The sequence below is a fragment of the Bremerella alba genome, from assembly GCF_013618625.1.
GTDB lineage: Bacteria > Planctomycetota > Planctomycetia > Pirellulales > Pirellulaceae > Bremerella > Bremerella alba.
The window spans coordinates 1-115,343 of record NZ_JABRWO010000004.1 but is presented as its reverse complement, the minus strand read 5'-3'; the positions used below and the strand labels follow the sequence as shown (position 1 = coordinate 115,343).

Annotated in this window: 110 protein-coding genes and 5 tRNA genes (1 of these 115 running past the window's edge); 89 read left to right on the top strand and 26 right to left on the bottom strand. The window is 54.5% G+C overall.

Going from position 1 to position 115,343, the window contains the following annotated elements; translation table 11 throughout:
• The 3 genes from HOV93_RS08195 to ppk1 form a co-directional block, all read right to left on the bottom strand.
• On the bottom strand, nt 1–967 hold the 5' portion of the coding sequence (locus HOV93_RS08195; protein ID WP_207395999.1) for a YcxB family protein. The gene continues 194 nt to the left of window position 1, outside the view; 967 of the gene's 1,161 nt are visible here — the first part of the coding sequence; it begins with the start codon at nt 965–967; the stop codon falls past the left edge of the window.
• 112 nt (nt 968–1,079) lie between these two features.
• Nucleotides 1,080–2,201 (bottom strand): S1C family serine protease, encoded by a 1,122-nt coding sequence (locus HOV93_RS08190; protein ID WP_207395998.1) that lies wholly within the window; start codon nt 2,199–2,201, stop codon nt 1,080–1,082.
• Between the two features lie 117 nt (nt 2,202–2,318).
• The gene (ppk1, locus tag HOV93_RS08185) at nt 2,319–4,490 is read right to left on the bottom strand and encodes a polyphosphate kinase 1 (RefSeq protein ID WP_207395997.1); all 2,172 of its coding nucleotides are present in this window, start codon (nt 4,488–4,490) and stop codon (nt 2,319–2,321) included.
• Between the two features lie 212 nt (nt 4,491–4,702).
• Between ppk1 and gmhB the strand changes: the two genes are divergently transcribed.
• The gene (gmhB, locus tag HOV93_RS08180; protein ID WP_207395996.1) at nt 4,703–5,407 is read left to right on the top strand and encodes a D-glycero-beta-D-manno-heptose 1,7-bisphosphate 7-phosphatase; all 705 of its coding nucleotides are present in this window, start codon (nt 4,703–4,705) and stop codon (nt 5,405–5,407) included.
• On the opposite strand, the gene HOV93_RS08175 is transcribed toward gmhB, so the two are convergent.
• The gene (locus HOV93_RS08175) at nt 5,358–6,488 is read right to left on the bottom strand and encodes a hypothetical protein (RefSeq protein ID WP_207395995.1); all 1,131 of its coding nucleotides are present in this window, start codon (nt 6,486–6,488) and stop codon (nt 5,358–5,360) included. The two genes, gmhB and HOV93_RS08175, sit on opposite strands and share 50 nt — an antisense overlap.
• 265 nt (nt 6,489–6,753) lie before the next feature.
• On the opposite strand from HOV93_RS08175, the gene HOV93_RS08170 reads away from it, so the two are divergent.
• The 4 genes from HOV93_RS08170 to HOV93_RS26360 all read left to right on the top strand — a co-directional run bounded on the left by HOV93_RS08170 (nt 6,754) and on the right by HOV93_RS26360 (nt 13,942).
• Nucleotides 6,754–7,968: an SGNH/GDSL hydrolase family protein gene (locus tag HOV93_RS08170; RefSeq protein WP_207395994.1), complete on the top strand. Its 1,215-nt coding sequence runs from the start codon at nt 6,754–6,756 to the stop codon at nt 7,966–7,968.
• Nucleotides 7,969–8,021: 53 nt separating this feature from the next.
• Nucleotides 8,022–11,489: a PVC-type heme-binding CxxCH protein gene (locus HOV93_RS08165; RefSeq protein ID WP_207395993.1), complete on the top strand. Its 3,468-nt coding sequence runs from the start codon at nt 8,022–8,024 to the stop codon at nt 11,487–11,489.
• A gap of 122 nt (nt 11,490–11,611) precedes the next feature.
• A complete protein-coding gene (locus HOV93_RS08160) occupies nt 11,612–12,799 on the top strand; it encodes a hypothetical protein (RefSeq protein ID WP_207395992.1) in 1,188 nt (395 codons plus the stop codon).
• Between the two features lie 72 nt (nt 12,800–12,871).
• Complete coding sequence (locus tag HOV93_RS26360) at nt 12,872–13,942, top strand: DUF6268 family outer membrane beta-barrel protein (protein ID WP_207395991.1); 1,071 nt, start codon at nt 12,872–12,874, stop codon at nt 13,940–13,942.
• Here the strand turns inward: HOV93_RS26360 and HOV93_RS08150 are convergent.
• The 5 genes from HOV93_RS08150 to panB form a co-directional block, all read right to left on the bottom strand.
• Nucleotides 13,939–14,361 (bottom strand): DUF4112 domain-containing protein, encoded by a 423-nt coding sequence (locus tag HOV93_RS08150; protein ID WP_207395990.1) that lies wholly within the window; start codon nt 14,359–14,361, stop codon nt 13,939–13,941. The genes HOV93_RS26360 and HOV93_RS08150 overlap by 4 nt on opposite strands.
• A 251-nt stretch (nt 14,362–14,612) precedes the next feature.
• Entirely contained in the window at nt 14,613–15,524 is a 912-nt protein-coding gene (locus tag HOV93_RS08145) for a hypothetical protein (RefSeq protein WP_207395989.1), read from the bottom strand.
• Between the two features lie 6 nt (nt 15,525–15,530).
• Nucleotides 15,531–16,535 carry a YceI family protein gene (locus HOV93_RS08140; RefSeq protein ID WP_207395988.1) on the bottom strand — a complete coding sequence of 335 codons (1,005 nt, stop codon included), beginning with the start codon at nt 16,533–16,535 and terminating at the stop codon, nt 15,531–15,533.
• Between the two features lie 139 nt (nt 16,536–16,674).
• Entirely contained in the window at nt 16,675–18,720 is a 2,046-nt protein-coding gene (locus HOV93_RS08135) for a thioredoxin domain-containing protein (RefSeq protein ID WP_207395987.1), read from the bottom strand.
• Between the two features lie 57 nt (nt 18,721–18,777).
• Nucleotides 18,778–19,587: a 3-methyl-2-oxobutanoate hydroxymethyltransferase gene (panB, locus tag HOV93_RS08130; protein ID WP_207395986.1), complete on the bottom strand. Its 810-nt coding sequence runs from the start codon at nt 19,585–19,587 to the stop codon at nt 18,778–18,780.
• A 290-nt stretch (nt 19,588–19,877) separates the two neighbouring features.
• Here panB and HOV93_RS08125 point away from each other — a divergent pair, with 290 nt between their 5' ends.
• The 4 genes from HOV93_RS08125 to HOV93_RS08110 all read left to right on the top strand — a co-directional run bounded on the left by HOV93_RS08125 (nt 19,878) and on the right by HOV93_RS08110 (nt 24,645).
• On the top strand, nt 19,878–20,702 hold the full coding sequence (locus HOV93_RS08125; RefSeq protein WP_207395985.1) for a hypothetical protein: 825 nt from the start codon (nt 19,878–19,880) through the stop codon (nt 20,700–20,702).
• Between the two features lie 216 nt (nt 20,703–20,918).
• Nucleotides 20,919–21,485: a hypothetical protein gene (locus HOV93_RS08120; RefSeq protein WP_207395984.1), complete on the top strand. Its 567-nt coding sequence runs from the start codon at nt 20,919–20,921 to the stop codon at nt 21,483–21,485.
• Between the two features lie 43 nt (nt 21,486–21,528).
• Nucleotides 21,529–23,037, top strand: coding sequence for an arylsulfatase (locus HOV93_RS08115; RefSeq protein WP_207395983.1), 1,509 nt, complete (start codon nt 21,529–21,531; stop codon nt 23,035–23,037).
• Between the two features lie 78 nt (nt 23,038–23,115).
• The gene (locus HOV93_RS08110; protein WP_207395982.1) at nt 23,116–24,645 is read left to right on the top strand and encodes an RtcB family protein; all 1,530 of its coding nucleotides are present in this window, start codon (nt 23,116–23,118) and stop codon (nt 24,643–24,645) included.
• Between the two features lie 70 nt (nt 24,646–24,715).
• On the opposite strand, the gene HOV93_RS08105 is transcribed toward HOV93_RS08110, so the two are convergent.
• Nucleotides 24,716–26,089, bottom strand: a complete 1,374-nt coding sequence (locus HOV93_RS08105) for a Gfo/Idh/MocA family protein (RefSeq protein WP_207395981.1) — start codon at nt 26,087–26,089, stop codon at nt 24,716–24,718.
• Between the two features lie 625 nt (nt 26,090–26,714).
• Here HOV93_RS08105 and HOV93_RS08100 point away from each other — a divergent pair.
• The 4 genes from HOV93_RS08100 (at nt 26,715) to HOV93_RS08085 (ending at nt 29,846) form a co-directional block, all read left to right on the top strand.
• Nucleotides 26,715–27,023 carry a hypothetical protein gene (locus HOV93_RS08100; protein WP_207395980.1) on the top strand — a complete coding sequence of 103 codons (309 nt, stop codon included), beginning with the start codon at nt 26,715–26,717 and terminating at the stop codon, nt 27,021–27,023.
• 669 nt (nt 27,024–27,692) lie between these two features.
• Nucleotides 27,693–28,682, top strand: coding sequence for a DUF1559 domain-containing protein (locus HOV93_RS08095; protein WP_207395979.1), 990 nt, complete (start codon nt 27,693–27,695; stop codon nt 28,680–28,682).
• Nucleotides 28,683–28,719: 37 nt separating this feature from the next.
• A complete protein-coding gene (locus HOV93_RS08090; protein ID WP_207395978.1) occupies nt 28,720–29,109 on the top strand; it encodes a hypothetical protein in 390 nt (129 codons plus the stop codon).
• Nucleotides 29,110–29,309: 200 nt separating this feature from the next.
• Entirely contained in the window at nt 29,310–29,846 is a 537-nt protein-coding gene (locus HOV93_RS08085; RefSeq protein ID WP_207395977.1) for a rhodanese-like domain-containing protein, read from the top strand.
• 28 nt (nt 29,847–29,874) lie between these two features.
• Here the strand turns inward: HOV93_RS08085 and HOV93_RS08080 are convergent, their stop codons facing one another.
• Nucleotides 29,875–31,113 carry a Gfo/Idh/MocA family protein gene (locus tag HOV93_RS08080; protein WP_207395976.1) on the bottom strand — a complete coding sequence of 413 codons (1,239 nt, stop codon included), beginning with the start codon at nt 31,111–31,113 and terminating at the stop codon, nt 29,875–29,877.
• A gap of 294 nt (nt 31,114–31,407) precedes the next feature.
• Between HOV93_RS08080 and HOV93_RS08075 the strand changes: the two genes are divergently transcribed.
• From HOV93_RS08075 to HOV93_RS08065, 3 genes are all read left to right on the top strand, one after another.
• Nucleotides 31,408–31,908 (top strand): DinB family protein, encoded by a 501-nt coding sequence (locus HOV93_RS08075; RefSeq protein ID WP_207395975.1) that lies wholly within the window; start codon nt 31,408–31,410, stop codon nt 31,906–31,908.
• Nucleotides 31,909–32,012: 104 nt separating this feature from the next.
• On the top strand, nt 32,013–32,357 hold the full coding sequence (locus HOV93_RS08070; RefSeq protein WP_207395974.1) for a YciI family protein: 345 nt from the start codon (nt 32,013–32,015) through the stop codon (nt 32,355–32,357).
• Between the two features lie 24 nt (nt 32,358–32,381).
• Nucleotides 32,382–33,320 (top strand): SGNH/GDSL hydrolase family protein, encoded by a 939-nt coding sequence (locus tag HOV93_RS08065; RefSeq protein ID WP_207395973.1) that lies wholly within the window; start codon nt 32,382–32,384, stop codon nt 33,318–33,320.
• Nucleotides 33,321–33,334: 14 nt separating this feature from the next.
• On the opposite strand, the gene HOV93_RS08060 is transcribed toward HOV93_RS08065, so the two are convergent.
• From HOV93_RS08060 to hpt, 3 genes are read right to left on the bottom strand one after another with little or no spacing between them, the layout of a single operon-like run.
• Nucleotides 33,335–33,970, bottom strand: a complete 636-nt coding sequence (locus HOV93_RS08060; RefSeq protein WP_207395972.1) for an exopolysaccharide biosynthesis protein — start codon at nt 33,968–33,970, stop codon at nt 33,335–33,337.
• Nucleotides 33,971–34,029: 59 nt separating this feature from the next.
• A complete protein-coding gene (locus HOV93_RS08055) occupies nt 34,030–35,211 on the bottom strand; it encodes a glycosyltransferase family 4 protein (protein ID WP_261358584.1) in 1,182 nt (393 codons plus the stop codon).
• Nucleotides 35,208–35,825 carry a hypoxanthine phosphoribosyltransferase gene (gene hpt / locus HOV93_RS08050; protein ID WP_315853376.1) on the bottom strand — a complete coding sequence of 206 codons (618 nt, stop codon included), beginning with the start codon at nt 35,823–35,825 and terminating at the stop codon, nt 35,208–35,210. Before hpt ends, HOV93_RS08055 begins: the two co-directional genes overlap by 4 nt.
• A 45-nt stretch (nt 35,826–35,870) precedes the next feature.
• Between hpt and HOV93_RS26145 the strand changes: the two genes are divergently transcribed.
• Nucleotides 35,871–35,996: a hypothetical protein gene (locus HOV93_RS26145; protein ID WP_261358583.1), complete on the top strand. Its 126-nt coding sequence runs from the start codon at nt 35,871–35,873 to the stop codon at nt 35,994–35,996.
• A gap of 66 nt (nt 35,997–36,062) precedes the next feature.
• Nucleotides 36,063–36,980, top strand: coding sequence for a metallophosphoesterase (locus HOV93_RS08045; RefSeq protein WP_207395970.1), 918 nt, complete (start codon nt 36,063–36,065; stop codon nt 36,978–36,980).
• Nucleotides 36,981–36,990: 10 nt separating this feature from the next.
• On the opposite strand, the gene HOV93_RS08040 is transcribed toward HOV93_RS08045, so the two are convergent.
• Entirely contained in the window at nt 36,991–37,254 is a 264-nt protein-coding gene (locus HOV93_RS08040) for a DUF4190 domain-containing protein (RefSeq protein WP_207395969.1), read from the bottom strand.
• A 201-nt stretch (nt 37,255–37,455) separates the two neighbouring features.
• On the opposite strand from HOV93_RS08040, the gene HOV93_RS08035 reads away from it, so the two are divergent.
• The 3 genes from HOV93_RS08035 (at nt 37,456) to HOV93_RS08025 (ending at nt 40,838) form a co-directional block, all read left to right on the top strand.
• Nucleotides 37,456–38,217 carry an alpha/beta hydrolase-fold protein gene (locus HOV93_RS08035; protein ID WP_207395968.1) on the top strand — a complete coding sequence of 254 codons (762 nt, stop codon included), beginning with the start codon at nt 37,456–37,458 and terminating at the stop codon, nt 38,215–38,217.
• Nucleotides 38,218–38,376: 159 nt separating this feature from the next.
• The gene (locus HOV93_RS08030; RefSeq protein WP_207395967.1) at nt 38,377–39,474 is read left to right on the top strand and encodes a glycosyltransferase; all 1,098 of its coding nucleotides are present in this window, start codon (nt 38,377–38,379) and stop codon (nt 39,472–39,474) included.
• A 128-nt stretch (nt 39,475–39,602) separates the two neighbouring features.
• A complete protein-coding gene (locus tag HOV93_RS08025; RefSeq protein ID WP_207395966.1) occupies nt 39,603–40,838 on the top strand; it encodes an LL-diaminopimelate aminotransferase in 1,236 nt (411 codons plus the stop codon).
• A 59-nt stretch (nt 40,839–40,897) separates the two neighbouring features.
• Here HOV93_RS08025 and HOV93_RS26580 read toward each other — a convergent pair whose 3' ends face one another.
• The 3 genes from HOV93_RS26580 to HOV93_RS08010 are packed head-to-tail and all read right to left on the bottom strand — an operon-like array spanning nt 40,898 to nt 42,508.
• Complete coding sequence (locus HOV93_RS26580) at nt 40,898–41,173, bottom strand: type II toxin-antitoxin system death-on-curing family toxin (protein WP_390814224.1); 276 nt, start codon at nt 41,171–41,173, stop codon at nt 40,898–40,900.
• Between the two features lie 60 nt (nt 41,174–41,233).
• A complete protein-coding gene (locus tag HOV93_RS08015; RefSeq protein WP_207395964.1) occupies nt 41,234–41,458 on the bottom strand; it encodes a hypothetical protein in 225 nt (74 codons plus the stop codon).
• Between the two features lie 48 nt (nt 41,459–41,506).
• Nucleotides 41,507–42,508 (bottom strand): DUF1559 domain-containing protein, encoded by a 1,002-nt coding sequence (locus tag HOV93_RS08010; protein ID WP_207395963.1) that lies wholly within the window; start codon nt 42,506–42,508, stop codon nt 41,507–41,509.
• Nucleotides 42,509–42,713: 205 nt separating this feature from the next.
• Here HOV93_RS08010 and HOV93_RS08005 point away from each other — a divergent pair, with 205 nt between their 5' ends.
• Together HOV93_RS08005 and HOV93_RS25710 are read left to right on the top strand one after the other, a co-directional pair.
• Nucleotides 42,714–44,381 (top strand): HDOD domain-containing protein, encoded by a 1,668-nt coding sequence (locus HOV93_RS08005; protein ID WP_207395962.1) that lies wholly within the window; start codon nt 42,714–42,716, stop codon nt 44,379–44,381.
• 232 nt (nt 44,382–44,613) lie between these two features.
• Complete coding sequence (locus tag HOV93_RS25710; RefSeq protein WP_207395961.1) at nt 44,614–45,681, top strand: site-2 protease family protein; 1,068 nt, start codon at nt 44,614–44,616, stop codon at nt 45,679–45,681.
• Between the two features lie 210 nt (nt 45,682–45,891).
• Here the strand turns inward: HOV93_RS25710 and HOV93_RS07995 are convergent, their stop codons facing one another.
• Together HOV93_RS07995 and glgC are read right to left on the bottom strand one after the other, a co-directional pair.
• Nucleotides 45,892–47,316: a hypothetical protein gene (locus HOV93_RS07995; protein WP_207395960.1), complete on the bottom strand. Its 1,425-nt coding sequence runs from the start codon at nt 47,314–47,316 to the stop codon at nt 45,892–45,894.
• Between the two features lie 107 nt (nt 47,317–47,423).
• On the bottom strand, nt 47,424–48,683 hold the full coding sequence (gene glgC, locus HOV93_RS07990) for a glucose-1-phosphate adenylyltransferase (RefSeq protein WP_207395959.1): 1,260 nt from the start codon (nt 48,681–48,683) through the stop codon (nt 47,424–47,426).
• A 258-nt stretch (nt 48,684–48,941) separates the two neighbouring features.
• On the opposite strand from glgC, the gene HOV93_RS07985 reads away from it, so the two are divergent.
• Nucleotides 48,942–49,658, top strand: coding sequence for a class I SAM-dependent methyltransferase (locus HOV93_RS07985; RefSeq protein ID WP_207395958.1), 717 nt, complete (start codon nt 48,942–48,944; stop codon nt 49,656–49,658).
• Nucleotides 49,659–49,769: 111 nt separating this feature from the next.
• Here HOV93_RS07985 and HOV93_RS07980 read toward each other — a convergent pair whose 3' ends face one another.
• Nucleotides 49,770–50,924 (bottom strand): aldose 1-epimerase family protein, encoded by a 1,155-nt coding sequence (locus HOV93_RS07980; protein WP_207395957.1) that lies wholly within the window; start codon nt 50,922–50,924, stop codon nt 49,770–49,772.
• 269 nt (nt 50,925–51,193) lie between these two features.
• Between HOV93_RS07980 and HOV93_RS07975 the strand changes: the two genes are divergently transcribed.
• The 11 genes from HOV93_RS07975 to HOV93_RS07925 all read left to right on the top strand — a co-directional run bounded on the left by HOV93_RS07975 (nt 51,194) and on the right by HOV93_RS07925 (nt 62,001).
• Nucleotides 51,194–52,438: a hypothetical protein gene (locus tag HOV93_RS07975; protein WP_207395956.1), complete on the top strand. Its 1,245-nt coding sequence runs from the start codon at nt 51,194–51,196 to the stop codon at nt 52,436–52,438.
• Nucleotides 52,439–52,584: 146 nt separating this feature from the next.
• Nucleotides 52,585–53,619 (top strand): sugar phosphate isomerase/epimerase family protein, encoded by a 1,035-nt coding sequence (locus HOV93_RS07970; RefSeq protein ID WP_207395955.1) that lies wholly within the window; start codon nt 52,585–52,587, stop codon nt 53,617–53,619.
• A gap of 344 nt (nt 53,620–53,963) precedes the next feature.
• Nucleotides 53,964–55,103 carry a Gfo/Idh/MocA family protein gene (locus tag HOV93_RS07965; protein ID WP_207395954.1) on the top strand — a complete coding sequence of 380 codons (1,140 nt, stop codon included), beginning with the start codon at nt 53,964–53,966 and terminating at the stop codon, nt 55,101–55,103.
• Between the two features lie 96 nt (nt 55,104–55,199).
• Nucleotides 55,200–55,853 (top strand): hypothetical protein, encoded by a 654-nt coding sequence (locus HOV93_RS07960; RefSeq protein WP_207395953.1) that lies wholly within the window; start codon nt 55,200–55,202, stop codon nt 55,851–55,853.
• A 42-nt stretch (nt 55,854–55,895) separates the two neighbouring features.
• Nucleotides 55,896–56,744 (top strand): sugar phosphate isomerase/epimerase family protein, encoded by an 849-nt coding sequence (locus HOV93_RS07955; protein WP_207395952.1) that lies wholly within the window; start codon nt 55,896–55,898, stop codon nt 56,742–56,744.
• Between the two features lie 431 nt (nt 56,745–57,175).
• Complete coding sequence (gene scpB / locus HOV93_RS07950; protein WP_207395951.1) at nt 57,176–57,928, top strand: SMC-Scp complex subunit ScpB; 753 nt, start codon at nt 57,176–57,178, stop codon at nt 57,926–57,928.
• 294 nt (nt 57,929–58,222) lie between these two features.
• Nucleotides 58,223–58,918, top strand: a complete 696-nt coding sequence (gene rpe / locus HOV93_RS07945; RefSeq protein WP_207395950.1) for a ribulose-phosphate 3-epimerase — start codon at nt 58,223–58,225, stop codon at nt 58,916–58,918.
• A gap of 17 nt (nt 58,919–58,935) precedes the next feature.
• On the top strand, nt 58,936–59,523 hold the full coding sequence (locus HOV93_RS07940; RefSeq protein ID WP_207395949.1) for a histidine phosphatase family protein: 588 nt from the start codon (nt 58,936–58,938) through the stop codon (nt 59,521–59,523).
• A 73-nt stretch (nt 59,524–59,596) separates the two neighbouring features.
• Nucleotides 59,597–60,451, top strand: a complete 855-nt coding sequence (gene accD / locus HOV93_RS07935) for an acetyl-CoA carboxylase, carboxyltransferase subunit beta (protein ID WP_207396273.1) — start codon at nt 59,597–59,599, stop codon at nt 60,449–60,451.
• A gap of 234 nt (nt 60,452–60,685) precedes the next feature.
• Nucleotides 60,686–61,564: a serine/threonine protein kinase gene (locus HOV93_RS07930; RefSeq protein ID WP_207395948.1), complete on the top strand. Its 879-nt coding sequence runs from the start codon at nt 60,686–60,688 to the stop codon at nt 61,562–61,564.
• A 230-nt stretch (nt 61,565–61,794) separates the two neighbouring features.
• Complete coding sequence (locus HOV93_RS07925) at nt 61,795–62,001, top strand: small basic protein (RefSeq protein WP_207395947.1); 207 nt, start codon at nt 61,795–61,797, stop codon at nt 61,999–62,001.
• 75 nt (nt 62,002–62,076) lie between these two features.
• Here HOV93_RS07925 and HOV93_RS07920 read toward each other — a convergent pair whose 3' ends face one another.
• Together HOV93_RS07920 and HOV93_RS07915 are read right to left on the bottom strand one after the other, a co-directional pair.
• A complete protein-coding gene (locus HOV93_RS07920) occupies nt 62,077–62,838 on the bottom strand; it encodes a DUF3891 family protein (RefSeq protein ID WP_207395946.1) in 762 nt (253 codons plus the stop codon).
• A 142-nt stretch (nt 62,839–62,980) separates the two neighbouring features.
• Complete coding sequence (locus HOV93_RS07915; RefSeq protein ID WP_207395945.1) at nt 62,981–64,432, bottom strand: hypothetical protein; 1,452 nt, start codon at nt 64,430–64,432, stop codon at nt 62,981–62,983.
• Between the two features lie 599 nt (nt 64,433–65,031).
• Between HOV93_RS07915 and HOV93_RS07910 the strand changes: the two genes are divergently transcribed.
• A complete protein-coding gene (locus tag HOV93_RS07910) occupies nt 65,032–66,705 on the top strand; it encodes a sigma-70 family RNA polymerase sigma factor (RefSeq protein ID WP_207395944.1) in 1,674 nt (557 codons plus the stop codon).
• Nucleotides 66,706–66,860: 155 nt separating this feature from the next.
• Here the strand turns inward: HOV93_RS07910 and HOV93_RS07905 are convergent, their stop codons facing one another.
• Both HOV93_RS07905 and HOV93_RS07900 read right to left on the bottom strand, forming a co-directional pair.
• Nucleotides 66,861–67,208 carry a carboxypeptidase-like regulatory domain-containing protein gene (locus HOV93_RS07905; RefSeq protein ID WP_207395943.1) on the bottom strand — a complete coding sequence of 116 codons (348 nt, stop codon included), beginning with the start codon at nt 67,206–67,208 and terminating at the stop codon, nt 66,861–66,863.
• Nucleotides 67,209–67,363: 155 nt separating this feature from the next.
• The gene (locus tag HOV93_RS07900) at nt 67,364–68,374 is read right to left on the bottom strand and encodes a DUF1559 domain-containing protein (RefSeq protein ID WP_207395942.1); all 1,011 of its coding nucleotides are present in this window, start codon (nt 68,372–68,374) and stop codon (nt 67,364–67,366) included.
• 596 nt (nt 68,375–68,970) lie between these two features.
• Between HOV93_RS07900 and HOV93_RS07895 the strand changes: the two genes are divergently transcribed.
• The 17 genes from HOV93_RS07895 to fusA all read left to right on the top strand — a co-directional run bounded on the left by HOV93_RS07895 (nt 68,971) and on the right by fusA (nt 87,353).
• Nucleotides 68,971–69,043: transfer RNA gene (locus tag HOV93_RS07895), tRNA-Thr, on the top strand.
• A gap of 100 nt (nt 69,044–69,143) precedes the next feature.
• Nucleotides 69,144–69,225: transfer RNA gene (locus HOV93_RS07890), tRNA-Tyr, on the top strand.
• A 54-nt stretch (nt 69,226–69,279) separates the two neighbouring features.
• A tRNA-Gly gene (locus HOV93_RS07885) sits at nt 69,280–69,350 on the top strand.
• 167 nt (nt 69,351–69,517) lie between these two features.
• A tRNA-Thr gene (locus HOV93_RS07880) sits at nt 69,518–69,589 on the top strand.
• A gap of 78 nt (nt 69,590–69,667) precedes the next feature.
• The gene (gene tuf, locus HOV93_RS07875) at nt 69,668–70,864 is read left to right on the top strand and encodes an elongation factor Tu (protein WP_207395941.1); all 1,197 of its coding nucleotides are present in this window, start codon (nt 69,668–69,670) and stop codon (nt 70,862–70,864) included.
• Nucleotides 70,865–70,922: 58 nt separating this feature from the next.
• Nucleotides 70,923–70,995 (top strand) — tRNA-Trp (locus tag HOV93_RS07870).
• Between the two features lie 108 nt (nt 70,996–71,103).
• The gene (secE, locus tag HOV93_RS07865; protein WP_207395940.1) at nt 71,104–71,571 is read left to right on the top strand and encodes a preprotein translocase subunit SecE; all 468 of its coding nucleotides are present in this window, start codon (nt 71,104–71,106) and stop codon (nt 71,569–71,571) included.
• Nucleotides 71,572–71,650: 79 nt separating this feature from the next.
• On the top strand, nt 71,651–72,568 hold the full coding sequence (gene nusG, locus HOV93_RS07860; RefSeq protein WP_315853375.1) for a transcription termination/antitermination protein NusG: 918 nt from the start codon (nt 71,651–71,653) through the stop codon (nt 72,566–72,568).
• 160 nt (nt 72,569–72,728) lie between these two features.
• Nucleotides 72,729–73,154: a 50S ribosomal protein L11 gene (gene rplK, locus HOV93_RS07855; RefSeq protein WP_207395938.1), complete on the top strand. Its 426-nt coding sequence runs from the start codon at nt 72,729–72,731 to the stop codon at nt 73,152–73,154.
• 48 nt (nt 73,155–73,202) lie between these two features.
• Nucleotides 73,203–73,880, top strand: a complete 678-nt coding sequence (gene rplA / locus HOV93_RS07850; protein WP_207395937.1) for a 50S ribosomal protein L1 — start codon at nt 73,203–73,205, stop codon at nt 73,878–73,880.
• A gap of 58 nt (nt 73,881–73,938) precedes the next feature.
• Nucleotides 73,939–74,463, top strand: a complete 525-nt coding sequence (gene rplJ, locus HOV93_RS07845; protein ID WP_207395936.1) for a 50S ribosomal protein L10 — start codon at nt 73,939–73,941, stop codon at nt 74,461–74,463.
• Between the two features lie 130 nt (nt 74,464–74,593).
• On the top strand, nt 74,594–75,007 hold the full coding sequence (gene rplL / locus HOV93_RS07840) for a 50S ribosomal protein L7/L12 (protein WP_235990001.1): 414 nt from the start codon (nt 74,594–74,596) through the stop codon (nt 75,005–75,007).
• A gap of 353 nt (nt 75,008–75,360) precedes the next feature.
• Nucleotides 75,361–79,110 carry a DNA-directed RNA polymerase subunit beta gene (rpoB, locus tag HOV93_RS07835; protein ID WP_207395935.1) on the top strand — a complete coding sequence of 1,250 codons (3,750 nt, stop codon included), beginning with the start codon at nt 75,361–75,363 and terminating at the stop codon, nt 79,108–79,110.
• A gap of 138 nt (nt 79,111–79,248) precedes the next feature.
• Nucleotides 79,249–83,715: a DNA-directed RNA polymerase subunit beta' gene (gene rpoC / locus HOV93_RS07830; RefSeq protein WP_207395934.1), complete on the top strand. Its 4,467-nt coding sequence runs from the start codon at nt 79,249–79,251 to the stop codon at nt 83,713–83,715.
• 355 nt (nt 83,716–84,070) lie between these two features.
• Nucleotides 84,071–84,439: a 30S ribosomal protein S12 gene (rpsL, locus tag HOV93_RS07825; RefSeq protein WP_207395933.1), complete on the top strand. Its 369-nt coding sequence runs from the start codon at nt 84,071–84,073 to the stop codon at nt 84,437–84,439.
• An 89-nt stretch (nt 84,440–84,528) separates the two neighbouring features.
• On the top strand, nt 84,529–84,999 hold the full coding sequence (gene rpsG, locus HOV93_RS07820; RefSeq protein WP_207395932.1) for a 30S ribosomal protein S7: 471 nt from the start codon (nt 84,529–84,531) through the stop codon (nt 84,997–84,999).
• Between the two features lie 275 nt (nt 85,000–85,274).
• Entirely contained in the window at nt 85,275–87,353 is a 2,079-nt protein-coding gene (gene fusA / locus HOV93_RS07815) for an elongation factor G (protein WP_207395931.1), read from the top strand.
• A gap of 19 nt (nt 87,354–87,372) precedes the next feature.
• Here the strand turns inward: fusA and HOV93_RS07810 are convergent, their stop codons facing one another.
• A complete protein-coding gene (locus HOV93_RS07810; protein ID WP_207395930.1) occupies nt 87,373–87,642 on the bottom strand; it encodes a hypothetical protein in 270 nt (89 codons plus the stop codon).
• 364 nt (nt 87,643–88,006) lie between these two features.
• Here HOV93_RS07810 and rpsJ point away from each other — a divergent pair, with 364 nt between their 5' ends.
• The 36 genes from rpsJ (at nt 88,007) to HOV93_RS26575 (ending at nt 115,007) form a co-directional block, all read left to right on the top strand.
• Nucleotides 88,007–88,324, top strand: coding sequence for a 30S ribosomal protein S10 (gene rpsJ / locus HOV93_RS07805; RefSeq protein ID WP_105351940.1), 318 nt, complete (start codon nt 88,007–88,009; stop codon nt 88,322–88,324).
• A gap of 146 nt (nt 88,325–88,470) precedes the next feature.
• On the top strand, nt 88,471–89,127 hold the full coding sequence (gene rplC / locus HOV93_RS07800) for a 50S ribosomal protein L3 (protein WP_235990044.1): 657 nt from the start codon (nt 88,471–88,473) through the stop codon (nt 89,125–89,127).
• A 50-nt stretch (nt 89,128–89,177) separates the two neighbouring features.
• The gene (rplD, locus tag HOV93_RS07795) at nt 89,178–89,810 is read left to right on the top strand and encodes a 50S ribosomal protein L4 (RefSeq protein ID WP_207395928.1); all 633 of its coding nucleotides are present in this window, start codon (nt 89,178–89,180) and stop codon (nt 89,808–89,810) included.
• Between the two features lie 65 nt (nt 89,811–89,875).
• Entirely contained in the window at nt 89,876–90,202 is a 327-nt protein-coding gene (gene rplW / locus HOV93_RS07790) for a 50S ribosomal protein L23 (RefSeq protein ID WP_207395927.1), read from the top strand.
• A 55-nt stretch (nt 90,203–90,257) separates the two neighbouring features.
• Nucleotides 90,258–91,118: a 50S ribosomal protein L2 gene (rplB, locus tag HOV93_RS07785; protein ID WP_207395926.1), complete on the top strand. Its 861-nt coding sequence runs from the start codon at nt 90,258–90,260 to the stop codon at nt 91,116–91,118.
• Between the two features lie 60 nt (nt 91,119–91,178).
• Nucleotides 91,179–91,451 (top strand): 30S ribosomal protein S19, encoded by a 273-nt coding sequence (rpsS, locus tag HOV93_RS07780; protein ID WP_207395925.1) that lies wholly within the window; start codon nt 91,179–91,181, stop codon nt 91,449–91,451.
• A gap of 86 nt (nt 91,452–91,537) precedes the next feature.
• Nucleotides 91,538–91,888, top strand: coding sequence for a 50S ribosomal protein L22 (rplV, locus tag HOV93_RS07775; protein ID WP_207395924.1), 351 nt, complete (start codon nt 91,538–91,540; stop codon nt 91,886–91,888).
• A 45-nt stretch (nt 91,889–91,933) separates the two neighbouring features.
• Nucleotides 91,934–92,656, top strand: coding sequence for a 30S ribosomal protein S3 (rpsC, locus tag HOV93_RS07770; RefSeq protein WP_207395923.1), 723 nt, complete (start codon nt 91,934–91,936; stop codon nt 92,654–92,656).
• Entirely contained in the window at nt 92,616–93,029 is a 414-nt protein-coding gene (gene rplP / locus HOV93_RS07765; RefSeq protein WP_315853374.1) for a 50S ribosomal protein L16, read from the top strand. Before rpsC ends, rplP begins: the two co-directional genes overlap by 41 nt.
• Before the next feature lie 74 nt (nt 93,030–93,103).
• On the top strand, nt 93,104–93,307 hold the full coding sequence (rpmC, locus tag HOV93_RS07760; protein WP_207395921.1) for a 50S ribosomal protein L29: 204 nt from the start codon (nt 93,104–93,106) through the stop codon (nt 93,305–93,307).
• A 30-nt stretch (nt 93,308–93,337) separates the two neighbouring features.
• Nucleotides 93,338–93,652 (top strand): 30S ribosomal protein S17, encoded by a 315-nt coding sequence (rpsQ, locus tag HOV93_RS07755; RefSeq protein ID WP_207395920.1) that lies wholly within the window; start codon nt 93,338–93,340, stop codon nt 93,650–93,652.
• Nucleotides 93,653–93,714: 62 nt separating this feature from the next.
• Complete coding sequence (rplN, locus tag HOV93_RS07750) at nt 93,715–94,083, top strand: 50S ribosomal protein L14 (RefSeq protein WP_207395919.1); 369 nt, start codon at nt 93,715–93,717, stop codon at nt 94,081–94,083.
• Nucleotides 94,083–94,418, top strand: coding sequence for a 50S ribosomal protein L24 (gene rplX, locus HOV93_RS07745; protein WP_207395918.1), 336 nt, complete (start codon nt 94,083–94,085; stop codon nt 94,416–94,418). The genes rplN and rplX overlap by 1 nt, the downstream gene beginning before the upstream one ends.
• Before the next feature lie 63 nt (nt 94,419–94,481).
• The gene (rplE, locus tag HOV93_RS07740; protein WP_207395917.1) at nt 94,482–95,054 is read left to right on the top strand and encodes a 50S ribosomal protein L5; all 573 of its coding nucleotides are present in this window, start codon (nt 94,482–94,484) and stop codon (nt 95,052–95,054) included.
• Nucleotides 95,055–95,129: 75 nt separating this feature from the next.
• Entirely contained in the window at nt 95,130–95,315 is a 186-nt protein-coding gene (locus HOV93_RS07735; RefSeq protein WP_207395916.1) for a type Z 30S ribosomal protein S14, read from the top strand.
• A 16-nt stretch (nt 95,316–95,331) separates the two neighbouring features.
• On the top strand, nt 95,332–95,727 hold the full coding sequence (gene rpsH / locus HOV93_RS07730; RefSeq protein ID WP_207395915.1) for a 30S ribosomal protein S8: 396 nt from the start codon (nt 95,332–95,334) through the stop codon (nt 95,725–95,727).
• Between the two features lie 133 nt (nt 95,728–95,860).
• Nucleotides 95,861–96,406, top strand: a complete 546-nt coding sequence (gene rplF / locus HOV93_RS07725; protein ID WP_207395914.1) for a 50S ribosomal protein L6 — start codon at nt 95,861–95,863, stop codon at nt 96,404–96,406.
• A gap of 74 nt (nt 96,407–96,480) precedes the next feature.
• Entirely contained in the window at nt 96,481–96,846 is a 366-nt protein-coding gene (gene rplR / locus HOV93_RS07720) for a 50S ribosomal protein L18 (RefSeq protein ID WP_207395913.1), read from the top strand.
• A 77-nt stretch (nt 96,847–96,923) separates the two neighbouring features.
• Nucleotides 96,924–97,406: a 30S ribosomal protein S5 gene (rpsE, locus tag HOV93_RS07715; RefSeq protein WP_207395912.1), complete on the top strand. Its 483-nt coding sequence runs from the start codon at nt 96,924–96,926 to the stop codon at nt 97,404–97,406.
• Complete coding sequence (gene rplO / locus HOV93_RS07710) at nt 97,406–97,903, top strand: 50S ribosomal protein L15 (RefSeq protein WP_207395911.1); 498 nt, start codon at nt 97,406–97,408, stop codon at nt 97,901–97,903. Before rpsE ends, rplO begins: the two co-directional genes overlap by 1 nt.
• 246 nt (nt 97,904–98,149) lie before the next feature.
• The gene (gene secY / locus HOV93_RS07705; protein WP_207395910.1) at nt 98,150–99,535 is read left to right on the top strand and encodes a preprotein translocase subunit SecY; all 1,386 of its coding nucleotides are present in this window, start codon (nt 98,150–98,152) and stop codon (nt 99,533–99,535) included.
• 127 nt (nt 99,536–99,662) lie between these two features.
• Complete coding sequence (locus HOV93_RS07700) at nt 99,663–100,247, top strand: adenylate kinase (protein WP_207395909.1); 585 nt, start codon at nt 99,663–99,665, stop codon at nt 100,245–100,247.
• A complete protein-coding gene (map, locus tag HOV93_RS07695) occupies nt 100,244–101,014 on the top strand; it encodes a type I methionyl aminopeptidase (RefSeq protein ID WP_207395908.1) in 771 nt (256 codons plus the stop codon). The genes HOV93_RS07700 and map overlap by 4 nt, the downstream gene beginning before the upstream one ends.
• Before the next feature lie 10 nt (nt 101,015–101,024).
• On the top strand, nt 101,025–101,753 hold the full coding sequence (locus HOV93_RS07690; protein WP_207395907.1) for an NAD(P)-dependent oxidoreductase: 729 nt from the start codon (nt 101,025–101,027) through the stop codon (nt 101,751–101,753).
• Nucleotides 101,754–101,943: 190 nt separating this feature from the next.
• Nucleotides 101,944–102,057 carry a 50S ribosomal protein L36 gene (rpmJ, locus tag HOV93_RS07685; protein ID WP_105330843.1) on the top strand — a complete coding sequence of 38 codons (114 nt, stop codon included), beginning with the start codon at nt 101,944–101,946 and terminating at the stop codon, nt 102,055–102,057.
• A gap of 144 nt (nt 102,058–102,201) precedes the next feature.
• The gene (rpsM, locus tag HOV93_RS07680; protein WP_105351891.1) at nt 102,202–102,585 is read left to right on the top strand and encodes a 30S ribosomal protein S13; all 384 of its coding nucleotides are present in this window, start codon (nt 102,202–102,204) and stop codon (nt 102,583–102,585) included.
• Nucleotides 102,586–102,692: 107 nt separating this feature from the next.
• The gene (rpsK, locus tag HOV93_RS07675; RefSeq protein ID WP_207395906.1) at nt 102,693–103,073 is read left to right on the top strand and encodes a 30S ribosomal protein S11; all 381 of its coding nucleotides are present in this window, start codon (nt 102,693–102,695) and stop codon (nt 103,071–103,073) included.
• 75 nt (nt 103,074–103,148) lie between these two features.
• Nucleotides 103,149–104,144, top strand: coding sequence for a DNA-directed RNA polymerase subunit alpha (locus tag HOV93_RS07670; RefSeq protein ID WP_207395905.1), 996 nt, complete (start codon nt 103,149–103,151; stop codon nt 104,142–104,144).
• A 62-nt stretch (nt 104,145–104,206) separates the two neighbouring features.
• Nucleotides 104,207–104,953, top strand: coding sequence for a bL17 family ribosomal protein (locus HOV93_RS07665; RefSeq protein WP_207395904.1), 747 nt, complete (start codon nt 104,207–104,209; stop codon nt 104,951–104,953).
• Between the two features lie 87 nt (nt 104,954–105,040).
• A complete protein-coding gene (locus tag HOV93_RS07660) occupies nt 105,041–105,739 on the top strand; it encodes a putative metallopeptidase (protein WP_315853373.1) in 699 nt (232 codons plus the stop codon).
• A 113-nt stretch (nt 105,740–105,852) separates the two neighbouring features.
• Complete coding sequence (locus HOV93_RS07655) at nt 105,853–107,466, top strand: TolB family protein (RefSeq protein WP_207395903.1); 1,614 nt, start codon at nt 105,853–105,855, stop codon at nt 107,464–107,466.
• Nucleotides 107,467–107,529: 63 nt separating this feature from the next.
• Complete coding sequence (locus HOV93_RS07650) at nt 107,530–108,258, top strand: YqjF family protein (protein WP_207395902.1); 729 nt, start codon at nt 107,530–107,532, stop codon at nt 108,256–108,258.
• Nucleotides 108,259–108,548: 290 nt separating this feature from the next.
• Nucleotides 108,549–112,325: an ammonium transporter gene (gene amt / locus HOV93_RS07645; protein ID WP_207395901.1), complete on the top strand. Its 3,777-nt coding sequence runs from the start codon at nt 108,549–108,551 to the stop codon at nt 112,323–112,325.
• Between the two features lie 2 nt (nt 112,326–112,327).
• A complete protein-coding gene (locus HOV93_RS07640) occupies nt 112,328–113,374 on the top strand; it encodes an HD-GYP domain-containing protein (RefSeq protein WP_207395900.1) in 1,047 nt (348 codons plus the stop codon).
• A gap of 81 nt (nt 113,375–113,455) precedes the next feature.
• Entirely contained in the window at nt 113,456–114,553 is a 1,098-nt protein-coding gene (locus tag HOV93_RS07635; protein WP_235989998.1) for a sulfatase family protein, read from the top strand.
• Nucleotides 114,554–114,824: 271 nt separating this feature from the next.
• Nucleotides 114,825–115,007 (top strand): hypothetical protein, encoded by a 183-nt coding sequence (locus HOV93_RS26575; protein ID WP_390814071.1) that lies wholly within the window; start codon nt 114,825–114,827, stop codon nt 115,005–115,007.
• Nucleotides 115,008–115,343: the final 336 nt, after the last annotated feature.

Genomic DNA, 115,343 nt, shown 5'->3' with positions numbered 1-115,343 from the left:
AATCATCGGTTACCTGATCCAATATGCTCCAGCGGCTAAAGCCGACCCCTTCTTCGGTAAGCGTGGCGATTCCCTCTTCGTAAAACCAGGCTTCATCGGGCCGAGTTACATCCTGCTGCACCAACAGTTCTTTCAGGAATTGAACGTGACTATGCCACTGTAGCCCGAAAACCAAGAGAAACGTCGACGTCATTATCAGTAGCAAATAGTAGAAAACGTCGGTGTTGATTCCCACTTGATAGCGAAGCACGATCAGGAGCAGGGTCAAAATGATCGGCAAAATAAGTTGCTTGATAAGCCCCCAGATTGTGGGCACCATGTTCTTTCCATCCGCATTGATTCCCAGGGTGATCAAACGCGCGTATAGCTCGGGATTGGGGTCCCATTTCAGGTGCTCAATCAAGCGAAATTGATCGAGTTGCATGTCGCTACGAAATGCTTCCCAGTCAATCAGCGGGGACTGGGTTTCGATGCCTTGGGTTCTGAGTGACTGCGCTTTGGTCGCGAATGCTTCTGCCTGTTCGGGCGTCGAAAAGTAACGCTTGGGAATAACATACGCTCGCATCTTTTGGATGTAGATCACGACATGTTCCGGCATGTTCTGCACACGAGGAACCTTGTTCCAGCTTCGCCGCGACCCGCCACGCTCGGCCGTCAATTCCAGGTAGTCATCCCAGAGTCGCAACGTTTGCGGACCAGGGATGACCTTGGCAGTCTTGCCGATGCTCGCCCAGGCACGCCAGTAGAGAATCGATAACAGCAGCGCACAAACGACGACCACTCCCAGCAGGCAAGCCAGAAGAAACCACTCGCTCAAGATCACGAAGAGCACCGCGAGCGGCCAAACGGCCAGCAGAACTTTGAGCGTGTGCCGGTAATCTCTCAGACGATCTGCCCAAGGCAATCCATGTAAAATAGCGGCGATATCATCCGGCTTATTTTCGTAGGTAACTTCCATGAGCATCATGGTAAAGAATGTTGAAGTCGCGTCATTGGTTGATTAACTTTCGCCCCTCGTAATGTGTTTTGCTATTGTGTCGGTCTGGTCATGATCAGGCGTATCCGGCGTTTGTAGGTGGCTAGTCTTCTAAGCCAAGCTTGACCGGCACCGAGATCTTCTCGCCCTGACGTAGGACACTCAAGACAATCTGTTCCTCTGGCTTTTTGTTCTCGATCACCGAGAGCAGGTCATCAGCGGACTGAACTTGCTGTCCATCGATCCCCACGATGGTATCGGCTTCGCTGCGATCGAGGCGAGTCTGCTCGTACACAAACGGACCACGCTGGACCTGTTCGCGCACCAGTCGAAAACCGCGAATCCCGGCCTGGTCGGCCGGACCACCAGGGGCTACTGTCGCAACGGTGAGTCCCTGTTCTGTTTGATAAACACGTGTGATCCCAATGTCGGGGCGAATGACGCGGCCGTTCTTTACCAATTGGGGCACAACGCGCTCAATGGCCGCGACCGGAATTGCGAAACCGACGCCTGTGTTTTCGCCAGTACTCGATGCAATCGCCGTATTCATGCCGATCAGGCGACCGCTGCTATCGAACAAGGGACCGCCTGAGTTTCCGCGATTCAAAGCCGCATCGATTTGAATGATCGACTTCATGGTTCGTCCGCTGCGCGACGGCAGGACGCGGTTCAAGCTCGAGATGATGCCAATAGTCATCGTTCTCTCTAAGCCAAATGGATTGCCAATCGCGTAAACCTTTTGGCCGACCTTCAAACGAGTCGAATCGCCAAACTGAACTGGGTGAAGCGCATCGTTCGGCGCGTCGATCTTTAACACCGCGATATCGTTGACCGGGTCTTGGCCGACCAGTACCGCAGCGTAGCTATCGCCATCGAAAAGCGTAACCCGGATCTCACGGGCCCCTTCAATCACGTGATAGTTCGTCAAGACGAGCCCTTGCTTATCGAGCACGCTTCCGCTTCCCGATCCTTCGGCTGGACGCTCCATCAGAAAATAGTTGTCCATCTGGACACTTCGCGTGGTGATATGGACGACGGCACGGTTGCCCTGCTCGTACACATAGACATTGCGTTGTTCTTCCGGAGTCAGCTCTAACTGCTTGGCGTTCCATTGAGGTTCAAATTGCTGAGCAGCGGTGACAGCTGGGTCTTGGGCGCAGATCGAAGTCGAGAACAGGCAGGCGACAACCAGTAAGGTAGCGAGAAATACGCGAAGTGTGGGCATCGATCGTACTCCTGAGGCGAAGGGTGACTCTCCAGGGGGCTAAATTAGCTTACGAAAACATTCGCACATGTCGATGTACGACTAAGGTGGGAATTGGTTCAACAGCAAAGCTTGGGCTTACTTAATGCGTTCTTTTAGTCGCTGCTGGGTCAATAGCATCAATGTGCGATGCGAGCCGAGTCGCGCGATGTCGCTGTCGCTGTCCGAAGGAACAAGCTGCTCGTATTCTCCGTCGGGTTTCATGACCCAGGCCTGGCGACGATCTCTCATCAGCACGTCTAGAATTTCCCACAGTCGCTCTTTGTGTCCCCGCAATTCGATCGGCGTGACGGCTTCGACGCGATTGCTGAGGTTACGCTGCATCCAGTCGGCCGAGCCGATATAGTATTCGCCATCGAGGGGGTCGTCCGATCCGTTGGCGAAAAAGAAGATGCGGGAATGCTCTAGGAATCGTCCAATGATACTGCGGATGGTTACATTTTCCGTCAGGCCAGGCACGCCAGCACGCAGGCAAGAGAAGCCGCGCACCAAGCATTCAACTTGAACACCGGCCTGGGATGCGGCGACAATGCCTTGGCACATCTCTGGGTCTTCCAACTGGTTGACCTTGATGATGATCATCGCGGGCTTGCCTGCTTTTTTGTTCTCGATCTCGCGGCGTGTCTTTTCCAGGAACTGCTCGCGCATGTTGGTTGGCGCTACCAGCAACTTTTGGAAACTGGGTTCGCGAGAACGCCCCGTCAGGGCATGGAATAAATTCACCACGTCGGTTGTCAGCATCGGATCGCAAGTGAACAGCCCCAGGTCGGTATAGAGCCGCGCCGTTTTTACGTGGTAATTTCCGGTACCGATATGAGCATAGCAACGGATACCGTCCGATTCCTGACGAACCACCAAGGCAATTTTCGTGTGCGTTTTTAGACCAAGAACACCGTAAACAACATGGGCACCGATCTTTTCGAGCTCCTTCGCCCAGTGCAAATTTCGCTCTTCATCGAAGCGGGCCTTGAGTTCGATCAAGCAGGCAACTTGCTTGCCGGTCTCGGCAGCACGGATCAGGCTACGCACAAACGGCGTGTCGTCACCGACCCGGTAGACGGTCATCTTGATCGCGATCACTTTGGGATCGTTCGCTGCGGCACGAATGAACTGCTCGACACTGGCATCGAAGCTTTCATACGGATGATGCACGAGGAAGTCACCGGCCTTGATGGCCGAGAAGATATCCGCTTCTTCACCAGCCAGGTCGGCCGGAACGATCGGGTTCCATGGTTCATCACGAAGTTCTTTGATGTCGAGCGATGCCAACGGCCACATGCCGGCATAGTCCAACTCGCCCGGTACTTCGTAGACGTCATCTTCCGAGAGATCGAATTGGTGCATCAACAGCGAGCGAACCCACGGGTTAGGGTTTTCCGAAAGCTCTAGACGCACGACCGGCTCGAACTTTCGTTGACGAAGTTCTTCCGCGACGATCGTGCGGATGCTTTCGGATTCGTCGTCGTCTTCAATTTCGACCTCCGAGTTTCGCGTAAGGCGGAACAGCGTCGAGTCGATAATCGTCATGCCGGGGAACAGCTTCTCGGCGTTGTAATGAATGAGATCGGCCAGACGAATGTATGACCGCGCGTCATCCATCTCTGAATCGAGTTGTATCCATTGTGGCAGAATGTTGGGAACCTTGACCCGGGCAAACAAATTCTCTTCCGAATCTGGCACACGCAGAACAAAGCCGAGCGATGTCGATAGGTTCGACATGTATGGGAATGGGTGCCCAGGATCGAGCGCCAACGGCGTCAGTGCCGGGTAGACGTTGCGATTGAAAAAGAGGTGTGCTTTCTCGCGTTGGGAATCGCTGAGTTGGTCCCAATCCAGAAGATGGATGTTGTGCTCGGCCAGAAGCGGTTTGAGCTCATTGCGGAAGCATTGGGCACGCTTCTTCTGCATAGGAATAATGACCTGACGCATCTCTTGCAGGCGTTGCTGCACCGGGACTGGACCAATGACTTTGTTCTTAAGACGTTCGGCCTGGCTACGGGTACGCAGCAAGCCGATCCGCTTCATAAAGAATTCGTCCAGATTCGACGTAAAGATAGCCAGGAATTTGATACGCTCTAAGGCCGGATTACGCTCATCGAGTGCCTCGTGCAGGACGCGGCTATTGAATTGAAGCCAGCCTAGATCACGGTCAGAATACGCGTCTCGCCACGAGGCATCGGTTAGATCGGTTTCCGGTGAAGCGGTCTTCAGGGTCTGGTCGATCAAGCGTGCCGTTATTTCCTGCGTCATCAGTCCGTCGAGCCTTTTTATGCGGAAAACTTTGCTTGGGTCAAATCCGGGGCCGAATGTCGCATTCTAGCGGAAAAGCACCCCGACTGGGGCCCCCAGATGAAGGTTTCGACTTGAATTAACGGTGAAGATTGACCTTGGGATTGGTCGATGAAAATATTACAACGACCCGACCAAGAGGTTTCTTTGAGTTCTAGCATGGACCAGCTGGCATGGCGATAGATACGAAGATCTGGACTGGACCTGGCCGACCGGCCGTCTTCCTGGACCGCGACGGCACGATCAATGAAGAGGTAAAATACCTTGGTTCGCCCCACCAACTGCGGATCATTCCCGGGGCTGCCGAAGCGATTGCCCGCTTGAATCAGGTAGGCATTCCGGTGATCGTCGTCACCAATCAGTCTGGCATCGCGCGCGGCTACTACAGCGAAGACGATGTTCAGGACGTGCACAACTATATGGACAAGTTGTTGGCCGATCAGGGAGCTTCCGTCACTTCGTACTACTATTGCCCTCATCATCCGGATGCGATTGTGAGAAAGTACGCGGTCGATTGCGAATGCCGCAAGCCCCGCATCGGGATGCTTAGTGCTGCGGCTGCTCAGGAGAACGTTTCCCTCAGTCAGGCTTACGTCGTCGGAGACAAGCGATCCGACCTGCGTGCCGCAGTCAACTCCGGAGCACGCGGCATCCTGGTACGGACCGGCTACGGAAAGAAGACCGAAGAAGAGCTGCTTCGCGAAGCGGAAGCGACCGGTGCGGCCCTGGTCACCAACATCGTGGACGACTTAGCTGCGGCAGTTGAACAAATTTTGTCCGCCCTCGATCAAACCAAACCGCAAAGTTTGAAGGCACCTAAGTTCGCGTCTACTTATCGCCATCATCGACCGGAGATAGGTCGACATTACCCTCACTAACAGGCTCGGCCTGACCAGCTTGAGCGGGCGGAGGAATCTCGGCCCCGATTGGCCCAAGTTCTTCCGATGCTTCAGTAATCATTTCAACCAACACCGGATCGATCGGTGTTGGTTCTTTTGACTCTGCTGCAGGCTCTGTCGGCTTGGCCTGGGGGGCTTTCGCCGGCTCCTCGGTCATTTCGGGTTCGGTGGTCGGCTGCATCGGCTTGGCTGAAGGTTTCTTCTTCGGTTCAACGGAAGGCTCTTTGGGCTCGGCTTTCGGCTCTGCCGCACCAGCCGGTTTGCTTACCGGCATCTCCGCGTTGACTCTTCGTCCCTCTGGTTTGGGGTTCGGCTTCGCTGCTGGTTTCTTCTCGGGTGTCGATTGCTTCGACGCATTGACCTGCTCGTTGAACGCTGCGGCCAATGGGCTCTCGTTGGGGTTGTCTACCGGTTGGTTTCTCGAAACCTGATTATCCGCATCCGAGGCATCGTCGACCGGGGCTCCTTCCGTCGGAATCGACTCGACCGGGACGTCTGAATCGGAAGGGGGCACGGTAGGCGAATTACCTTCCGCGGCGAGCGTTTTCATCTCCTTCGTTCTCAGTTCGTCAGGGATCAGAAAATAAACTTGGGTAGGAAGCTTCGGGACGATCTTAAAAACGTCCTGGTGACCGAACCACATGATCGCCACCACAGCGATTGCCAAGCCGGCGGCACCACCCACGATGATCTTGGCGAACTCGAGGATCGGGTTGGGTTCCGACTTCTTCGGCTTGCGGCTAGGTCGTGACGAATCGATCTTCGCCATTGGCGGACCACTTGCGAGGGGACCCGAATCTCTGATCTGAAAATCAGTTGTCGGTTCGTTCGACGCGCCAACCAAGTTGTATTCGCTCGTATCCGCGAGACCTGCCGGGGCCGCAATGTTGACTTCGGAGCCGGGCCCGGAAACGATCTCGGCTTCCGGTGGCAAGCTAGAAAAGATTTCGCTCAAAGGAAATTCTTCGGTGCAACGTGGGCAGCGAATAACGGACGTCTCCTTGGCAAACGCAGGGATGCGAATGGAGTCGTGACAACGAGGGCAGGAACTCGACAGCATGCGGGGCTCCGAAACGTGGCGATATCGATTGGTCGCGCGGAAGGGGAAGTTGGACAAGAGCTCCCCGGCGCGGCCAGAGGCAATCAATTATTCTAACAAGAAAGCACTTAATTAGGGCAAATCAAGCCGGCCGACTTTTGGGTTTTCTGAAAAACTAAGTCCGGATGTTCCTAACTGGAAGTTTGGTGTTCAGCAGCTACACTAGTATTACCTCCCTGCCCTGCCTCGTTTAGACCTTCATTCGCTCGAATCTGGAGCATTGCCCGTGATTGGTAGCCCCTGGACTTTTCGGCTTATTCCCTGCTCTGTAGGGATTGTTCTGTCAGTACTGATTTGTGCTGACTCGTTCGCTCAGTTTGGTGGTTCTCGCGATGTCAAAGAATACATCCGTGACGGCGATCGAATTGCCCTTGTCGGTGGAACGTTCATTGAACGAGAGCAGCAGTACGGTTACTTCGAGTTGGCCTTGAATCTGGCCCTGCCGGAAACCAACTTCACCATGCGAAACCTTGGCTGGAGTGGCGACACCGTCACCGGCATCTCTCGGGCACGCTTTGGCAATCAGAAAGAGGCCTGGTCGCATCTGACCAAGTCGCTGGATCTTGTCGACCCCACGGTGATCTTTGTCGGCTACGGAACCAATGAAGCGTTCCGCGGCAAGGAAGGATTGGAAGAGTTCAAGTCGAACTACGAGAAGCTGCTTGATGAATTGGAAAAGCGAGCCCAACGCATTGTCCTGATCCAACCCCTGCCGATGGAGAATCTCGGCCCGCCCCTGCCCAATCCCGAACAGTACAACGCAGATGTTACGTTGTACGCCAAGGCGATCCGGCAGTTGGCCTACGACCGTGGCCACCGCACGATGGGCATGAACGAGGCGTTTGCCAAATATCAGTCGACCGGTAAGAAAGCTCCGGAGCATCTGACCGACAACGGAATGCATCTGACTGGTTTTGGGTATTGGTATCTGGCACCGAAGATGGTGCAAAGCTTGACCCCTGGGACATGGTCGAGTGAATCCCCGTTGAAAGCCGTCGCGGCCAATCCCTTGAAACCAAACGATAAGGTTTCAGTCCCGCTGCCGTATGCCGCTGCCCCCGGTACGCCGGCACCTCAGTCGATTCAATGCGTCATTCATTTCGATCAGCAAGGCAATTGCGTCTTGCAGGGCCCTGGGGACGCGCCTGGCGTGAGCGCAAGCACCGAGCAGTGGGGACGTGGGGTCGATATTCCTGCCGCGAACCTTTACAGCAAGACGGAACAAATCCGCCAAGCGATCCTTCGTAAGAACCAACTCTTCTTTGATCGATATCGACCGCAGAACGAAACGTATCTCTATCTGTTTCGCAAGCACGAGCAGGGAAACAACGCCGTCGAGATTCCACAATTCGATCCTCTGATCCAGCAGCAAGATAAGAAGATCTTCGAGTTAAAGCAGCCGGTCGCGTACGACCTAAAGTTTGAAGAATCGGCTAACTAAGATCTCCTCCTCATTTTGAATCCATCTTCCTCAATATTGAGATATTCGTTCCCATGAACCGTTTTGCTTTTGCCTTGCTGCTGCTGTTGTTCGCTCCGGCAGCCTTGTTTGCTCAGCGTGATCTGAAGGTCATTCCCGAAACCGATCCGGCCGCCGAACAACGTTCGTTCACCGTGGCCGAAGGATTCGAGGTGAACCTGTTCGCTTCCGAGCCAATGATCGCCAGCCCGATTCAAATCAACTTCGACGCCCAAGGCCGCTTGTGGGTTGCGTCGAGTTCGGTCTATCCTCAGATCGAGCCAGGTCAGGTGGCCGACGACAAGATCCTCATGCTGGAGGATACTAACGGAGACGGCACCGCCGATAAGTCGACCGTTTTCGCCGATGGCCTGTTGATTCCGACCGGTGTGCTGCCAGGTGACGGTGGTGTGTACGTCGCCAACAGCACTGAACTACTGCACATGAAAGATACCGACGGCGACGGCAAGGCCGACGAAAAGCGAGTGGTGCTGTCTGGCTTTGGAACCGAAGACACGCACCATATCCTGCACACGCTTCGCTGGGGCTTCGACGGGATGATGTACTTCAACCAGTCGATCTATATCCATAGCCATATTGAAACCCCGCACGGTGTACGTCGCTTAAACGCCGGCGGTATCTGGCAGTTCCGTCCTGAAACACTGGAACTCGACGTTTTCTGTCGCGGCTATGTGAACACCTGGGGGCATCATTTCAACGACTACGGAGCCAACTTCGCAACCGATGGTGCTTATAGCGAGGGAATCAATTACACCTTCCCAGGGGCCGTGTTTGCTACGGCTTCCAATTCGCGTCGTCAACTGCACGGGCTCAACCCCGGCAGCCCCAAGCACTGCGGCTTGGAACTGGTCGGCGGATCGCACTTGCCCGAAGACTGGCAGACCAGTGCGATTACCAATGACTTCCGTGCCCATCGTGTTTGCCGCTTTGTGCTGGAAGAAGATGGTTCCGGTTTCGCCAGCCGTCAAGCCGAAGACGTCATCAAGGCATCGCACGGAGCGTTTCGACCGGTCGACGTGAAGATGGGCCCTGATGGAGCGATCTATATTGCCGACTGGTACAACCCCATCATTCAGCATGGCGAAGTCGACTTTCGCGACCCACGCCGCGACCATGTGCACGGGCGTATCTGGCGTGTGACGAAGAAGGATAGCCCCTTAATCAAGCCGCAGAACCTGCACGACGCTTCGATCGATGAGCTTCTTACCGCTTTAACCTCTCCGGAGAAATGGGTTCGTACGCATGCCAAGCTGCAGTTGAAGCTTCGCCCACGGACCGATGTTCTCGAGAAGCTTGCCACTTGGATGCAGCAGCGAGCCAAGGAAGACCCGGCTAACGCACATCAGCGTCTGGAAGGGCTGTGGGCTTATCAGGCACTCGACGAGATCAACGAGCCGCTTTTGCTGGAGCTACTAGCTTCCCCCAATCACAATATCCGCGCGGCAGCCGTACGGGTTGCCTCGCAGTGGTATGACGAAGTTTCTGAGCCGCTCGCATTGTTTACTGCTGCCGTTCGCGACGAGCATCCACGCGTTCGCTTGGAAGGCGTCCGAGCACTTGCCACCGTGCCCAGCTCGCAGGCAATGATCGTCGGGCTGGAAGCGACGCGTCAGCCGATGGACCGATTTTTGGACTTTGCCGTGTGGCAACTGGTCGAGGATCTGGCTCCGGTTTGGATTCCGGAATTGCAAGAAGCGGTCGCCAATAACGATACCAATTCAAAGATCTTTCAAGATGCGAAAGCTCATCCAGAAAGCTGGGCGTTTGCCTTCGAAGCGATTCCAAACGCCGAGGTCGCCGAGGCCGCGATTGTTTTGCTGCCAGAGGCCGACGCGAAAACATCTGGCCGCCTGGTCGAATTAGCTGCCCAGCGAGGTGGCTCACAACTGCTAGGGAACCTATTCACATCGATCTTGCCGGAAGGCAGCCGATCCGGAGATAACTCGCAAATCGTTCCGATCCTGAAGTCATTTCTCGTTGCCATGCAGGTTCGCAAGACGAAGCCGAAAGGCGACCTGGCGGCGATTGAAACGCTCTATGCATCCGACTCGCCTGAAGTGGCCGCATTGGCCTTCGATACGGCGATTGCTTGGAACGTGGCTTCGCAAGATTTGGTACGTGGCTATGCTTCTGGTGAAAAAGAACTTCCCCAGGCTGCGCGTGTTGCTGCGGTAAACGCCCTTGCTAAAATGCCAGGACAGCCGACGGCCAAGCTGTTGGTGGATTTGATTCATACGGACTCTGCCGACCAAGCGTTGCGTTTGGCTGCATTGGAAAGCCTGGCAACGATCGCGCTTCCCAATGCGGCGAATCAAACCGCGATGTTATTGGCCAAAGAAGGAAACCCAATTTCCGCCGACGCCTTGCTTGCTCCGTTTGTTAGTCGCAAGCAAGGGCAGCTTCGTTTGGCTGCCGCACTTAAGGATAAGAAGCTTCCACGCGATCAAGCACAACTGGCACTTCGCTCGGTACGAAGCAGCAGTCAAGCATCGCCAGAGCTCGTTGGGGCCATTCAAGCGGCGGGTGGGCTGGCCGAAGGCGTTCGTCAGTGGTCGGACAAAGAACTGGCCGACATTACCATTCTGGCCATGCAGTCGGGCGATCCACACGCCGGAGAAGCGATCTTCCGCAAAGAGGAACTGAATTGCTTCAAGTGCCACGCGATCGGTGAGGCAGGCGGTAGCGTCGGGCCGAATTTAATCAGCCTGGGAGCCAGTGCTCAGCCAGACTACATCGTTGAATCCCTGCTGCGGCCCAGTGCGAAAGTGAAAGAGAACTTCCACTCGTTGATCATTTTGACCGACGAGGGAAAAGTGCTCACCGGGATTCCCGTTCGTGAAAACAACGACTTGCTGGTCCTGCGTGACGCTGAGGGGCGCGAGATCGAGATTCCTCAGGAAGCGATTGAAGATCGCGCCGAAGGGCGATCGCTGATGCCGGACGGATCAATTGATGCTTTAACGACGAAAGAAATCGTCGACCTCGCCGCGTTTATGACGAAGCTGGGCAAAGCCGAAGAGTTCTCAATCGGCAATCAAAAGTACATGCGATCGTGGAAGACGCTGACGTTTAACAACGAGTCGCTGCGAGCGATCAACCGCTCGAGCAACAATACCGTTGCGGCCGGGCATCCTTCGTTCGTGTGGAAGCCTGTCTTCAGCCAAGTCGATGGCGGAATTCCTCTGGCAGAATTGCCCGTTTATTACCCCCATCGCAACCAGCCGCAGTTCGCTTACGTGCAAACCGACATCGAGGTCGCTAGCGGCGGTACCTTCCGATTTGCTTTCGAGGGGCCGGAAGGACTTTCGGTGTGGCTCGACGGCAAGCCTATCCCGACCGCCAAAGAGTTGGAAGCGAATTGGCAGCCTGGTGTGCATCAGTTGACGCTAGCGATCAACTTAGGTGAGCGTAAAGAGACGGTGAAAGTCCGATTACTGGAAGAGGAATCGACCGGCCGCTTGGCCACTGCGGCGAAGAAATAGACGCGATTGAAGAGAATTGATGGCAATCTTGCCTTGACCGGCAACTTGCCCCTTTGGTAGTTACACGCTTCGGTCCAGCAAATTAGTATCGTCACAGGTTGACGGGGGACTTGAGCGTCATCGTGAAAAAAAATTCTTATCGGTCGTTTTCCAGCGTTGGGGGCTGCCTGTTGCTAGCACTTGGAGTGTTTGCTTCAGGGCAAAAAGCCACTGCCCAAGGAACTGTTGCGCCTGCACCCGTCAATGGAACCGCAGGAGCTTCTATCCAAGGCTGGGATCCTTATTCCACCGCACCACAATACAGTCAGCCGGGCTATAGTGCGCCCAGTTATGCCGCGCCCCCTACGTCCAGCTATCCTCCCCCAGGCAGTTTTCCACCGGCGCCCTCGTCGCCGCCGCCTGCGAATTTCTCGACGGGACCGAACTCGTTCTATCCTCAGCAGCCGCAGCCGCTTTATCAGCCGGCCCAGCCGTTCGCTCCTCAGCAGCAGTACCAGATTCCGTACGAACGTTTCATGGAGAATCTGGCGTTTCAGTACACGTTTTTGCCCAAGCTGAGCAACGACCCCAATACCCTGCAGACGCAGGACTTCGAGACCTCGGTTACGGCGTTGTTTCCTAACTTTCTGTTCAGCGATCATCCATTGTTGGTCACTCCTGGCTTTGTGCTGCACCTTTGGGATGGCCCTTCGACGATGGTGCAGGACCTTCCGTCGAAGGCCTATAGTGCTTATCTGGACCTGGCCTGGAATCCTGAACTTACGCCCCGATTGTATGCCGAACTTGGCTTTCGCGTGGGGGTTTATACGGACTTCGAGACCATCAATTCCGACAGCTTGCGATTTCAAGGTCTGGGCGTGGGCAACATTCGCCTAACACCCACCATGACGCTCAAAGCGGGTGCCGTTTACATCGATCGCATGGATAAGAAACTGCTCCCGGTAGTTGGTTTGTTGTGGGAACCAGATAGCCTGACTCGCTTTGATATCACCTTCCCCTACCCGCGACTTTCTAAGTACTGGACGACGGTCGGCGATCGTAAGGTGTGGTGGTATGTCGGTGGCGAATTCGGTTACGGCAGTTGGACAATCCAACGCTATGACTTCGACGAGATGGACAGCGTAAGCGACCAGATCGACATCAACGACTACCGCGTCTTTGTCGGGCTGGAAGCAACACATCCCAATCGGATGCGTGCCTACGCAGAAATCGGGTATGTATGGGAACGAGAAATTCTGTATCGGGCTCCCACCATTCCTAACCTGAGTGTGCAAAACACCCTGATGTTACGTGCCGGATTTAATTTCTAAGGCGAGGCATTGAAATACCCATCGAGTTTCGCTGCATGTCTCCTTGTTGCGGGGTGCCTTTTCGGAGGCGACGTGACGGAGCATGCTAACGCGCAAATGCAGCCATGGGCGCAACGCGATCTGAGCTCGCTCTCGCGAGAATCGGCCTATCAGCCGATGCAGCGCATTCCACCCACCGAGGTCTTCCCAGGCGGATATCAAATGCCGCAGTATCCGAAGACAGGATCGCCAGGTAATCCGGCCGTTCCAGCCACGCTCGTCTCCGATAATCCCCCGGAGCTGAGCATGATCTCCGAAGATATCGAGCAGCAAGATGCACTTTACCTGAGTGAAGAAGAAGTCTTCTCGACGCGGCCGATATTAAGTCCTGCCAAAGATAGTGTTCTGCAATCGCTGACCATTCAAAGTACCTGGATTGCTGGCAGTGGTGACAATATCGGCATGACCGAAGTCAGCGGTAGTGCGACGCTCGGGTTTCCGGCCCCAACACGCGAATCCCCCCTGCTGCTGACCCCTGGCTACGGAATGTACTTCCTAGTCGGTCCCGACTCGGTCCAGGCTCCGGCCACGCTTTACCAAGCCTATCTCACAACACGTTGGATGTCGCAGTTGTCTCCCAAATGGGGGACGGTGCTGTCAGTGACCCCAGGCGTTTACAGTGATTTTAAGCGGACCGATAGCGACGCGTTCCGTGTGAGCGGAATGGTGATCATGTCGTACCAATGGGCCGAATCGATTCAATTTTTGTTCGGCGTGGCTTATCTCAATCGCGACGACTATTCGGTGTTGCCGGTGGTCGGATTGGTTTGGACGCCTGACAATGACCATCGCTTAGAGCTGACCTTTCCCCGCCCTCGCTACATGCAGTTGTTCTCTTACGGTCCCGGCTACGAAGACTGGTGGTATGTCGCCGGCGAGTTTGGTGGAGGAACCTGGAGCGTCGAACATCCGCTGGGCGAGAACGACTCGCTCACCCTGAGCGATTACCGCGTCATCATCGGGATGGAGCGCAAATCGGATGGGGGTGGCAAGTCGTTTGTAGAGATTGGCTATGTATTCGGACGTAAGTTTGAATACAAAAACGATCCGGTCGAACTCGACATGAGCGATACCATCATGCTACGCAGCGGTTGGTGGTATTAGCCCTGCTTCGAGTGTCTACCCAGTTCTTTTTCCAGCAACTTCATATTACGACGGTTGGCTCGGAACGTGACGTCAAACAGGTCACCCACCAGCGGAATGAAACCGATGATAAAGTCTACCAGGACGTTCCATACCATTTTGGTCAACGTCCAGCGACTGGCACCCAGGCGATAGGCTTCCCACAGGAAGTACGCCGAGACCGCCGTCGTGGAAGCATCACCGACAATCGGTATCAAACCAAGCACCGCGTCCCAACCCAGTTTAATGCTCGTGCCGGGCACGGTAACAGCATCGTCGAAAAGGTGGGCGATCTTTTGCAGACGCGAGATCAACTTCTCGCGATCGTCTTTGGTAAGGGAATTCTGGGCTTGCTTACCGGCCTTGCGAACGGCACTCGGTGTACCTGGTTTGTGTGGCATCAACCGGGTCGTATTCGGACTTAAATATCGAATATTCATGGCTCGTTATCGGGGTTAAGGGTACGGCACGCACTAGGTGCCGTAGTACCTTTTCGCAATCGCTATACCACTTACCTGGTAATTGGTCACGAATCGAAAACGAGGCGATAGCGTTTGTCCTAAACCTAGTTGAACAAACCTTTTGAGACATTTGTGGATCCCAGCGAAATTCTTGCGGTGATGTTCATTTCACCGCGCTGGCAGGCTAGCATTCATTCTGGCAAGGTTGCTAAAAACGCGAGAACGACCGCAATGGTCGATGGGACAGCAGCCGCTAAGATCACCAACGTCGCTCGTAACACGGATGGAATTTTCTGGGAAAGAAGCATTCCCAGTACGGCGGCCAATAGGGGGCCGGCCATGGGGAGCCAATAGCTGACAATTGGTACATCACTCCACGAATTCACATGCGCGATAAGCAAAATGCCGGCCAGGTAGGTCGTGAGCGTCAGCCCAACACCACCCACGAGAGACCGTCGAAGGATTAACCCCACGAAGGTTAATCCCAACACCGCGCTAAACGTTAGCCCGGCGACCTGGGCGAAGCGTAAGCTTTCAGAAATCGCGACGATCGCGGCAACCGCCAAGCAGGTTCCCAGCCAAACGACGGCAAAGGGCCAACGATGACTTTCGGGCGATAGCTCTGTCGCGACAGAAACCACCGTAGCGCCCACGCACCAGCATAACAGGTACGGTAAGTACGGCGGTGAAAGGTCTTCCCACGTCGGCATCAACAGATAGCCAACTCCGGCGAGCACAGCCGCATAGACAAGGGGAAGCACACAGAAGCGAATCAACACGGAATTTCCCAGCTGCCCTACTACGGCCGCAACAAGCACCGCGGCGGCGATTCCGATTGGCAGCCACTCGTAATGCGCATCGGGGATCCATGGTCCCAGTTGCAGCATAAAGTATCCGACCGCCGCGCCCACCACCAATGAGAGCGAAGTCTCAAGCGAGGTTGCTTGAGGTTTGACTTCCGGCGAAGTCTCTTGCGAGTCGGGGTCGTGCCTGTCGGTCGAAGCGAATTGGCCAACAATCCAGACCAAGACGAGGCGGAGCCCGGCCGCTGTAAGCAGCGGTGCGGCGAGGCCCCAAAGAAGATCATTCCAAGAGAACGGCATGTAAGTTTACTTGCCAACTTTGATGGTCATGGTCACATCTTCGTGAACATTGTCGGTTCCGAAATCCATGCCGAAGTCGACGCGATTGATGACAAATTCAGCGTCCAGCGTGATGTCTTTGCCCACGGTGACCTTGGCGGGGAAGCTGATCGACTTGGTCTCTTTCAGCAAAGTCAGGTCGCCGGTGATCTTTACGGTACCGTCGTCGGCCGTTTCAATCGATTTAGAAACGAACTTCGCTTCCGGGTTTTCGCGAACATCGAAGAAGTCGGGGCTCTTCAAGTGGTTGGTCAGCTTTTCAATTTCCGTTTCCAGCGAAGGAGTCTCGATCAGAACGTTGACTTCAGTCAGTTTGCCGTCGGCGGCTTTGGCCGTGCCGCTGAGCTTGCCGAACTTCCCGGTGCGCGGATCTGGCTTGTCCCCTTTGTGGATGCCCACGAATTGAATCAAGGTGTTCTCTGGCGTGAGTTTCACTTCGACCGGACCACTTGCTTCTGCGGCGATCGTCTTGGTTTCTTCCGCAGGCTTCTTCATCTCAGCAGCTTCTTCAGGAGCCGGTTTGTCCGCTGGCTTTTCTTCCGGCGCTGGTTTCTCGGCCGGCTTCGCTTCAGGTGCCTTTTCCTTGGGGGCCGTCTCCTTAGGAGCTTTGTCGGCGGATGCCTTGTCGGTGAGTCCTTCGACTTCTTCCGCTGGGGCGGGTTGAGCTGCGGCTTCCGGTTTGACTTCTTCCTTTTTCATTTCTTCTGGAGGAGCTTCCGGCGCGGGGGCTGGTTCTTCCTTGGGTGTTTCCATCGGAGGTGCCGGCTCTTCCTTCTTCATTTCAGGCTTTTCTTCCGCTGCCGGAGGAGCTTCTTCGGTAGGAGCCGGTGTCACCACGGGGGCGGGGACCGTTTCATTGGTAGCCGCTGGCGTGGTCGTTTCGTTGCTGCTCGGAGTCCCACTGTCGCCACTGGGGGGCTTGCAGCCGGTGAAAGCAATCGCGGCGACCAAAACTAAACCTAAAAATCGCATCTTCGTAATCTCCATGATGTTGTGAGTGAATGCTGGGTAGGCAGCCGGACGCTTGAAGCGTGAGCCGCGAATGCTGCAGAAGCTAGTCCCTGGCGTGTGTGAAACGTTATTAGACCACACCGCCGGAAAGGTTTCCATTCTACGATAATGTGTCCAGGTATTCGGTGGCACTCACCGGGGCGTTGCATTGGAAGTTCTCGCAGACGTAGACCGTTGGCTGACCATCGAGCAAAGTTTTTCCCGCGACCAGCGGCTCTAGGCTTGTTCCCAGGTCTTCCCCTTCGATCGCCAGCACAAACAACGTGTTGGGCTGATACTGGTTGTGAATCGCGTGGATGAGGTCGCCGCACGAGGCTCGGTCTGCGGCAGCAATCACCACTTCCGAATCAGGCTGATGCAGATAGTCGTAGGCGACCAATAGCTGCCCTGCAGCGATCGGATGTTTCTGCAGGACATCGGCTGCCGCCGACATCGTTTCCTGCGCAAGCTGCAAATACTTCGCGTTGCCCAGCAGCTTTCCAAGTTTCGCCAGAACCAACGCCGCGACACCATTGCCGCTGGGGACGCTGTGATCGTAGAAGTCCTTGTTCCGGGCAATCAGTTGTTCGTGATCGTCGGCCGTATAGAAGAACCCGCCAGACTCGGTGTCGTAAAAATGCTCGATCGCCGTGTCGATCAACTTCTGCGAGTGCTCTAGCCAACGCGGTTCAAACGTCGCTTCGTACAACGCGAACATGGCCGAGGCCAAATAGGTATAGTCATCGAGGTAAGCTGACAGCTTGGCCGTGCCGTGGCGATAGGTGTGCAGCAATCGGCCAGCGTCGTCGGTCATCTTCTCCAGGACAAACGTCGCCGCTTTTTGAGCAGCATCGATGTAAGCACTTTCGTTGAACGTTGCCCCGGCTTTGGCTAACGCCTCGATCATTAGGCCATTCCAACTCGCAAGAATTTTATCGTCCTTGCCGGGACGAATGCGCTGGCAGCGGGCATTGAAGAGGACCTCTCGAGCCCGTTGCATCTCGTCGCGCAGCTCCTGTTCGGTGGTCCCGAATTCCTGAGCATACTCGGCAATCGATTTCTTCAGCCGCGGAATGCTGTGCCCCTCGAAATTGCCGGCCACGGTGATGTCGTACACCTGACGAAAACGCTCGGCAATCAGCGGATCGCCCAACAACTGGTCGACTTCCTTGGGCGTCCAGACGTAGAACTTCCCTTCCTCTCCTTCGCTATCGGCGTCTTCGGTGCTGTGAAAGCCACCGTGCTCGTCGGTCATGTCACGCAGGATGTAGTCGCAAGACTCCTTCGCCACGCGGGCATAGTTGGCACTTTTCGTCAGGCGATACGCATCGACGTAGTTGCTGATCAGCAGCGAGTTGTCGTACAGCATTTTCTCGAAGTGCGGAACGAGCCAGTACGCATCGACGCTGTAACGGGCAAACCCGCCGCCGAGATGATCGTAGATGCCACCCATCGCCATTTTATCGAGCGTCGTGGTTGCCATTGGCAGCAACTTCTCGTTGCGGGTATCGACGAAATGCCGCATGAGCAAGTCGACATTCATCGTATGCGGAAACTTGGGTGCCGAACCGAATCCGCCATGCTGGGGATCGAACGACTCTTCCATTTGACGCACCGCCATGCCAACGCGACCAGGGGGGATCTCACTCGATTCTGCCGTCCCAAGACCGATCTTCTGCAGACGCTCGGTAAGGATCCGTGATTGTTGCAGTGCGACATCACGACGATTCGCCCAGGCATCGACCACGGCCCGCAGCACTTGATCGAAGCCAGGCATACCCCGGCTTGCAGTGGGGGGCCAATAAGTGCCGCCATAAAACGGCATCAACTCGGTTGTCAGAAACACTGACATGGGCCAGCCGCCGTGCCCGGTGAGCAGTTGCACGGCGTTCATGTAAATTTGATCGAGATCAGGGCGTTCTTCGCGGTCGACCTTGATGCACACATAGTGCTCGTTCAGGTAGTCGGCGATCTCTTGCGACTCGAAGCTTTCGTGCTCCATCACATGACACCAATGACAAGCCGAATATCCAATCGACAGGAAGATCGGTTTCTCTTCTTGCTTCGACTTCTCGAGGGCTTCGCTTCCCCATGGATACCAATCGACCGGGTTGTTGGCGTGCTGCAAGAGGTACGGACTCGTTTCGTGAGCGAGACGGTTCGGCATATGATCCGGTTTCCTTCGCGCGACCAGTTGCCGCACTAAACAAGGTGAGCGATGGGTTTAGCGAAACGAATGCGCTTGGTCGGGGAATTCGCCAGACTGAACATCTTCGCAGTATTGGCGAACCGCATCGGTAACCGTCTGGCGGATATTGGCGTACTGTTTGACGAACTTGGGCACGTGCCCTTCCGTCAAACCGAGCATGTCATTGAGCACCAGGACTTGCCCGTCGCACGCGCTGCCCGCGCCGATACCGATGGTCGGAATGTCCAGCATCTGGGAAATTTCTGCGGCGTCGTCCTGAGGAATGCATTCCAAAACAATACTAAAGGCCCCGGCGTTGGCGGCGGCCTTGGCATCTTCAATCAGCCGGTCCCGATCGCGCTGAACGCGGTATCCGCCCATTTGATGGACCAGTTGGGGCCGCAGGCCGATGTGCGCCATGACCGGAATGCCAGCGTTAACCAGGCCTGAGATCACTTCGGACTGATCCGCGCCCCCTTCTAGTTTGACGGCTTGTGCCCCGGTCTCTTTAAGGATGCGGCCTGCGTTGCGAATGGCTTCGTAGACGCCCAAAAGGTTCGATGGAAAGGGCATATCGACGATAACCAGCGCATTGGTGACCGCACGGGTAACCATCTCGGCGTGGTAAATCATCTCGTCCAACGTGACCGGAATGGTTGAGTCGTGACCTTGAACCACCATCGACAAGGTATCCCCTACCAAGATCGCATCGATACCGGCCTGGTCGACCAGGCTGGCCATAGGGTAGTCGTAAGCGGTCAATACGGTCAGCTTTTTCCCTTCCGCCTTACGGCTTACAAACTGCGGAACGGTCAGCCGGGATTTGCCGCGCGGGGGTGTGGACATGGGGCGAGGTCTTTCCTGAATGCAAGTGTTGAGCCAGTCAGCACTTATTTTCACTGTTAGGCGTCGCAGCGGCAACCACTGCCCGGGGCCTATGGGGCGACGCTCGGTCTGAATCCGGCCCTGCTGACAAGCACTTGGGCGGCGTTGCCTGCGCTTCTTGCGAACCGACCCTGTTCATGAGCGGTTAAGGGTCTTGGTGGAAAAAATTGGAAATTCTCTTCACCAAACGTTATCCTAAAAGACACAGCAGCCTTCCATGCGCTTCCCTCCGGAATTATTTCAGGACTCCCATGCATCGCCAAATTGCTCGTCTTTGTGCGGCCGCTTCCTTTTCACTGGCCGTGTTGCTACTTTCGTTTCCCGTCCATGCTCAGAATGCCAATCAGCCCCAGCAGGGCATGCCTAATTTCAATGGACGGCCTGGCCAGGAGCAGGAACGGACGACCCTGACTGGTAAGCTAACCGCCGCTCAAGCACCCCTGATTAAGCTGAAGCCTGAAAAGGGAAACCAGGAATGGACGATCCGCGTTGACTCGAAGCCCAATGAAATCATCGTGCGCGGCGAAGCCGAGAAAGCTTGGGTTCGTCCTGGCATGTTCGTCCACTTCGAGGCCACGCTCGATAAAAAAGGTGTTGGCCAATCCGCAATAAGCAAAGTGAGCGTCTTCACGCCAACGCCTCAGCTAGAACTCGGCGTCACCGAGCAAGCCGAACTGCCTGACTTTTCTTCGACCGGCGAGCAGGAAACAACCGAAAGCACGGCCGAAGAAGTTTCTAAGTACACCGTTGTGGGTCGCCTGTCTGGCGTTTCCCGAGACGGCAAATGGAGCGTCAGTGCCGGCAAAGCAAAGGTTACCGTCGAAATCGCCGAAGATGCCAAGATCAGCGTCGAGCTGCCGGACCCGCGATTGATTCGCATGGGCGACACCGTCAAGGGAACCGTTCACTATTACGACCAAGGCGTCGGCATCTTGAAGGGGGAAGTTGAAGTGGAAGCGGCCCAGCCGTTTGCCGCTCCTGAAGATCCTCGCGAAGCCCGACGCAACCGTCGCAATCGAGACAAAGACGATGCCCCTGCCAACCCGGCCGAGGCCAAGAGTATTTTCGATATGTAGTAACCGCCGGACATCGAAAGATGCCTGGCTGGTGAACCGGGAGGGGAGGTCCATGTGACCTCCTCTTTTTTTATGCGCAGCGAATCCAAACACGGCGGAACGCCCATTCGCATCAGGCAAGAATGCGGTGGAAATCGTTGCGATCTGCGACCAGATCGCTTATGTTGTCGCGGTGAACAGATCTTCCATTTGCGGCTACTACTTCGTGGATCTGCTATGACTGCCCGGCTTCTCAAATACGCTCTGATTGTCGTGTTGGTATTCGGCGGATTCTATCTGCTGATGGTCTCCGGGATGTCGTCTGGTTCTGGCGAAGTGGAAATTGGTCCTCACAAGGTCATTTCGCATCGATCCGATCGCGTTGTGAATTCGGCAGAAGACACAAAAAACATGGTGGTTCAGCCGAGCCCCGAATTTTTGATCGAATATGCGATAGGCGACGGGCAGCATGGGTTCGATATTCTCCGCATTCAAGCCGACGGTAGTGGCGAGTACACCTACTGGGAGCGAGAGTCCGAGCCGACGCGCCAGAAACAACTGACATTCGAGGTGTCCGTGGCCGAGTTGGAAGAGATCTGTGAACAACTCAACCAATCAGGCTTCATGGCCCTCGCCAGTGAGTATCACGGTGACCTACTCGACGGAACGCAAATTGCCATCACCGTCGTGACAGGGCAAGTCGAGAAAGAGGTCTATTGCGACAATCATTTTCCGGTGGAAGTGGTCGCCGTGGCCGACTATCTTGAGAAACAAGTCATCCAGCCCCATCGCAACCGTTCCTAAGTTGCTCTCTCTTCCTCGCCCCCGCTTGAAAAGGTGCCCTGCCATGCGTTTTCTTTTGTCTCTGTGCATCATCGCATGCTCTTGCTTCGCGATGGTTTCAAGCGTCGCTGCGGCCGAAGCCAAGCGGCCCAACATCGTCTTGATCATGTGCGACGACATGGGGTTTTCAGACATTGGTTGCTACGGCGGAGAAGTCGAAACGCCCCATCTCGACAAACTGGCCACCAGCGGAATGCGGTTCCGCACGTTCTATAACAACGCCAAGTGCGAACACACGCGGGCCTCGCTATTAACCGGGCGTTGGTGGCACCATGTGGGTGCGTCGGCAAGTGTCGTGTACAAGGCTCCGACCTTTGGCGAACGCATGCGCGAGGCAGGCTATCGCACGCTGATGGTTGGCAAGTGGCACGCCGGGCAAACGCCTTACCAGCGCGGGTTCGATCGGTACTATGGCCTGACCGATGGTTGCTGCAACTTCTGGAACCCCGGCCACGCGCGGCCAGACGAAGCAGAACCAGCCAAAAAACGCGTCCGCCGCTGGGCGATCGATGCCCAAGAGTTCCAGCCGTTCACGCCTGAGTCGAAAGACTTCTACACGACCGATGCGTTCACCGATCATGCCATCGAATACCTGGAGACCTACAAGGACGAACAACAGCCGTTCCTGCTGTACGTTGCTTACACCGCGCCGCACTATCCACTGCATGCCAGCGAGGAAGACATTGCCAAATATCGCGGTCGGTATGGCGAGATGGGCTGGGACAAACTGCGGGAGCAGCGTTTTGCGCAGCAGCAGAAGTTGGGCGTGCTTCCCGAGCATGCCAGTTTGTCGCCGCGAGATCCTGTCTTGCCGGCTTGGGACGACATTGCCGAAAAAGACCGCGACTCGTGGGATCTTCGCATGGCAACCTATGCCGCGATGATCGACCGCATGGACCGCAACATCGGCCGCATTCTGCAGAAGCTGGAAGAGACGGGAAAAGCGGACAACACGGTCATCTTCTTTCTGTCCGATAACGGGGCATGCGATGAATCGTCTGACCGGTCGACCGTGGAAGGAGCCATGCCATGGGAAGTGACCAGCTATCTGACCCAGGGACGCAACTGGGCCAACGCGTCGAACACGCCCTATCGCAAATACAAAACGACCGACTACGAAGGGGGTACGAAAACGCCCATGATCGCCTGGTGGCCTGGGGAAATTGAACCCGGCACCTTTACCGATCAACCGGGACACCTGGTCGATTTCATGCCCACCATGCTCGACTTGGCCGGAGCGAAAGTCACCGCAGAACTACCAGGTTATTCGCTGGTCGAAACACTCGGCGGTTCTACCGACGATCGCCCCTGGCCCATCTATTGGCAGTTCGGCAAAGCCCAGGCCATCCGCGACCACGACTGGAAGCTGGTCAAGCTCGGCAAAGCAGACTGGGAACTGTACAACCTAAACGAAGACCCGACCGAACTAAACGATCTCGCCCCAGACCACCCCGACAAAGTGCAGCAACTGGCTGCCAAGTGGCAAGCGTGGTGGAAGGACAAAGGTAATTAGTAAGCTGCCTGCGGTGAACCTAGCTCAGGGAAGAGTGTCTGATAGGAAAATTTTCTTCAGGGGGACACCAGGTGCTGCATGTCGTTGAATGAGCTGAAGCGGATCGATGCGAATCGGCTGCAACTGACCAACCCGTATGGGATTGATGTCACCCTTTTCGCAAACCAAGAGGTCCCCATCGAGTCGGTTGCCGTTGACGAACTTCAGTCGATGCTGCAGTTGCAAGAGACGGTTGAAGCCGTTTATCGAGCGTGCCCGGAACGGTTTTCGGTTGAGCCGACGATTGCGAGTGTGGCGTTGACGCCTGATTTTCATAAGGCTCGCGGTATTCCGGTTGGAACAATTCTGGAAACAAGAGGCTTTCTCGTTCCCCAGGCAATCGGAAACGACATCAACTGTGGAATGCGACTGCATCGGACCAACCTCGATGCGGATCAAGTTAAAGCTTGCTTCGATGCTCTTGAGACCGCCTGTCGATCTATCTTCTTCGAGGCCGGGAGACGAATCCCCATGGCCTGGGAGCATCGCGAGGCGCTACTTCTTTCCGGCATTGAAGGACTATTCGATACGATCGATCAGTCGTTTGATGAAGGGTTGTGGAGTTATTTTCATCGTACCGATCGGCACGAAACTTTGTCCCGGATAGATCGACGTGGGTGCCTGCCGGCCCGCCGCGTTGACGGGCTCGAAGACATGCTAGGCAAACGCGACCGCGTGCACCGCGATAGTCAAATCGGTTCGATCGGAGGTGGCAATCACTTTGTCGAATTCCAGAAAGTCGAACGCATCTTGGATGGGCAAATCGCCCATGCCTGGGGGCTTGTGCCTGGGATGGTAACGGTCATGGTACATACCGGTAGCGTTTCGGTCGGATACGCCAGCGGCAATTTCTATCGCGATCAAGTTCGCCAACGCCATCCCGATTCGGTTCGTAAGCCGGAAAACGGAATCCATATTCTCCCAGTTGGCCCGGAAGATGGTCAGGCCGAGACGGTCTTCTGGGACGCGATGCACAACGCGGCGAATTTTGCCTACGCAAATCGAATGTTCCTGGCGTTGATGGCATGGGCCAGTCTGGAGAAGTGCTTTGGAGAAACACAGTGCGAACTGCTGTACGACGCGCCTCATAATATGATTTGGAAGGAGCCGTCTCAGGGGCATGAGTCGTATATTCACCGAAAGGGAGCATGCCCAGCGCGGGGATACGACGCAATGGTTGATACTCCCTTTGCCTACTACGGTGAGCCGGTGCTTGTGCCAGGGTCGATGGGGGCGAGCAGCTATGTGCTGGCCGGAAACGGATTGCCTGGCACCAACCAGAGTGCCGCTCATGGTGCCGGTCGTGCAATCTCGCGAGGAGCATCGATGAAGGGCTTTGATCGAGAGTTTGAAAGGTTCCTAGAAGAATTTCGTGTGGTAACGCCTGTCGACTTCCGGCGGCAAGACATTCGTCAGCGAAGCGATATCATGGAAAAGAAACTAGCCGACTTGCGGCAGGAAGCGCCGTTTGCCTACAAGGGAATCGGCCCGGTGATCGAGACCATCCAAGATTCTGGCATGGCGAGACCCGTCGCGGAGCTAAAGCCTCTGATGACAGTGAAGGGCTAGCGTTGTTCTCAAAAAAAAGCCACCGGCAAACACCGGTGGCTTTCTTCTTTGGGGATCGGACAGATAGGTCTTAGCCCATCTGAGTTTCGTAGCCTTTGCGGCTTTCTCGCGACAGGAACGTGTTGGCCTGATCGTCGCCGATGACTTCTCGCTTTTCTGGGTCCCAGTTGAGTTCGCGACCCAATCGCATGGCGATGTTCGAAAGGTGACAGATTTCGAGCATGCGGTTATGCGACCACACGTCCGAGATCGGCTGGCTGCGCGAGTCCATGCACTCGATAAAGTTGACGCTATGGTTCTTCGGAACCGGACCGCCGTACACTTTTTCGATCGCGCCCTCAGGCAGCGGATTTTCTTTCAGTGCTTCGACCGGGGCACCGACGATCTTGCCACGATTAACGAAGAAACGACCATCGGTTCCCTCGAAGAGGATCCCGTTGTCACCTTCGCTTTGGATGATCATTTCGACATCGTTAGGCATGTCGGCCTGGATCTTGAACTTGGTGGCCACGTTGTAGCGATCGTGGACGACCGGGTTGCCGTCTTTGTATTCGCAAGCCAGTTCGTACTCGAGTGGTTTGATCTTGCTCGGGCCGGTGTCGGTCGCACCCAATGCCCAACAGGCAATGTCCACATGGTGGGCACCCCAGTCGGTCAGCTTACCGCCAGAGTATTCGTGCCAGTTGCGGAACGAGTAATGGCAATTGCTGTAAAGAGGAACGCCGCCGCCGTAACCTTTTCGCATTTCCGGCAGAGCACGGTAGTCGACCTTTTCCGCTGGGCCGAGCCACATGTCCCAGTCGAGACCTTCCGGCACTTCCGTCACAGGGATTTCGGCCGAGCCAGTCATGCCGTTGATACCGCAGGTCACCTTTTGGACCTTACCGATACGACCTTCGTTCACCATGGCGACCGCTTGCAGGAAACGTTGTCCCGATTCGCTACGCTGCATGGTACCGACCTGAAAGACGCGACCGGTCTCTTTAACGACCTTCTCGATCAGCTTGCCTTCGGCGATCGTCAGCGTGAGCGGCTTTTCGCAGTAGACATCTTTGCCGGCATACATCGCTTCGACGGCGATCTTGGTGTGCCAATGGTCTGGCGTGGCGATCATCACCGCGTCGATGTCTTGGCGGTCGAGGACTTTGCGATAGTCGTTATACGCGTCCGGCTTTTTGCCTTGCTTCTTTTCCAGCTTCGATACATTCTCGGCCAAAACGTTGGCATCGACGTCCGCTAATGCAGCAAAGTCGGCGTAAGGGGTCGTCTTGTTGGTGATGCCCCAACCTTGGTTGCGAAGACCAATCGTCGCGAACGTCGGGCGATCGTTGGCATTCTGAAAACCGAAGGCACGGTGGGCGGATGGAATGATGAACGTAGCGGCACCGGCGGCGGCAACTCCCTGAAGGAATCGACGACGTGTGCTTTGCGGAAATTTAGGCATGGGATAAATCTTTCCAGGTTACGTAAGCAATTGGGGTAAACGGAAAAGGTCTGGGGAGGTCGACCGAGATTGGTGAATCAATACGCAAGCGAAGGATACCAATCCAATCAAAAATGAAGGATAGCCCCTTAAGTATAGCATAAAGGGGCAGGCAGAGACACTTCTTCAGGGTTTGCGTATTTCCAGAAAAACCCGTAATTATTGCTTGCTGAGGCGATGTCAGTTGCGCAGGATCGTAGGCGAAGATGCCTGGCCCCCTAGGGCCACAAGCGGCTAACGAGGCCGGCACAAACCCAGAAGCAAGTCTCGATCCGTAGGGCCTCGCGGGCGAGCGTCGGACGCCTGGAACCGCTTAACAACCCACGCCCGCGCGAATCCCAAAAAATTTTCATTTGAGCACTATACATATGCTACACCAGGCTGATATACCTAAATCATGCCCAGGGGACGCTTCCCCGGCACCGTGCCTATTTTCTTTGTAGGCATACGAAATCCGTACCTAGTTTCGCTGCTAGACAAGCAGCAAACCGTAGGGCCCGCGTGTCGCGGGTCGGACACCGGGTACTAGCTTCGCGACCCGCGACACGCGGGCCCTACTAACCCAACACCACTTAAGAGCACCGTCATGTCCCATCACCACGCACAATCTGAAAAACACGAACCGAGCGCCTCTGCGCACGGTTCGCAGGATGGCCTTAAAGAAGCCGCCTGGGAAGCCTACAACCAGTCCGGAAAGGCTAAGCACAAAGCACACTTGCCTGGCGATAACCTGCCGAAGGCAAGACCTCACGTCGTAGTCCAAGAGTTCGACCTTCTGTACTGGATCGAGCAGATAAGTCGAACAAAGGAAAGCCATGCCCACGAAGACGTGAGCATGGCACCCGCCGCTGTTAAACCGAACCAGTATCTAGCCAAAGAACGCGGCCCACCCTAACAACCCGTGCCCCTCAACCTCGGGTAGGGTGCGAGCAGAGACGCGAAGCGGAACGTATCGCACCGAATGCGGTCTCCATCAAATGGCAACGCGACAACGTTGTGCAAGGTGCGATTCGCTGCGCTGCTCAGCACCCTACATCAAAACAGGGCTCTTTTTCCTGTCCGCTCTCCCTCGAAGGGAGAGGGGGCAGGGTGAGGAGTTTCTGAATAATATTTAACAAAGACCATAAGAATACGTTCCGAGTCGTTCGGGAACTGCGTTCGCTCATGCGCTGTCACCAGGCGGGCTGCCCTCTCACGTTAACCCTTTTGTGCGGGTAACGGGGCGGAAGAGGCAGGACGTGCTGCGCAGTTACTTGGACATCGCTTGTTTTGTCTAACAGGTCAACTCTTTGGCTGATGCTACGAAGCTGCGTTCGCTCCCAATCTCACTTCAGGTTGCCTGTAACCCGTATGAGTTGCTCGGGAAATCAATAGCAACCCTGAGTTCTGTTGCGGCCGTGATTTGCAATTTGTCATGCCCATGTTGTGCATTTCATGCAAATCACTTGGGGTGCGTTTCAAGGTATTGAGTTTTGTTGAGCGTCTCAATTAGCCTGTCCGCTGTCGTGAAAGCTTAATTAATCGTGAAGATATAAATTTTATTATTTCGCTCCGGAGGCTTCTTATGAGACATCAAGTTAAACGTGTAGGGTTTACGCTCGTGGAATTGTTGGTGGTGATCGCCATCATCGGGGTGCTGATTGCACTTCTCTTGCCGGCCGTGCAACAGGCCCGCGAAGCAGCAAGGCGAACGAGTTGCCGCAATAAGATGAAGCAGTTGGGACTCGCCCTGCACAACTATCACGATACGTTCAATGTGTTTCCTTCTGGCAACATGAGCCGTAGTGGTTCGACCACTGATTGCACCCCGGACGGGGATCAATGTCAGGATGGTATGGCTTCGTGGACAGTTCTGATCTTGCCATTCATCGAGCAAGGAAACCTCTACGAACAATTCGACTTCCGGCAGCCGCTGTACTGGGGGTTTAATGACGACTTTACCGGGACCAATCCTAGTTGCGGCACGAACGATAACTTCGTTCCTCAGACCACTTCGGTCGACGCGTTTCATTGCCCTTCAGATCCATTGGCCTCTGGCGGAAGCTTGACCAATAACTATATGGGCGTCATGGGTGGTGATACGTACCCAGGCAATAACAATGGCACGGCTTATAACTGCCGGATGAACAACACGCGTTTGAACTACAACAATGGGATGCTGTATTTGAACTCGAAGACAGGCTTTCATAGTGCCACCGATGGTACGTCGAATGTATATCTGATCGGTGAGAGTAAGTATCTTTTCCAGCCAAGTTTCTGTTGTGAAACGGCAACCTGGGCTTCGTCGGCACGCATCAATAACGACGACTCGCTTCTGCTTAACATTGTGGCCTGTACCTTTCAGCCGAACACTGGCGATAGTCCCCTTAACAACAACGTTCACATGTGGGACGAGATGCCAGGCACGGTGGGAAGCTGGCACCCCGGCGGCTGCCACATGGCCATGGGAGATGCTTCGGTTCACTTCATTAGCGAAAACATCGACATCACGACGCACCGGAATTTGAGCAAGCGTAGCGATGGGTATCCCATCGGTGGACTGGGCCAACTCTAATCGTCTTTCAACCCATTGCTAAAGGAGACAAGACATCATGCGCATGTGGATATTGCTCGCTATCTTGACGGTGACCGCAACACTTGGTTGCAGCGGCCCAGTGACAGAAGGTCCTGATCGGTTCCCTCTTTCGGGCACAGTCACCTACAAGGGAGCCCCATTGCCTGCGGGCAAAATTTACTTCGAGCCTGACGGCAGGAAAGATAATTCAGGGCCAATGGTGACGGCAGAAATCAAAGATGGCAAATACGAGACGCCTGTCGGTAAGGGGACCGTCGGTGGAGCACACCGCGTCCGGATCGATGGCTACGATGCGAAGAACGTTACCGAACATAACCCGCTGGGCGATGTTCTATTCAGCAATCATCTGATCGAAGTCGATTTGCCCAAAGACAAAGCGACCGAAGATTTCACCATCGAGAAGTAGTGCTGAGATAAACACCCAATCGGCAACCGAAGGACGGGCCTTTGTGGCTCCGTCTTTCTGGATGCAACGCGTTACATGGAAAGGGGTTAAGAGTTGATGTGGTGAGGCAGCCTCTAAGATCGTAAATCTGAATAGCTCGGTGGATCGTCTTCCTTCAAGGCTGGGTATGTGTCAATTGCTTACGCTTGGGAGATAAGAAAATGAGAACGATCATGCTGGCGACGGTCATTGCCGGAGTCTTGGGAGCACTTGTCGCCGGAACGCTACATTCTGGGGAAGGGCCTTCGTCGGACTCGACGCTTGCGAATCCTCAGATCGACTACCAAGGTTTCGCGAAGCAGGTGCAAGAGGTCGCGAAGGTTCGTGAAAAGCGGCGTGTTTCCGAGGATCAGTTCATACGCATGATAAACGATCCGAAGGCGATCGTTCTCGATGCTCGCAGCCAACGCATGTATGACCTGCTGCATGTGAAAGGGGCCGTGCATATCTCGCTGCCGGACATGACCGCAGAAGCTTTGGCTGAATTGATTCCGACGAAAAGATACCCCGGTCGTGATTTACTGCAACAACAACTTCAAAAACGAGCCAACCGCATTTGCTACCAAGTCGGTCGTCGCTTCGCTCAATTTGAATACCTACAACACGCTTTACAGCTACGGCTATCGCAACATATACGAGCTCAAGCCGCTACTCGATCGTCATCAGACGAAGATCCCCTTCGCAGGCAGCTCGGTTGAAAACGCCAAGTAGCCAGGCGCCGATCGCCTAGGTTGCCCGGCCGAAGTTGGGGACTTTCAATTGCTGGCCCCCCTTCAATGCCGACTGATGGGCCACGATACCAGGGGCCGTATAGGCGACGGCCTCGTAGACATCGACCGCCGGTCGCCGGTTGTTGGCCAGCGAATCGATGAATTCGTGCGTGATAAAGGTGTGCGATCCTTCATGGCCGCTGTTATGTCGCAGCGGCTTGGGCAGCATGTCGGTTTGCCACCAGGCCGGCACGTTGTATTTTTCGTATTGAGGAAGACTGCGAACAAAGCCACCGTCGTCCTTTTCGGTTTGATTGCCGCTACGAACGACGATCGGACCAAGGCCATTGGGGTCGTGACCGTAGAAACTCATTTTGTCCCCAATCCATTCGGCTCGCTCGCCACCGCGGTGGGCACCTTTCCACCACACACGCATATTGAAGGTCAGCCCCGATTCACTTTTGAAATTGGCAGAACCATTCCAGAAAGGATTGTCGTATGCGTTGTCCTTCAAGCTTTCGGCTTCGTCTCCCCATCCCTGACAGGCCACTTCGGTAAGTCGCTCGCCGGTGACGCTCACAAAGTGCGCCGTGCAGTGGGTGGGATAGTGCATTGGCGGAAAACCATACCGCCACGTACGCTTCCCATTTTCCATAAAGAGCGTATCCAGGCCGTCGTGTTGATAGGCCGATTCGCAGTAGATCAACTGGCCAAAGCTGCCTTCCTCGAACATCTTGCGAGCCGTGATAGTGCTTTGCTGCCAGTAACTGGTTTCGGCCATCATGAACGTGAGTCCGGTCCGCTGAACGGCTTCGATTAGCTGTTCGCATTCCTCCAAGTTCATCGCCACAGGAACCGCACACAGAACGTGCTTGCCTGCGTTCAAAGCGGCGAGCGAATGGGGGACATGGTTGGGGGCTTCCGTAAAAATGGCAACCGCATCGATGTCCTTCGCCTGAGCTAACATGGCCTCTAGCGATTCGTACTTCGTTGAACATTGGTAGGTCTTGCTCAACGCGTCCAATCGTTCGGGCCGCAGCTCGGCGACACCGTTCACCTCGCACATTGGGTGTTCGTGAAATTGAAACCCCAGGCCAAACCGACCACCGACAATGCCCAGACGAACCTTTTGAGGAGATTGCTCGCCGTGTACCGCTGCCGGTATAACCATGCTGGCACCTGCTGCGATGCTGCCGGAGGCACGAAGGAAACTACGACGCGTTACCGGAGTGGGATGTCGAAAAGGCTCGCTCATCAATGGATGTCCTTAGAAAGGTACGGCAGGAATTGGGAGAAGCGATTGCGGCAATCAACAGGGCTGCGATCCCCGCGGGAGGCAACTTCAGTGTAGCGTCGATCGTAGATGATGTCACGTGAAATCTTGCAGGGCCCCAGCACAAGCTGTAGAAGCCTTGGCCGTTTGTGAAGAAAGCTTGGCACCCACGCTTTAGGTGCCCTCGAAAATATTTCAAAGTGATGTCGAATGGGAGCAGCTTCCTTCGACTATTTAGTAAAGAACAAGCTGGAAATTCCTTAAGGAAAGAAAACAATGAACGCAACCGAAACCATTCAGGCGGCGCTCAGCACGAGTTTCGATTGGACACTTCAGTTGGCCGAAGATTTAGCCGACGCACCGCTAACCGATCCGACCGGATGCCAAGGCAATCACCCACTGTGGGTTATGGGGCACATGGCATTCTCGCGGGGAGGTCTTTTGGCCATGATCACTGGCGAGGAAAGCCAAGTCGCCCAGTGGAAGGAGCTGTTTTCCGGCGGAACGGAGCCGAGTTACGACGCGTCGAAGTACCCCAGCTATGGGGACGTGCTGCAAGCGTATCGCGATATCCATCAACAAACGCTTGTGAAATTGAACGAGATCGGTGAGAGCGGTCTCGATGCCAAGCCTGCGTTTGTGTGGGATATGCTCGCTGATCGGTCAGACTTTCAAAGTAAGGGACACATCTTCCTGCTTATCGCCATGCACGAGATGTCGCATCGCGGGCAATTGGCTGATGCACGCAAGGCGCTCAGTCGTCAACCGTTTGTTTGATCGCCCGTGATGCCGCGAATTACAATGAATCTCGCTTGAATGTGACAGCGAGGCTCAACGGATTCTGTTCACATCAATCACCGATACCCACAAAAAGAGAACTCATGAAATACATGTTACTGGTCTACGGCGCGGAAACGAGTTGGACGCCTGAGAGCCGCGAGGATTGCATGCGTAAGAGCATGACCATTTGCGACGAATTGGAGAAGGAAGGGAAGCTCATCGCTTCTTCTCCGCTCATGTCCGTTTCGACTTCCAAGACGGTCCGGGTACGCGACGGAAAGCAACTAGTCACGACGGGGCCTTTTGCCGAGACGACCGAGCAGTTGGGCGGCTATTACATTCTGGATGTCGAGAATGAAGCGGAAGCGCTGGCCATCGCAGCTCGAATTCCACCGGCGTCGGTGGGCAGCGTCGAAGTCCGTCCCCTGGAATCGCTTCCACTGTAGTGAAAATTTGCCGAAAGACGCATTATGAAAATCAGTTCCAAGCGACTTATCATTCTATGTATTATAGGGGTCTTGGTGATTGGTTGGGCGGGTTTTTACATTCAATACTACATGATGCGCCTGATCGGCACTGGCCCTGCGGGACCTGCGGTTGCCGAAGAAGCATTTCATAAGAATTGGAGCGACCGCCGGGTAATGCTCTTGGGATTGGGAGATAGTATCACTGCTGGTCTCGGCGCCGATTCGCCTGAGCATACTTTCTTCAATCGCCTGGTCGAGAACCCTACGGATGAATTTGCCGATATGCAAGGGAAGTCGCTGTCGGTTGTTCTGCCAGGCCTAGAATCAGAAAACCTCGCGATTTCCGGTTCGACATCGAAGGACCATTTCGGCGTTATCGAAGACCGCTTGCCGCCGCATGAACCTGACGTGTTTGGTCTGGTGGTGATGACCTCAGGCGGGAATGACTTGATTCATAGCTACGGGCGGCGACCGCCTAAAGAGTGTGCCATGTACGGGGCCACGCTGGCCGAGGCCCAACCGTGGATCGATTCCTTTCGAATTCGATTGAACGAAATGCTCGATAAGATCACGGCAGCTTTTCCAGGCGGGTGCGAGATTTACCTCGCGGACATTTACGATCCCACCGACGGTGTCGGAGATGCACCCAGCGTCTATCTTCCGCATTGGCCGGACGCACTAGCCATTCATGGTAAGTACAACGAAGTCATCCGAGAATGTACCGAAGCACGTGCCAATGTGTACCACGTTCCGCTTCACGAAACGTTCCTCGGGCACGGTTCGCATGCGACCCAGTTTTGGCGATCCACGTATGTGGCAGACGATCCCCACTACTGGTTCTACGAGAATATCGAAGACCCCAACGACCGCGGTTACGATGCTATTCGTCGTGTGTTTCTCAACGAGATCATCGACCACTCTTCGCTTTGGGTAAACGAGTAGCTCGTATGGGACCCTTAGAAGGGCCAAGCGTAAATGGCTACGGCAACAGCTGCAAAAGAAACAACGAATCCGAGTATCACCATCACACCATCACGAGCGGTCATGCCCAAAGCAAACAACGCGATCGCCGTTCCCGGAATGGACACGGCAAATGGCAAGAAGGCCAGCGGAATGAAGAGCAACGCGAGGAACGCAATGATCGCGGCGATGACGTAATGAAACGGCGAGTGGGTGATCGTTTGCAAACGACGATCAGTAAACTTTTCCAACCACTTGGCCCACGGAAGTGTTTTGTCGATTCCTTTCGTCATCGTTTCACGCGAAAACGAAAAATCGAGGAGTCGCTGCGGAAGCCACGGTCTGCCGCTGGAAAAGATCATTTGCACGGCAATCAGCAACAAGATGCATCCGGTTACGATAGACATGCCGGGGATGGCACCAATCGGCGAGACGGCCATCACCGCTGGCACAAGCAGAAGGGGGCCGAAACTACGGCTATTGAGCGAGTCCAATGTGTCTTCCAGAGTGACTTGGTCTCCGTCGGTGTTTTCCTTCATCTGCTCGAGGATGTCGACGAGACCCTCGGGAGGGGCGTCGTCAGCGTCGTCTTCGGAAGTCGTTGGCTCTTCAGTGGTTTGAGCGATTGCCATTTTGCGTTCTTACGTAGTGGATGTTGGTTTTCCACTTCCAGGTGCAAAACGCGTGCCACCTATCGGAGCTGCTTCTGTTCGATCAGCGATCTGAAATAGGCGACATGATCGGCAGCACTGCGCTGCAAGCTGAAATGCTGAATAACACGAGAGCGGGCCGCATTGCCAAGGCTTGTCGCCAGTTGCCGGCTCTCGATCACGCGGATTAACGAATCGGCCAGAGCACGGGTGTCGTCAACGGGGAAGACGACGCCCGTATCGTCGTGGTCGATCAGAATGCGATTGCCTGGGATGTCGCTCACCACACAAGGAAGAGCCGCGGCCATGGCCTCGAGCAGTGCGATCGACATTCCTTCATGCAGCGATGGAAGTACGAATGCGTCGGCTGCGGCCAGGACGTCTTCGACCGTGTCGAAAGCCCCCGGCAGGATGATCCTGCTTTGAAGCCCCATGGCCCCAATCATCGATGCCAATTCCCCTTCCTGAGGCCCTTCCCCCACGAGCCATAGCCGGGCCATGGGGAATCGCTGCAAGATGTAGGGCCAGGCACGCACCAGCTTGGTTAGGCCTTTGCCGGGATGAAGTCTTCCCGTGAAGACCACCAGCGGAGCGGACTCGGCCAGGGTAAGAATAGGATTGGCTGCGGCTAATGTCAGTCGAGCCGCGCGACGTTGTTCGTCGCTGTGAACGGGGCTGACTTGGACGCCGTTGGGAATGAAGCGAATTTTTTCACGGTCGAACCCGGACGATACCATTTCATCGAAGATCTGCTGGCTCGGAGCAACAAGGCCATCGGCTTGTTGACAGGCATGGCGGATGCGATGGCCGAAGTTGGCCGTCTCGTGAAAAGCACAGTCGCCCGTATCGCCGGCCCCTTCAGCCCGTAAGACGACCGGGACCTTACTGTTTTTTAGACGCGAGGTGGTCACGACGGCGCTGTGTTTGAGCATCGAGACATAGACCGCGTCGAGCTCTGTCTGCTGCGATCTCAGCCAGCGTCCCAGCGACATCATGTAGCGGACCGTTCCCCATCCGCGGACCGAGGGGTTAGGCAGGCGAACGACCGGGATTCCGCGATGCGAAATTTGTTTGGGCCAATCGGGGTGCCACTGGGCGGTCAAGAGTTGAACTTGATGGCCTTGGCGCGTTAGTTCCTCGGCCAGGTTGGCCATAACCATTTCTGCACCTCCTACCAGAGGCCAGAATCGACGAGTGACAAGTGCCAGGCGAAGAGGAGTCATGCGTGCGAAGCGATCTCGTGATCTTCAAGCGCCGCAACAAACGGCAGGTTGCGGTAGAGGTCGTAATAATCCAAACCGTACCCCACGACGAACTCGTTGGGAATATGAAAGCCGACAAAGTCAGGTCGGATGGCTACTTCGTGGCGCTCGGACTTGGAAAGCAGTACGAGCGATCGCACGGAAGTCGGGCCATGTTCCTGAATGCTCTCCAGCACGTTTTTCATGGTGTGGCCGGTATCGAAGATGTCGTCGACGACCAGTACGTCTTGCCCGGCAATTTTCGGCATCATATCCAGATTCAGCGTCAGATCGCCCGCCGAGGTGGCCGTTCCGCGGTAACTGCGTGCCTGCATGACGCCCACCTTAAGCGGCATTTCGAGGCGACGAATCAAATCGGCCATCAGCACCAGGCTGCCAGTCATCACGCCGAGAACCGTGAGAGGTCGATCCCCGTAGGTTTCCGTCAGTTCTGCCGCCAGAGAGGATACTCTCGCGGCGAGTTCTTCAGTTTCGATCAAGATATGCAAAGAAAACAGCCCCACTGGCGATGGAGGAAGTTGAATCGATAAGGCGCTATTGTAAGCTGTTAGCTCTTCGTTCTGTAGGCTCCGCACAAGCTCCTTACACGATCATCCCCTGAAAAAAAGAAAAACTTGACCATGGGAATGTGGGACTTCCAGCCTTGGATTAACGACGAAGCCGCCGATTGGTACGCCGGGCTGTTTGTAGCAGAGAACTTCGAGCAATGCGTCCACAAGGCTCACGAGAAGCGACTGAACCGCTAAGGGGCTTGGTGTTCTCGGGGTGAGATCATTTTTAGCGAACCATTTCATTGCACTGAAGAAAGCTTCATGTACGACATTATCGGAGACATCCACGGCCACGCCGATGCGCTTACGGCACTGCTGAAAGAGTTGGGCTATTCGCAGCGCGACGGCGTGTACGGCCACCCGCAGCGACGCGTGGTGTTTCTCGGAGACTTCGTCGATCGCGGGCCGAAGATTCGCGAGACGCTGGAAATCGTGCGCGGCATGGTCGAGACCGACGCGGCCCTCACGGTGATGGGCAATCACGAACTCAATGCGATGGCGTTTCATACGCCACACCCTGATCGGGCCGGTGAGTATTTACGACCTCATACGGCCAAGAACGAAAAGCAGCATTCGCAAACGTTAGCCCAGTTGAACGAGTCCCAGTTGAGCGATGCCTTGGCATGGTTTCGCAGGTTGCCGATGTGGCTCGAGCTCGACGGCCTAAGGGCCGTGCATGCGTGTTGGGATGATGCGGCGATCGGTCAGATTGAAAGCCAGTTGCAACAAGCGGGCGGTCTCACCGACGAGGTACTTACGTCGGCCTGCGTGCCAGGGCATTCGCTTTTCCCTTCGGTCGAAGTGATCCTCAAGGGAAGAGAGATGCAGCTGCCGGAAGGCTTTAGCTTTCAAGATAAGGATGGGCATGCCCGAACGAAAACTCGCACGCGTTGGTTTTCGAATGCCCAGGGGCATACCTTTGGCAGCTACGCGATGACCGATCCGTTGGCCTGCGATGTTCCCCTGAGCGACACCATTTGCGCGGCATCTCGGCCCTACGGCGCGACCGAGAAGCCGGTATTTCTCGGCCACTACTGGCTGAAAGAAACCACGCCCAAGCGGTTAGCCAAGAACGTGGCATGTGTGGACTACAGCGTGGCCAAAGGAGGCTTCCTGTGCGCCTATCGTTGGGATGGCGAACAAGAGCTGCGCGACGAAAATTTCGTCTTCGTCAAGTGATTTTCGACTGCTAGTTTACCGCGATGGCAAAGCCGCCAGTCAGGAGGATGACCACAACCGGGATGAGGATTGCGAGGACTCCCAGGACCATGCCGACGATGCCGAGAATCATACCGATTTGTGTCATTTGACGCCCTTCGGGATCCATCCGGCCAGCATCGATTTCCACCAAATCTTGCGAGCCCATGTACCAGGCCACCGGGCCGCAGAAGCAGCATGCGACTATACCAAGAATTCCCAAGACCAAGATGAGCACACCGCGATGTGGCTTCATATCTGTGTTTCCTTACTGATTCGTTTGGTCGGTATAATTTGAAATGCGGCTACGTCAGGCAATTCGCTCGTGGCTTATGATAACAAGTGAATGCGCGAATTCCCACTAAGGTTCGAGTTCTCAAACGGATAGTCGACTCGGTGACTGTGATTGAACGCTCACCATTCGGCTAAGCTGAGTTTTCCTAGAATAGAAATAGACATGACCGATCAACCCACTTACGGCAGCTGGCAAGAGATCGACCTTGATGGCCATCCGTGCCAACAGTTTCAGCCGCAGCAGACGAACGAGCATGGCTATGTTGGCATCTATCTGCATGGCGTGCACTTGGGCAAGCTGCATCACAGTGCGGCGTTCGTCGAGCAGCTGGAAAAGTTTGGCTTGCCGGTGGTTGCCCCGGTGACGCAGCGCAGCTGGTGGACCGATCGGATCTGCGAAGAATTCGATCCTCAGCGGTCGGCTCAAACCTATCTGCTGGAAAGTGTGCTGCCGTATATTGAAGAGAGTTACGGCGCGAAAACGCCGAAGGTGGCCTTGTTCGGGACGAGCATGGGGGGGCAGGGTTCGCTGCGGTTTGCGTACAAATTTCCCGATATCTTCCCGGTTGTCGCCGGCGTGAGTCCCGCGATCGACTATCAGAATCGGATGCGGGAAGACGACCAAGACAACCTCTGGCAGATGTACGACAATGCCGAACAGGCCCGGCAAGACACGACGACCCTGCACATTCACCCGCTGAACTGGCCACGCAATCAATTCTTTTGCTGCTGCCCAGAGGATACCTCTTGGTGGGAAAGCTCGGATCGATTACGAATGAAGCTACAGTCTTTAGGTGTGCCACACACGTGCGACTTAGAGACCAAGGGTGGGGGACACGGTTTTAAGTACTACAGCCTGATGGCCCCCAAGGTGGTTCAATTCCTCTGGGATTCATTGGAAAAAGAACGACGCCGGGTTGTTTAGCAATAGCCACAGAGTGCACAGAGAGGAAGTAAGAGAACGACAAATGAACAGGGATATTAGACTTTAAAAGTGAGTGCCACTGCTATCCCTGTTCATTTGTGGTTCATCTTCCTCTCTTTCCTACGTGCTCTCTGAGGCAAAGGAAATTCGGAAGCGACGATGCAGAAACTGATGCTCATCATCCCGACGCTTGATCGTTCGGGAGCCGAGAAACAACTGACGATGTTGGCCAAGGGCTTGCCGCGCGATCAGTTCGAGGTTTCGGTCTGTTGCTTGACCCGGGGTGGTCCCTACAGCGAAGAGCTAACCGCGGCCGGTATCCCGGTGACGGTGATCGGCAAAAAGTTGAAGATCGATCCAGCGGCCTATTGGCGACTCAAGAAGCACATTCAAGAGGTAAAGCCAGACATCGTTCATACGTGGCTTTTCGCGGCCAATAGCTACGGTCGCAAAGCGGCCCAGGCAGCCGGAGTGCGTCACGTTTTGTGCGGAGAACGCTGCGTCGATCCTTGGAAGATCACGCACGAACACCTCATCGATCGCTACCTCGATCGCAAGACCGACAAGATCGTGGTCAACAGTTCAGGCATCGTCGACTTCTACGTGAAGCAGGGACGCGACAAGAATAAGTTCGTCGTCATTCCAAACGGCATCGACCTGATCGACGGCCCTCCGCAGACGAGCAAGGAAGACCTCTGGCAGCAGTTGCGATTGCCTGCGGATGCCAAGATGATGCTCAGCGTCGGGCGTCTTTGGCCGCAAAAGCGGATGAAGGATCTGATCTGGGCGACGGAAATTTTGAAGCGTATCCGCGAGGATGCGTTTCTGGTGATCGTAGGCGACGGGCCCCAGCGCGAGCGGCTCGAACGCTATACGCAGCAGGTCACCATCGACGACAAGGTGCGTATCGCCGGACCGCGAGACGATGTGGCCGATCTGATGCGACACGCGACGTTGTTTATGTTGGCCAGTGGCTATGAAGGTCAGTCGAACGCGTTGATGGAGGCCATGGCCATCGGGCTGCCGGTCGCTGTCAGCGATATACCCGGCAACCGCGATTTAGTGACCCACGACGAGAATGGGTACCTGGTCGGGCTGGGGCAGCGGACCGAGTATTCCCGTTTTGCCAATTTTCTGCTGGAAGACGAAGCCCTGAGAACCCGTTTCTCGGAGGCAGGGCGAACGTCGATCGAGCAGCAGTTCAGCGTTCAGCAGATGATCGACCGGCATGCAGCGCTTTACCAGAGTTTGTCGTAATTGCCCGGCAGCGACCCACTTCTGGCGAACTCCCCTGCCCCGGTTGTTGTCTCTTTTGCCCGGCGGTAGGCTAGTAGGTTTGAATTCTGGCCATCTATTTGACCCTACGAGAACTCAGAACCAAGACTATGAGCGATCCCTATTTCCAGAAGCTGTTTGCTGAACGTATCGGTGGCGAAAACTACGGTAAGGGAACCGCGATCTATAAGTTCGAGAAGATCAAGCGGGCCAAACGCAAGGCACTTGCCGATTACCCCGATCGTCAGCTGATCGACTTCGGGATCGGCGAAAACGACGAAATGGCCCCGGAATCGGTTCGCCAGGTGATGGGCGAAGAGATCAACAAGCCAGAGAACCGCGGCTATGCCGACAACGGCGTGGCTGAATTCAAGCAGGCTGTGGCCGACTACATGCAGCGGATGTTCGGTGTGAAGCTCGACCCGGCGACCGAAGTGAACCACTGCATCGGCTCGAAGACGGCCTTGGCCATGCTGCCGGCCTGTTTCATCAACCCAGGCGATGTCTGCCTGATGACGGTGCCTGGCTACCCTGTCGCCGGAACGCATTCAGCCTATTATGGCGGTGCTGTTTACAAGCTTCCGCTCTTGGCTGAAAACGATTTCTTCCCCGATCTCGACGGCATTCCAGCCGAAGTGAAGGAGAAGGCCAAGCTGCTGGTGATCAACTATCCCAACAGCCCGACCGGAAAGATCGCGACCAAAGAGTTCTACGAAAAGGTCGTGCAGTTCGCCAAAGAAAACAACCTGGTCGTCGTGCAAGACGCGGCCCACACCGTGCTGACCTTTGAAGGGGAACCCCTTAGTTTCCTCAGCGTGCCAGGTGCCAAGGACGTGGGCGTGGAAGTCCATTCGCTGTCCAAGGGCTTCGACATGATCGGCTGGCGAATCGGTTGGGTTTGCGGCAACCCTCTGTTGGTTCAGGCCTTCAGCGACGTGAAAGACAACTGCGACAGCGGGCAATTCATCGCCGTTCAAAAAGCAGCCGCCGCGGCCTTGGCCAATGAAGAGATCCCCCAGCAAACCAAGGCCAAGTACGAGCGACGTTTGAAGAAACTGGTCGACATGCTCAACCGCTGCGGTTTCCAATGCGAAATGCCTGGCGGGACCTACTTCCTGTATACAAAGAGCCCTGTCGGAGTCGAAGGGGGCGCAAGCTTCGCTAACGCCGAAGAGGCCTCGCAGTATCTGATCACCGAGAAGTCAATCTGCACGGTGCCCTGGGACGACGCCGGTTCGTTCCTGCGTTTCTCGGTGACGTACGTCGCGGCCGATGAAGCTGCCGAAGACGCACTGATGGAAGAGACCGAAAAGCGTTTGAAGCAGATCTCGTTGAAGTTCGACTAGGGTGCCGGCTTGGTATTGGCTCGGAAAAACTCAGCGATCTCTGGTTTCTGAGTTTTTCCTTAGGCGACACCTAATACAAAGTCTACTAAATCCGGTTGCGAAGCGGTGACTTCGACGCCGTTTAGATCTAGAAAGATAATCGCGGTCATAGCCGAAGTGCGTTTGTTGCCATCTATGAAGGGGTGGTGTGCACAAATATGAAATAGGTACGCTGACGCCATTTCATAAATTGTCGAGTGGAGATGATGCCCGGCGAACATTGCTTGAGGCATTGCGATTGCCGACTGCAGCAGGCCAATATCACGAATTCCGGGATCGCCACCATAGCGTTGAATCGAAGACTAGTGAATCCCCAGCACCCGAGACAACTTGAGAAATCGAACGCTATTGGCCATCTACTCTGCCAACTTCTGAAGAGCTTTGGCATAGTTGCCATTTACTTTTTCGAGCGACGCTTGAAACTCTTCCTCGGAAATATCATCGACCGGAGCGCAGAAAAAACCTTCGGTATCCGCCTTAATGATCAGTGGCGTGGTCTCGTCGATCTGCATTGTTTCGATAATCGACGGATCAAGTTCCAAGATGTATTGGTCGCCCAATTTTTTGATGTGAACAATCATCTGGCATTTCCAAGAGTTTAAAACTCTCCAAGAACATTTCGACGTGGCTTACTGAAAGCTTACCACTTCCCCATCCCCTTTGTCCCCTAGCTTGCGGAAAAGGTCTTGCTCGATCGTGTAGGGGATGAAACGGACGCTGCCGTCTACTAATAGGGCATTCAGACCGCCGGCGTGCGAACTGCCGAAGCGGTTGGCTCCATTGAGTGGGTTGGTGGCGATGATATCAGGCCACGGTTCCAGGTCGGTTCGGCGGACCGTTTCGTGCGTGATGCCGGGGTCACTTGCCGGCGTTCCATCCCAGCCCGATGTGTAGCCATAGATGTCACCCTCTTGCGAGCCTTGTCCCATCGTATTGAGGTTCACGCATTTCTCGGCCACCATCAACGTGTTGCTGGTCCCGTCGGTCACAGAGGAAAAGCGGTAGAGGTTCTTACGAGGCCCGACTCCGCTCGAGGTGTCGCCGCAAGTGCCGGTGAAGTTCCTGGCCAGTATGCCGGTCCCTTCTTGGTTGCCACCAGCGTAATCGATTTGAGCTCGAGGGACCTGATCGAACGTGTTTCCGTTGGTGCCATCGGAACTAATACACATGGGGATCAGCTTGGCAGGCTCGGAAGTGGGCGAGCGACGACTCGGGCAGAAGTACTCCGGGATTGGAACGCTCATGGCGAACTTCGACGATTCGAAATCGGTTCCGCCCGGCTTCCCGTTATGGACGGTGTCGTGTTCCATGAACGGCAGAATCTGAAAGGCCCAACCGGCGGCCTGTTTGTCGAGCTGACCGGGGCGACCATCCTTATAGGTCGCAAACACGTGCTGAGCATACCCACCGGTCGGAAATGCGTTGTAGGTGTCGGTATGGTTATGCCAGGCCAGGCCGATTTGTTTGAGCTGGTTGACGCACTGCGTGCGCCGAGCCGCTTCACGAGCACGCTGAACCGCAGGCAGGAGCAACCCAATCAAGATTCCGATAATCGCGATCACGACCAGAAGTTCGACTAGCGTGAACCCTCGGCGGAGGTCGCATCTTGAAATGTTCGCTTGCGATGGCATGGGGCAGAGGGGTGGTCGTGTCGTTCGTAGTGAATTTAGGGGAGGTGACAATGCTTCAGGTTACCCGGAGGTGTGGTTTTAAGCAAACTACGGGTCAAACAATGGCAATCGGCGTAAACCTTTTCGCAGCTATTAATTCCGCCGTCGTGCTGCCTTGGGTGACCTATATTTTTAAACGAAATAAGGCACCCAAAGGATTCTTGGCTTGGCTTTCCCAAAGGCAACTGACGTGACAGGCGGTTCTTCCATAACGACCGGCGTACCTAAGACACTTGGTCACGCTCAGCAGCCTTTTGATGAAGCGGGGCTGGTGGCTCAGATGGTTTCCCGAGCCCAGCAGCTCTATTCTCTGCCGACCGTCGCCATGGATGTCCTCAAGCTTACTGCCGACGAACATGCCACGGTCGTCCAAATTAAGCAGTGCATTCAACGCGATCCGGCCATGACCCTCAAAATCTTGAAGGTCGTCAATAGTCCGCTGTTTGGGCTTTCAGGTCAGGTATCAGACCTCAACCAGGCGCTTGCTTTATTAGGGATTAAGCCGCTGAAGTTGCTGGTCCTCGGCTTCAGCCTACCAAAGGCCATGCTGCAGGGAATCGAGGCCGAAGTCTTGGCGCAATACTGGCAGTTTGCGTTGACCAAGGCCGTTGCTGCTCGTGAGATTGCCCGATTGCAGCGGAAGAACTTCGGCGACGATGCGTTCATTGCCGGGCTCCTTTCCGAAATCGGAGCGTTGGTCATGCTGCAGGACCTGGGCGATGCCTATGCGAACTTCGCCAACAAGGTGCTGCAGGAAGAGGCCGACCTCTCGGAGATGGAATGGGAGACGCTCGGTTTCGATCACAACATTCTCGGCTGTCGGCTACTGCAAAGCTGGAACTTGCCAGAGACATTGGTCCAAGTGATTCGGGAAGGGAGCCCTTCCTCTGGGATCGATTTCGGCAAACTTAGCGGGCAATCGGCGACACTCCGACTAGCACACAACCTGGCCGAAGTACTCGCGCACCATCGACTCAACTTGATGCCGAAGTTTCTCGATCAGCTGAAGTCGACCACCAGCCACGATGCCGATACGGTCGAGCACCTGGTGGTCGATATCCAGGAAAAACTGTATCAAATGGCCGGCGTCCTGTCGGTGTCTCTACCAGACGGAACGGACTACTGCGAAGTGGTTGCCGAGGCTTACGTTCAGTTGGCTCAATTGGCCGAGTCGGTCGCCGCGCCGCTGGCCTTAGGAGATCACTCGCCGCAAGAGCAGGTAATTCAGTCTCCCGAAGTGCAGCGACTGATCGACACCACAAAAAGTCTGGCTGAAAATAATGGCGTTCCTCCTCTCGCGGAGAAGCAGAGTCGTGCAGCAACGCCTGCCGAAGAAGTGCCGGTCGATCCGATTTTGGCCGATGCGAGTATGCTGATCGAAATCGCCTCGTCGATGCAGCGCTGTCGAGGGCATCGCTGCGAGTTTTCGATCTCGCTCTTGAAAATCAATCAATTCGACGAATTTCTCGTGGTGGCCGGTATCGAAGAAGTCGATGTCTGGCGGCAATTGGTCGCGGCCATTGTCGACCGCTTGAGTGATGGTTTGGGGCGTGTGCTGCCTTGCGGCGAGATGGGGCTGGCCGTGCTTCTGGAAGATCACGATCGGCATCAAACGGTCACGTTGACCCGGCAAATCCTTGATCTGGTGACCTCCTGGTCGCAGCGGCGCGAGTGCCACCAAGGGATGGAATTGGCGCTCTGTGGAGGTGTGGCATCCGTCTGTGTGCCTCCGAAGAGTCTACCGCCGCAAGAGATCTTTCAAGCGGCCCGACGCTGCCTGTTGGCGGCCTCGCAGGGGGGCGGCAACGCCATCAAAAGCATCGAAGTCCTGTAGTAGCTTACAGTTTTCGTGTTTGCGAAGCTTGGTTAGCCGTCGCCCGTTTAGAATTCTTCCGCAGAAGACGGAGCCCGAAAGTTGGAAAGCCTGGGCTAACCTTTACCATTTCCTGCTTGCTCTATAGGCTTTAGTGGCGGTCAGGCCAGTCGACGTGGTCGATTGGTCCGCTCTCCGCTGACGGCGGAATTCTGATACCTTGGTCCCTATGAATGAATCGATGGAATCCCGCGTGGACGAACAAACGACATCTCGCCAGACTTCTCAGGAAGAAGGGACCAACCATTCGTGGGATCAAGATTCCGTCGAGTTTTCGTCACAGGCCCGCCGGTATGCCGACCCTCCGGTTCCTAAACGCCGCGTTCGATTGCCGGTCATTCTTTTTTTTGCCACGTGTGCTTCGACCTTCCTTGCCGGGATGACCAATTGGCAACCGTTGGAAGCGATGATCAATCTGTTTGCCTGGTCGAGTCCAGCGGCGATGGGGATTCCGCATGCGTTCGATTCGTTCCTGTCGAGCCCCGCAGTCGAGATGCGGCGCGACCTGATCCATTACCTGGCCGGTTGGCAAAGCGGGCTGCTCTATATGGCCGCGATGTTGGGGATCTTGTTTGCCCACGAGATGGGGCATTACGTCACCGCTCTGCGGTACCGGGTACCGGCCAGCCTGCCCTACTTTATTCCCGTGCCGATTTCTCCGATCGGAACCTTCGGCGCCGTGATTGGCATGGACGGCATGCGCGCCGATCGCAAGCAGTTGTTCGATATCGGGTTGGCTGGCCCCTTGGCCGGGTTGGTCGTTGCCGTTCCGGTGTTGTGGTATGGCGTCTCGCAGATGGATTTGTCGGCCCCGGGAACCGGTTCGTTCAAGCTCGACCTGCCGATCGCGATGGCGTGGATGATGCAGTGGTTTGATGTCCCTGGGTACGAAGATGGGATGTACATCAATCAAAGCCAGCTCAATCCCTTCTTCATGGCCGGATGGGTGGGGCTGCTCGTGACCGGGCTCAATATGATTCCGGTTAGTCAGCTCGATGGTGGGCATGTGACTTACACCATGTTCGGGAAAAGTGCCCATTGGATTGCCCGGGCATTTCTCGTGGTTGCGGTGATCTTCATCATTTCGCTTGGGGCTTACCAGTGGAGCTTAATGCTGCTGCTGGTCATCTTGATGCGTCCTGAACATCCTCCGACTAGTAACGACAATGTCCCGATTGGCTGGTTCCGGTATGCGTTGGGATCGGTGTCGCTCAGTATTCCCTTGCTCTGCTTTCCACCGATGGCGATCGTGGCGGCATAGTGCGGGCGTGCCGTCATTGGTTGGCCCAGCGATTTATCTCTGGGTGGCCCTCGGTCACAAGCGGCTAGTGTTCCCGGTGTGAGCGAAGTGGTGGATTTCAATCTTCTTTAGCGCCTGTCCATAAGCCGCTTGTAGCCTTCGGCTACCCAGAGATGAATCTCTGGGCCAACCATTGAGTGAGATACCAGCGTCACCGGCAACGGTACTGTGTTAGTCGGCAGCTCTGAGCCGTTGAAGGATATCGGCCGTGATGGGGCGTTTGGCGTCCCAGAAGATCCAGGCGTTGAAGAACTCTTGCACGTCTGAACTATTCAGCCGAGCGGCTGCCGCGACGGCTTCTTTTTTCGTGCGATAGGAAAGGAAGTACGTGGTGTCATCGAGCATTACCGGACGACCAGCTTGGGGTCCGACGACGCGGAACGCCAGCTGCTTGTGAAGTGCCGAGATGGCGACCTTCCACTTGGCGAACGAATACTCGCCAATGCCGAAGATCGAAAACGGGGGACGTCCCCGGTAGATGGAACTCTTGCGATCTGCCAGGCGGTTAGCGTGCCGTTGAAGGTAGGCCCATGTTCGCGGGGCAGCCGATTCAATCGGGGCTGTGTCTTCGCCGGTGCGTGTCTGCGGGACGATCAAAAACTTCTCGGTCCCCTTCACTTCACCGCGATAGATGGCCCCGGCCGGCATAAGTGGGTAAACGTAGTCAGGCTCCAAGTCGATCGTTTCGCCCAGTCCATTCACAAAGTGCGTGCCTTGCCGAACTAGCTGCATGACATCACGACAATCGTGCTTCACGCCACTTCGCCAACGCGTGGTCGGTTGAGTGGCCAGCAGGTGGTTCTGTCGCTTAAGTGCCGTTTGATCGGCCACCAAATTGCCCGAGTGCAACCCTAAAACAGTCGACGGCTGGTCGGCATCGAAGTCCTCGTAGACCTCGCAGGTAACCGTTGGTGCTGCGGCTTGCATATGGCAGACAAGCAGGCAGGCATCGACCGAAGCGTCAAAGTGTTCGCGCGAGTCGATCTTCCGGATCGAGCAGCCGGTGAGTGGGAGGCCCGCTTTCCAGGCCTGCTCTAAAACCTTTCGGCCAACGGTCGTTTTGCAGAGCATGGCCAACGTGCTGTCTTGCTGGGGCATGGCCTCCAATAGTCGCAAGATCATCCACTGCGAAATGTCGAAGTTCGCTTTGCCGGTCTTAGCCGAGAGTCCCCGTTCGTTTTGGAAGTTGGACTTCGTGGGAAGATTCACGCTGCCGAGTGTTCCCAACGCCGAATTGGTGACCCACGGCGGATTACCCAGCACGAGCAAGGGGCCTGGTTGCCGCCGCAAAAGCGACGTCCAGTCTTGCTCGAAAAAATCGGCCTGGGCGAGGTCGACTTCGCAGCCTGAGATGGCTAGACGCTTACGAGCTTCGGCCACGTACGCACGATTCCATTCACGCCCGACCAGTCGCTGGCAATCGGGAAAGGTGTTGCCGGCCGCTTCAAGAAACGTGCCTTGCCCGCAAGTTGGTTCTACGACGCTTCCGGGTCGGACGCCGTCGGCGGAAAGAAGCCGGCAAACGGCTTCTGCGAGGACCATCGGAGTTTGGAAGTCGCCATACTCCGTTTTCTGGCGACTTTTGACGCGAATCATGGAAACGTTTCGAGCTGAATATTGCGTTGTGGGAGCGAACTTCGCACTAGTTTAAGAATTCTGCGAAATTCGAACCATGGCAATTTTCGGCTCTACGCAGCGTAACGCTACGCAACGCGTGGTTTGCCGGTGGTCAATTGCGGCTCGATTAGGTCTTCCTTGGCAATCACGACCAGGCCTGACGGCGTGACGGTGAACCCACGGCTGCGGTCGAGTTCCAGGTCGAAACCGATCTGGGTATCGGCCGGAATCGAAACACCTTTGTCGATGATCGCTCGGCGGATCTGGCTATGCCGCCCGACCGTAACGCCCTCGAACAAAATCGAATCTTGCACCGACGAAAAGCTGTTCACACGGACGCTCGGGCCAAGGATGCTCCGTTCTACCTCGCCGCCGGAGATGATCGACCCGCCGCAGACTAAGCTGTCCAGCGCGTACCCGCGACGACTGGGATCGGCTTCTCCTCCAAAGACAAACTTCGGTGGCGGCACGTTGGGCTGGTAGGTCCGCAGCGGCCAGGCCTCGTCGTAGATATTGAGCTGCGGATCGACCGAAATGAGGTCCATGTTGGCTTCGTAGTAGGCATCCAACGTACCGACGTCGCGCCAGTAGGCATCCCCCTTGCGGTTTTCGTCTCGAAAAGGAAACGCGTACACACGATGCGTATCGATGATCGACGGAATGATATTCCGTCCGAAGTCATGAGCGCTGGTGCGATTGGTAGCGTCTTTACAAAGCTGCTCGAATAGAAATTCCGCATTGAAGACGTAGATCCCCATCGAAGCCAGGCAGTGCTCGTTATCGCCGGGGATAGTCTTGGGGTTCTCCGGCTTTTCGTCGAAACCGAGAATCTTCTGCTCGCGATCGATCTGCATCACGCCAAACGAGCGGGCCTCGTCGATGGTTGTCTTCAATGCACCGATGGTCAGGTCGGCCCCGTTCTCGATATGGAAGTCGAGCATCGACGCGTAGTTCATCTTATAAATGTGATCGCCGGCGAGGATCACGACATACTTGGGCCGCTGCTTTTCGATGGCGTAGATGTTCTGGTAGACGGCATCGGCGGTGCCTTGGTACCACTGCTCGTCGATTCGCTGTTGGGGTGGCACCACGTCGATGCATTCGCCCAGTTCGCGGCAGAAGTATCGCTGCCAGCCGACATTGATATGGCGGTCTAAGCTTTGGGCTTTGTACTGCGTCAGCAATTGAATTTGCCGAAAGCCGCTGTTCAAGCAGTTGGAAAGTGCAAAGTCGATAATGCGATAAACGCCGCCAAAGGGAACCGCTGGCTTGGCGCGATCGCGGGTAAGTGGTTCCAAGCGGGAACCCTTGCCGCCGGCAAGGATCACGGTGAGTACGTTCTCCATCCGATGCGTACCTCAGCTATGATTGGGGTTTGGGAAGAGAGGCAATGGAAGCGTGGGGCGGGCCTCCGAGGTGTCTGCCGCATTCTATCGGCTTTGCCCAACCGTCAAAACTAAAAAATGATGCTAGGTCGCTAGCAGTTTGCGCGAAGCGAAAGTTTGTCGTACCGACGATAACGGTTAATTCGTTAGTGAACCGATACTAGTTGCCGAATGTCTTGGCCACTGTGTCGACAACGTTTGGAAGATAAAAGGACGTCCATGAATCCCTCTGATAAATCCTCGGTCGAAGAAATCCGAGCCCGCTTCGACAACGACGTCGATCGTTTCTCTAATCTGGAAACAGGCCAATCGGCCACCATGGATGCTCCGTTGGTGCTGGATCTGATTACCCGCGTGGCCGCCGCGCATCGGCCCGAGGCGAAGAACGTTCTCGACATTGGCTGCGGTGCCGGAAACTACACGCTCAAACTGCTCGAACGAATCCCTGAGATGAACTGCACGTTGATTGATTTAAGCCAACCGATGCTCGATCGGGCCCGGCAACGATTGACGGAGAGTCGAGCGAAGGAAATTGTCACCCTGCCTGGTGATGTTCGTGAGGTCGATCTTCCCGGCGAGACGTTCGACGTGGTGATGGCCGCGGCCGTGCTGCATCATCTTCGTATCGATGCCGACTGGAAAAGTGTCTTCCAGAAAATCTATCAGGCCATGCGTCCCGGTGGGATCTTCCTGGTGAGCGATCTAATAACGTCCGATTTGCCGGCGGCGGAGGAGGTTCAATGGGAACGCTACGGCGAGTATCTCACCGACTTCAAAGACGACGCCTATCGCCAGACGGTCTTCGATTACATTGAGAAAGAGGACACCCCACGGAGCGTCCTCTATCAAGTGGACATATGCCGGGCCGCTGGCTTTCGCCAAGTCGAAGTACTGCACCTCAACGCATGCTTTGGTGCGTATTGTGCGGTGAAGTAGCGAGAGGGTAATTCGCCGCCGAGGGCACCGAGCATCCTAGGGTGGACGAGCTAAACGTAGCCCCTGGCTACATTTGGCCGCTCCTCCGGAGCTTAGGAGATCGATAGAGATTTAACTGCACCAAGCCGCTTGTGGCGTCGTGTGTACCGTCGCGTCTTGCCCTGCGGTGAGCCCGGTGATCTTCGATTCGATGGCTTCCACACTTGCCGCATCGGCGTGGAACTGGAGACCGAGGTCGATCTCGTAGGTGGCCTCTGGGGCGATCTTGAGCGTGCGATCGTTCTTTTCTTCAAACGAACGCGGGTTGGGGAAGTTGGTCGCTGGTTCGAGGCCCGTGACGTAACCATCTGCTTCGGCGGCTGTGTTTTTCCAAACGATGAAGTACGGCAGTTGTTTCACGTTGAAGTGCACCGACACGCCTTGGTCGCCGGAGGCGTTCTTCAGCAGCGCACACGTATCGCCACTGGCGTCGGCGGCAAGCTGCATGAAGTAGACCTGTTCGTCGTAACCGGCGGTGGGGCCTTTGTAAGTCGACCACGTATCCAAGTCTTTCGCGGCGTGGTCGTTGCGAGGGCACAGCTGGGTAACGGGACAAACGACCGACGCTCCTTCGCCCAAAATGGGTGCCCCCAGGTTGATGTGGTACAGCATCTGGGCTGTGCTTTCTTGGGCGGCACGGTTGACGATACGATCGCGAATGCGGAAGCCCTTCTCGCCTGACTTGGTGCGGATCTCGGTCTTTAGCGCGACGTTGTAGCAAAGGAAACGCGTCTCGCGGACTTCGCCGCTGATGCATATTTCGCCTTCGTCAGAGAGTTCGACGACCACGTCTTCGGCAGGTTGATTGGCGATGCGGCCGTGCAGGCCATACTTCAGCCGGCCCGTTTCAGCGTCGAACTCGGGGGCTCCGTTGCTTTCCAGCCCACAACGAACGATCAGTTCGTCCATGCCGTCGAGCCATCCGAGCCCGCTCGGTTCGGCAAGGGGGACATATTGCGGATGGACCGGGCCTTCGACAGGCGAATCCCAGCCAATGCGTGTCTCTCCGCATTTTGCCTGATGTATGCCCATGCCGCGTGTGGGAATGGTGGTGAACGAGAAGTCGCCGTTCTGGACCGTGAGAAGTTCGACCCCGTCGCGTCGTCCGCCGAACATCCGCGTATGGGTCACGCTCAGGCCGTGCAACTTGGCCGCTTTCAGAAAGGGAGCAGGCTGCTGATAAGGGGACGTAATATCGTACTCACTTAAGACCCAGCGATTGCTCATGTTGCTCTCTCCTAATTTGTCATTTCTAGACAGGTTTTTGGCACGAACGGACAAATGGCCGTTACCATAGGCGTGCTACGCGTGAAATTCCAGCACAGAAGGGTCGAAAAGGTCCTTCATTTACTTGTCACCACGATAAAACTTGTTAAAACAAGCGCTTTCCCTTGACGGCTGAGGGCCCATTGTGGTCTGCGCTAATCGAGCCGTCTTGTGCCGCATGGCACGAGTTCCCACCGCATTATGCTACCACACCGGAGTAACGAGCCGAGATGATTGAAAATATTGTCAAAGGGGATAGCATCGCCAAGATTCTGGACGGTGCTTTGGATGCTGGCGAAGGTTTATTGCGTCTTTCGCCGAACTGGGTCCCGCGCAGCTTTCTGCACCCTGGCAAACGCATCAAGTTGCATCCGAATGACTGGTACGCCTATGGTGCCCATCGTGGCGGGATCGACGAACGTTGGTTCGCTTCGACAACCGACGCCGCCAATGAAGGTCGCGTTTGGTACGAAGGTCAGAGCTTCATTCTGCACGAAGGTCAGCACTTTCTGCTGAAGGACGCAGTCGAAGAACAGGGCAAACGCTTGATCGGCGACGCCATGTTCGGCAAGTATAACCGCTGGCCGGTTTACTCGAAATTCTTCGACAACATGGGCCCGATCCCGCATCATTTTCACCAAAGTCAGAAAGACGCGGCCTTGGTCGGACAGGAAGGTAAGCCAGAGAGCTACTACTATCCGCCGCAGCTCAATAACGTCGACAATAACTTCGCCTATACCTTCATGGGTTTGACGCCGGACACCTCTAAAGCCCAGGTTCGCAAGTGCTTGGAAGATTGGAGCAAGGGTGACAACGGCATTCTCTACCTGTCCCAGGCTCACCGCTTGAAGCGTGGTACCGGCTGGCTGATTCCACCTGGCGTTCTGCATGCACCCGGTTCGCTGTGCACCTACGAACCGCAGTGGGGTAGCGACGTCTTCGGGATGTTCCAGTCCCTGGTCGAAGGCCGCGAAGTGCCTTGGTCGCTATTGGTCAAAGACATGCCCGAAGAAAAGCACCAGGACCTCGACTTCATCCTCGGTCAGCTGGACTGGGAAAAGAACGTCGATCCCGACTTCAAAGGCAGCAACTACCTGGAACCAATCGTCGACGAGTCTTGCAGTGGCGATGGCTACGAAGACAAGTGGATTGTCTACGGTACCGTCGACAGCGAACAGCTTTTTAGCTCGAAGGAACTGACCTTGCAGCCGGGTGCCAAGTGCACGCTGAAAGAAGAAGCTGCCAGCGGTTGGATTACCGTTCAGGGTAGCGGCCGGATGGGCAAAATGAACCTGCAAACGCCGGCGATGATTCGCTTCGGTGCCACCACCGAAGACGAAGTCTTCATTTCGCACGAAGCTGCCAGTGGCGGCGTCGAAATCGAAAACACCGGCAGCGAGCCGCTCGTCGGCCTACGCTACTTCGGCCCGCACGCACACGCAAATGTGCCGGCTGTGGGTGATTTTCGGAAGTAGTCAGCAAGTTTGAAGTGTGAAGTTTTCAGCGGGAAGAATGCTCCTGCTGAAAACGGAACACTGAAAACTTGAAGCTGATCCGCCACCTGCCTAAAGATCTCGTTCTCGTCTTCTCAAAACATACATCTCCATCGGAGCACTCCCGCATGAGTTCCCATCCTAACGCGTCCCCGAAGCTTCATAACGCCATGTGGCCTGGTTTGGTTGGTAAGGAAGAAGGGACCGATCATCCGCCGATCAGCTTAGAGCATATGCTCGAGCTGACCGCAGCTGCGGAAGTCGATGGCATTAAGTTCGACGGGATCGATTACTTCTTGTTTCATCCGCATACCGATCCGGATGCTTCCGACGACGAATTGAAGCGGATTGCTGACCTGGTCGCTTCGCACAATCTGACCATTGGCTCGCTGGTCGCTCCGATCTGGCCTGGCACCGTGGGTGGACCGGCGATGGGAACCGCAGAGGAGCGTTCCAACTTCGTGCTCGCCGTGAAGAAGGCCTGCCGGATTGCGAAGATCTTCAACGAACATGGCGTTCGCCAATACGGGTGCATTCGTATCGACACGGCCAGTGGCGTCGAAGATTGGTCGAAAGACCCTGAAGCGAACACCAAGTTGATCGCGGAAACGATCAAGGAAGCTGGCAAGGTCGCCGCCGACAGTGGCGAACGTTTGGCTGCCGAAGGGGAGATTTGCTGGGGAAGCATGCACTCGTGGAAGGACATGCTGAACCTGTTGGAAGCGGTTGATATGCCGGAAACGGTTGGCTTCCAGGCCGACCTGGCGCATACCTATCTCTATCTGCTGGGCTACAACGCTCCGGAACATGCGTTGCTGAAGGAAGGCTACACCGAAGAAGAATTCTGGGCTGCCTACACCGAGATGACCAACGCTCTGCGAAAGTGGACGATCGACTTCCACGTCGCCCAAAACGATGGCAGCGTGCACGGAACCGGTTCGCACGATAAGACCGGTCGCCACTGCCCTGCCGACGACCCCAACGGCAAGCTGGATATCGTCAAGTGCAGCCAGTACTGGCTCGAAGATGCCCCGAGCCGCGGTATCAAACACATCTGCTGGGACGGCTGCATGTTCCCTAACGAAATGCTCGAAAAGCAGGAAACCTGGAATTCGATCCTCGACGTGATGATCAAAGTTCGCGACCAGTGTGGTTGGAACTAACGATCGATAACGAGTTTTTAGCCACAGAGGACACAGAGAGCACCGAGGAAGAAAAGAAGATCGTGGATAGGTAGATCACTGGTGGGCCCAGAGATTTATCTCTGGATCGGCGAAGCCGACAAGCGGCTCATGGACAGGCGTGGTTGAGGATTGAATTGTTCCACTTTGTTCCTCCCTGAGGCATTCGCCGCTTGTGCCCTGCGGCCACTCAAGCCACCCGTTGTATTGGATCCAAAGATCTTCCTCCGTGTTCTCTGTGACCTCTGTGGCTAAAAACGCAAACAAGAAAAACCCTGCTTTTCCAGACACACCCTCTCGCGAATCTACTTGGAGACAATCACATCATGGCAAAGAAACCACTTCGTATTGGCTTGGTTGGTTATGGCTTCATGGGCCGTACGCACTCGAATGGTTACAAGCGAGTGCCTGACTTCTTTCCTGAACTCGAATACCAGCCGGTACTGAAGGCCGTGTGTGGTCGTAGCGAGGACAAGACCAAGGCCTTCGCCGAGCAGTGGGGCTACGAGTCGTACGAGACCGACTGGAACAAGCTGATCGCACGCGACGATATCGACGCCATCGATATCTGCACGCCCAACGATACGCACGGTCCGATCTCGATCGCTGCCGCCAAGGCCGGCAAGATGGTCTTGTGTGAGAAGCCGATCGGCATGAGCACCGCCGAAGGGGAAGAGATGGTCAAGGCCGTCGAAGACGCCGGCATCCCGAACACCATCTTCTACAACTATCGCCGTATTCCTGCAGTGACCCTGGCTAAGAAGATCATCGACAGCGGCAAGCTGGGACGTATCTTCCACTACCGTGCGAACTTCCTGCAAGACTGGACCATCAACGCGGATGTCCCTCAAGGTGGTGCTGGGTTGTGGCGTCTGGATGCGGCTTCGGCTGGTTCGGGCGTGACCGGCGACCTGCTGGCCCACTGCATCGACACGGCCCTGTGGCTTAACGGAAGCATCAAAGACGTCAACGCCGTGACCGAAACGTTTGTCAAAGAACGCATGCACAGCGGGACTGGTAAGAAAGAGCCTGTCAACATTGACGACGCTTGTTCGTTCTTCTGTCACTTCGAGAACGGTTCGCTCGGCTTGTTCGAGTCGACTCGCTATGCTCGTGGTCACAAGGCGCTGTATACCTTCGAGATCAACGGCGAAAACGCTTCGATTCGCTGGGACCTGCACGACCTGCATCGCCTGGAATACTTCGATCATGCCGACGAAGGCGAAGTCCGCGGTTGGCGTTCGATCCACGTCAGTGATGGCGATCACCCTTACATGGATCACTGGTGGGTACCGGGCCTGAACATCGGCTATGAGCACAGCTTCGTGCACCATGTGGCCGACTTCCTGAAGAGCATCGAAGAAGGCAAGCCTTGCGAGCCTACCTTCCGCAGTGCCTTGGAAACGCAAAAGGTGTGCGATGCGGTCCTGACCAGTGCGGCCGAAAAGGTCTGGAAAGACGTGTAATCGACTTGTCGGAATCGGAAGATAAGTGGTTGAATTTCAGGGGAAAGGTTGCCAGCGTGCCCTTTCCCTTTTTTGTTTTGGGTCAAAGATAACCCTATGAATTACTTTGCCCACGGAAGACCGTTTCTCGATCAGCCTTACTTCTTAGCGGGCACAGCGGTGCCGGATTGGTTGAATGTGGTCGATCGCAAATGCCGAGCACGCTCGAAGAAGGCCCTGCCTCTTTGTGCATCGAGTGATCCGATCGAAGCCCAGATTGCCACCGGCGTTGTCCAGCATCATGCCGACGACGATTGGTTTCACCGATCCGAAGAATTTAACCGGCTGCAGTGGGATTTCACGAAGCGGATCCGCGATTTCCTGGGCAAAGACAGCGGCATGCGGCCGAGTTTTCTCGGTCATATCCTTGTCGAACTGCTGCTCGATTCGGTATTGATTGAAGATGACCCCGAAGAGTTAAACGCCTATTACGCGGCACTCAGCGAGGTCGATGGTGCCCTCGTGCAGCAAACGGTCGAACGTATTGCCGAGCGCCCGGCGGATCGCTTGGATTGGTTCATTGGGCGGTTCGTCGAGGTTCGTTTTCTCGCGGACTATCCAGACGACGAAAAACTGCTTTACCGGTTGAATCAGGTGATGCAACGCGTCAAACTACCAGCTTTGCCTGACACGTTCGCGACGCTCTTGCCAGAGCTTCGCCAAGACGTACGGGCCTCGTCTGCGGTCTTGCTGACCGCACATTCCACGTAACAGCCCTTCAATGTTTTTCATAAAGACCAGGAGACCCCGTCGATGAAATATGGCATGAACTTGTTGCTTTGGTCCGGAGATCCCGATGACAGCTTGCTGCCGGTCGTCGAAGAGTTGAAGGCCATGGGATATGACGGGGTGGAGATCCCACTGTTCAATCTCGACGTCGATAAGTGGACCAAGTACGGCGAGAAGCTCAAAGCCATGGACTTGGCCTGCACCGCCGTGACCGTTCGCAACGAAGAAGATAACCCGATCAGCTCCGATGCGTCGGTGCGTGCCAAGGGCGTTGAGCTCAACAAGAAGACCCTCGACTGCTGTGCGGCTCTCGGAGCGGAAACGTTGGTCGGTCCGTATCACTCGGCGATCGGTATCTTCAGTGGTGCCGGCCCAACCGAAGATGAATGGAAATGGGGTGTCGATTCGATGCGGCAAGTTGCCGAACATGCCGGCGACGTCAACGTGATGTTGGGCGTAGAAGCGCTTAATCGCTTTGAAACGTACCTCTTGAACATTCATAGGGACTCGGCCCGGTTCGTGCGTGAAGTCGATCATCCTAACTGCAAGATGATGTACGACACGTTCCATGCGAACATCGAAGAAGGGGACATCGCCCAGGCCATTCGCGATTGTTCCGATGTGCTGACGCACGTGCACATCTCGGAAAACAACCGCGCCACGCCTGGTAGCGGGCACATCGATTTCGACACCAACTTCGACACGCTGAAGGAAGTCGGGTACGACGGTTGGATGGTCGTGGAAGCGTTCGGCCTGGCCCTGCCGGAAATTGCCGCCGCCACCAAAATTTGGCGGAAGATGTTCGACACCGAACTGCAACTAGCCAAAGACAGCCTGACGTTCATGAAGCAGGAAGTTGCCAAACGCTGGTAAGCACTGCGGAACAACTTGATGTCGATAGCTGGCCACGTACGCGTGGCCAGCTTTGTTTCGAAGAGGGATTCGCCACCGATTGCACGGATAAACTCTGCTGGGGAAGAAGTTTCGGGCTGTGGTTTTAGCGGGATAGGGGTGACCCAGAGATTCATCTCTGGGTCGGCGAAGCCGACAAGCGGATCATGGACAGAGTTGGAAGATGAGATCGGCATGCCACTTAATTCATGCCCAATGCCTTAGCCGCATGTGGCCTGTGGCGACTCAGAGATAAATCTCTGAGTCACCCGAAGCGTCGCTCAAGGGGCCCTGCTCTCCTCTTCTTATTCGTGGCCATCCGTGTAATCGGTGGTTCGTATACTTCTGCCCTCGGTGGCTAAAGCGTCCCCTTTCATCTTGGTTTCCATTGGTTTGCCCGATATAGTTCGGTTATGACCGACGATGAGGAACAATTCGATCTCTCTGCCATGTTCGCTGACGATGCCGACGACGGTGGGCTTTCGTTAGATCGTTTGTCAGAGACTTACGCCGAAGCTTTGGGCAATCGCCCGGTGCCGTTTCAGGAAGAGAAGCCACCCGAGGAGGAATCGGCGCCGGAGGATGAATCGACCGCCGAAGCCATTTCTCGCTTGGCCGATGAAGCGGAAGCAGACGATCCTTGCGAGGTTTCTCCGACGACCATCCTGGAAGCGATCTTGTTTGTAGGGCACGCGTCGAATGATAAGTTGACGGCTGAAAAAGCCGCCTCGGTGATGCGTGGCGTTCAGGCAGACGAAATCGACGACCTGGTCTCGCAGCTCAACCGCAAGTACGAAGCGGAAGGATGCCCCTACGCGATTACGGCCGTCGGCGGAACGTATCGTATGGCCCTTCGTGACGAGTTTCGCCCTTTGCGCGAGAAATTCTACGGCAAAGTCCGTGAGGCCAAGCTGTCTCAGCCGGCGATCGATGTCCTCTCGCTGGTGGCCTACAACCAAGGTTCCACACGCGAAGAAGTAGACGAAATGCGGAACAAACCGAGCGGGCCAATCCTTACGCAGTTGGTGCGCCGTCGGCTGCTTCGGGTGCAGCCAGATCCGGAAGAGAAGCGGGTCAAACGTTACACCACCACCGAACGCTTTTTGCAATTGTTCGGGCTAACCTCGCTCGATGATCTGCCCCAACCGCAATCGCTTGATGATTAAGACAGAAGCCGACCAGGTGCAGCCGTAAGTGTGGAAATCGAGATACGTGCTCGTTTTAAGAAGGTGTCTAGCGGAATTCGCGTTGCCGCAAGTCTTTTTGTTGTAGGTGCTTAGGGCGATGCTTGTGTTTGGCGGCTGACGAGCCGACATCTGCTTGGTACAATGCGACCCATCGAATTTGAGGGGTTCAAGTTGCCCCTAAACTCGCTTCCGCGATACTTAGTGAGTATCGTCCAATGAATACCAAAGTGGTTTTCCTCGGAAGTGATTCATCCCCCCGACGCAAGGTTTGGCATGTCCCGTCGTTCGCATCTCGCGCGACTTCGCCAACAGTCTCCGCTCATTCTGCCATCGGTGCTATCGTGTGACTTTAGCGATATGCGCGGTGAGGTAGAGCGACTGGAAGCTGCTGGCGTGCAAGCACTTCATTTGGACGTAATGGACGGAAATTTCGTCCCCAACATCACTTACGGAATGCCCATTGTGGCAGCGTTTCGTAAGTTGACACAACTTCCGCTCGACGTCCATTTGATGATTGAGAATCCAGAGCGTTATATCCGACAGTTCTATGAAGCAGGGGCGGATATTATCACTGTTCACGAGGAAGCAACTGGAATCGACACAGCCAAAGTCCTGCAAGAGATCAAGGATTTGGGTTGTGGGGCGGGGGTGACCATTAACCCCGATATCCCCGTCGAGCGAGTTCTTCCCTTTGTGGACACAGCCGACTTGATATTAATCATGAGTGTGAATGCAGGCTTTGGTGGCCAAGCGTTCAATCCTGTAGCGCTGGAAAAGCTTGAAGCTTTGCGAAAAGTCGGTCCTCCTGAGCTTCTGTTGGAAGTCGACGGAGGCGTGAACCTGGAAACGGTTCAGGCTTGCACCGAAGCCGGGGCTGATCTCCTGGTAATCGGGTCAGCGATTTTCAATCAATCGGATTACGGTGTAGCGATTGATCAACTCTATCGTTCCGCCCAAGTTTCGACCTAGTTGAGAACAGCTTAACCATGTTACGCATAGTGCTCGTCCGACCTGGGCAGACGGAATACGACTTTCAGGGTCGCATTCGTAGTCGTCTTGCCGTTCCTCTCACCGAAGAGGGGACACGCCAGGCATCGGAGATGGTTCAACAACTTCAGGCCTTGGCCGTCCAAGCCATTTACAGTGGCCCCTGTCAGGCATGTCAGCAGACTGCCGAGACCTTCGCCCATGTCCTGGGTAAGAAGATTAGGCATTTGGATTGTCTGGCGAACTTGAACGCCGGTCTTTGGCAAGGAAAGCTGATTACCGAGGTCAAGCAGAACCAGCCGACGGTCTACCGATTGTGGCAGGAAAACCCAGAGGCGGTCTGTCCCCCCCAAGGGGAGACCCTGGGCGAGGTGCGCTTGCGTGTCCAGAACGCACTAGACAAGATATGGAAAAAGCATCAAAAAGGTGACGGCAACGTGATTGTAGTCGCCCCAGAACCTCTGGCATCCATCATTCGCAGCGAGATCCTGCATACCGCCTTTGGCGATTTGTGGCAGGCCGAACGTCGATGTGGATGGTGGGAATTGATCCAGTATGAAAAAAACGCAGTCGTCTCCAAAGTCTAAGCCTGGCAAGAAGCAAGTGGCTGAAACGGGCGAAACTACTTCACCGACTACTCCCCTCGTCGAGGCATCGAACATGGCATCCGTCTCCTCGGAACTTGTTTCCCAAACCGAAGAATCTGGCAAGCCCAAGAAGCGTGGCGTGCCAGAAGGGCTGTGGCAACGCTGTCCCGGCTGTCAGGCCGTCATCTTCCGCAAGCAAGCCGAGCACCTGCTTGGCGTTTGTCCTGAGTGTGACTATCACTGGACGATTTCCGCTCAGCAGCGGATCGAACAGGTTCTCGATACCGGCACCTTCGAAGAGTGGGATACGAACCTCCATTCGCTCGATCCGTTGGAATTCAAGGACAAAAAGTCTTACGCCGACCGCCTGGTGGCCGAGCAGAAGCGAACCGGCCTGCGAGAAGCGGCGCTGACGGGCTGCGGGATGATTCGTGCGCGACGGGTCGCCATCGGTGTGACTGACAGTGCGTTCATTATGGGCAGCATGGGAAGCGTCGTTGGTGAAAAGCTGACCCGCCTCATCGAGCGAGCGACGGCTCAGGACTTGCCGTTGATCATCATCAGCGGTTCCGGAGGTGGTGCCCGGATGCACGAAGGCATTTTGTCGCTCATGCAGATGGCCAAGACCACCGCAGCCTTGGCTAAGTTCCACGAGACCGGCGGGCTGTTTATTTCCGTTTTGACCAATCCCACCATGGGTGGCGTGGCGGCCAGCTTCGCATCCTTAGGAGATTTGATCTTCGCTGAACCGAAAGCCCTGGTAGGCTTTGCCGGTCCGCGAACGATCAAAGCAACCATTCGCATCGATCTGCCGGAAGGGTTCCAGACCAGCGAGTTTTTGCTGGAGCATGGGTTTGTGGACCGGATCGTTCCGCGAAACAAGCTGAAGCTCGAAATCGCTCGGTCGATCGATTACTGCGGTAAATAGCCTCGGTTTGCCTTATACCCCAGCAACACGCTCGACGATGGATCGTCTTGTGCCACTTTGCATGCCAGCTTAAAGTGGGGGTTAGAGGCACCGGAACAGACAGGCTAAACCTACTCAAGCGACGTCGATTTTGGCGATTGATGCGCCAATTTTGTCGGACGAAATCCGTTCAGGGGCCTAAATTTGAAGTATCGTTTCAAGTTTGTTCCCTGATCGCGCGAGTCTCTTTTTCCGATGAGCCTGCTCAAGAAGTTTACGTCGCTGTTCTCTGGCCAGCCCAAGCTTGATATCGCCTCGCGATTCTCAATCTTGAGAGAAGCCGTCTCTGGGACGATGAGCGAGTTCTACAAGGTCCGCGAGCACTCGACCGGCCGAACCCTCGGGCTGAAGATTCTCGATCTGGAAAAGCAGCAGTTCTTCGATTCTCGCTTCCAAGGGCTGACGCGCCCCAAGGAAGGTGAAATTGCCATGTCTCTGACGCATCCGTGCATCGTACGGACGCTGGAACACGGCATGGTGACCTCTGGACAGCAGTACTTGCTTATGGAGTTTTTAGAGGGCAAAGGGCTCAATGCGCTGATTGTCGACCGCGATCCGATGCTGGAAGGGAAGCAGTTGGTGCTGTTGCGTCAAATGGCCGATGCGTTGGCTTGCGTTCACGAGTCTGGTTACATCCACCGCGACATCTGCCCCCGCAACTTCATCGCCTCTCCGGATTGCCGTTCGTGCAAACTCATCGACTTCGGGCTTACCTTGCCAGCTAAGCCACAGTTCATGGCCCCAGGCAATCGAACGGGAACTCCGAATTACATGGCCCCCGAGATTGTGCGGCGGCGCCCCACCGATCAGCGCGTTGATATCTTTTCGCTGGGTGTAACTGCATTTCGGCTTTTGGTTTACGAATTGCCATGGGTCAGCGTAGAAGGGACCGGCCGCGATGCCTTAAGCCACGATTCGGTCCCGCCAGGCAGCATTTTCGACCATCGCCCAAAGCTCAATCGCGAGTTAGGTGAGCTTGTCATGGCATGTATTGACCGTGATCCTCGTAACCGGCCGGAAACAACCCGGGATCTGCTCAATGCTCTGCAGAAAATCAAGCGACTAGACGCCTAGCCGGTTGGGCCCTTAGGCCCAGGGGCAAAAACCTAGATCCTTGATCCCCCTTCATTGTCGTGAATTGCTGTGGAAGTGGCCCAATAGGTGGGTGAGTTACGCCTTGACGCCCCTGCGGCCTCTGGTATCATGATGCGTTTCCACTCGATCCAAAATTGTCGCCTAGGCGATAGAATACCCGGCGGATTGCCCGTATTCCGCCTGATAACGCATAAATCAGGAGAGTTACCGTGACCATCGATAAGAGCCTAAAAGTGAAGCGGGGTGGTATTTCGACCCGCAGCGTGCTGAAGCGTAGCGAACGTATCGCTCAGATGAGGTCCAAAGGGGACTTCAACGAAGAGACCACTTCGCCCATCGGTCTGCCCAAGACCAAGGTCGTGAAGCTCGCGATGAAGAAGAAGAAGAAGGTCAAGGAAGAAGACGCGAAGAAGTAGTCGTCTTTCGCGACCACATGAATCAAGCAAAAGCCCTGGCGAACTCGTCAGGGCTTTTTGCGTTGCGCCGCCCCTCTACTTGGGTGCAAATTCCCACTCGATACGGCACCAGTCGTTCATTTCGACTAGCAGGTCATCTGTGTCGACATAGTCTCGATCGGGCACCAGATAGCCTCCTACGGCCACGTGGACGCGATCGACCGTCCAGGGCCAGGGAGATGTCAGGATGCTGCCGCTGGGCTGTGGATCGACCGTCAGCGGGACGTTGCCCGGTGTTTGCTCGAAGGTGTAAACCTCGTTGCGAGCATCCAGGCACATCCAAAGACTGAACCAGTCGAAGAAACGCAGTTGGGCCAGGGCCAGCTTCTCTTCCTCGTCGGTGCACTGTGGGTGACGCTTTTCCCAGTTATCTCGCCAGGTTTCGCACAGCTCTTCGTATTTGTGAATGAAGGTCTGGCCTGCTTTGCTTTCGGCCGACTCGCTGTGCTCGCGAAGGGTCATGAAGTGTTCGGCGATCAAGTATTGAGCGAACGGACTGATCCGCCCTGCCCACTCAATCGACTTCGTCCAGATGGCATGCGAGTCAGGGGCCGGGGAGTCGAGAAACGAAACGGGGCGTTTGGTTTTCGGGTCGATCGGGGGAGACTTGTCGACTGGTATCCAGCCATCGTCGTGATGAAAGATGGCCGGCCAGACTACCTCAGGGTGAACCAAAGGGGCGAACGGACCGTTGCCCCAGTGCGAAGCAAGATCGCCTGAGAGAGCTGCATGGACCGACTGTTGAATTAAAAACAGCTTCGGTTCATCGTCGGGCAACTTGTAGGGGCGGACAATCACGTTGGGGCCTTTCAGCAGACGAGGGGAGAGCGGTTCCTCTGGGTCCCTCTCTCCAGCAAACAGTGAAGAGGGGCCGGGAGCAAGATGCTACCATGCGAGGTCAAGCAACGCCCCTCATCATTGTACGCTCCGGTCACGCTGATTAGCGTTTTTCAACCGATTCAATTTTCGCTGAGACCAACTCTGGTTCCTCCGATTCCTCTTCTTTCGGGCTGGCCGCAATGGTCGGCTTGGACGCTTCCATCAAGCCGAATCCACTCATAAACGAGCGATCTGTTTGCCCGAACTTCTCGGCAAGGCTGGTCTCGAAGGTAAAGACGGTCGAATAGCGTCGACCGTTGTCGTCGGAGATCAAGTAATAGATCCAGGTGATCGGCATCTTGTTGGCCGTACCCACGGCGGTTATCCGAAGTTCACGCAAGCCCTGAGAGTTGACGGCCTCGGCGGCATCAATGATCTGGCCTAAGCGTTCGTTCAGGGCTTTCTTGACTTCCGCTTCGAAGCCTTCGAGCGTCATTTGCTCGCCTGCTTTCAGGTTTGTCAGGCGATTGACGTTTGCCTGGGCGATCAGTTCGCCATCGGCAACCATGCGAAAGACAGTTTGTTTAGTGGTCTCGCCCATCGCATGCCAGCGGCGGTCGTGCATCAGGCGAAAGCCGGCCTCTTTACCTTCAAAAGCCAGCATTTCGCTGCCCTCGTTGGCCTGGAGGTTCAGTTGGGCGAGTTTGGCGTCACTTAGCTGGTCGTTGGGCTGAGCGGCTTCCATCTGCGTGCGAACGATCGCCGTGACATCAAAGCCAGGCAGTGCATGGCCTATGCTGCGGTCTTCTTTGATCGATGCGGCAAACCAGGTGATTGCCTGATTTCTGGTGTCCAAATTCAGACGTCCCTTCAGTTCAATTTCTGTCGCAACCCCTTGAATGGCACCTGAGACCTTGCCTTCGAGTGCAATTTTCGCGACGCCAGACTTGTCCACTTCGGTGAGAGTAGCGACCACCTCATGGTTGTTGATCGCATCGATGCCTAGGGTTTGAGCGAGTGCCTGGTCGTCTGGCGACCAGGTTTGGTTGATAGCAACCGGCTCGGCAGGAAGCAGTTTCGCGAGAACAGCCGGATTTCCCGGAACGCTGATCAATTCCAGCTCTTCGCGGGTCAGCGTGTACTGAGGGCTGAACAGAATGGGGCCATCTCCGCTCGTATCGACCGATATCAAACGCTTAACGGTCGGAAGCTTGTCGTCAAGCGGCTTTTCGTTGGCGGTCGAGTTGGTCTCGGCCGTTTCGTAATCACGTACCGCTGTGGTCGGGCTAAGGACTCGCTCGATGGCAACGTATTTGCCTTCGAGGGTCATCGGGTAGTGGCGGACTTTTTTGCCGTCCGGGTTCACACGCATCGTTCCTTGGACTTTAAGCTCGGTATTAACGCGCCGAGTCTTCCCTTTCAGGTTTTCTGTGAGCTTCCACGATTCTTCTGCCAGGATTGGTGATGTAGCCCACAGCGCAAGGATTGAGCCAGCCAATAGGATGTGCGTGTAAGTACGCGGGTTTCCGTAATTTCGTGTAACGAATATTGCCCGGCAAGCATCGAAATACATGTGTTCGGCCTGGAATTTGAGGTCTCTCGGAAGAAAGCGAAATCGCTATATACGGGAGAATCGTCAAATTCGCCGGAGTAGGTTGAAAGAAAGTTGCCGCTGCGGTGTCTATCTGTGTAGAGACGTTTGTTTTTCTTGTGTTCAGGAAGTGGACAAAACGTCAGGATTTGACATTTGGAGGCATTGTGCCTACGAAAGAGGAATCACACCCTCAATTTGGCATGATATTCGCAACAGCTTTTCATGGTTTGACTTACGACAAATGGCTCTGGCCTGTCGTGACCCCTAAAGCAGGGGTTTTTAAGAAAAGCATGAACAAATGAGCAACCAAACGGGTCATTTCCTCGTATAAGATCATAGAGAAAGTTGGTTCGCAGGCTAATAGTTGATCGTTCATCCGTTTATTTTGCGAACCACAAGACTTTTCAAGCATCCGACAGAAAGAGGCGCTCATCGACTGAACTGATGAGTAGCTGTCCCGTTGCTTGAGTGAAAGTTCCCCGGGAAGGGGGGCTCTCTCCAAGTTAGACATCGTCTGGGCGATCGGAACTCGCAGGGAAAACCAGACAGGTGTTGTTTATCACTGAGTGAGGGACAACATGAACAAGGGATATAAGAATGTCGCGCTGCGTCAGTTGCGCGATCAACAGATCAAATATGCTCCCCGGGATCGAAAGTTGGATCAGGCAAATCGCGCTGAAACACTGATCTCTGAGATCGATCCTAATAAACAATATCCGGTCGACTACATCTACTATCGTCTGACCGACTTCCGTCCGGAACAACCCAGCGTTGGTTCACTGCTTCCAGGAAAGTCCGCCGCCGAGGACTTGCGTCTGATGGTCGAGGACCTCTCGGATGCGGCAGATGTGTCTGTGGACACCGTTCCTGAAGAAGTGCTAACCGTCGAACAGTTGAGCGACCGCTTCAACGTTTCGACTAAGACAATTTCGCGTTGGCGGAAACAGGGGCTCGTGAGCCGCAAGTTCCTTTTCGAGGGACGCAAGCGTGTGGGCTTCCTCCGCAGTAGCGTTGAACGTTTCGTGAAGGACAATCCTGATCGGATCGAACGAGGTCGTCACTTCAGTCAGCTAACCGAGGCTGAAAAGCTGGAAATCATTGACCGGGCCCGCCGCTTGGCCAGTGCCGGCGGTACGCCTTCGGAAGTTGCCAAACGCGTGGCTGCGAAAATGGGCCGGAGTGTCGAAACGATTCGCTACACGCTGAAGCATCACGACGACGAACAGCCGAAGGAAGCCGTTTTTCCACGGGGAACCGGCCCATTAACCGAATCGGCCAAGCAGATCATCTACGGCGAATATCGCCATGGTGTCTCGGTTGATCGACTCTCTGAGAAGCATGGTCGTACGCGGGCTTCAATCTACCGCGTGATCAACGAAATTCGTTTCCGTCACATTACGGAATTGCCGCTGGATTGTATCTACAACGAAGACTTCGAAAAGCCTGAGTTGGAAGAAGACATTCTGGGCGAAATGCCACCCCATGAGAAGGCTGCCCGGAAGGTTCGCGTTCCTGCGGGGCTGCCGACCTACCTGGCTTCGCTGTATGAAATGCCGCTGCTTACCCGTGAGCAGGAATATCACTTGTTCCGGAAGTTCAACTTCCTGAAGAACAAGGCCTTGAAGATTCGCGAAACCTTGGATGAGCAACGTCCGAAGTCGAGCGACATGGACGCGATCGAGCAGCTTTACGATCAGGCCAGCGATGTCAAGAATTTGATTGTGCAGTCGAACTTGCGATTGGTGGTCTCGATCGCCAAGCGTCACGTGGCTGTGACTGAAGATTTCTTCGAGCTGGTTTCCGATGGCAACATGTCGCTGATTCGTGCGGCTGAGAAGTTCGACTACTCGCGTGGTAATAAATTCAGCACGTACTGTAGTTGGGCAATCATGAAGAACTTTGCCCGCACCATTCCGGTTGAGTTCCGTCATCGTGATCGTTATCGCACGAGCTTGGACGAGTACTTCACGACGCGTGTCGACGAACGAAGCGATCAATACGAGCAGGAGATGGCTCAGCAGACTCGCGAAAAGCAGATCGACAAGATCCTGCATCGTTTGGACGAACGTGAGCAGAAGATCATCATCCGCCGATTCGGCCTGGATCATAGCCGCGAGCCACAGACCTTGAAGGAGGTCGGTGAAGAGTTGGGTGTGACCAAGGAGCGAATTCGCCAGATTGAAGCTCGGGCCCTCAACAAGCTGAAAACGGCTGCCCGAGATTACAACTTCGATCTGCCGGAAACCAATTAACCCCTGGAACTCTAAGAGTTCTGCCCATCATGCAAAAAAGCCAGCGACTTCGGACGCTGGCTTTTTGGGTTTCTTGCTACGCTTCTGAAGCGGGCCTCTCTTCAACGAGCGGGAATCCTCGTGCGTGCCTTAATCGCTGGAAATTTGCTTCGAGCTTACCGTTTCGCAGAAAGATCAAAGTCGGTCAGTTCGTACGTGAATTTGCTCTCGTCGTCCGATACCATAGCGTTTAGTGGGCTCGTATGAGGGCCATAGAATGGTCTAGGAATGCCGCGAAGACCCTTAGGGATTTGGCGGGGCGCACCAGGCAACGGGTCGCCTGGGGGTGGCTGGATAGTGATCGTGTACTGTCCCAAGGCTACGTCTTTCAGGTCGACCCGCCCCTGGTCATCTAGAGTTCCGCCATACGCTTCGCCATTTTCATGGTTTGCGAAATCGATCAGCGCACCAGCGAGCGGTTTGCCTCCACTGGTTACTTGGGCCGAGATATCAGTACGCTTCAAATGGGATCGCGGTTGGCTATTGCAGCCCGTGGCAACGACGATGGCTAGGGTCAACCCGAAGCAGACAGAACATGTTGAGAGAGTCGGTTTGTTCATCGTAAGTCTCAAGAAAAGTGGATGTGAAGATGGCAACCGTGGGGGATAGAGCCCACTCGCTAAAGCTCTTCGGTGACGAGCCCATCGTCTAGGGTAAAGGCCCGGCGAAGCATCTCCATGTTGGCTGTTTCCGAGACAAAGCGAACAGCTCCGTCGCCTTGAAGGACTTCGATTCCGCCGGGGTGATAGGAATTGAGTATCGTGTTCACGTCGAACCACGAGTTGGCCCCGGAAGGCGCGCCAGACATCCATGAACTGTTGATGGGGTAGCGGAATGTAGCCGTTCCTTGGGTGTAACCGCTGCTGTAGGTGATTTGACTGATGGGTGTGTCTTCGTTCCACACATTGGTTCCAGACGTGGTGGTGACGGTGTTGGTGCGTAGTCCGTCCCAGCCTCCGAGTGCGTTGGCGCTCTTTTCTATGCCGTCGACCTGTCCCGACTGTTCGGCAATGACGAAGGTGTTGGAGGTTCCATCGGTCATTTCCGCGAGTTTTCGTCCTCGGAAGTTGATGAACGTGCCATTCTCGCAGTGGGTGCCGGTTTGAACGGCATTAACCTGCGTGCAGACACTGTCGCGGGTCTGCGGATCGGGATAAGCCCCGGAAATTCCCACATAGTCGTGAACTTGCGACCAGTTGGGGCTCGTGCCTGAGTAGGTCATCGCCGGATTTCGATCGGGCATGGCGCTTGAAGGGCACACGAGTCCTGGAACAGTGACATCGTAGAGAATCGGATTGCCGGTGAATGTTCGCCCGTCGAAGCGGCCCCAGGCAACCGAGAAATCGAGCTGATCGTAGACAACGCTTTGCTCGATGAACGGCAGGATCGTTATTTTCCAGTTGTAAAGCGAATGGTTGCCGGTGGGCAATTTCTGATAAGTGCTCTCAAAGTTATGCAGGGCAAGTCCCAGCTGTTTGAGGTTGTTCGAGCATTGCATCCGGCGAGCGGCCTCTCTGGCCTGTTGGACAGCCGGAAGCAGCAAAGCGATAAGAACGCCGATGATCGCAATCACGACAAGCAGTTCGACTAAAGTGAAGCCACTACGAGAGTTGACGTGCCGAGTCTTCATGGATATCCCTGATGGAAAATAAGTAAGGGTTATCAATCCAGGGCAGCGTGAATGGGGAGGCTGCCTGACTAACATGGCGGAGTGGCAGCAACGGTTCGCAAAGGGGGTGCCGAAGACGAGGTCTAACTTTAGCCACATCCAGGGTCGCATTCAGAAGCCGTTGGTGCGAAAGAACTTGATTCAAGGCGATAGTTCTGATGTCACGAACAATCAATCCGTGATATCGCAATATTCGTGTCGATACCAACCGATGTGCTACAAGGTGCATCGGGCATGCTTGATTGTTGGGCGGCGGAAGAGTTTGCCTAGTCGGTGAACTTCGCTGGGCAGGTCGCGCTGCTGGCCGCCGAAGCATGTCACAGGATTGGAAAGTGAGTCGTCAATTTGCGTTTAAGGACCACTACATTAGCCCTGCAGAAAAAGGCTTTAATGGGGACTTGTCGAGCGTAAACTTGCCGGTGAACATGCAATTGGTGGTGGTGTCTGAAGAGAGACACGGATTTTGGATGAAATTTGTCAATCGCGTGCTCATCCTGGCTTGCGGGGAAATCTGGACTCGTTATAGTTATTGGTTTTCCATAAAGCCCAGGTAGTGGGCTAGCGTAGCTCAATTGGCAGAGCAGCTGATTTGTAATCAGCAGGTTGTGGGTTCAAGTCCCTCCGCTAGCTTGTTAAGCCCACTTTTGGGGTTGATTTTGGACGGATCATTGCCGTTTTCGACGGGTTGCCGATGCCACCAGTATCGGACACTCAGCAAAGCGGATATGTTGGGGGGTTTCCCGAGCGGTCAAAGGGGACAGACTGTAAATCTGTTGGCATAGCCTTCACAGGTTCGAATCCTGTACCCCCCACTGAATAGTTCCTGGGCTTTATTGGAAGAGATGAAAACAAGGCCTGGGTAGGTTGCGGGTGTAGCTCAATGGTAGAGCAACAGCCTTCCAAGCTGAAGACGAGGGTTCGATTCCCTTCACCCGCTTCGCAGCAAGCCTCTTTACCGGGCCGGCTGTGAACTTGCCGATGCGACCGGGCAGGTCGATAAGGCTTTGTTATCGAGAATCGGGGTTGTCCGTTTGGGCGGCTCGGAAGCGAGTAGCCGGGTAAAGGTGGCGGAAGCAAAACCCCAAACAGGCTTCCCATTTTTCGGCTGCTGTAGCTCAGTGGTAGAGCACTTCCTTGGTAAGGAAGAGGTCAAGGGTTCAAGTCCCTTCAGCAGCTCTTCACGGCACCTTGATTTTCGTATTTAGATAAATCCCAAATTTTCACGGTTTAGCTGGGGTAAGAAAGACAAAGAACATGGCCAAGGACGTATTTGAACGATCTAAACCTCACGTCAATGTTGGCACCATCGGTCACATCGACCACGGTAAAACGACTACCACCGGTGCTATCCTGGCAGTTCAGGCTGCTAAGGGTCTTGCCAAGATGAAGGCCTACTCGGAAATCGCCAAGGGTGGTACCGTTCGTGATGAAACGAAGACGGTGACCATTGCTGTGGCTCACGTCGAGTACGAATCGCCGACCCGTCACTATGCACATATTGACTGCCCTGGTCACGCCGACTTTGTGAAGAACATGATCACCGGTGCTGCCCAGATGGACGGCGCAATTTTGGTTGTTTCTGCCGCTGACGGTCCAATGCCACAGACCAAAGAGCACGTTCTGCTTGCTCGTCAGGTGGGTGTGCCTTGCGTGGTGGTTTACCTGAATAAGTGCGATCTGGTCGACGACGAAGAGTTGTTGGACTTGGTTGAACTCGAAGTTCGTGAACTGCTCAGCAAGAACGACTTCCCAGGCGACGATGTCCCGGTTGTTCGTGGTAACTCGCTGGCCGCCTACAACAAGCCAGACGACGCCGAAGCTTCCAAGTGCATCACCGAATTGGTCGAAGCTCTGGATAGCTACGTTCCTGAACCGGAACGCGAAACCGACAAGCCATTCCTGATGGCAATCGAAGACGTCTTCTCCATTGAAGGTCGTGGTACGGTTGCTACCGGTCGTATTGAACGTGGCGTTGTGAAGGTTGGTGAAGAAGTCGAAATCCTCGGTCTGACCGAGAAGCCGACCAAGACCACCGTTACCGGCGTTGAAATGTTCAACAAGATCATGCAAGAAGGTTACGCTGGCGACAACGTCGGTTGCTTGCTGCGTGGTGTCAAGCGTGAAGACATTTCGCGTGGTCAGGTTCTCGCCAAGCCAGGTTCGGTGAACCCGCATACCAAGTTTGAAGCAGAAATTTACTGCTTGAGCAAGGAAGAGGGTGGTCGTCACACGCCATTCTTCAGCGGTTATCGTCCCCAGTTCTACTTCCGTACGACGGACGTTACCGGTACTGCCAATCTGCAAGGTGCAGAAATGTGCATGCCAGGCGACAACGTGAAAATCGAAGTCGAACTGCACAAGCCAATTGCAATGTTTGAAGGTGTTCGCTTCGCTATTCGCGAAGGTGGTAAGACCGTCGGTTCCGGCGTTGTTACCAAGATCACCGAGTAGGGCACGTTTAGGATTCAGCTCGCCGAACCAAATAATTGTTTTGGTTCGGCGGTGCTACAGGGGCGTAGCTCAATTGGCAGAGCGCTGGATTCCAAATCCAGATGTTGAGAGTTCGAGTCCCTCCGCCCCTGCTATATCGTTGGTGTTACCGAAATTGATGATCGCGTCGCACCGGTAGAGACAACCTGGAAACACCCAGCGTCATCGCCGCGGCAGGAACGCCAAGACTGAGAGTGACAATGGCCAAGGAGAAGACCGTCGGTTCCCCTTCCCTTCTCAATGAGATGGTTCAGGCGAATCGGTATAAGCGGACGCAGGGTAAGATTGCCCGGCAGGCAACTCTGCTTTCGATTTGGGTTTTAGTTTCGATCGCTGCTTACCAGCTGTATCAACAGTTAGAAGCCTACGCGACGACAGCTCAATATCGATTGCATTTGGTCCTTCCGATTGCCCTGGTGGTTGTCGGTTTTTGGGTCGCTTATCGACTGATAAATTGGCCAACGTTCGCGGACTTTTTGATCGCGGTCGAGGCGGAGATGAATAAGGTGACTTGGCCCTCCAAGGCTGAGTTGTGGCGAAGTGTCATCGTGGTAATCGCTTTGATCTTCATCCTGGCCTTGCTGCTGTTTGCGTTTGACTTGTTGTGGATCACCTTGTTCAAGACCATTGGACTGATCCCGCCTGATCCGCAGACGCCTGCTACCTAGGTGGCAGTAATAGTCCCAGGATTCCGGAATACACTTTGCTTAGATGGTCCGGCCTTTGTGGCCGGTTAAGGTTAGTTTTGTGGCAAGTTCTCCTGACAATTCGTTCGATCCCCAGAAAGATCCCGAGACGGATATTCCTGCGGATGCAGAAGCCTCATCGGAAGAAGTAGCGAATCCAGATGCTACTTCGGAAGAGCCTTCGACGGTCGAAGAGGAGAGCGAGCCGGTTGAGGGTTCTGCACAGGAAGTTGCTTCTGAGGAAGAACTGTCTTCAGAAGAAGCATCTGCCGACGAGGAAACTGCTCAGGATGACGCTGTAGCCGAAGAAGCTTCAGCTGAAGAATCTGAGCCTGAACCTGTTAAGGCTCCTGCTCGGGTTCGACCAAAAACCGGTAAGAACCGCGGCCCCATCGAAGAGATCATCGAAGAAGAAGAAGACACTGCAGCGGATGCGGCAAATAAGGAATGGTACATCCTCAAGGTTCAGAGTAATCGCGAAAAGTCGATTTCCACGAACCTGATTCGCCGAGTCAAAATGGCCGGCCTAGAGGATTACTTCGGCGAGATTCTTGTCCCCACCGAGGATTTGGTGGAATACAAGAACGGCAAAAAGAAAGTTACCAAGCAGAAGCTCTACCCAGGCTATATCGTCGTGCACATGGCAATCAACGACGAGACATGGTTTTTGGTTCGTGAGACTGGCGGCATTGGTGACTTTACTGGAGCGGCAGGCAAGCCGGTTCCTATGTTGCCGCACGAAGTGGATCGCATCGTCAAGAAGACGCGGAAGCCCGAAGAGAGCGAAGAAGATGAAGTCAAGACGAACATTCGCTTTAAGATAGGCGATCATGTTCGCATCACCGAAGGCACCTTCGAGAATTTCGAGGGAGATGTCGAAGTGATCGACAATACCAATGGCCGCGTGACGGTCATGATTAATATTTTCGGCCGCACGACACCGGTGGAGATGGAACACTGGCAAATGGAGCCAGTTTAGTCCGCATCAGGTGTTGGACCGGTGGTCGATTCTTCTTTTCCCCTTTGCCGGCGGACTGAAAGAACGAGCTTCGGGGCCTTAGTTTAATAAGCACACGGTTTACATAGCATACGGTTGCGGTCGTCCTATCATGACGGACCGTAGCACGGGAAACAGCAAAATGGCACGGGAACAAGTAGGTCAAGCGAAGTTTCAGGTCCCTGGTGGTCAAGCCACGCCGGCACCTCCGGTTGGTACCTCGTTGGGTCGTTTCGGTGTGAACCTCGGTCAGTTCGTTCAGCAGTTCAACGACAAAACCCGAGAGTTCAACGGCATGCCGATTCCGGTTGTCGTGTCCGTCTTCAACGACCGGACATTTGAATTCGTTTGCAAAAGCCCACCGGCTGCTGCCTTGCTGAAGAAGGCCGCTGGCCTGGCCAAGGGAAGCGGCACACCAAACACAAAGAAGGTCGGTAAGGTCACGATGGACCAGATCGACGACATTTGCAATCAGAAGATGGCAGACCTCAATGCCCGCGACTTAGACCATGCTCGCCGGATGATCGAAGGAACGGCTCGGAGCATGGGCCTGGAAGTGACGCAGTAGTCCTGCCCCTTACGCAAACATCAATTTTCTACATATTGGCGATTGACGATGGTTAAACAATCCAAACGATATCGAGCCCTGGCGGGAAAGTTGCCAGCCGAGCCACTGAACCTGAAAGATGCGATCGTACTGCTGAAGTCGTTCGATACGACGAAGTTCGATCAGACTGTTGAGATTGCAATGCGATTGGGCATTGATCCCAAGCAGGCTGACCAATTGGTTCGTGGTGCGTTAGTACTGCCTCATGGTATTGGCAAGATCCAACGCGTCATCGTCTTTGCCAAGGGTGACAACGCCGTCGCCGCCCAGGAAGCTGGTGCCGACGAGGTGGGTGCGGAAGACATGGCCAAGAAGATCAAGGATGGCTGGCTCGACTTCGACGTCTGTATCGCCAGTCCCGACATGATGGGCCTGGTTGGACCATTGGGTCGCGTCCTTGGTCCACGCGGTTTGATGCCTTCACCACGTGCTGGCACGGTGACCCCAGACGTCGCTCGCGTGGTTAAGGAATACAAGGCCGGTAAAGTCGAATTCCGCAACGATCCTGCTGGGATCGTCCATGCAGTGGTCGGAAGACTTGGTTTCGACGCTGGCAAGCTGCAAGACAACATTCAGTCCTTCATCGATCATATCAATGGCCTTAAGCCCCAAGCGGCAAAGGGCACTTATGTTCGTAGCGTCAATTTGAGTGCAACAATGAGCCCCGGCGTTCAAGTTGCCCTCTAAATTGTTCTTAACAAGTTCAAGCGTTACGCGATAACCCATACGTACAAAGCCCTGAGTCATGAGTAAGTATCTAAAAAAACTGGTGATCACCGACCTGTCCAAGCGATTGGACGGGGTGAATGACCTCCTGGTAGTCGACGTTGTGGGGATGAATGCGGAAAAGACCCATCTGGTCCGCAAGCAACTCCGCGAAAAGGGCCTGAGCCTCTTGGTTGTCCGCCGCACGCTGGCATTCAAGGCTTGTGAAGGTACCTCGCTCGCTCCTGCCCTGGATGGCATGGAGGGGAGCACTGCCCTGGTTTGGGGTGGCGAAGATTTCGTCGACTTGGCCAAGGAAGTTGTCAAGCTGAACGAAGACGACAAGTTTCCGGGATTCACCGCCAAGGGCGGTGTCATGGATGGCGAATCCCTGAATCCTGATTCCGTCAAGGCAATCAGCAAATGGCCTAACCGAGCTGAGCAACTCTCGCTTCTGGTGGGTCAGATCCTAGGCCCTGGCCGTACCCTGGCTGGCCAAATCAAGGGCCCTGGTGCCAAGTTGGCCTCGCAGGTCAAGCAAGTTGGCGAAAAAGAAGAAGGCTAACGGCCTTCTTTCGGCAAACGTCCTGGCGGCTTTTGCCGAAAGAACGTTTCCATAAACCAAAACATCCGTATTCCCTGGCGCAGGCGGGCTGGTTCCCCTGCCAATAAGTGTTGAAAGGATAAGATCCGAAATGTCCGAAGAAGCAACTGCAACTGTTGAAGTGAACGAAGAAATCAAGGGTTTGGGCGATCAGATCGCTGGCCTGACTCTGAAGCAAGCCGTTGAGCTGGGCGACTACCTGAAGGACGCTCACGGTATCGAAGCTGCCGCTGGCGGTGGTGTCATGATGGCCGGTCCAGCTGGTGGTGCTGCTGAAGAAGCAGCTGCTGAGCAGACCGAGTTCGACGTCGTCATGACTGACTTCGGTGCTCAGAAGATCGGTGTTATTAAGGTCGTCCGTGCGATCACTGGCCTGGGCTTGAAAGAAGCCAAGGACATGGTCGAAACCAAGGACGCCAAGATCAAGGAAGGCGTTTCCAAGGAAGACGCTGAAAAGGCGAAGGAAGAGTTGGAAGGTGCTGGTGCCGTCGTCGAAATCAAGTAAGACTACGGTTATTGGCTGATTTCCTGTTTTCACTCAGACGTTGCCTCCCCTATACTAAAGAGGCAACGTCGCGAGGTGTGATTTTGAAGTCTTCCGGATCTTCTTTTTCTTTTGACAGCATGGATGGAAATCAGGTAAGAATGCGCGCCTGCATCGGCAGTCGTGCTAGCTTGCATGGCGCCAGCTGCGCGCTTTCGCTGCTCGAACTTGAACCTCTACTGTCCGCCCGTATCGCTCATGCTTTCACGCTATCTGCTTCGGATTGATGGGTAAAACCCTGCATTTTGTCCGCATCAGATTTGTCGCGAAAGCATGTTGTTTTTTGATTTGCCGCCCAAGGAGTCGCGTCGCCTATGGCTACCTCGTCGCAACGACGGCTGGAACCAAGTGAAGTTCGTCGGTTTGGAAGTCAATCGATCTATATGGCTCCGCCGGATCTGACGAAAATTCAGACCCTGAGCTATCAAAACTTTCTGCAGGCGGATGTCGAAGCAGAAGAGAGAGATCAAGAGCTGGGCATCGAAAGTGTCCTGCGCGAGATCTTCCCAATCCAAAGTTATGACGGCCAGAATCAACTGGATTACGTCCGCTATGAATTGGGCAAGCCTCGCTATACGCCTGAGGAATGTAAGCAACTGCGGTTGACCTATGGTCGTCCCTTCCGAATTTGGCTTCGCTTGAACAAAGAAGAGCCGATCGAGGAAGAAGTGTACCTGGGCGATCTGCCGGTCATGCTGGGTGGCGGTGAGTTCATCATCAACGGTGCTGAACGCGTCGTTGTGAGCCAACTGCACCGTAGTCCCGGTGTCGACTTCGTGCTTGAGCAAGACACGACATCCGATAAGAAGCTGCCTAGCTGCCGCGTGATTCCTGAGCGTGGAAGCTGGATCGAAGTCAACGTCTCGAAAAAGGACTCGATGACGGTCCGAATCGATCAAAGCGGTAAGTTTGCCGCCACGACGCTATTGCGTGCCATGTCGCCGGAATATAGCAGCGACGCTGACGTGATCCGCGCGTTCTATGAATCGAGCGTCGAGACCGTCAAGGATGGTCGTAGCGTCGCCAAGATCGAAAATAAGATCGCCGTCGACGACATCATCTACCCGAGCGGAAACGACCGGGCAGGTGAAATTATCCTTGAGGCGGGGCAAAAGATTAGCCGCAATATCGCGGAATTGATCTGTTCTGCCGGTATCGACAAGGTCGAGGTGATGGATCCTCCCAGGACGCCGTTGATTTTCAACGCGTTGGGCGAAGATAACACTTCGAGCCATGAAGAAGCATTGCTGCGTATCTATCAGCGCTTGCGTCCTGGTAATCCGCCGCAATTGGAAAAGGCCAAGACCCTTTTCACTGAAAAGTTCTACGACGAAAACCGCTATCGCCTAGGTCGCGTTGGCCGTTTCCGTATGAACCGCAAGCTCGGTCTCGATATCGACGAAGGTCAACAGACGCTTCGGCCAGATGATCTGATCGCCGCGATTCGGTATATCCTGAATCTTTCGTCCGGCGATAAGCGGTTCCGTATCGATGATATCGATCACTTGGGTAACCGTCGTCTGCGTACCATCGACGAACTCGCTTGCGACGAAATGCGGAAGGGCTTTCTGAAGCTTCGTCGTACCGTTCAGGAACGCATGAGCCTGAAAGACGCGGAAGATATGACTCCGCGTAACTTGGTTAATCCGAAGAGCATTTCGGCTGCCATTGAGTACTTCTTTGGTCGTGGCGAATTGTCGCAGGTGGTCGACCAGACCAACCCGCTCTCGATGCTCACGCACGAACGTCGTCTGTCGGCCCTCGGCCCTGGTGGTTTGAATCGAAAGCGTGCCGGTTTCGAGGTACGCGACGTTCATATTTCTCACTATGGTCGTATTTGCCCGATTGAAACACCGGAAGGTACGAACATCGGTCTGATCTCGAGCCTGGCTCTTTATTCTTCCGTGGATGAATACGGCTTTTTGATTACGCCGTATCGCAAGATTACCAACGGCAAGATCGATAAGGGTTTCGTTTGGTTGCGGGCCGACGAAGAGTCGGATGCCCTGGTGGCTCCGGCGGATACGCCGACCGACGATGATGAAAACTTACTGGGCGACTTGATTATCGCTCGATACCGCAGCGACTTTGAAATGGTCGCCCCGACCGAAGTGCACTACATCGACGTGGCACCTTGCCAGATGGTTGGTGTTTCTGCAGCGTTGATTCCGTTCCTGGAACATGACGATGCAAACCGTGCTTTGATGGGGTCCAACATGCAGCGGCAGGCAGTGCCTCTGTTAATTGCGGAACCCCCGATTGTCGGCACCGGCGTTGAACGCGACGTGGCGATGAACTCGAGCATGATCATCCGTGCCAAGTATGACGGTAAGGTTACCTACGTCGACGCCTTGAAAGTGGTTGTCGAACGTAGCGGTGCTGCCGAGCACGCCGAAGACGTCTACCGGATGCGTAAGTTCGTCGGTTTGAATGAGCGTACGTGCTTGAATCAACACCCTGTCGTGAAGATGGGACAGAAGATCACCGCTGGCGATGTGCTGGCTGATGGTGCCGCGACCCATGGTGGTCAGTTGGCCCTAGGCCGCAACGTGTTGGTCGGCTTTATGTCGTTCGATGGGTACAACTACGAAGACGCGATCATCATCAGTGAAGAGCTGGTGAAGCAAGACGTGTACACCTCGATTCATATCGAAGAGTTCGACGTCGAAATTCGCGAAACGAAGCTGGGCCGCGAAGACTTCACGCGAGACATTCCGAATGTTTCCGAAAAGATGCTCCGCAATCTCGACGAGAGCGGCATCGTTCAGGTCGGTACCTACGTGAAGCCTGGCGACATTTTGGTCGGTAAGGTTTCGCCGAAGAGCAAGACCGAACTGACACCGGAAGAAAAGCTGTTGCACGCGATCTTTGGTCGTGCCGGTGAAGACGTGAAGAACGATTCGCTGGAGGTTCCTTCTGGGATCGAAGGAATCGTGGTTCAGGCCGAGAAATTTGCTCGCCGTATGAGCCTCTCGGACGATGAACGCAAGGCATTCGAGAAAACCTTAAAGGATGCCGAGACCGAAGGTAACAACGCCATCTCGGAACTCTTCGCTGAGTTTGTCGAGGAAGTGGAAAAGATCCTTGGCAAGACAGTGACCGACGAAGACGGTACCCCGCTCACTCGCGATCAGGATGCTAAGTACATCGCGGAACAGGCTCAGCAGTTCCGTCTGTACAAGGTGCTCGAGTCGCTCAAGAGCGATGATCGCATTGCCCAGGTTCGCCAGTTGTATGCGGCCAAATGGCCTGCCATCGAACTGGTGGTCGATCAACGCGATCGCAAGCTGAACAGCATGAAACGGGGCGATGAGCTTCGCAGTGGCGTTCTGCAGATGGTTAAGGTCTACGTTGCCACCAAGCGAGTTATCTCAGTGGGTGACAAAATGGCCGGTCGCCATGGTAACAAGGGTGTGATTGCTAAGATTCTCCCGGTCGAAGACATGCCGTTTTTGCCGGACGGTACACCCATCCAGATCATGCTCAACCCGCTCGGCGTTCCTAGCCGTATGAATGTGGGGCAGATTCTAGAGACCCACTTAGGTTGGGCTGGTGCCAGACTCGGCTTCCAGGCGATCACCCCGGTGTTCGACGGAGCGAGCGAAGAGATTATTAACGACTGCTTGGAGGAAGCTGGTTTGCCGCGTCACGGGAAGGTACGCCTTCACGATGGACGTTCTGGCGAAGCGCTCAACCAGGAAACGACAGTCGGTTACATCTATATGTTGAAACTGCATCACTTGGTGGATGACAAGGTGCACGCTCGAAGCACTGGGCCTTACTCGCTTATTACGCAGCAGCCGCTGGGTGGTAAAGCTCGGTTCGGCGGTCAGCGTTTTGGGGAAATGGAAGTGTGGGCTCTGGAAGCCTACGGTGCTGCCTACATCCTTCAAGAGCTGCTCACTGTGAAAAGTGACGACGTCGAAGGACGAACGAAAATCTACGAATCGATGGTCAAAGGTGAAAACACGTTGGAAGCCGGGACGCCCGCTAGCTTTGACGTGTTGACCAACGAAATCCGAGGGCTCGGGTTGAATATGCAGTTGGAAAAACGCCGCTTGTAATCCAAGCGGCGTCCTCTGCGGCGGACTGAGGTGCTCAGTCCGCGATTGGCGACCCCGCAGTTGGCACGCCAATTAGTAGCCAACTGCATCTTCACCAACACGACCATCCAAGTGGCATACACATAAGGAGCACGGGCCATGAGTATTCTCGAAAGCTCTTACGACCGAATCAACGATTACACCGCGGTCAAGATCAGCCTCGCACGGCCTCACGACATCCGCAGTTGGTCGTTCGGTGAAGTCAAAAAGCCGGAGACTATTAACTACCGAACTTACCGCCCAGAAAAGGACGGCCTTTTCTGCGAACGTATCTTCGGCCCGGAAAAGGACTGGGAATGTGCCTGCGGTAAGTATCGCGGCATGAAGTACAAAGGCATGATCTGCGATCGCTGTGGTGTGAAAATCACGCACAGCCGCGTTCGCCGCAAGCGCATGGGGCACATTGAGCTGGCCGCCCCGATTGTTCACATCTGGTTCTTCAAGGCCATGCCCAGCCGTTTGGGTAACTTGTTGGCGATGAAGACCTCGAGCCTGGAAAAAGTGATCTACTTCCAGGATTACGTCGTGGTTGACCCAGGCTCCACCGATCTCGAGAAGTTCCAGACGCTGACCGAAGAAGAGTACCGCGGTGCGGTCGAACAATTCGGCTCCGGCTCGTTTGAAGCCGACATGGGTGCCGAAGCCGTTCGCAAGTTGCTCCAAGGGTTAGACCTGGTGCAACTTTCGATCGATCTGCGTAAGGACTTGGCCGAAACAGGCTCGAAGCAGAAGCGTAAAGATTACACCAATCGCTTGAAGATCGTCGAGGCGATCCGTGATAGCGACAACAAGCCGGAATGGATGATTATGGACGTCATCCCGGTGATTCCTCCGGATCTGCGTCCGCTGGTTCTGTTGGACTCAGGCAATTTCGCCACGTCCGACTTGAACGACCTCTACCGTCGTATCATCAATCGCAACAACCGCCTGCGGAAGTTGGTCGATCTGAACGCTCCGGAAGTCATCATCCGCAATGAAAAGCGAATGCTGCAGCAATCGGTCGACGCCTTGTTCGACAACAACCGCTGCAAGCGTCCGGTGCTTGGTAGCAGCAACCGTCCGCTCAAGTCCCTGACCGACATGATCAAGGGTAAGCAGGGGCGTTTCCGTGAAAATCTGCTCGGTAAACGTGTCGACTACTCGGCTCGTTCCGTGATCGTGGTTGGTCCGCGGATGAAGCTTCATCAGTGCGGTTTGCCTAAGAAGATCGCGTTGGAGCTGTATCAGCCATTCATCATTCGCAAGCTCAAGGTGTTGGGTCACGCCGATACCATCAAGAGCGCCAAGAAGATGCTCGAGCGAAAGGATGAAGAAGTCTGGGATATCTTGGAATCAGTGATCCAGAATCACCCGGTTCTGTTGAATCGTGCTCCGACACTTCACCGTATGGGGATTCAGGCCTTCGAGCCAACCCTGGTGGAAGGTAACGCGATTCATCTTCATCCGCTGGTCTGCAAAGGTTTCAATGCCGACTTCGACGGCGACCAGATGGCCGTTCACCTGCCGCTTTCGATTGAAGCCCAGGTGGAAGCCCACACGCTGATGTTGGCGACCAACAATATCTTTGCTCCGTCCAACGGTAAGCCGATCATGAGCCCGTCGCAGGACGTAGTGATGGGTTGTAACTTCATCACCATTAGCCTGCCCAATCGTCCCGGCGAAGGCATGACCTTCTCCTCGATGGACGAGGCGGACTACGCGTTCGCTCAGGGGATTATCGATCTGCATGCTGTGATCAAAGTTCGTCTTCCCGAAGGCCGAAAGCTTAAGGGCGAAGACGACGAAGAGAGCAACACCCGGATTGTCGATACGACCTTCGGCCGCGTCCTGTTCAACGAGATGCTGCCTGAGGGGATGGACTACTACAACTACTCGCTCGGCAGTGGTGAGTTGTCCAAGGTGATTTCCGACTGTTACCAGCGTTTGGGACGCCGGGCAACGATTAACTTGCTGGACGATATGAACCAGCTTGGCTTCCGCGAATCGACCCGCAGTGGACTTTCCTTCGCAACCGACGACCTTGTGACTCCAGACTCGAAGCACAAGATTATCGGTGAAGCTGAGAAGAAGGTGATCAAGTTTAAGAAGCTGTATGAACGCGGTGTGATCACCGATAAGGAACGTGTTAACCAGGTTCTCGACGCTTGGACCCATGCTCGTGAGCAGATTACTGCCGAGATGATGACCGAGATGAAGAACGATGTTCGTGGCGGTCACGGTTACATCAACCCGGTGTACTTGATGGCCGACTCGGGTGCTCGTGGTGGTACTGAGCAGATTCGACAGCTGGCCGGTATGCGTGGTCTGATGGCTAAGCCGTCGGGCGAAATCATCGAAACGCCGATCAAGTCGAACTTCCGTGAAGGCCTGACGGTGCTCGAATACTTCTCTTCGACGCACGGTGCCCGAAAGGGTCTGGCCGATACGGCATTGAAGACGGCCGACTCCGGTTACCTGACGCGTAAACTGGCCGACGTCGCACAGAACGTGGTGATCACTCGGGACGACTGCGAAACGACCCAAGGTATTACCAAGGGGGTCATTTACCGCGGTGAAAAGGTGGAAGTCTCGCTGGCCGATGCGATCAAAGGTCGTGTGAGTCGCCAGAGCATTGTGAATCCGATCACGGACGAAGTGATCGTTCGCGAAAACGAGATGATCACGCCGGATACGGCCCGCAAGATCGAAAAGATGGGGCTGGAACGTATCCAGGTTCGCAGCCCAATGACCTGCGATACCGGCCTGGGTTGCTGCAAAGCATGCTACGGCATGGACATGTCGACCGGTGATCAGGTTGAAGAAGGCATGGCCGTCGGTATCATTGCCGCCCAGTCGATTGGGGAACCAGGCACGCAGCTTACGATGCGTACCTTCCACATCGGTGGTGTGGCCGTTACGGATACTGAAGAGCACGAAAAGAAGACCAAGCGTGGCGGTTTCGTCAAGTTTACCCGTATGCGTACGGCGACCAACGACGAAGGCAAAGACATCGTTCTCACCCGAAATGGTGAAATCACGATCGTCGACGCCAAGGGTCGTGAAATCGAAAGCTATGACGTGCCGACTGGTGCTACCCTGGAAGTCAAAGAAAACACCGAAGTGAAGACCGGAGACGTTCTTTGCTCGTGGAATCCTTACTCGATTCCGATCGTTGCCGAAGTCGGCGGTCGCGTCCGTTACGAGGACGTCGTCGAAGGGGAAACGATGATCATCGAGCACGACTCGACGGGGCACACGCGCCGTATGATCACCGAGCACAAGGGTGACTTCCATCCGCAGTTGGTGATCGAGGACGAAGATGGCAAGCCGCTCGACGTTTATTATCTGCCAGAGAAGGCAATCATCGACGTCGAGGAAGGTACCAAGGTTTCTGCTGGTACCACGGTTGCCAGTACGCCGCGTGAATCGGGCGGTGTTAAGGACATCACCGGTGGTCTGCCGCGAGTTACGGAAATTTTCGAGGCTCGTAAGCCGAAAGATCCTGCCGTGATGGCCGAGATCGACGGTGTGGTCGAAATCCTTTCCGAGAAGAAACGCGGCAAGCGTACGATCATCGTTCGCAACGAGTCCGGCATCGAACGTGAGCATCTCGTTCCGCACGGTAAACGATTCCTGGTTCACACCGGCGACTACGTCAAAGCGGGTCAATCGCTGATCGACGGTCCACTCGTTCCTCACGATATCCTGCGAATTTCAGGCGAAGAAGCCGTTCAGCAATACCTGCTGCACGAAATCCAAGGCGTCTATCGCAGCCAGCGTGTGGAAATCAACGACAAGCACATCGAGATCATCGTCGCACGCATGCTGCGAAAGGTGATGGTCGACTCGGCAGGCGATACAAGCTTGCTGCCGGGCTTGGTGATGGACAAGTTTGATTTCCGTCGAGCAAACGATCAGCTTTCTCGCTGCTTGAAAATCAGCGGTACCGGTGACTCGCAGCAGTTCACCGAAGGCATGATTGTGCCGAAGGAAGCGTTGGAACAGGAAAACGGTCAGATCGAATCTCTCGGCGGCAGCCCCGCCAAGGGAAGCAAGCCCGCCGCGGCAAGTGCTTCGACGCAGCTCTTGGGGATTACCAAGGCAGCCGTTCAGAGTTCCAGCTTTATCTCGGCTGCGTCTTTCCAGGAAACGACTAAGGTTCTTACCGAGGCCGCCCTGGCAGGCAAGATCGACGAACTAATCGGTCTGAAGGAAAACGTGATCTTGGGTCACTTGATTCCGGCCGGTACCGGTTTCCGAACCTTCCAGGATTCGGAAGTCCGTATCAATCCAGAAGCATTGGCTGAGCTGGCTTCGCGAACCCGCGAACGCACGCTGGAAGATAGCTTCCCGCTGCTGCAAGACAACAGCGAGCAGCCGCAGCCAGGTCAAGGACCTGCAGCGATCTCCGAGATGGCTCCTGCTCCGGGCTTGGAAAGCCTACTCGGTGGCGGCGGCCCGATCCCTGCAACCGAAGGCCCGACCTATGGTCATGAGCCACCGCAGCATCAACCGCCCCAGCAGCAGCCTCCTCTACCACCGCAAGAGGGTGGTGAAGGCTTCGACCCCAACGGGGACGAGCTGTAAGGCAAAGCGTTTGGGCAAATTAAACAGTCCAAAGTGCTAAGCAAGTAAGGTGTCATGGCCACGTCCGCGTGGCCATGCTGCTTTGAGGCTCCTCCTCCCTTTCTAGGTGGGAGAGCTCATGAAGCAGGTAGCCAATTCGATTCTCATCGTCTCACCAAGGGGGCGATGGGACGAGAGAGATTAAGAGAGCCAATACTGGATCACGTTTTCCCGTGAGATCTTCATTACGGGTTGACAGTTTCCAGCAATCGGCTAATTTAAAGGGCTTCCCATGATCCGTGGGAAGCGACAGTAAGCAAACAGAAATTCGGCCGCCCCAGATCATCGCGGCCCTATGGAAAAGCAACGGCGACCTATGCCCACCATTAATCAGCTCGTTCGTAAGCCGCGAAAAAAGAAGCGTAAGTTCTCCAAGTCCCCAGTTTTGGAGAAGTGCCCGCAGAAGCGTGGTGTGTGTTTGCAGGTCCGCACAATGACCCCTAAGAAGCCGAACTCGGCTCTTCGGAAGATCGCTCGTGTGCGTCTGTCGAATCAGAAGGAAGTCACTGTTTACATCCCAGGCGAAGGCCACAGCCTGCAGGAACACTCGATTGTTCTCGTGCGTGGTGGTCGTGTTCGTGACCTTCCTGGTGTGCGTTATCAGGTCGTCCGTGGTGCCCTCGATGCGTTGGGTGTTAGCGGTCGTAAGCAGTCCCGCAGCCGTTACGGTGCGAAGCGAAGCTAGTCGCGATGCTTTCGGCCTATGTGCCTAGCATCTCGATATGAAGCGTCATCCCATAAACCAAAGCAATAGCGAATAGTTAGTTACCAACGATGGGTAAGATTACCGCCAGTCGCGAAACGTTAAAGCCAGATCCTCGTTATAAGTCGATCATGGCCAGTAAGTTCATCAATTGCCTTATGCAGGATGGCAAGAAGACGACCGCTCAGGAAGTTTTCTATGGTGCCATGGATGAACTGAAGAAGCGTATTCCGGATCAAGAGCCGATTGATGTCTTCACCCAGGCTGTCGAGAACGTGAAGCCGCACATCGAAGTTCGCTCGAAGCGAGTCGGTGGTGCCGCTTATCAGGTTCCCATGCAGGTCAACCGTACGCGTCAGCAGTCGCTGGCTGTTCGTTGGTTGTTGAAGGCCGTTCGCGACAAGAAGGGTCGTCCGACCCACTTGAAGTTGGCTGACGAGTTGTACGCAGCGTACAACCGCGAAGGTACTGCTTACACCCAGCGTGAAAACGTGCACCGCATGGCTGACGCGAATAAAGCGTTCGCGCACTTCGCTTGGTAAAAACTCAAAGCGAAAGCCGTGCTTCCATCGAAGTGCGGCTTTTTTTATGCGCCGATCTTTCTTGTTCCCGCACTTCGTCAGGGAAAGCCGTCTGAGTCATGAATGCCTGATTGCTTATTTCATGGTTCCCTTGAGGGTGCAGCCGCAAGAATACTGCAAATTCATCTTTTTCCTGGCATGGTCGACGGAATAAGAAACGAGCAAAATAGACAATTCCCTTTGTCACCTACTGAGAAGCAAGAAAGGTCCAGTCGAAAGCGGCTGGCGTCAGAGTCATGGATCGTAAACTTGAAGACATTCGCAATATCGGGGTGATTGCCCACATCGACGCTGGCAAGACGACGGTGACCGAGCGGATGCTCTATTACAGCGGTACATCGCACAAGGTTGGTGAGGTCGACAAGGGGACGACCCAAACGGACTTTGATCCTGAGGAGGCCGAACGGGGTATCACTATTTATTCGGCGTGTGTGACGTTTCCCTGGGAAAACTACACCGTCAACCTGATCGATACGCCAGGTCACGTCGACTTTACGGCCGAGGTTGAGCGCTGTTTGCGAGTTCTGGATGGGGGCGTGGTTGTTTTCAGTGCCCGAGAAGGGGTCGAGGCCCAGAGCGAAACCGTCTGGCGGCAAGCCAATCGATACAAGGTTCCACGCGTCGCGTTTATTAACAAGATGGACCGCGAAGGAGCTGATTTCGATTCCGTTTTGCAGCAGATTGAAAGGCGGCTCAAGGCAAATCCGGTCCCTATTCAAATCCCGGTAGGCTCCGGGCCGCCGCATGTTGCGGATGCATTTCGTGGCGTGATTGATTTGATCGAGATGAAGATGCTGCATTTCGGTGAAGGGGATCAGGATCGAACCCGCGACGTGCTCGATATCCCAGAAGAATACCTCGAAAAGGCCCAGCAATGGCGTGAAAACTTGCTTGAGAAGCTGTACGATCTCAGCAACGAACTGATGGAGTTGAGCCTCTCTGAAGAACCAATTCCACCTGCGCTGATTCGCCAGGTTCTGCGAGAGGGAACGCTGGCCCGTCAGCTTCAGCCGGTGATGTGTGGTTCGGCCTTGGATGGTATTGGTGTTCAGCCAATTTTGGATGCGGTTACCTATTATTTGCCGAGCCCCAAGGATGTTTCCGCCGTGGTGGGAACCAATCCGACGAAGAATGGCCAGGCTGAAAAGCGTGAGCCTGACCCGAAAGAGCCGTTCTGCGGTCTCGTCTTCAAGGTATTGCCTGCCAAGCACGGCGACATGACTTGGGTCCGCGTCTATTCAGGCGAATTGAAGCCAAACTCGCGCTTGTTAAATCCAGGCCGCGACGTGAAGGAGAACTGTGCCCAGCTATGGCACATTCAGGCATCCAAGAAGGAGCAAGTCGACTATGTCGGTACAGGCGATATTGTTGGCATCATTGGGCTGCGTCACTCGGTGACCGGGGATACTCTTTGCGATACTCGCAGCCCGATTTTACTCGAGTCGATCAATTTCCCGGAAACGGTGATTGGAATGGCCATCGAGCCAGAGTCGTCGGCTGATCGCGATAAGCTTTCCGAGACGCTGTTGATGATGCGTCGTCAGGATCCCACATTCGCCGCAGACGAAAACAAGGACACTGGGCAAACAATTATCAGCGGGATGGGCGAGTTGCATCTGGAGGTAATTCGCCATCGACTATTGCGAGATTTCAAGCTCAACGTCAAAGTGCATAAACCGCGAGTTAGTTACCGCGAAACGATCGGCAAGTCGGCCAAGGTGACTGGTGAATGTCACCGGATCATTCAAGGGCAGCAGTTGTTCGCGAAGCTGACGATCCAGGTCGAACACTCGCCGAATCAGCAGCAGCCAGTGATTATCATTCCCAAGATTCCGCCAGAACGCGTGCCGTTTAATCTGGTCGAGGCTGCCATGGAAGAGCTTCGCAGTCGATCGGTCGGCGGTGGGATCATTGGCGGGTTCCCGCTGGCAGATATCAAGATCACGATCCTCGATGCGGAAGTAGAGGAAGTAGGGTCAACCGAAACGGCCTTTGCAATTGCCGCAGGCGATGCGTTCGAGAAGGGACTGGAAGCGGCCGTGCCGACCTTGCTCGAGCCGATCATGAAGCTGACGATCACGACGCCAGAGGATTATATGGGGGATTTCGTCGGCGACATCATGAAGCGGCGCGGCGAGATCGCTAAGACAGAGAACCGCTCTGGCGACGCGATTATTGAGGCCCACGCCCCGCTGGCCGAGCTATTTGGCTATTCCAGTGCGATGCGAAGCCTGAGTCAGGGCCGGGCATCGAGCAGTATGGAGCCGCTAAAGTACGCTGCCGCACCGCCTGAGCTGATCAAGCAGTTTATGTAGACTGACTGGTCTAGGTGGGCTAGTCGGGCTGCGGTGGGTCTTGGCGAGAATTCGAGTCGTTTCGTTTCCTCCTTACTCGCATGGCCCACGTTGTGATGCCGATCAGGTCGAGGGAGTACAGGGCCGCCAGAAATAGAATTGCACCTACTCCGGCAATGGTCGCGGTCACGCCAACGAACTGATGAAGGTCGTATTTCGTCGCTCGAAGGATCGCTAGGCCTGCGGAAAGGGTCAGGATAGCTAACAAAAGGCCCTTTAGGCTAATTTGCAATCGGTTAGAACGCGACACACCTGATGGCCTTTGTCGGACTAGGAAATAAGTGAAAGACGAGAATTCGCAAAGTGCATTATGACGGTTCCGGCCGAAAAGCCACGAATCAAAGCCATGAGTTCCGAAAATCCGACAGGCTGTTCCCATGTACTGGCCCTCGCTGCGATCCGAGAAGAGGCGTTTAACGGCCCTAAAGCAGAGGTTTTTATGCTATTCGAGACAACCCTTCGAAAAAGGTTCGAAATCCAAACCGGAGCCCATTGACGAAAGCACGTTAGATTTTTAATATCATCTGTTTCCCAGTTAGCTCAAAGAGCGACCAGGGAGCGAAAAGAAAATACAACCCCGGGTTACCGGGAAGCAGTTAATAGGGATCAGGCACGTGGCCAAAGAAATTATTCGCATTCGGATGGAAGCTTACGATCACTCGATCTTGGATCAGAGTGCTCTCGACATCGTCGACACGGCGAAGCGGACCCATTCGGAAGTGCATGGTCCTATTCCGTTGCCGACTCGAATTGAGCGTTATACCGTTCTGTCGGGTCCGCATATCGACAAGAAGGCACGTCAGCAGTTTGAAGTACGGACGCATAAGCGTCTGATCGACATCGTCCAGGCTACCGCCAAGACGATTGAGTCGCTCAATAAGCTGAACCTGCCAGCTGGTGTCGATATCAAGATCAAGGCAACAACTCGATAGTTTAATCACACAGCCCGTTTTAAAGAGTCTTTGGATGGCTGGAAGCTTCGGATGGTAATCGGCCTGTTTGGCTGGTCCAGCGAAGCGAGCAACGGACTACAAGGCGACGAATCATGGCAAAAGGCATACTCGGCCGTAAGGTCGGGATGACCCAGATCTATACAGAGTCTGGGAACGTTATCCCGGTTACGGTTGTACAGGCAGGTCCCTGTCACGTGCTTCAGGTGCGAACCCTGGAACGCGATGGCTATGAGGCAATTCAGCTCGGTTACGGCGACAAGCCTCGCCGCCTAGCGATTCGTAGTGAACGTGGTCATGTTGCTCCTCTCTCAAGCAAGCGATCGAAGCGACTTGCCGCCGCCGGTGGTGAGCCTTCCGCTAAAGCAGGTTGCGAGCCGAAGCGATTCGTTCGTGAACTTCGCGGCTCGATCGAAGGTGCTGAAGTTGGTCAAGAGATCGGCGTCGGCGTTCTCGCTGAAGCCGTGTCTGTCGATGTCATCGCCACAAGCCGCGGTCGCGGCTATGCCGGTGTGATGAAGCGACATAACTTCGCCGGTCAACGTGCTACTCACGGTGTGAAGAAGGTTCATCGTCACTCGGGCGGTACCGGCTGCAGTGCCTATCCAAGCCGTACGTTCAAAGGCCTGAAGATGAGCGGCCAGTACGGAAATGCCCAGGTTACCATTCGTAATCTGAAGGTGGTCAATGTTGACGAAGAAAACGGCGTGATCCTGGTCAATGGTGCCGTTCCGGGTCCCAATGGCGGATACGTGATCGTTCGTGAAACAAATATGGTTCGCTAACGGCGAGCCTTGAAGTCATAAGTCGCGTCAACGCGTGAAAGAATAGTCCTATGGTCAGTTTGCCAATTTTTGACAAGAGCGGAAAGGAAGTCGGCAAGTACGAGCTTGACCCGGCTGAAATTGCTCCGTCGATCAACAAGCAGTTGATGCACGACGCCGTTGTGATGTACCAGGCGAATCTTCGCCAGGGTACGCACCGCACGAAGACTCGCGCCGAAGTGGCTGGTTCGACAAAGAAGATGTATCGCCAGAAAGGTACCGGTAACGCACGTGCCGGTTCCAAGCGAAGTGGTATTCGCCGTGGTGGTGGTCAGATTTTTGCGATTCGCCCTCGCGATTACTCGTATCGGTTGAATAAGAAGGCATTGAAGATCGCGACTCGAATGGCGATCGCCAGCAAGATCCAAGGCGAGCAAGTGGTTGTCGTTGATGACCTGGCTCAAGATGAAATTAAGACCAAGAGCGTTGCAGGTGCTTTGAAGGCCCTCGGCATTTACGGTCAAAAGATCGGGATTGCATTAGAGAAGCACGACCCGATTTTCTTTCGCAGTGCACGAAACATCGAAGGCGTTTCCGTAACTCCCGTTGCTGAACTGAATGCCTACTCTGTATTGCGTCCGCGGAAGCTAGTCATCACGAAGGCTGCCCTAGATTCGCTGCGTAAAAGCGATAAGGGCGAGTAGTCGCTGGCAGCCGATTGGCTTGGCAGTAAATCAATTCAACCTGACATAGTGACAGAGGTGCCAACATGGCACGGCCTTACTACAAACCGAGCACAGACACCCCGACCCGTACGCTTGATTCACACCAGGTGATTTTGCGTCCGCTGGTTACTGAGAAGGGTGTTCAGGTTTCGGAAGACTTGAATCAATACACGTTTGAGATCGCTCCGGTCGCCACCAAGTTGGATGTCCGTCGTGCGATCGAAGAGTTGTTCGACGTCAAAGTCGCCAGCGTGAAGACGCAGACTCGGAAGGGTAAGTCCCGCCGTTATCGTTTTCGCAACGGAACGACTCGTAACTGGAAGAAGGCCATCGTGACGTTGGCTGATGATCAAAAGATCGACTTCTATTAATCGAGACCGGTCCTCCGCATAAGACAGCGACCCGTAATAAACTACGAGACGAACCATGGGTATCCGAAAATATAAGCCGACCTCCGCTGGGCGTCGTAACGCCTCGGTCAGCGACTTCAAGGAGTTGACCAAGGGCGCGAAGCCTGAACGGAAGCTTCTCCGGAAGTTGACCAAAACCGGCGGTCGTAATAACCAAGGTAAGATTACAACTCGTCACCGTGGTGGCGGCCATAAGCGTCGTTACCGAGTGATCGACTTTCGTCGCGCCAAAGATGGCGTGCCGGCGATGGTTGCATCGGTGCAGTACGATCCGAACCGCAGTGCTCGTATCGCCCTGTTGAACTACCTGGACGGCGAGAAGCGATACATCCTGGCTCCCGATGGCCTGAAGGCCGGTGACAGAGTTCAAAGTGGTAGCGAAGCATCGCCGACTGTCGGTAACTGCTTGCCACTGAAGAATATTCCAGCCGGTACCACTGTTCATAATGTCGAGATGACTCCTGGTCGTGGTGGCGAGATGTGCCGCTCGGCTGGTAGCTCCGCGACGTTAATGGCTTGTGAAGCCGACTGGGCTCAGCTTTCGCTGCCCAGTGGTGAGATTCGTCGTGTTTCCAGCCGTTGCCGTGCGACCATTGGTCGTGTTAGCAACCCGGATCACGAAAAGGTTTCGCTGGGTAAGGCTGGCCGTAAGCGTTGGTTAGGTCGTCGTCCTCACGTTCGTGGTACCGCGATGAACCCGGTCGATCACCCGCACGGTGGTGGTGAAGGCCGAACGAAGGGTGGTCGCCACCCGGTTACGCCGCAAGGTAAGCCGACAAAGGGTGGAGCAACACGTCACCGCAAAAAGGCTTCCAACCGCTCGATCGTTCGACGCCGTCGTTCGCGTCGTTATGGTCTGCTGAAGTTGTTGAAGTAAGAGCCCCCACAGCACACGGAAAGTTAGGCCGCCAAGCCGCGATCCTAAAGGTTTTCAAAGATGAGCCGATCCCTAAAAAAAGGGCCGTACGTCGACCCGAACGTTTACGAAAAGGTTGCCAAGCAAGAAGAAGCTGGCACGAAGGACCCGATTAAGACTTGGGCAAGATCTTGCACGATCATTCCTGAGTTCATCGGCCACACGTTCATGGTCCACAATGGCAAGGCCCACCTGAAGGTTTATGTCACCGAGGACATGATCGGGCATAAGCTCGGCGAGTTCTCGCCGACGCGAACCTTTCGTGGTCACGGTTCTGACAAGAAGAAGAAATAACGCACATCGATTGGCAAATGCAGCTTGGCTGCCCACGGCTAATAAGGGCCTTGCCCAACGCTCGTGGATCGAGGAGTTGATCAACCATGTTCAAAGCGACCCACCGACTGGCACGCATCAGTCCGCGAAAGGTGCGCCCGCTAACCGATTTGGTGCGTGGCAAACTGGCCGAGGAAGCACTCGACATTCTGCGGTACCAACCGCAGCGGGGTGCTCGCATGCTGGAAGAAGTCATTAAGAGTGCCATTGGCAATTCGCAAGATTCAGAACAGAACGAAGGTCGCGCTGCGAATCAGCAGGCTTTGTTTGTTCGAGAGGCTCGCGTCGATGGTGGCCCGATCATTAAGCGATTCCGCCCCCGAGCACGTGGAAGCGCTTTCCCGATTTTGAAGCGGACCTGTCACATTCACGTCACCCTGGAGGAGCTCCAAGGCTAAGGCAACCACACGTTGGCTGCCCCGTCTTCGAGTCGAGAGACAAGCATGGGACAAAAAGTTAATCCAATTGCGTTTCGTACCGGTGTGATGATCGGGTGGAAGAGCAAGTGGTTTGCGTCGAAGCGTGATTTTCCAGCACTGTTGCTAGAAGATAAAAAGATCCGCGGCTTCATCCTGAAGCACCCTGATCAACGCATTCGTCAAAAGTATCGTAATGCAGGCATCGACAAAGTTGAGATCGAACGAACTCGCGACGAAGTTCGCGTGACACTGTTCGTTGCCCGACCTGGTCTGATCATCGGTCAGAAGGGTCAGGAAGTCGAGAAGCTGCAGGAAGAACTGCAAAACCTGGTTGGCCGTCGCATCAATCTGAAGATTGAAGAAGTCGGTCGTCCAGAACTGCGAGCCCAGTTGGTCGCCGAGGATATCGCTGACCAGTTGGCCAAGCGTGCCAGCTTTCGCCGTACCATGAAACGGTCGATCGAAAGCACCATGGAGGCCGGTGCCCGAGGCATCAAAATCCAAATGGCTGGCCGTCTTGGTGGTGCGGAAATGGCTCGCCGCGAAAAGCAAATTGAAGGATCGATTCCGTTGAGCACCCTGCGGGCTAAAATCGATTACGGCTTCACCGAAGCACGTACGCCGCAGGGACACATCGGGGTTCAGGTCTGGATCAATAACGGTTTTTACGAAGGGGACGACTCCGATGGCTATGATGCCTCGACGAGTGAAGCACCGAAAAAGCCAAAGAAGACGTATAAAAGGTAACGCCACTCGTGGCAATACCGTCGTCCTTGGTGATTTTGGACTTCAATCCACACAAGCGGGACATATTACCGCCCAAACGATTGAAGCGGGTCGTATCGCTGCCCAGCAGTACGTCCGTGGTATCGGTAAATTGTACATCCGGATCTTCCCTCACAAGTCCGTAACGGCTCGTCCGTTGGAGACTCGTATGGGTAAGGGTAAAGGTGAGCCTGCCCGTTGGGTTGCCACTGTAAAGCCCGGCACGGTTATGTACGAGCTCAAAGGTGTCACAGAGCAACAAGCGAAGATTTGCTTTGCTCGTTTAGCTCACAAGATGCCGGTTCGGTGTCGCTTTGTGCGTCGTCGTCCGGAACTGGAAACAACTGAGGCCTAATCCTGTTTTAGGATTTGGCCGGTGATGGTCGGCGGCGAGTAAACCGCAAGCGAAATAGATTAGGCGATAAGGCTATGAAAGCAAGTGAATTGCGAGAACTGAGCGAGGAACAGCTCCAGGCGAACTTGAAAAACGCCATGGATGTTTTGTTTCGATTGCGTGTTCAGTCCCAGACCGAGCGTTTGGACGCCCCGAGCGAACTAGCGAAGAATCGCAAGTTGGTGGCTCGGATTAAAACGATTCAAGCCGAGCGTACAGCCGCTGCGGCCAGTACCTAATTCAAGCGAAGTTATAAGAGAGATTCGGCAATGCCCAAGAAAGTATTGGTCGGTCGGGTGACTGGCGACAAGCAAGACAAGACGCGTCGCGTCGAAATCGCCCGTCGCATCCGTCATCCGCTGTACGGCAAGTACTACTCGCGCCGCATGGTTTGCCATGTGCACGACGAAAACAACGAGTCGGGCTTGGGCGATCGGGTTGAGATCATCGAGAGCCGCCCGCGCAGCAAGACAAAGCGTTGGGAACTGGTTCGGATCGTGGAAAAGAGCACCGAAGTTGACGTGGCTGCTTTGAAAGCTGCCCGTGAACAAGCGGCTCACCTACAAGACCAAGAAGATAGCTAAAGCTCCCGTTCACCGCCAAGGCCAATATATCGGCTGCGGCATAGGGTTGGATTTAAAAAGCGATGATTCAACAAGAAACAAGACTGGCCGTCGCCGACAACACCGGAGCGAAGCAGGTCATGTGCATTAAGGTTCTCGGTGGTACGCGTAAGCGAACCGCTGGCCTAGGTGACGTGATTATCTGCTCGGTAAAGGAAGTTGTGCCAGGTGCGGACGTTAAGAAGAAGGCCGTCGTTCGAGCCGTGATCGTTCGCTGTAAGAAGCCGACTCGTCGTGCGGACGGTAGTTATATTCGGTTCGATCGCAATGCGGTTGTGCTGATTGATAAAGACAATAATCCGCGCGGCACGCGTATATTCGGTGCGGTCGCTCGTGAACTGCGTGAGCGCAAGTTCATGAAGATCGTCAGTTTGGCCAATGAGGTGGTCTAATGCATATCAAAGTTGACGACACCGTCGAAATAATCACCGGCGCCGATTCGGCCAGCGAACTTCGCGGCAAAGTGCTAAAGGTCTTCCCTGAGAAGGGCAAGCTCCTCGTCGAAGGTGCGGCTAAGGTTTACAAGCACGTGAAACCGAGCCAGCGTAATCCTAAGGGCGGCAAGCTGTCGAAGGAAATGCCAATCGACATTTCCAACGTCATGCTGGTTTGCACAGAGTGCAAATCACGCACTAAGACGGGTGCCAAGATCAAAGAGGACGGCAGCAAGGTTCGCTATTGCAAGTCATGCAATGCCGAGATCGGCCAGCTTAGTCCGGCCAAGTAATTACTGCTTAGCTGCAGTCCCAAAATCAAAATGGCGTGAGCCGGTAATCGTTCGAGATAAGCCATGAGCAAACCACGACTTCAAGAACAATACGAAAACGATGTGCTTGCCGCATTGGCAGAGAAGCTGGGGCGTAAAAACCCTATGAACCTGCCACGGTTGCGTAAGATCGTTGTCAACATGGGTGTCGGTACGGCCGTCACCGAAAAGAAGCATGTCGACGAAGCTGCCGAGTCCATGACTGAATTCACCGGCCAACGCCCGATGATTTGTCGTGCTCGGAAGAGTGTCGCCGCGTTTAAGCTGCGTGAAGGCATGCCAATCGGCGTGAAGGTCACGTTGCGACGTCAACGGATGTACGAATTTCTGGATCGCCTGGTTTCCCTGGCTCTTCCTCAGGTTCGCGACTTTCGTGGTGTGAATCCAAAAAGTTTTGATGGTAATGGCAACTACACGATGGGCCTTACCGAGCAGATGGTGTTTCCGGAATTGAACCCGGACAAATACACCCGTCAGCAAGGGATGGACATTACCTTCGTTACCACCGGGGCAACCGACGACGAAGCTCGGGAGCTGCTGACCTTGTTGGGCATGCCGTTCCAGCGAGAAGACCCAAAAAAGAAGAAGACCGCCTAAGTCGTAGTACTTAGACCGGACCGTATATAGAACGTTTGTTACCCAGTCGATTCGTTTTCCAGGTAGGAAATCCTCGTGGCAAGCAAGTCAAAAATCGCCAAGGCCAATCGCGAGCCGAAATTTTCGTCTCGGCGTGAGCGTCGCTGCAACATGTGCGGCCGTCCGCGTGCCGTGTATCGAAAGTTTGGTGTCTGCCGTATCTGTATTCGCAATTTGGCGGATCGAGGGCTAATTCCAGGTTTACGCAAGGCGAGTTGGTAAGGGGACCCGAAGTATTATGATGACCGACCCTATCGCCGACATGTTAACCCGCATACGCAATGCGGTTCGCGTCGAGCATCCACACGTTGAAATGCCTACGTCTAAAGTCAAACGCGGTTTGGCCGATGTGCTGAAGCGTGAAGGCTATATCTGGGACTGGGTAGAAACCGAGGACCTTCCGGTTAAACAGATCCGCTTGGAACTGAAGTACGGCCCCAGTGGGGAACGCGTAATTCAGCACATCAAGCGTGTCAGTAAACCAGGTCGTCGCATTTACTCTAAGTCGACCGATTTACGTCCGATCCTTAACGGCATGGGCATCACGGTGATCAGCACCTCTAGCGGTGTGGTCAGCGATCGTGAAGCTCGCCAAAAGAAGGTCGGTGGCGAAGTTTTGTGCGAAGTCTGGTAGTGTCCTTCCGGTAGATCTGCTGACCCCAAGGGTTACAGAATATCGGTGGTCCGCTAAGCCAAGCCTCGAATCCATACATCCATTAGGACAGTCTCCTTCGTAGAGACCCATTGCCTCAAGTTAGGTTAAGAAAATGTCCCGACTAGGTAGAAAACCTGTTGCCCTGCCTGAAAAGGTCAAGGTCTCAATAGACGGTCAAACCGTCAACGTTGAAGGCCCCCTGGGTAAGCTCTCTTACACGGCGAATCCTGTCATTTCTATCGCAATGGGCGAAGATGACAAGGAAGTGTTGATTACGCGTAAAGAAGATACGCGTACTGGCAAAGCCATGCACGGGCTGACTCGCGCTTTGATCGCTAACATGGTCGAAGGCGTCGAGAAGGGTTATGAGAAACGATTGGAAGTTGTGGGGGTTGGTTATCTGGCGGCAATCGCTGGCGACGTCCTGCAACTACGCGTCGGTTTCGCAAACGAAATTCACAAGAAGATCCCTAAGGATCTTACCGTCACCTGCCCCGATCAAACGCATGTTCTGGTCAAGGGAATCGACAAGCAACGCGTCGGACAGTTCGCTGCCGAAGTGCGTGCCAGCCGTAAGCCTGAGCCGTATAAGGGCAAAGGGGTCCGCTATCAGGGCGAACGCATTAAGCTGAAGCCTGGTAAGGCCGCTGGTAAGTAGTCGGTAATCAACCACGTTAATTGAAGTCATCGTGCTGCGGCTGTCACCGTAGCACCCACGAGGCTAGTTGAGTCGTGAACAAGCAGAAATTCATTTCCAAGCAGCGGAAACGTCGGAGTAATCATGTCCGTCGAAAGGTTCGCGGCAACGCCGAACGTCCTCGATTGACGATCTTCCGAAGCAATAACAACATCTACTGTCAGATTATCGATGATGAATCAGGCCGCACGATTGTGTCGGCTTCTTCTCGCGATAAAGATCTGCGTGCAGATGCTACCGCTGGAAACTGTGAAGCCGCCGCGAAGATTGGCAAGGCAATCGCCGACAAGGCATTAGCTGCCGGCCTGAAGCAGGTTTGCTTCGATCGTGGACATTTTCGCTACAACGGTCGAGTTGCCGCGTTGGCAACTGCTGCTCGCGAAAGTGGATTGGACTTCTAGTAGATAACTAAGTCATTCAAAGCGTTGGGAAAAGCTGATCGACAGATCGGCATCATCCAAACGGGAGAGCCAATACCGTGGCGAAAGATTCTGGCAAAGGCGGATTCGTCGAAAAGGTCGTGAAGATCAAGCGTTGTGCCGCCGTGGTCAAGGGTGGTCGTCGTTTCAGCTTCGCGGCAATGGTCGTCATTGGTGACGGCAAGAGTAAGGTCGGTTGGGGCTATGGCAAGGCAAACGAAGTGCCGCCAAGCGTCCAAAAGGCTGTCAAGCAAGCTGAACGCAAAATGCTGAGCGTTCCGATCGTTGAGGGTTCGATCCCTCATAAGGTCATCGGAACCTTCGGTGCGGGTCGTGTGGTTATGCTTCCGGCTCACCCTGGTACAGGCGTTATCGCCGGTGCTTCGGTTCGAGCAGTTTGCGAAGCCGCAGGTATCCATGACGTTTTGACCAAGAGCTTCGGTTCGACAAACCCAGTCGTGCTGGTGAAAGCCACTCTGAACGCACTGGAGCAACTGCGAACCAAGGAAGAAATTCAACGCCTGCGAGGAGTTTCCGTCTAATGAGTTTGCACGATATCAACCAAGGCGTTCAAAAGAATAAGCGTCGCCAACGTATTGGTCGTGGTACCGGTAGTGGTTGGGGCAAGACATCGCAGCGTGGTCACAAGGGTGCTCGCAGTCGAGCTGGTTGGTCCAACCGAGCGACCTTCCAGGGTGGTCAGACCCCGATTGTTCGTCACGTCCCCAAGCGTGGTTTCAATAACCGCTGGGCATTGACGGTCTCCGAAGTCAACATTAAGGCTCTCAATGACCTTTTCAATGACGGCGATACGGTCAACATCGAATCGTTGCGAGAAAAGGGTCTTTGCAAGCGTCGCTTTGACGAAGTAAAGATTCTCGGCGACGGCGAACTTTCCAAGAAGCTGACCGTGGAAGCTCACCGCTTCAGCGCATCGGCTAAGGAAAAGATTGAAAAAGCAGGCGGTACCTGCAATACGGTCGTTCGCATTACGACTGTGGCTGAGAAAAAAGAATCGGCCAAAGAGGCTAAGTCTTAATTTAGAGACAAAATAAATCATGCCCACGTAACCACGTGGGCATGTTTTTTGCGCAAGCAGTGATTAACGAGCCGCAAGATTGCGAAAATAGGCTCGAATTAACGGATAGGACACATTCGGGTGGTCTAGTCTGAGACACGCGGTTTGGTGTAAATTCACTCAACCGCACATCCCTGCAAACCATCGTTCATTGCTATGCCTCATTGCAGGCATCCAATTGAACTAGCCAAATCGGGTTAGATTGTCATGTTGGAAAAAGTACGCGTCCTTTTCACTATCCCCGAACTACGGACGAAGATTCTTTTGACGATCGGCTTGTTGGCCGTCTTTCGTGTCGGCTCGCAAATTCCTCTGCCGATGATCGACCAGCTCAAGCTTCAAGAGATGTTCGCCTCACAAGGAAATGAAGGCGTTGCCGGTCTACTGCAACAAGTCTCCGTTTTCAGTGCGAGTGCGTTGAGCCAGATCACCATCTTTGGTCTCGGTATCATGCCTTACATTTCGGCGTCGATTATCTTCCAGCTTCTCGGCACCGTTTGGAAGCCGCTAGAAGAGTTGCAGAAGGAAGGGGAGACGGGACGTAAGAAAATTAATGAATACACCCGCTATGCTACGGTAGCGTTATGCGTCATCCAGAGTTACTTCTACTTGGCGTCGATGACGGCTGTGGGAGGTGATGGAGATAGCATTGTCAACCAGGCATTTTGGACTTCCTCTGAACCTGGGAATGTCGACAAAAGCCTGTATTGGGGCTGGGCGATCGTCGCCGTGGCGATCATGACCTGCGGTACCGTCTTCTTGATGTGGCTCGGCGAGCAGATCGACGAGTTTGGCATCGGTAATGGTATCAGCCTTTTGATTATGGCTGGTATTCTCGCTGCGATGCCGGGGGCCTTGCTCGAGTTGCTTTACAACACCAAGCCGGAATTAACCAACTTCACACGAGGCGAGTTTGGTATCGAAACCATTGTCGTCTTAGCGATTTTGTTTGTGGCGGTGATCACCGGGGTGGTCTTCATCATGCAGGGCCAGCGTAAGATTCCCATGCAAAGTGCCAAGCATGTTCGCGGTCGCCGTGTTTATGGCGGTACTCGCCAGTTTCTTCCGCTGCGTATCAACCAAGCAGGCGTGATGCCGATCATTTTTGCCAGCAGTTTGCTGTTGTTTCCGCAATTTATCTTTCAGGCCTTAGCAGGTTGGACTGAGTCAGCAGCGATGGCGAATTTAGCCGATATTTTTGCTCGTGGGCAAAGCTTCCTTTATATCGCTTGTTATATCGCGTTGATTTACTTCTTCTGTTACTTCTGGACTGCAATTACCTTCAACCCGAAGGACGTCTCAGAGAACCTGAAGAACTTTGGTTCGTTCATTCCAGGGTATCGCCCAGGTCGACGTACTGAAGAATACTTGGAAAAGGTGATGGTTCGCATCACCTACGTGGGTGCAGGCTTCCTTGCATTGGTGGCCATCATTCCTACGCTCGTTTCTGCGGAACTGGGTGTCTCGCCTCAGGTGGCAAGCTTCTATGGTGGAACCGGGTTGCTCATCGCCGTGAGTGTGGCTTTTGATCTCGTGCAGAAGATCGATAGTCACCTAGTGATGCGTAACTATAAGGGTCTCATCGAGGGCTAACCCTTTCTCGCCAGGATGGCACGTCCCGTCTTTCCAGTACCCCATTTGGAAGGCGGCTTCGATTTTGTGACTTCGGTGTGGATGATTTCCCACGTCATTCACGCCCAAGCTAGGCTGCGGTTAGGCCATGCGGATTATTTTTCTCGGACCTCCTGGCGTCGGCAAAGGGACCCAATCCCAAAAGCTGGTCGAATTCCTGAGCATCCCTCATATCTCGACGGGGGAAATGCTGCGGGAGGCGATCCGTAATAAGACAGAACTTGGTCTGAAGGTCGCCGCCCAGATGGAAGGGGGGCGTCTTGCCGCAGATGAAATTGTCGTGCAGCTGGTGCGTCAACGTCTTGCACGGCCTGATTGCCGCAATGGGTATCTACTGGATGGCTTCCCTAGAACCTTGCCACAAGCCGCGTCGCTCGATTTGGGCCTGGCTGTCGACGACGAAGCCGTCGACGCTGTGTTAAACCTGACAGTCGACGAAGAAGAACTCTTGAGCCGTCTGATGGCTCGAGCCCAGAAGGAAGACCGCGGCGACGACAACGAAGAGACGATTCGCAACCGGATGAAGGTCTACGACGACATGACCTCGCCGCTGATTGCTTACTACGAAGAGCAACAGGTGCTTTACCGGATCGACGGGATCGGCTCGATCGAAGAGGTCTTCGACCGCATCAAAGCAGTTCTGGAAGAAGTGGCTCGAAAGAAGAACGCATGATCACGCTTCGCTCGAAACGCGAGATCGAGAAAATGCATCTCGCCGGACAACTCGTTCGGCAGGCACACCAAAGAGTGGCCGAACTAGTTAAACCAGGCATCACCACAGCAGTGCTTGACCAAGCCGTCGACGACCTGTTTTCTGATGCAGGGGCCATCCCGCTGTTCAAGGGTGTCCCAGGCAAGATCCCCTTCCCCGCTGCCACTTGTATTTCGGTCAACGATGAAGTGGTTCACGGCATTCCTGGCAAGCGTATCCTGAGGGAAGGTGACATCGTCAGCGTCGATACTGGCGCCAAAATTGGTGGCTGGTGCGGTGATTCGGCCTGGACCTATGCCGTGGGCGAGATCAGTGATGAAGCCAAAAAGCTGATGCAAGTCACCGAGCGTGCCCTGCAGATTGCCATTGAGTTGCTGCCAGTGAAAAAACGCTGGAGTCAGGTGGCCAAGGAAATGCAGAGCGAAGTCGAATCGGCCGGATTCTCAGTGATTACTACGCTTGTGGGCCATGGGATCGGCACAACGATGCACGAAGAACCTCAGGTTCCTAATTACGATTCCCGTGAGTTTCGGCAAAAAGGGGATTTTGATCTTCGGCCTGGGCTGGTCTTAGCTGTTGAACCTATGGTGGCGGTGGGTCGCGAAGATCTGTACTTACACGGCGACGGATGGACCCTCTCGACGAAAGATCGCAGCCTAACGGCTCACTTCGAACACACGCTCGCACTGACCACCTCAGGCGTACGCATTCTGACTGGCGAGGGTTAAGCGGACACCAATGACTGTTCTCGTACTAGGGGCGACCGGAGCGACCGGTAGACTTCTCGTTGAGCAGTTATTGAATCGTGGGCATCAGGTCCGCGTGATCGTCCGCTCGCGAGATCGCCTACCAGAGGCGGTAATAAATCATCCCGATGTAACGATTGTCGAAGCGAGTCTCTTAGAGCTGAGCCACGAAGAACTGGGGCAGCATGTTACCGGGTGCGAAGGCGTCGCCTGTTGCCTGGGGCATAATCTGACGTTCAAAGGGCTCTTCGGTCATCCGATGCGTCTTGTAACCGAGGCGACGCGGCGGATTTGCCAGGCAATCGAGCAGAGTAAGCCAGAGAAACGCGTCAAATACGTCCTGATGAATACCGCTGGGAACCAGAATCGCGACCTGGACGAGACAGCAACATTTGCCAATCGATTTGTGGTGGGATTATTACGTTGGACGTTGCCCCCTCATGTCGACAATGAACAAGCCTCGGATGTTCTTCGGCAAGAAATTGGAAAAAATAATCCGTCGCTCAGTTGGGCGGTCGTGAGGCCAGATTCCCTAGTTGATCGAGCAGAAACGTCTGCCTACGACATTCACCCATCGCCGACACGTGACCCGATTTTCAATGCCGGGACCACCAATCGGATCAATGTGGCTCATTTTATGGCTGATTTAATCACGAACGATGCAATATGGGGGAAATGGGTTGGCCAAATGCCCGTGATTTATAGCCACGAAGCTAAGTAGCTAAGCTAGGCCATTCGAGCATCGTCGATGACCATGTGAAAAGGGAGGGAGTTGTCCTCTGGTCAATAGGAATGTGCTCTTTCACCCTTCGAAAACCGAAGTTTTCATAGTCACGCCCCTTGCCAGCGGAAAAGGTCGTGGGGTATACTGTCCCGCTTCCCCAACGCCCAAGGTTTGGAAGAAGAGAGTCATGAAGGTAAGAGCCAGCGTTAAGCGAATTTGCGACAAATGCAAAGTGGTCCGCCGTCGAGGCCGGGTCTATGTCATTTGTGAAAACGCCCGTCACAAGCAACGACAGGGTTAGTTTTCCGTCTTGCCACGGTGTTTCGCCCGAGTTCTAAGGGTAGCCCGGAAGGGCAAAACGAAACACTGCACCACTTCGCAAATCCATAGCACAATACATTTTCGGAATCATTTGCCCTCAACAGGGCAACCTTAGGAGATCACCATGCCACGTTTGCTCGGTGTGGACATTCCCAACGATAAGAAGACCTGGATCAGCTTGACGTACCTGTACGGTGTCGGTCCAGCGGTTGCCCGTGAGCTTTGCGTTAAGGTGGGTATCGATCAAGATCGCCCAGCTTCGGAAATTCACGAGGACGAACTGAGCCGTTTGGCTGGTCTGCTGGAAAGCGAATACACGGTCGAAGGTCCTCTTCGCCGTCAGCTTTCTCAGAACATTCAGCGTCTCAATCGCATCGTTTGCTACCGTGGTCTACGCCATCGTCGCGGTTTGCCGGTTCGCGGTCAACGTACCCGAACCAACGCTCGTACCCGTAAGGGTCCGAAGAAGACCGTCGCCGGTAAGAAGGGCGTGAAGGATCTTCGTTAATTCTGATGAAGCGCGACGCAGCGATGTTTTGCTTCGTGCTTCTCATATTGCATCACATATCATCATTCAGCTTAAACGCTACGCCCGTTGGGGTGGGAGATAGTTAAGTGGCCAAGGTCGCAAAGCGAAAGACACGACGTAACGTCCAGCAAGGGACTGTCCATATCAAGGCAACCTTCAACAACACCCAGGTGACCATCACCGACAGCAAGGGTGACACGTTGTGCTGGTCCAGCGCCGGAACTTGTGGCTTCAAGGGAAGCCGTAAGAGCACTCCGTTCGCGGGTCAGTGCGCAGCCCAACAAGCCGCTGAGAAGGCGTTGAAGTTCGGTCTCAAGGAAGTAGATGTAAAGGTCAACGGACCAGGCAGTGGCCGCGAAAGCGCCATCACAGCCTTGGCCGCAGCAGGACTGACCGTTAAGTCGATCGAAGATTGCACTCCTATCCCGCACAACGGTTGCCGCCCCCCAAAGAAGCGTCGCGTCTAGTATCACGACGACTCTTTCCTGGCAATGTTTCAGGCGGTCTCAAGACACACATAGCAGCACATAACGGAGCGAACTATGCATATTCGATGGCGTGGGTTGGAACTGCCGAGTGCGGTCACTTGCGAAGCCGAAACCCTCACCTCTAATTACGGCAAGTTCATTGCCGAACCATTTGAGCGTGGGTTCGGTGCCACCATTGGCAACAGCATGCGGCGTATCCTGCTCTCGAGCCTCGAGGGTGCAGCGGTCACGCAAATTAAAGTCCGTGGTGCCCAACACGAATTCACCAGCATTCCTGGCGTTGTCGAGGACATGACCGACATCGTTTTGAATGTGAAGTCGGTCGTCGTCAAGAAACACTCGGAGATGACCAAGGTCATCACGATCGAGAAGCAAGGCCCTTGCGAGATCACCGGTGCCGACATTCAGTGCGATGCCGATGTAGAGATCATCAGCAAGGATCTGCATCTGTGCACCGTTACCGGCGAAATTCCATTCATGATGGAAATGGTCGTCGAGTCGGGACGCAGCTACGTTCCTTCGACCGAGCACAGCTCGAATGAACACGAAATCGGTATTATCCCGGTCGACGCTGTTTTTAGCCCGGTAACGCGTGTTCGTTATACGGTCGAAGAAACTCGTGTTGGTCAGAAGACGAATTACGATCGCTTGATTCTGGAAATCTGGACCGATGGTTCAGCGCATCCGGAAATGGCCTTGGTCGAAGCTGCCAAGATCTTGCGAAAGCATCTCAACCCGTTCGTTCAATACAATGAACTGGGTGCAACGATCAACATGCCTAGCCGTTCGACTCCTAGTGGGTTGGATCCGGTGATGGAAGCCAAGCTCAACATGAGCCTTGCTGAGTTGCATCTCTCGGTCCGGGCTTCCAATTGTCTTGAATCGGAGAACATCCTCACGGTTCGCGACTTGGTTCGTCGCAACGAAGATCAGTTGATGGAAGTTCGCAACTTTGGCGAGACGACCCTGACCGAAGTTCGCGAGAAGCTGAAGGAATACAACCTTCACCTTGGCATGCGAGTGCCACCGGCTTCCAGCCCGATGCATTAATTCGGACATCCCATTCCAAAATATCCCTGCCTTCACGGCACTGACAACATTCAAGAAGTATCATGCGACACTTACGAAAAGGTCGACGACTCGGACGCTCGGCAAGCCACCGCAAGGCTTTGTTTCGCAACATGGCGAGCAGCTTGCTGTTGACCGAACGTCCTGACGACGTCAACGAAAGCTATTACCTCTACAACGATTACTTGGCATCTGATACGCCGGGTACTGGGCACAACACGCCCAAGGTCAAGGGGCGTATTGTCACGACCATGCATAAGGCGAAGGAACTGCGTCCTTACGTCGAAAAGTGCATCACCGTGGCTAAGAATGCTATACCGCACCTTCGTGAAGCGGAAAAGTTTGCGACTAAGGCCAAGCCCAACACGCCAGAATACAAAGAATGGCGTAATAGCGATCAGTGGCAACAGTGGAACGCCGCCATGGCGCCTGCCCTTGCTGCTCGTCGTCGTGTGGTGGCTATGCTTGGTAATCAGCGTGCCGTCGAAATTCTGTTCGACGAAGTCGCTCCTCGCTTTGTAGATCGCGATGGTGGATACACTCGCATTTTAAAGCTGGCCAAGCCGCGTCTAGGTGATGCTGGTCTTCAAGCCATTCTCGAATTCGTCGGTAACGATCGAGATCGCGTTAAGACCGAAGCTGAACGCCCGGCATTCGACAGCGACGAAGAATCGACAGCCACACCCGCTGCCGAAGAAGCCTCAGCCGATGAAACTGCCGCACCAGAAGGTGATGCTGCAGACGCCCAAGCTGAAGAAACGAATGACGCCGAAGAAAAGAAGGAAGGCTAAACGCCCCTTTGCGATTCGGATCGCCTGAGAATTTCAAAACCGCTATACTCGCTTGGGTATAGCGGTTTTTTCGTGGACGGATATGAAGTGAAACGCTCCTCGCGACCTAAGCAGCGAAAGAAGGCGACCCCTGGTAAGAACGCGATAGCGAAGCAAGCTCGTGTTCCAGCAAGATCAATGGGACGTGTGCAACTGCATAAGTCGGCTGGTCGGAGTGGTTTCGATTTCACATTTGCAATGCGGGTGTTGGTCAACGACATGATTGCTCGCGTGCCAGAACTGTCGCACATCGACCTAAGTCGCGTGGCCGTTGCCATTATTCAGGCGCGTATTGAATCGACTCATGGCATTTTCGCGTCGCTAACACCCATGCGATTCGAACAGGGATCTCGCTTCACCACGCGTCGCGGTCGCAAGTATTCCTGCCAATCGCTGATGGATGAGCACGGGCGTGAGATGCTCTACATTCTTAGCTTTTACTTGCCGCGTTTTCAAAACATGGATTTCTCGGAAAAGATGATCACCATCTTTCACGAGTTATGGCACATTAGTCCTAACTTTGACGGTGACATCCGACGTCATCCGGGCCGCTGTTATGCCCATTCGTCGAGTCAAAAAGAATACGACGAATACATGGCCGTCTTATCGAACAAGTATCTGATGAAGAAGCCGCCGCCTAAGTTGTACGCGTTTCTAGAGCCTGATTTTGCCAAGTTGTATCAGCAGCGCGGCGGTATTTACGGGGTTAAGATTCCTCGGCCGAAATTGATTCCGGTACCGAGTTAGAAGCTTGTATCGCTAAAAATCGATGTGCAATCGATGTGGTCACTCGCTACGCTTAGGATAGTCGAAACCATCCAGTTGGTGATCGTATCCACCCCTCATCCAGCGAGCTCATCGTGTTGCGTTTTCTTCCTTTTCTCGTGCTACCGGTCCTGATCTCTCTCGGCGAAGAAATGGTCCAAGGTCAGCAGCCCCCTCGGTTGCAAGATCTGGAAGCGGCTGCTCAGCGGACTCTTGAGTATTCTGAGCGTAAGCCAATCCGCTGGGAGATTGCCTTCGAAGTTTCTAATGGTCGTGAAATCCTAGTTGAAGTGGTCATGAAAGGAGATCGGCAAAGATCGAGATTCTTTCTAGAGCAAGCGACAGGCTCAACTTCGCTATTACTTGAGATCATCGACACAGATGGTTTCTGGTACGTCTCCGAGAAGAATACACGCTACAAATGTCTTCCCTACGAAGCCTGCTTTTCCAGTGCTTCCATGTATGGGTTTCTGGCTCGCAGTGACGTAAAGATCTACGACCAGGAGATGGGCTCGATTGGTGAGTTCGAGAAAATGGATGGAGCAGTAGCCGTCTATCGTGCACCCCTCGACGATCAAGCTCGGAGCATGGTTTCCGCCGCATACGAGCAACTGCTCAATCTCATGGCGATTGCCCCTAAACCGAAGCCTGGAATGGAAGAGAAGCTAAAGACCTACCATGATTTCTTAAACAGTGGCTCTCAGGTGCGAATCAACACCCGAACCGGTGTTATTGAACAAGCAGGCGCGCTGCAACATGTCTTTCACGTAAGATCGTTTCAAAAGCTGCGAGTTGTCAGCCCGGCTACGTTTGACGTAAGTGACCAGGAATGGGAAGACCGCACGGGTAGCGTCGCGGGAGAAAGCAATGACTGGGATAACGTCATCCTCATCCAGAACGACCCGGTTTGGAAGCCTGGATCGAAAGACGAAGACGGAGATCGAGATTTCATCATGCTGAATTTGGAAACGGGCACAAAGCGTCGCGTTCCCTTCGCGATGGGCACTATCGGCTCGGCCTGCTTTTCGTCGGATCATCGCTTCTGCTTCGTCACCGGATGGCTACCGTATGACGGAACCATCGGCGTCTTTGCGATTGATCTGGAGACGCACGAGCACTTTCGTCTGGGAAGCGAGCCGCTTCTAAGGGGGTTGAACCTTTCCGCAGAAATTTCACCCGATGATAGCCTTCTGGCCGTGTTGCAAGTCGACTATGAGGCCGGACCGCTTCAGTTTCGTTTGCACTTAGTCGATGTCGAGTCAGGTGACTCAACTCAAGTCGGCCAGCCGTACGACATGGCCTACCTCAACTGGCTGCCCGACTACAGTGGCTTTGTCCTCTTGGTAAGGGAGCACGAGGGGCAGTTAAAAAAAACGACGCATTATATCTGTCGGATGGATCTCAATGGCGAGGTGACCAAGTTGTGCCAAGGTACTCAGCCGCAGCTGCTGAGAGACTCTGGTCGTATCCTATTCGAGGCCGACGATGACCTCTGGTATACGTGCAGTTTAGAAGGGAAAGACCATCAGAAAGTCGGTGACGGATTGCCGAAGTTTGGATTTCTTTCGGCAGATAAAGAGGGTGAGCAGATCCTAATGATGAAATTCGGAGGACGTGACGGACCTCGACCGCATATCATTGATGTGGAAACAGGGGACGCCGAACCGATCGAAGTAGACACCGGGTTCTGGGCGCAGCCGCGTTGGTAGATGAGGCCACAGCCACCTAAGAAGCGTTCTAGTTATATTGCTTCTGATCATGGGAAGTGCGTAATGATCGACCGCATAACGCCAACGATTCGTCCGAAGCAAAAAGTACGAGGGTATCAGCGATGGAGGTCCTTGCTCTTTCTGCATTGGCCGGTTCCCCTGGAAGTCTTACGACCGTTGGTGCCTGCCAGCTTAGAGATCGATTGCTTCGAGGGTGTTGCTTATGTCGGAGTGGTTCCATTCGCGATGGAAGGGGTGCGCAACGCCAGGTGGCCTGAGTGGGCTTCGATCAATTTTTTAGAGACAAACGTCCGCACGTATGTTTATCACGGTAGTCGGCCAGGCGTTTACTTTTTGTCACTCGATGCGGCCAATCGGTTGGCCGTTTGGGGTGCTCGGCAGTTTTGGGGGCTGCCCTATTACCATGCCACGATGAGCCTGGCTCGCACCGGAGATGAAATCATCTTCGAAACCTCGCGTCCCTGTGGCAAAGTGCGGCATAAGGTGAGTTACCGAATTGGTCAGGCTTTGAAAGCTTCACAGCCTGGATCGCTCGAACACTTCTTTCTCGAGCGATACCTGTTGTTTTTGGAGCATCGCGGAAGACTATATTCCGGCCAGGTGCATCACTCCCCCTACCCCGCTCACGAGGTCGAATTATTGGACATCGAGGACTCACTTGTGACTGCTTCGGGTCTTACGATCCCCGCTGAGCCCCCTGCTTATGCGCATTTTTCTCCAGGAGTGGATGTTGAAATCTTCGGTCTGCAGTTGGTACGAGGCGAGCCTTAAAGACAAGCGGTCTTTGTCTTCCCAGCTCACGAGGGAAATCGCGCGGGCTTATCTTCGGCCTGATCGTTACAACACGAACCATTCGTGTTTGCGGCGAAGCGTGTGATCAAAAAACGATCATGCTTTCTGCCGAAACTTTGGCATGGAAAAATATTCGCAACCTAAGGTTTTTTGATTGCTGAAGGCAGCTTCCTTAGGGTGGTTGGCTGTAGCCCTGGAGGAATCTCGATTCGAGGCGGAACGAGATGCCATAGACAACTCATGCGAGATCTTCACGGAATTACGGAAACATGCCGTCCGCCCTAACACAACTCGATATTGCTTGGATGCTAATTTGTGCCGCCCTGGTCATGCTTATGCAGGGAGGCTTCTGTCTTTTGGAAAGTGGACTGGTTCGTGCCAAGAACAGCTTTAATGTGGCGCTTAAGAACCTGGTCGACTTTTGCGCTTCGGCGGCCGTGTATTGGCTGTTTGGCTTCGCGATTATGTTCGGTGCCAGCTATCACGGTTGGTTCGGGACCACGATGTTCTGCCTTGGTGAAGACGCTTCGCCTTGGCTGATGGCATTCTTTATCTTTCAGATGGTCTTTTGCGGTACGGCGACAACCATCATCTCTGGTGCGGTTGCCGAACGCATTCGCTTTCGCGGTTATTTCATCATCGCCTTAATCGTTTCCGGTGTAATTTATCCGCTGTTCGGCCATTGGGCTTGGGGAGGTGCGGCCGATGGCACTGCTTCTGGCTGGCTGGCCCGGGAAGGTTTCATCGACTTCGCTGGCTCAACGGTGGTTCACTCGGTGGGCGGCTGGGTAGCACTGGCGGCGATCCTTGTGATTGGACCTCGCATTGGACGTTTCGAAGGAGAAAACCCTGGTATTCATGGGCATAACCTGACACTGGCAACCTTTGGCGTGTTGATGCTGTGGTTTGGTTGGTTCGGTTTCAACGGCGGAAGTACGTTGGCGATGAACGACTCGGTGCCGCTGATCATTGTGAACACGAACTTGGCAGCGGCCTTTGGTGGATTAGCTTGTTTGTCATGCTCGTGGCTCATTCATCGTCGTCCCGACGTTGGACATACGATGAATGGTGTTGTCGCGGGGCTCGTTGGTATTACGGCGTCGTGTCATATCGTGGCCCCTTGGGCTGCCGTTGCTATCGGGTGTGGTGCCGGCGTGATCTGTTGCTTGGTAACGGAGCTTTTACCCAAGCTGAAGATCGACGATGTCATCGGTGCTTTCCCCGCCCACGCATGTGCTGGCGCGTTCGGTACGTTGGCCCTCGCTTTCCTGGCCGACCCTAGCCACTTTGGCGAAGGCATGACTGCCTGGTCGCAGTTTTGGGTTCAGTTAAAAGGGGTTGCCGTTTGTGCCACGCTTTCGTTTGGTGGGGGCTTCACGCTGATTTACCTGATCAATTTGGTGCTGCCTTTCCGGACATCGGCCGAGCACGAAGTCGCTGGCCTAAATATCTCGGAGCATGGTGCGAGTACCGAACTGATTGACTTGCTCACGAACATGTCTCGTCATCGCGAGCAAGGCGACTTCTCGCAGAAGGTTGACATCGAGCCGCACACGGAAGTCGGTCAGATCGCTGCCGAGTACAACCGAGTGCTCGAATGCGTCAACAAAGAGATGAAGCAGCGTACCGAAGCCGAGTCGCGTTTCCGCGGGATCTTTGAGAATGCGGTCGAAGGAATCTATCAGACGACTCCTCAAGGGCAATTCATGACCATCAATCCAGCGCTGGCTCGGATGTTGGGATATGAGAATCTAATCGAATTGACGGAGTCGATTACGGATATTGCCAGTCAGGTATATATCGAACCGGATCGCCGCGCCCAATTCATCGAAACCCTTGGCTACGAGGGGGTCGTGTTTAGTTTTGAATCGGAAATCCGACGGGCCGATGGCGAGACGATGTGGATCTCAGAAAATGCATCGGTTCGCCGCGATCCCGAGGGAAATGTCTCGTACTACGAAGGGACCGTAGAGGACATCACCGAGCGGCGCAAAGCACACTACTTCGAGGCCGAGCGTAACGCGGCCGATGCGGCCAATCGCGCCAAGAGTGACTTCCTGGCGAGCATGAGTCACGAAATCCGCACGCCTCTTAATGGCATCATTGGCTTTCTCGATTTGTTGGCTGCTACCAAGCTGGAAGATAACCAACAACGTTTTGTGGATCTAGCAAAGAGTTCGGCTGGGACTCTATTGCACCTAATTAGCGACATTCTCGATCTCTCGAAGATTGAAGCAGGTGGCATCGAGTTTGAAACCACAGAGTTCGTCGTTCACGACCTGGTGGAATCGGTGCCAGAGATGTTCTCAGCCCAAGGACGTACGCGCGGACTGGAACTCAACTGTTGCATTGGACCAGATGTTCCCCAAGCGGTGGTTGGCGATCCAGAGCGAATTCGCCAGGTGTTAATCAACTTGTTCGCCAATGCGGTCAAGTTTACGGAACATGGTGGCGTGAACTTGCATGTCACTCTGGCAAATAAACAAAGCGATCCGAATATGGAGAACAAGGCGTTCGTTCAGTTTGCGGTGGAAGATACCGGGATTGGTATTCCGCAAGGCCGCCTCGATCGCTTGTTCAAAGCTTTCTCGCAAGTGGATGCCTCAACCACGCGGAACTACGGAGGAACGGGGCTTGGGCTGGCAATTTGTAAACAGCTTGTCGAACTCATGGGAGGCGAAATTGGCGTCTATAGCGAGGCAGGAAAGGGATCGACTTTCTGGTTCAAGATTCCTTTGCAGTGCACCGAGCGATCGACTTGCGATGTTATTCCTAACGTCCAGGGCCTGCGGGTTCTAGCGGTCGACGATAACCATATGAATCTTCAAATTCTTAAAGAGCAGTTGCAGTCCTGGGGTGTCGAGACAACAACCGCTAGTAGTGGAAAGCGGGCCCTTGATTTGATGAAGGAAGCGGCAGAAAGGAACACCCCATTCCAGTTGGCAATTCTCGACCATATTATGCCAGAGATGGACGGTTTAGCGCTGGCCGACCGCATTCATCAGCAACAAGCGTATCGCGATACCAAGCTGTTGATGCTCACATCGTACGATCGTGATATATCTAGCGATGCACTTAAGCGATTGGAAATGACGTGCCTGACTAAGCCTATCCGTCAGTCGCGATTGCTCGACACGCTGGTTTCTTTATCCGGTGGCCGGCATTCAAATGAGATGCAAGCTCGCAGAGAAGCGGAAACCTTACCAATCAATGATCGCCGTCACCAGGACGCAACGATTCTTGTCGTAGATGATAACGAGATCAATCGACTGGTTGCCCATGAAATTCTTCAAGCCGAAGGGTTCCAGGTTATGCTGGCCGAAAACGGACGAGAAGCGGTCGACAAGGTAAGCAGGGCGGAGATTGCTCTAGTGTTAATGGACTGCGAAATGCCGGAAATGGACGGCTTCGAGGCGACTCGAAAAATCCGCCAGATGGCATCTTCGGATCTTCCGAAGCTTCAAGGTATGCCGATCGTGGCACTCACCGCGCAGGCCATTAAGGGGGATCAAGATCGTTGCCTTGCGGCCGGCATGAATGATTACGTTATGAAGCCAGTCAATCGTCAGCAATTAATTCAAACCATCCTGAAACAACTGGACCAGCGAATGTCACCGGTCTCGGATCAAGCTTCAGGGGACGTTGCCGAGCAAGCCTCTTCGGGTATTCCTGATGCAATTCACCAAGAGCAGATTTCTCTCGCTGAACTTCGTGAACGGTGTGGAAATGACGAGAGCCTGATTCAGCGGGTTCTACAAAAGTTTACGGTCAAAGCAAAGTCGGAGATCGCACTCCTTGGTCAACACGTTCAGAACAGGAACATGGGCCAGGTGATTCAAGTCGCTCACTCCCTAAAAGGGATGGCTGCGAATGTGGCAGCTCAGCCCGTTTCGAGTGTTGCTGGTACCATCGAGTCTGCTGCTCGGGAGCAGCAGGCTGAAGGATATGAGCGTTTGATGCAAGATCTCAGTCTAAAGTTCGACATGTGCGAAGCGGCCATTGCCCACCTGATGAAAGCAGATAATCCTGCAAAAGGAGATCGATAGGAATGGACACACGCACCAGTATTTTAGTGGTCGACGATGACGACATCGCACTCGATATGATCGAGAGCTATTTGACGCGGGAAGGCTTCTTGGTGTTCACCGCGATCAATGGCGTCGAAGCGGTCAAGACGCTCGAAGTGAATGAGATTCAGATCGTCGTGACGGACTGGGAAATGCCGATGATGAACGGCCTGGAACTATGCCGTGAGATCCGGGAGCGTTTCACCGAGCATTACATTTACAGTATCTTGCTGACCAGTCGCGGTCGAAATGACGAGATCGTGGAAGGCATGGCATCTGGGGCAGATGACTTCATGGTCAAGCCCTTTAACCCACCAGAACTTTTGGCGCGGATCAATGCTGGTATTCGTCTGATCGGATTGGAATCACGTGACTTAGTCATTTTCGCGTTGGCACGTTTGGCGGAATCGCGTGATACAGAAACAGGCCAACATCTGGAACGGGTTCGGCAGTACTCGCGCCGGTTGGCCCGAGAGATGTCGGCACTCCCCCAGTTTTCTCAGGTGATCGACGGCGAATTTGTGCGATTAATTTACCAGACGAGCCCCCTTCACGATATTGGCAAGGTTGGCATTCCGGACGGCGTTCTGCTCAAGCCAGGCAAGCTGACCAAGGACGAGTTCGAGGTCATGAAGAAGCATACGATCCTCGGAGCGGAAACGCTTGACGCAGCGCTCAAGCAGTTTCCAAAAGCCAAATTTCTGCAGATGGCCAAAGACATTGCGGTGGCCCACCACGAGAAATGGGATGGGAGTGGCTATCCCTTTGGATTGAGCGGGCTAGAGATTCCCCTCGCGGCGCGTATTGTTGCTGTAGCCGATGTGTACGATGCATTAACGACCAGACGCATCTATAAGGATGCGTTTAGCACTGCGTATGCTGAGAGCATTATTTGCGACGGAAGCGGAAAGCATTTCGATCCGGAAGTCGTTCGGGCGTTTGAATCTTGCAAGGAAGATTTCGTACGCTTTGTGCAGTTATACTCCGATCCTACTGAAACAACGTGCGAGTTGACGGAGATCAACTGACAAGGGATGCATCCTGATCGAAGCGAGGTTAATATAAAAGGCTCCGGTCTTTTCACTCCTCCCTGCTCTTCTGGATATCGCTTGGATCATGAATCGTCGAATGTTATTGGTCGGCTATTGGTCGGCGCGGTAAGTTTTGTCCTGCTGGTAACCACGTTTGGGATCGCCTCTGAACGAGATAAAGCAAAACAGCCGAACGTCATAGTCGTGATGGCGGATGACATGGGCGTGGGTGATGTCTCGGCAACGAACCCCAACTGCAAAATCAAGACGCCCAATCTTGAGCAGATGGCCGCCGAAGGCCTAACGTTTTTAGATGCTCATACACCCAGTTCGGTTTGTACCCCTACGCGATACGGCCTTTTGACCGGTCGATACAACTGGCGTTCACGACTCGCTCGCGGTGTTTTGAGCGGAACGAGCGAACATCTTATTCCAGCCGACCGCCCTACGCTGGGGCACTTAATGAAAGCTGCCGGCTACCACACCGCTATGATCGGCAAGTGGCATCTCGGTTGGGACTGGCACAAGAAAAATGGCAAGATCGACTTCACTAAACCGGTCACCAACGGACCAGATATTAACGGTTTTGATCAGTACTACGGACATTGCGGTTCGCTCGACATGCCGCCTTATGTTTGGGTAGATACGGGGCGCATAACGGCGGTTCCTCAACGCGAGGAAGGGGTGACTGCAAAAGAAGATCGCTATGGCTGGTACCGAAAGGGGCCGATCAGTCCTGATTTTGTCATCGACGATGTTTTGCCGCATCTCTTTGAAAAGTCGGTTACCTACGTTCAAGAGCAAGCCAAAGCAGACCGTGCTGGTCAACCTTTCTTTCTTTACTTGGCGTTGCCGGCACCTCACACGCCGATTGTGCCTATCCCGCCATTCAAGGACGCCAGCGGATTGAACCCATACGGCGACTTTGTGATGCAGGTCGATCATCATATGGGGGAATTGTTCGCGGCTTTGAAGGAAAACCAACTTGATGACAATACACTGGTTTTCTTTACCAGCGATAATGGCTGTTCACCTCAGGCAAACATTCCGCTGCTGTTAGAAAAAGGGCATGACCCGAGTGCAGCCTATCGCGGACACAAGGCCGATATTTACGAAGGGGGGCATCGCGTTCCCTTAATCGTTCGATGGCCGGGACATATCGAAAAAAGGGGGTAAAACCAACGCCCTGACGTGCCTAACCGATATTTACTCAACCCTGGCGACCATAACTCAGCAGTCCCTAAGACCTAGTGGAGGGGAAGACGGGTTTAGCCTAGTACCGATCTTTGAAGGAGAGGACGCCTCGGGGCGTGACTCACTGGTAAGTCATTCGATCTCAGGTCATTTTGCCATTCGGCAAGGCAACTGGAAGCTTTGCCTATCTCGTGGAAGTGGTGGCTGGAGTGCGCCTAGAGAGCCTGCGGCCGTCAAACAAGGTTTGCCGTCGATGCAACTGTTCGATTTGAGCTCTGATCCCAGCGAGCAAGAGAATCTAGTCGAGAGCCATCCTGAACAGGTGAAGCAACTATTGGAACTGCTCAAACATCAGGTCGAGCAGGGACGCTGCACGCCCGGCGAAAAAGTAGCGAACGATCGCAAGGTCACCTTCTTGCCAGATGATGGCGCATAGCACGCACGCTCGGATCTCAGTCATATTGGGTTTGAAGATAGATCGCTCGACCCGGCTCTTGCTGGGTCGGCTATTTCTCTCAAGCCGTCGGGAAGACAGCTTACGGGCGTAATCGCAAAGCAACATTCTGACGACAATCAATCTAGACGTCGTCGATTAGAAAAAGTTAGCTGCTACGCGCACGAAAAAAAGCCTCTTCGAGCGAATAACTCGAAGAGGCTTTAATATAAATAAGGTAGTGACATGATTGAGTGATGGGTGGTCGTCCCACTTGAGGTTCATATTGGGTTCGTGAAAACCGCTGAACCAAAAGTTTTCCTTAGAAAGGAGGTGATC

Bases quoted from the DNA above. Each gene is read 5' to 3' on its own strand.
- HOV93_RS07960 (WP_207395953.1), top strand. From the start codon at position 55,200: ATGAATTACTTTGCCCACGGAAGACCGTTTCTCGATCAGCCTTACTTC.
- rpmJ (WP_105330843.1), top strand. From the start codon at position 101,944: ATGAAGGTAAGAGCCAGCGTTAAGCGAATTTGCGACAAATGCAAAGTG.
- HOV93_RS08140 (WP_207395988.1), bottom strand. From the start codon at position 16,535: ATGCGATTTTTAGGTTTAGTTTTGGTCGCCGCGATTGCTTTCACCGGC.
- rplC (WP_235990044.1), top strand. From the start codon at position 88,471: ATGACCCAGATCTATACAGAGTCTGGGAACGTTATCCCGGTTACGGTT.
- rpsS (WP_207395925.1), top strand. From the start codon at position 91,179: ATGAGCCGATCCCTAAAAAAAGGGCCGTACGTCGACCCGAACGTTTAC.
- HOV93_RS08150 (WP_207395990.1), bottom strand. From the start codon at position 14,361: ATGCCACACAAACCAGGTACACCGAGTGCCGTTCGCAAGGCCGGTAAG.
- HOV93_RS26145 (WP_261358583.1), top strand. From the start codon at position 35,871: ATGGGAATGTGGGACTTCCAGCCTTGGATTAACGACGAAGCCGCCGAT.
- HOV93_RS08120 (WP_207395984.1), top strand. From the start codon at position 20,919: ATGACTGCCCGGCTTCTCAAATACGCTCTGATTGTCGTGTTGGTATTC.
- HOV93_RS08010 (WP_207395963.1), bottom strand. From the start codon at position 42,508: ATGCCATCGCAAGCGAACATTTCAAGATGCGACCTCCGCCGAGGGTTC.
- HOV93_RS08125 (WP_207395985.1), top strand. From the start codon at position 19,878: ATGCATCGCCAAATTGCTCGTCTTTGTGCGGCCGCTTCCTTTTCACTG.
- rplF (WP_207395914.1), top strand. From the start codon at position 95,861: ATGTCCCGACTAGGTAGAAAACCTGTTGCCCTGCCTGAAAAGGTCAAG.
- rplX (WP_207395918.1), top strand. From the start codon at position 94,083: ATGCATATCAAAGTTGACGACACCGTCGAAATAATCACCGGCGCCGAT.
- HOV93_RS08015 (WP_207395964.1), bottom strand. From the start codon at position 41,458: ATGATTGTTCACATCAAAAAATTGGGCGACCAATACATCTTGGAACTT.
- rplW (WP_207395927.1), top strand. From the start codon at position 89,876: ATGGCACGGCCTTACTACAAACCGAGCACAGACACCCCGACCCGTACG.
- HOV93_RS08145 (WP_207395989.1), bottom strand. From the start codon at position 15,524: ATGCCGTTCTCTTGGAATGATCTTCTTTGGGGCCTCGCCGCACCGCTG.
- rpmC (WP_207395921.1), top strand. From the start codon at position 93,104: ATGAAAGCAAGTGAATTGCGAGAACTGAGCGAGGAACAGCTCCAGGCG.
- secE (WP_207395940.1), top strand. From the start codon at position 71,104: ATGGCCAAGGAGAAGACCGTCGGTTCCCCTTCCCTTCTCAATGAGATG.
- panB (WP_207395986.1), bottom strand. From the start codon at position 19,587: ATGTCCACACCCCCGCGCGGCAAATCCCGGCTGACCGTTCCGCAGTTT.
- rplV (WP_207395924.1), top strand. From the start codon at position 91,538: ATGTTCAAAGCGACCCACCGACTGGCACGCATCAGTCCGCGAAAGGTG.
- HOV93_RS08165 (WP_207395993.1), top strand. From the start codon at position 8,022: ATGAACCGTTTTGCTTTTGCCTTGCTGCTGCTGTTGTTCGCTCCGGCA.
- HOV93_RS08040 (WP_207395969.1), bottom strand. From the start codon at position 37,254: ATGAAGCCACATCGCGGTGTGCTCATCTTGGTCTTGGGAATTCTTGGT.
- HOV93_RS08080 (WP_207395976.1), bottom strand. From the start codon at position 31,113: ATGAGCGAGCCTTTTCGACATCCCACTCCGGTAACGCGTCGTAGTTTC.
- HOV93_RS08075 (WP_207395975.1), top strand. From the start codon at position 31,408: ATGAACGCAACCGAAACCATTCAGGCGGCGCTCAGCACGAGTTTCGAT.
- HOV93_RS08135 (WP_207395987.1), bottom strand. From the start codon at position 18,720: ATGCCGAACCGTCTCGCTCACGAAACGAGTCCGTACCTCTTGCAGCAC.
- map (WP_207395908.1), top strand. From the start codon at position 100,244: ATGATCACGCTTCGCTCGAAACGCGAGATCGAGAAAATGCATCTCGCC.
- amt (WP_207395901.1), top strand. From the start codon at position 108,549: ATGCCGTCCGCCCTAACACAACTCGATATTGCTTGGATGCTAATTTGT.
- HOV93_RS07940 (WP_207395949.1), top strand. From the start codon at position 58,936: ATGTTACGCATAGTGCTCGTCCGACCTGGGCAGACGGAATACGACTTT.
- HOV93_RS07700 (WP_207395909.1), top strand. From the start codon at position 99,663: ATGCGGATTATTTTTCTCGGACCTCCTGGCGTCGGCAAAGGGACCCAA.
- scpB (WP_207395951.1), top strand. From the start codon at position 57,176: ATGACCGACGATGAGGAACAATTCGATCTCTCTGCCATGTTCGCTGAC.
- HOV93_RS07995 (WP_207395960.1), bottom strand. From the start codon at position 47,316: ATGATTCGCGTCAAAAGTCGCCAGAAAACGGAGTATGGCGACTTCCAA.
- HOV93_RS07955 (WP_207395952.1), top strand. From the start codon at position 55,896: ATGAAATATGGCATGAACTTGTTGCTTTGGTCCGGAGATCCCGATGAC.
- HOV93_RS08115 (WP_207395983.1), top strand. From the start codon at position 21,529: ATGCGTTTTCTTTTGTCTCTGTGCATCATCGCATGCTCTTGCTTCGCG.
- rpsM (WP_105351891.1), top strand. From the start codon at position 102,202: ATGCCACGTTTGCTCGGTGTGGACATTCCCAACGATAAGAAGACCTGG.
- HOV93_RS07650 (WP_207395902.1), top strand. From the start codon at position 107,530: ATGATCGACCGCATAACGCCAACGATTCGTCCGAAGCAAAAAGTACGA.
- rpsH (WP_207395915.1), top strand. From the start codon at position 95,332: ATGATGACCGACCCTATCGCCGACATGTTAACCCGCATACGCAATGCG.
- tuf (WP_207395941.1), top strand. From the start codon at position 69,668: ATGGCCAAGGACGTATTTGAACGATCTAAACCTCACGTCAATGTTGGC.
- HOV93_RS08085 (WP_207395977.1), top strand. From the start codon at position 29,310: ATGAGAACGATCATGCTGGCGACGGTCATTGCCGGAGTCTTGGGAGCA.
- rpoC (WP_207395934.1), top strand. From the start codon at position 79,249: ATGAGTATTCTCGAAAGCTCTTACGACCGAATCAACGATTACACCGCG.
- HOV93_RS07900 (WP_207395942.1), bottom strand. From the start codon at position 68,374: ATGAAGACTCGGCACGTCAACTCTCGTAGTGGCTTCACTTTAGTCGAA.
- HOV93_RS07690 (WP_207395907.1), top strand. From the start codon at position 101,025: ATGACTGTTCTCGTACTAGGGGCGACCGGAGCGACCGGTAGACTTCTC.
- HOV93_RS07670 (WP_207395905.1), top strand. From the start codon at position 103,149: ATGCATATTCGATGGCGTGGGTTGGAACTGCCGAGTGCGGTCACTTGC.
- secY (WP_207395910.1), top strand. From the start codon at position 98,150: ATGTTGGAAAAAGTACGCGTCCTTTTCACTATCCCCGAACTACGGACG.
- rplA (WP_207395937.1), top strand. From the start codon at position 73,203: ATGGTTAAACAATCCAAACGATATCGAGCCCTGGCGGGAAAGTTGCCA.
- glgC (WP_207395959.1), bottom strand. From the start codon at position 48,683: ATGGAGAACGTACTCACCGTGATCCTTGCCGGCGGCAAGGGTTCCCGC.
- rplE (WP_207395917.1), top strand. From the start codon at position 94,482: ATGAGCAAACCACGACTTCAAGAACAATACGAAAACGATGTGCTTGCC.
- HOV93_RS08025 (WP_207395966.1), top strand. From the start codon at position 39,603: ATGAGCGATCCCTATTTCCAGAAGCTGTTTGCTGAACGTATCGGTGGC.
- rplB (WP_207395926.1), top strand. From the start codon at position 90,258: ATGGGTATCCGAAAATATAAGCCGACCTCCGCTGGGCGTCGTAACGCC.
- HOV93_RS08055 (WP_261358584.1), bottom strand. From the start codon at position 35,211: ATGACTCCTCTTCGCCTGGCACTTGTCACTCGTCGATTCTGGCCTCTG.
- HOV93_RS08095 (WP_207395979.1), top strand. From the start codon at position 27,693: ATGAGACATCAAGTTAAACGTGTAGGGTTTACGCTCGTGGAATTGTTG.
- rpsC (WP_207395923.1), top strand. From the start codon at position 91,934: ATGGGACAAAAAGTTAATCCAATTGCGTTTCGTACCGGTGTGATGATC.
- HOV93_RS07640 (WP_207395900.1), top strand. From the start codon at position 112,328: ATGGACACACGCACCAGTATTTTAGTGGTCGACGATGACGACATCGCA.
- rplN (WP_207395919.1), top strand. From the start codon at position 93,715: ATGATTCAACAAGAAACAAGACTGGCCGTCGCCGACAACACCGGAGCG.
- HOV93_RS08070 (WP_207395974.1), top strand. From the start codon at position 32,013: ATGAAATACATGTTACTGGTCTACGGCGCGGAAACGAGTTGGACGCCT.
- HOV93_RS08100 (WP_207395980.1), top strand. From the start codon at position 26,715: ATGTCCCATCACCACGCACAATCTGAAAAACACGAACCGAGCGCCTCT.
- HOV93_RS08175 (WP_207395995.1), bottom strand. From the start codon at position 6,488: ATGCTGTCGAGTTCCTGCCCTCGTTGTCACGACTCCATTCGCATCCCT.
- gmhB (WP_207395996.1), top strand. From the start codon at position 4,703: ATGGCGATAGATACGAAGATCTGGACTGGACCTGGCCGACCGGCCGTC.
- HOV93_RS08090 (WP_207395978.1), top strand. From the start codon at position 28,720: ATGCGCATGTGGATATTGCTCGCTATCTTGACGGTGACCGCAACACTT.
- HOV93_RS07910 (WP_207395944.1), top strand. From the start codon at position 65,032: ATGAACAAGGGATATAAGAATGTCGCGCTGCGTCAGTTGCGCGATCAA.
- rpe (WP_207395950.1), top strand. From the start codon at position 58,223: ATGTCCCGTCGTTCGCATCTCGCGCGACTTCGCCAACAGTCTCCGCTC.
- HOV93_RS07915 (WP_207395945.1), bottom strand. From the start codon at position 64,432: ATGTATTTCGATGCTTGCCGGGCAATATTCGTTACACGAAATTACGGA.
- HOV93_RS08190 (WP_207395998.1), bottom strand. From the start codon at position 2,201: ATGCCCACACTTCGCGTATTTCTCGCTACCTTACTGGTTGTCGCCTGC.
- HOV93_RS07665 (WP_207395904.1), top strand. From the start codon at position 104,207: ATGCGACACTTACGAAAAGGTCGACGACTCGGACGCTCGGCAAGCCAC.
- HOV93_RS08030 (WP_207395967.1), top strand. From the start codon at position 38,377: ATGCAGAAACTGATGCTCATCATCCCGACGCTTGATCGTTCGGGAGCC.
- rpsQ (WP_207395920.1), top strand. From the start codon at position 93,338: ATGCCCAAGAAAGTATTGGTCGGTCGGGTGACTGGCGACAAGCAAGAC.
- rpoB (WP_207395935.1), top strand. From the start codon at position 75,361: ATGGCTACCTCGTCGCAACGACGGCTGGAACCAAGTGAAGTTCGTCGG.
- rplJ (WP_207395936.1), top strand. From the start codon at position 73,939: ATGAGTAAGTATCTAAAAAAACTGGTGATCACCGACCTGTCCAAGCGA.
- HOV93_RS26575 (WP_390814071.1), top strand. From the start codon at position 114,825: ATGCAACTGTTCGATTTGAGCTCTGATCCCAGCGAGCAAGAGAATCTA.
- HOV93_RS07930 (WP_207395948.1), top strand. From the start codon at position 60,686: ATGAGCCTGCTCAAGAAGTTTACGTCGCTGTTCTCTGGCCAGCCCAAG.
- rpsL (WP_207395933.1), top strand. From the start codon at position 84,071: ATGCCCACCATTAATCAGCTCGTTCGTAAGCCGCGAAAAAAGAAGCGT.
- HOV93_RS08045 (WP_207395970.1), top strand. From the start codon at position 36,063: ATGTACGACATTATCGGAGACATCCACGGCCACGCCGATGCGCTTACG.
- HOV93_RS07985 (WP_207395958.1), top strand. From the start codon at position 48,942: ATGAATCCCTCTGATAAATCCTCGGTCGAAGAAATCCGAGCCCGCTTC.
- HOV93_RS07980 (WP_207395957.1), bottom strand. From the start codon at position 50,924: ATGAGCAATCGCTGGGTCTTAAGTGAGTACGATATTACGTCCCCTTAT.
- HOV93_RS07970 (WP_207395955.1), top strand. From the start codon at position 52,585: ATGAGTTCCCATCCTAACGCGTCCCCGAAGCTTCATAACGCCATGTGG.
- HOV93_RS07975 (WP_207395956.1), top strand. From the start codon at position 51,194: ATGATTGAAAATATTGTCAAAGGGGATAGCATCGCCAAGATTCTGGAC.
- rpsG (WP_207395932.1), top strand. From the start codon at position 84,529: ATGGGTAAGATTACCGCCAGTCGCGAAACGTTAAAGCCAGATCCTCGT.
- HOV93_RS07965 (WP_207395954.1), top strand. From the start codon at position 53,964: ATGGCAAAGAAACCACTTCGTATTGGCTTGGTTGGTTATGGCTTCATG.
- HOV93_RS08110 (WP_207395982.1), top strand. From the start codon at position 23,116: ATGTCGTTGAATGAGCTGAAGCGGATCGATGCGAATCGGCTGCAACTG.
- accD (WP_207396273.1), top strand. From the start codon at position 59,597: ATGGCATCCGTCTCCTCGGAACTTGTTTCCCAAACCGAAGAATCTGGC.
- HOV93_RS08060 (WP_207395972.1), bottom strand. From the start codon at position 33,970: ATGGCAATCGCTCAAACCACTGAAGAGCCAACGACTTCCGAAGACGAC.
- fusA (WP_207395931.1), top strand. From the start codon at position 85,275: ATGGATCGTAAACTTGAAGACATTCGCAATATCGGGGTGATTGCCCAC.
- HOV93_RS08065 (WP_207395973.1), top strand. From the start codon at position 32,382: ATGAAAATCAGTTCCAAGCGACTTATCATTCTATGTATTATAGGGGTC.
- ppk1 (WP_207395997.1), bottom strand. From the start codon at position 4,490: ATGACGCAGGAAATAACGGCACGCTTGATCGACCAGACCCTGAAGACC.
- rplK (WP_207395938.1), top strand. From the start codon at position 72,729: ATGGCACGGGAACAAGTAGGTCAAGCGAAGTTTCAGGTCCCTGGTGGT.
- HOV93_RS08105 (WP_207395981.1), bottom strand. From the start codon at position 26,089: ATGCCTAAATTTCCGCAAAGCACACGTCGTCGATTCCTTCAGGGAGTT.
- rplL (WP_235990001.1), top strand. From the start codon at position 74,594: ATGTCCGAAGAAGCAACTGCAACTGTTGAAGTGAACGAAGAAATCAAG.
- rplD (WP_207395928.1), top strand. From the start codon at position 89,178: ATGGTCAGTTTGCCAATTTTTGACAAGAGCGGAAAGGAAGTCGGCAAG.
- HOV93_RS08035 (WP_207395968.1), top strand. From the start codon at position 37,456: ATGACCGATCAACCCACTTACGGCAGCTGGCAAGAGATCGACCTTGAT.
- rplO (WP_207395911.1), top strand. From the start codon at position 97,406: ATGAGTTTGCACGATATCAACCAAGGCGTTCAAAAGAATAAGCGTCGC.